Source organism: Methylobacterium platani (assembly GCF_001653715.1).
GTDB classification, from domain to species: domain Bacteria; phylum Pseudomonadota; class Alphaproteobacteria; order Rhizobiales; family Beijerinckiaceae; genus Methylobacterium; species Methylobacterium platani.
Window position 1 is genome coordinate 130,475 of sequence record NZ_LWHQ01000006.1, and the last position, 95,668, is coordinate 226,142.

General features: G+C 71.1%; 86 protein-coding genes and 2 pseudogenes. 38 read left to right on the forward strand and 50 right to left on the reverse strand.

The window, feature by feature from the left end; genetic code table 11:
* Positions 1–365: 365 nt before the first annotated feature.
* From A5481_RS02100 to rimP, 13 genes and pseudogenes are all read right to left on the reverse strand, one after another.
* Positions 366–1,178 (reverse strand): ATP-binding cassette domain-containing protein, encoded by an 813-nt coding sequence (locus tag A5481_RS02100; RefSeq protein WP_048433714.1) that lies wholly within the window; start codon positions 1,176–1,178, stop codon positions 366–368.
* On the reverse strand, positions 1,175–1,999 hold the full coding sequence (locus A5481_RS02105) for an ABC transporter ATP-binding protein (RefSeq protein WP_197514121.1): 825 nt from the start codon (positions 1,997–1,999) through the stop codon (positions 1,175–1,177). Before A5481_RS02105 ends, A5481_RS02100 begins: the two co-directional genes overlap by 4 nt.
* Positions 1,999–2,856, reverse strand: a complete 858-nt coding sequence (locus A5481_RS02110) for an ABC transporter permease (RefSeq protein WP_048433712.1) — start codon at positions 2,854–2,856, stop codon at positions 1,999–2,001. The genes A5481_RS02105 and A5481_RS02110 overlap by 1 nt, the downstream gene beginning before the upstream one ends.
* Complete coding sequence (locus tag A5481_RS02115) at positions 2,853–3,797, reverse strand: ABC transporter permease (protein WP_048433711.1); 945 nt, start codon at positions 3,795–3,797, stop codon at positions 2,853–2,855. The genes A5481_RS02110 and A5481_RS02115 overlap by 4 nt, the downstream gene beginning before the upstream one ends.
* Before the next feature lie 325 nt (positions 3,798–4,122).
* On the reverse strand, positions 4,123–5,664 hold the full coding sequence (locus A5481_RS02120; protein WP_048433710.1) for an ABC transporter substrate-binding protein: 1,542 nt from the start codon (positions 5,662–5,664) through the stop codon (positions 4,123–4,125).
* 127 nt (positions 5,665–5,791) lie between these two features.
* Positions 5,792–6,703: a LysR family transcriptional regulator gene (locus A5481_RS02125; protein WP_048433717.1), complete on the reverse strand. Its 912-nt coding sequence runs from the start codon at positions 6,701–6,703 to the stop codon at positions 5,792–5,794.
* Positions 6,704–6,804: 101 nt separating this feature from the next.
* Positions 6,805–7,230: an acyl-CoA thioesterase gene (locus A5481_RS02130; RefSeq protein WP_048433709.1), complete on the reverse strand. Its 426-nt coding sequence runs from the start codon at positions 7,228–7,230 to the stop codon at positions 6,805–6,807.
* Between the two features lie 122 nt (positions 7,231–7,352).
* On the reverse strand, positions 7,353–8,429 hold the full coding sequence (gene truB, locus A5481_RS02135; protein WP_048433716.1) for a tRNA pseudouridine(55) synthase TruB: 1,077 nt from the start codon (positions 8,427–8,429) through the stop codon (positions 7,353–7,355).
* A gap of 129 nt (positions 8,430–8,558) precedes the next feature.
* Positions 8,559–8,972 (reverse strand): 30S ribosome-binding factor RbfA, encoded by a 414-nt coding sequence (rbfA, locus tag A5481_RS02140; RefSeq protein ID WP_156311814.1) that lies wholly within the window; start codon positions 8,970–8,972, stop codon positions 8,559–8,561.
* A gap of 182 nt (positions 8,973–9,154) precedes the next feature.
* Positions 9,155–12,151 (reverse strand): translation initiation factor IF-2, encoded by a 2,997-nt coding sequence (infB, locus tag A5481_RS02145; protein WP_064503748.1) that lies wholly within the window; start codon positions 12,149–12,151, stop codon positions 9,155–9,157.
* A 114-nt stretch (positions 12,152–12,265) separates the two neighbouring features.
* Positions 12,266–13,057 carry an RNA-binding protein gene (locus A5481_RS02150; protein ID WP_048436388.1) on the reverse strand — a complete coding sequence of 264 codons (792 nt, stop codon included), beginning with the start codon at positions 13,055–13,057 and terminating at the stop codon, positions 12,266–12,268.
* Positions 13,058–13,080: 23 nt separating this feature from the next.
* The gene (gene nusA / locus A5481_RS02155) at positions 13,081–14,811 is read right to left on the reverse strand and encodes a transcription termination factor NusA (RefSeq protein WP_048436387.1); all 1,731 of its coding nucleotides are present in this window, start codon (positions 14,809–14,811) and stop codon (positions 13,081–13,083) included.
* Between the two features lie 73 nt (positions 14,812–14,884).
* Positions 14,885–15,481 (reverse strand): annotated as a pseudogene (gene rimP / locus A5481_RS02160) (ribosome maturation factor RimP); the annotation flags it as partial.
* A 464-nt stretch (positions 15,482–15,945) separates the two neighbouring features.
* Here rimP and A5481_RS02165 point away from each other — a divergent pair.
* The gene (locus tag A5481_RS02165) at positions 15,946–16,113 is read left to right on the forward strand and encodes a hypothetical protein (RefSeq protein WP_156312047.1); all 168 of its coding nucleotides are present in this window, start codon (positions 15,946–15,948) and stop codon (positions 16,111–16,113) included.
* Positions 16,114–16,198: 85 nt separating this feature from the next.
* The gene (locus tag A5481_RS02170; protein WP_048436384.1) at positions 16,199–17,722 is read left to right on the forward strand and encodes a sensor domain-containing diguanylate cyclase; all 1,524 of its coding nucleotides are present in this window, start codon (positions 16,199–16,201) and stop codon (positions 17,720–17,722) included.
* A gap of 226 nt (positions 17,723–17,948) precedes the next feature.
* On the opposite strand, the gene urtE is transcribed toward A5481_RS02170, so the two are convergent.
* The 5 genes from urtE to urtA form a co-directional block, all read right to left on the reverse strand.
* The gene (gene urtE, locus A5481_RS02175) at positions 17,949–18,644 is read right to left on the reverse strand and encodes an urea ABC transporter ATP-binding subunit UrtE (protein ID WP_048436383.1); all 696 of its coding nucleotides are present in this window, start codon (positions 18,642–18,644) and stop codon (positions 17,949–17,951) included.
* A gap of 14 nt (positions 18,645–18,658) precedes the next feature.
* Positions 18,659–19,450 carry an urea ABC transporter ATP-binding protein UrtD gene (urtD, locus tag A5481_RS02180; protein WP_048436382.1) on the reverse strand — a complete coding sequence of 264 codons (792 nt, stop codon included), beginning with the start codon at positions 19,448–19,450 and terminating at the stop codon, positions 18,659–18,661.
* Complete coding sequence (urtC, locus tag A5481_RS02185) at positions 19,447–20,583, reverse strand: urea ABC transporter permease subunit UrtC (RefSeq protein ID WP_048436381.1); 1,137 nt, start codon at positions 20,581–20,583, stop codon at positions 19,447–19,449. Before urtC ends, urtD begins: the two co-directional genes overlap by 4 nt.
* A gap of 2 nt (positions 20,584–20,585) precedes the next feature.
* Positions 20,586–22,175, reverse strand: a complete 1,590-nt coding sequence (urtB, locus tag A5481_RS02190) for an urea ABC transporter permease subunit UrtB (RefSeq protein WP_064503750.1) — start codon at positions 22,173–22,175, stop codon at positions 20,586–20,588.
* Positions 22,176–22,517: 342 nt separating this feature from the next.
* Positions 22,518–23,810: an urea ABC transporter substrate-binding protein gene (urtA, locus tag A5481_RS02195; RefSeq protein WP_064503762.1), complete on the reverse strand. Its 1,293-nt coding sequence runs from the start codon at positions 23,808–23,810 to the stop codon at positions 22,518–22,520.
* Between the two features lie 260 nt (positions 23,811–24,070).
* Here urtA and A5481_RS02200 point away from each other — a divergent pair, with 260 nt between their 5' ends.
* Complete coding sequence (locus A5481_RS02200) at positions 24,071–25,735, forward strand: alpha-amylase family protein (protein WP_064503751.1); 1,665 nt, start codon at positions 24,071–24,073, stop codon at positions 25,733–25,735.
* Between the two features lie 196 nt (positions 25,736–25,931).
* Here A5481_RS02200 and A5481_RS02205 read toward each other — a convergent pair whose 3' ends face one another.
* Both A5481_RS02205 and A5481_RS02210 read right to left on the reverse strand, forming a co-directional pair.
* Positions 25,932–26,189 (reverse strand): helix-turn-helix domain-containing protein, encoded by a 258-nt coding sequence (locus A5481_RS02205; protein ID WP_064503752.1) that lies wholly within the window; start codon positions 26,187–26,189, stop codon positions 25,932–25,934.
* Between the two features lie 459 nt (positions 26,190–26,648).
* Positions 26,649–27,689, reverse strand: coding sequence for a cysteine synthase A (locus tag A5481_RS02210; RefSeq protein ID WP_245239141.1), 1,041 nt, complete (start codon positions 27,687–27,689; stop codon positions 26,649–26,651).
* 517 nt (positions 27,690–28,206) lie between these two features.
* Here A5481_RS02210 and A5481_RS02215 point away from each other — a divergent pair.
* Together A5481_RS02215 and A5481_RS02220 are read left to right on the forward strand one after the other, a co-directional pair.
* Positions 28,207–31,701, forward strand: coding sequence for an indolepyruvate ferredoxin oxidoreductase family protein (locus A5481_RS02215; RefSeq protein ID WP_048436410.1), 3,495 nt, complete (start codon positions 28,207–28,209; stop codon positions 31,699–31,701).
* A gap of 223 nt (positions 31,702–31,924) precedes the next feature.
* Positions 31,925–32,776 (forward strand): urea carboxylase-associated family protein, encoded by an 852-nt coding sequence (locus A5481_RS02220; protein ID WP_048436409.1) that lies wholly within the window; start codon positions 31,925–31,927, stop codon positions 32,774–32,776.
* Positions 32,777–32,784: 8 nt separating this feature from the next.
* Here A5481_RS02220 and A5481_RS02225 read toward each other — a convergent pair whose 3' ends face one another.
* The gene (locus A5481_RS02225; RefSeq protein ID WP_048436408.1) at positions 32,785–33,540 is read right to left on the reverse strand and encodes a sulfite exporter TauE/SafE family protein; all 756 of its coding nucleotides are present in this window, start codon (positions 33,538–33,540) and stop codon (positions 32,785–32,787) included.
* A gap of 194 nt (positions 33,541–33,734) precedes the next feature.
* Between A5481_RS02225 and ruvC the strand changes: the two genes are divergently transcribed.
* Complete coding sequence (gene ruvC, locus A5481_RS02230; RefSeq protein WP_048436407.1) at positions 33,735–34,292, forward strand: crossover junction endodeoxyribonuclease RuvC; 558 nt, start codon at positions 33,735–33,737, stop codon at positions 34,290–34,292.
* An 18-nt stretch (positions 34,293–34,310) separates the two neighbouring features.
* Here the strand turns inward: ruvC and A5481_RS02235 are convergent, their stop codons facing one another.
* On the reverse strand, positions 34,311–35,714 hold the full coding sequence (locus A5481_RS02235; RefSeq protein ID WP_082173437.1) for a methyl-accepting chemotaxis protein: 1,404 nt from the start codon (positions 35,712–35,714) through the stop codon (positions 34,311–34,313).
* Positions 35,715–36,121: 407 nt separating this feature from the next.
* Here A5481_RS02235 and A5481_RS02240 point away from each other — a divergent pair, with 407 nt between their 5' ends.
* The 6 genes from A5481_RS02240 to A5481_RS02265 are packed head-to-tail and all read left to right on the forward strand — an operon-like array spanning position 36,122 to position 42,462.
* Entirely contained in the window at positions 36,122–37,294 is a 1,173-nt protein-coding gene (locus A5481_RS02240) for an isovaleryl-CoA dehydrogenase (protein WP_048436405.1), read from the forward strand.
* A gap of 11 nt (positions 37,295–37,305) precedes the next feature.
* The gene (locus A5481_RS02245) at positions 37,306–38,913 is read left to right on the forward strand and encodes a carboxyl transferase domain-containing protein (RefSeq protein WP_048436404.1); all 1,608 of its coding nucleotides are present in this window, start codon (positions 37,306–37,308) and stop codon (positions 38,911–38,913) included.
* Positions 38,914–38,921: 8 nt separating this feature from the next.
* Entirely contained in the window at positions 38,922–40,868 is a 1,947-nt protein-coding gene (locus A5481_RS02250; protein WP_048436403.1) for an acetyl-CoA carboxylase biotin carboxylase subunit, read from the forward strand.
* Positions 40,865–41,359: a MaoC family dehydratase gene (locus A5481_RS02255; RefSeq protein ID WP_048436402.1), complete on the forward strand. Its 495-nt coding sequence runs from the start codon at positions 40,865–40,867 to the stop codon at positions 41,357–41,359. The genes A5481_RS02250 and A5481_RS02255 overlap by 4 nt, the downstream gene beginning before the upstream one ends.
* A 4-nt stretch (positions 41,360–41,363) precedes the next feature.
* The gene (locus tag A5481_RS02260; protein WP_048436401.1) at positions 41,364–42,230 is read left to right on the forward strand and encodes an HpcH/HpaI aldolase/citrate lyase family protein; all 867 of its coding nucleotides are present in this window, start codon (positions 41,364–41,366) and stop codon (positions 42,228–42,230) included.
* 10 nt (positions 42,231–42,240) lie between these two features.
* Positions 42,241–42,462 (forward strand): hypothetical protein, encoded by a 222-nt coding sequence (locus A5481_RS02265; protein ID WP_048436400.1) that lies wholly within the window; start codon positions 42,241–42,243, stop codon positions 42,460–42,462.
* Between the two features lie 22 nt (positions 42,463–42,484).
* Here A5481_RS02265 and A5481_RS02270 read toward each other — a convergent pair whose 3' ends face one another.
* Positions 42,485–42,739, reverse strand: a complete 255-nt coding sequence (locus tag A5481_RS02270; protein ID WP_048436411.1) for a helix-turn-helix domain-containing transcriptional regulator — start codon at positions 42,737–42,739, stop codon at positions 42,485–42,487.
* Positions 42,740–42,757: 18 nt separating this feature from the next.
* Entirely contained in the window at positions 42,758–43,048 is a 291-nt protein-coding gene (locus A5481_RS02275; RefSeq protein WP_048436399.1) for a type II toxin-antitoxin system RelE/ParE family toxin, read from the reverse strand.
* 149 nt (positions 43,049–43,197) lie between these two features.
* Between A5481_RS02275 and A5481_RS02280 the strand changes: the two genes are divergently transcribed.
* The 4 genes from A5481_RS02280 (at position 43,198) to A5481_RS02295 (ending at position 47,900) form a co-directional block, all read left to right on the forward strand.
* Entirely contained in the window at positions 43,198–44,391 is a 1,194-nt protein-coding gene (locus tag A5481_RS02280) for a phenylacetate--CoA ligase family protein (protein WP_064503753.1), read from the forward strand.
* An 856-nt stretch (positions 44,392–45,247) separates the two neighbouring features.
* Entirely contained in the window at positions 45,248–45,589 is a 342-nt protein-coding gene (locus tag A5481_RS02285) for a helix-turn-helix domain-containing protein (RefSeq protein WP_048437348.1), read from the forward strand.
* 780 nt (positions 45,590–46,369) lie between these two features.
* The gene (locus A5481_RS02290) at positions 46,370–47,035 is read left to right on the forward strand and encodes a hypothetical protein (protein ID WP_048437347.1); all 666 of its coding nucleotides are present in this window, start codon (positions 46,370–46,372) and stop codon (positions 47,033–47,035) included.
* Between the two features lie 145 nt (positions 47,036–47,180).
* Positions 47,181–47,900: a hypothetical protein gene (locus A5481_RS02295; RefSeq protein WP_048437346.1), complete on the forward strand. Its 720-nt coding sequence runs from the start codon at positions 47,181–47,183 to the stop codon at positions 47,898–47,900.
* A gap of 152 nt (positions 47,901–48,052) precedes the next feature.
* Here A5481_RS02295 and A5481_RS02300 read toward each other — a convergent pair whose 3' ends face one another.
* Positions 48,053–49,729, reverse strand: a complete 1,677-nt coding sequence (locus tag A5481_RS02300) for a methyl-accepting chemotaxis protein (protein WP_064503754.1) — start codon at positions 49,727–49,729, stop codon at positions 48,053–48,055.
* 254 nt (positions 49,730–49,983) lie between these two features.
* Positions 49,984–50,658 (reverse strand): TetR/AcrR family transcriptional regulator, encoded by a 675-nt coding sequence (locus tag A5481_RS02305; RefSeq protein WP_082173268.1) that lies wholly within the window; start codon positions 50,656–50,658, stop codon positions 49,984–49,986.
* 191 nt (positions 50,659–50,849) lie between these two features.
* Here A5481_RS02305 and A5481_RS02310 point away from each other — a divergent pair, with 191 nt between their 5' ends.
* The 8 genes from A5481_RS02310 to A5481_RS35055 all read left to right on the forward strand — a co-directional run bounded on the left by A5481_RS02310 (position 50,850) and on the right by A5481_RS35055 (position 58,899).
* Positions 50,850–51,659 carry an ABC transporter ATP-binding protein gene (locus tag A5481_RS02310; protein ID WP_048435431.1) on the forward strand — a complete coding sequence of 270 codons (810 nt, stop codon included), beginning with the start codon at positions 50,850–50,852 and terminating at the stop codon, positions 51,657–51,659.
* On the forward strand, positions 51,656–53,590 hold the full coding sequence (locus tag A5481_RS02315) for a long-chain fatty acid--CoA ligase (protein ID WP_048435432.1): 1,935 nt from the start codon (positions 51,656–51,658) through the stop codon (positions 53,588–53,590). Before A5481_RS02310 ends, A5481_RS02315 begins: the two co-directional genes overlap by 4 nt.
* A gap of 13 nt (positions 53,591–53,603) precedes the next feature.
* Complete coding sequence (locus A5481_RS02320; protein WP_048435433.1) at positions 53,604–54,497, forward strand: branched-chain amino acid ABC transporter permease; 894 nt, start codon at positions 53,604–53,606, stop codon at positions 54,495–54,497.
* Positions 54,497–55,570: a branched-chain amino acid ABC transporter permease gene (locus tag A5481_RS02325; protein ID WP_048435434.1), complete on the forward strand. Its 1,074-nt coding sequence runs from the start codon at positions 54,497–54,499 to the stop codon at positions 55,568–55,570. Before A5481_RS02320 ends, A5481_RS02325 begins: the two co-directional genes overlap by 1 nt.
* Before the next feature lie 53 nt (positions 55,571–55,623).
* Complete coding sequence (locus A5481_RS02330; protein ID WP_048435435.1) at positions 55,624–56,907, forward strand: ABC transporter substrate-binding protein; 1,284 nt, start codon at positions 55,624–55,626, stop codon at positions 56,905–56,907.
* Positions 56,908–57,227: 320 nt separating this feature from the next.
* A complete protein-coding gene (locus A5481_RS02335; protein WP_048435436.1) occupies positions 57,228–58,064 on the forward strand; it encodes an ABC transporter ATP-binding protein in 837 nt (278 codons plus the stop codon).
* A 203-nt stretch (positions 58,065–58,267) separates the two neighbouring features.
* Entirely contained in the window at positions 58,268–58,753 is a 486-nt protein-coding gene (locus A5481_RS02340) for an isochorismatase family protein (protein ID WP_245238998.1), read from the forward strand.
* The gene (locus A5481_RS35055) at positions 58,729–58,899 is read left to right on the forward strand and encodes a cysteine hydrolase family protein (protein ID WP_245239000.1); all 171 of its coding nucleotides are present in this window, start codon (positions 58,729–58,731) and stop codon (positions 58,897–58,899) included. The genes A5481_RS02340 and A5481_RS35055 overlap by 25 nt, the downstream gene beginning before the upstream one ends.
* 19 nt (positions 58,900–58,918) lie before the next feature.
* Here A5481_RS35055 and A5481_RS02345 read toward each other — a convergent pair whose 3' ends face one another.
* Positions 58,919–59,845, reverse strand: coding sequence for a DMT family transporter (locus A5481_RS02345; protein WP_048435437.1), 927 nt, complete (start codon positions 59,843–59,845; stop codon positions 58,919–58,921).
* Between the two features lie 95 nt (positions 59,846–59,940).
* Positions 59,941–60,171 (reverse strand): DUF1127 domain-containing protein, encoded by a 231-nt coding sequence (locus A5481_RS02350; RefSeq protein WP_053082469.1) that lies wholly within the window; start codon positions 60,169–60,171, stop codon positions 59,941–59,943.
* A 128-nt stretch (positions 60,172–60,299) separates the two neighbouring features.
* Here A5481_RS02350 and gcvA point away from each other — a divergent pair, with 128 nt between their 5' ends.
* Entirely contained in the window at positions 60,300–61,217 is a 918-nt protein-coding gene (gene gcvA, locus A5481_RS02355; RefSeq protein ID WP_048435438.1) for a transcriptional regulator GcvA, read from the forward strand.
* A gap of 12 nt (positions 61,218–61,229) precedes the next feature.
* Here the strand turns inward: gcvA and A5481_RS02360 are convergent, their stop codons facing one another.
* Positions 61,230–62,126 (reverse strand): LysR family transcriptional regulator, encoded by an 897-nt coding sequence (locus A5481_RS02360; protein WP_048435439.1) that lies wholly within the window; start codon positions 62,124–62,126, stop codon positions 61,230–61,232.
* 107 nt (positions 62,127–62,233) lie between these two features.
* On the opposite strand from A5481_RS02360, the gene A5481_RS02365 reads away from it, so the two are divergent.
* Entirely contained in the window at positions 62,234–63,028 is a 795-nt protein-coding gene (locus tag A5481_RS02365) for an SDR family NAD(P)-dependent oxidoreductase (RefSeq protein WP_048435440.1), read from the forward strand.
* A gap of 449 nt (positions 63,029–63,477) precedes the next feature.
* Here the strand turns inward: A5481_RS02365 and A5481_RS02370 are convergent, their stop codons facing one another.
* From A5481_RS02370 to A5481_RS33225, 6 genes and pseudogenes are all read right to left on the reverse strand, one after another.
* The gene (locus A5481_RS02370; RefSeq protein ID WP_210179209.1) at positions 63,478–65,127 is read right to left on the reverse strand and encodes a vanadium-dependent haloperoxidase; all 1,650 of its coding nucleotides are present in this window, start codon (positions 65,125–65,127) and stop codon (positions 63,478–63,480) included.
* A 415-nt stretch (positions 65,128–65,542) separates the two neighbouring features.
* Entirely contained in the window at positions 65,543–66,583 is a 1,041-nt protein-coding gene (locus A5481_RS35650; protein ID WP_064503756.1) for a glycosyltransferase, read from the reverse strand.
* Positions 66,580–67,374: pseudogene (locus A5481_RS34515) on the reverse strand (nucleotidyltransferase family protein). The gene A5481_RS35650 and the pseudogene A5481_RS34515 overlap by 4 nt, the downstream one beginning before the upstream one ends.
* Before the next feature lie 6 nt (positions 67,375–67,380).
* A complete protein-coding gene (locus A5481_RS02385; protein ID WP_048437575.1) occupies positions 67,381–68,508 on the reverse strand; it encodes a CgeB family protein in 1,128 nt (375 codons plus the stop codon).
* 454 nt (positions 68,509–68,962) lie between these two features.
* Complete coding sequence (locus A5481_RS02390; RefSeq protein WP_048437576.1) at positions 68,963–69,463, reverse strand: hypothetical protein; 501 nt, start codon at positions 69,461–69,463, stop codon at positions 68,963–68,965.
* Positions 69,460–69,810, reverse strand: coding sequence for a hypothetical protein (locus A5481_RS33225; RefSeq protein ID WP_156312216.1), 351 nt, complete (start codon positions 69,808–69,810; stop codon positions 69,460–69,462). Before A5481_RS33225 ends, A5481_RS02390 begins: the two co-directional genes overlap by 4 nt.
* Positions 69,811–70,196: 386 nt before the next feature.
* Between A5481_RS33225 and A5481_RS02395 the strand changes: the two genes are divergently transcribed.
* Positions 70,197–70,958, forward strand: a complete 762-nt coding sequence (locus A5481_RS02395) for an endonuclease/exonuclease/phosphatase family protein (RefSeq protein WP_048437578.1) — start codon at positions 70,197–70,199, stop codon at positions 70,956–70,958.
* Positions 70,959–71,020: 62 nt separating this feature from the next.
* Positions 71,021–71,947: a lysylphosphatidylglycerol synthase transmembrane domain-containing protein gene (locus A5481_RS02400; protein WP_048437588.1), complete on the forward strand. Its 927-nt coding sequence runs from the start codon at positions 71,021–71,023 to the stop codon at positions 71,945–71,947.
* A gap of 43 nt (positions 71,948–71,990) precedes the next feature.
* On the opposite strand, the gene A5481_RS02405 is transcribed toward A5481_RS02400, so the two are convergent.
* From A5481_RS02405 to A5481_RS02420, 4 genes are all read right to left on the reverse strand, one after another.
* The gene (locus A5481_RS02405) at positions 71,991–72,578 is read right to left on the reverse strand and encodes a TetR/AcrR family transcriptional regulator (RefSeq protein ID WP_048437579.1); all 588 of its coding nucleotides are present in this window, start codon (positions 72,576–72,578) and stop codon (positions 71,991–71,993) included.
* A gap of 2 nt (positions 72,579–72,580) precedes the next feature.
* Positions 72,581–73,045, reverse strand: coding sequence for a nuclear transport factor 2 family protein (locus A5481_RS02410; protein WP_048437580.1), 465 nt, complete (start codon positions 73,043–73,045; stop codon positions 72,581–72,583).
* A 245-nt stretch (positions 73,046–73,290) separates the two neighbouring features.
* Positions 73,291–74,727 (reverse strand): phospholipase D-like domain-containing protein, encoded by a 1,437-nt coding sequence (locus A5481_RS02415; RefSeq protein WP_048437581.1) that lies wholly within the window; start codon positions 74,725–74,727, stop codon positions 73,291–73,293.
* Positions 74,728–74,909: 182 nt separating this feature from the next.
* The gene (locus tag A5481_RS02420; RefSeq protein WP_048437582.1) at positions 74,910–75,440 is read right to left on the reverse strand and encodes a TspO/MBR family protein; all 531 of its coding nucleotides are present in this window, start codon (positions 75,438–75,440) and stop codon (positions 74,910–74,912) included.
* 103 nt (positions 75,441–75,543) lie between these two features.
* Between A5481_RS02420 and A5481_RS02425 the strand changes: the two genes are divergently transcribed.
* Positions 75,544–76,698 (forward strand): trans-sulfuration enzyme family protein, encoded by a 1,155-nt coding sequence (locus tag A5481_RS02425; RefSeq protein ID WP_048437583.1) that lies wholly within the window; start codon positions 75,544–75,546, stop codon positions 76,696–76,698.
* Between the two features lie 185 nt (positions 76,699–76,883).
* A complete protein-coding gene (locus tag A5481_RS02430; RefSeq protein ID WP_048437584.1) occupies positions 76,884–77,348 on the forward strand; it encodes a hypothetical protein in 465 nt (154 codons plus the stop codon).
* 7 nt (positions 77,349–77,355) lie between these two features.
* On the opposite strand, the gene A5481_RS02435 is transcribed toward A5481_RS02430, so the two are convergent.
* The 3 genes from A5481_RS02435 to mdoH form a co-directional block, all read right to left on the reverse strand.
* Complete coding sequence (locus A5481_RS02435; RefSeq protein ID WP_048437585.1) at positions 77,356–77,946, reverse strand: PIN domain-containing protein; 591 nt, start codon at positions 77,944–77,946, stop codon at positions 77,356–77,358.
* A 3-nt stretch (positions 77,947–77,949) separates the two neighbouring features.
* Positions 77,950–78,405, reverse strand: a complete 456-nt coding sequence (locus tag A5481_RS02440) for a helix-turn-helix domain-containing protein (protein WP_048437586.1) — start codon at positions 78,403–78,405, stop codon at positions 77,950–77,952.
* A 100-nt stretch (positions 78,406–78,505) separates the two neighbouring features.
* Positions 78,506–80,452, reverse strand: coding sequence for a glucans biosynthesis glucosyltransferase MdoH (gene mdoH / locus A5481_RS02445; RefSeq protein ID WP_082984886.1), 1,947 nt, complete (start codon positions 80,450–80,452; stop codon positions 78,506–78,508).
* A gap of 203 nt (positions 80,453–80,655) precedes the next feature.
* On the opposite strand from mdoH, the gene A5481_RS02450 reads away from it, so the two are divergent.
* The 5 genes from A5481_RS02450 (at position 80,656) to A5481_RS02470 (ending at position 86,653) form a co-directional block, all read left to right on the forward strand.
* The gene (locus A5481_RS02450; RefSeq protein WP_064503758.1) at positions 80,656–81,789 is read left to right on the forward strand and encodes an NAD-dependent epimerase/dehydratase family protein; all 1,134 of its coding nucleotides are present in this window, start codon (positions 80,656–80,658) and stop codon (positions 81,787–81,789) included.
* On the forward strand, positions 81,789–82,862 hold the full coding sequence (locus A5481_RS02455) for an SDR family NAD(P)-dependent oxidoreductase (protein ID WP_064503759.1): 1,074 nt from the start codon (positions 81,789–81,791) through the stop codon (positions 82,860–82,862). Before A5481_RS02450 ends, A5481_RS02455 begins: the two co-directional genes overlap by 1 nt.
* A 217-nt stretch (positions 82,863–83,079) precedes the next feature.
* Positions 83,080–84,378, forward strand: a complete 1,299-nt coding sequence (locus tag A5481_RS02460; protein ID WP_048436804.1) for a TIGR04295 family B12-binding domain-containing radical SAM protein — start codon at positions 83,080–83,082, stop codon at positions 84,376–84,378.
* Entirely contained in the window at positions 84,363–85,535 is a 1,173-nt protein-coding gene (locus A5481_RS02465) for a glycosyltransferase family 4 protein (protein ID WP_048436803.1), read from the forward strand. The genes A5481_RS02460 and A5481_RS02465 overlap by 16 nt, the downstream gene beginning before the upstream one ends.
* 14 nt (positions 85,536–85,549) lie before the next feature.
* Complete coding sequence (locus A5481_RS02470; protein ID WP_048436802.1) at positions 85,550–86,653, forward strand: CgeB family protein; 1,104 nt, start codon at positions 85,550–85,552, stop codon at positions 86,651–86,653.
* Between the two features lie 39 nt (positions 86,654–86,692).
* On the opposite strand, the gene A5481_RS02475 is transcribed toward A5481_RS02470, so the two are convergent.
* The 4 genes from A5481_RS02475 to A5481_RS02490 form a co-directional block, all read right to left on the reverse strand.
* The gene (locus A5481_RS02475) at positions 86,693–87,232 is read right to left on the reverse strand and encodes a DUF2726 domain-containing protein (RefSeq protein WP_053082575.1); all 540 of its coding nucleotides are present in this window, start codon (positions 87,230–87,232) and stop codon (positions 86,693–86,695) included.
* Between the two features lie 58 nt (positions 87,233–87,290).
* On the reverse strand, positions 87,291–87,671 hold the full coding sequence (locus A5481_RS02480; RefSeq protein WP_048436801.1) for a response regulator: 381 nt from the start codon (positions 87,669–87,671) through the stop codon (positions 87,291–87,293).
* A 173-nt stretch (positions 87,672–87,844) separates the two neighbouring features.
* Positions 87,845–88,414, reverse strand: coding sequence for a hypoxanthine phosphoribosyltransferase (gene hpt / locus A5481_RS02485; protein WP_048436800.1), 570 nt, complete (start codon positions 88,412–88,414; stop codon positions 87,845–87,847).
* Entirely contained in the window at positions 88,411–89,172 is a 762-nt protein-coding gene (locus A5481_RS02490; protein WP_048436799.1) for a zinc-ribbon domain-containing protein, read from the reverse strand. The genes hpt and A5481_RS02490 overlap by 4 nt, the downstream gene beginning before the upstream one ends.
* 140 nt (positions 89,173–89,312) lie before the next feature.
* Between A5481_RS02490 and ftsE the strand changes: the two genes are divergently transcribed.
* The 3 genes from ftsE to A5481_RS02505 all read left to right on the forward strand — a co-directional run bounded on the left by ftsE (position 89,313) and on the right by A5481_RS02505 (position 91,928).
* Complete coding sequence (gene ftsE, locus A5481_RS02495) at positions 89,313–90,032, forward strand: cell division ATP-binding protein FtsE (protein ID WP_048436798.1); 720 nt, start codon at positions 89,313–89,315, stop codon at positions 90,030–90,032.
* Between the two features lie 17 nt (positions 90,033–90,049).
* Positions 90,050–91,006 (forward strand): cell division protein FtsX, encoded by a 957-nt coding sequence (locus tag A5481_RS02500; protein ID WP_048436797.1) that lies wholly within the window; start codon positions 90,050–90,052, stop codon positions 91,004–91,006.
* 166 nt (positions 91,007–91,172) lie between these two features.
* Positions 91,173–91,928: a YdcF family protein gene (locus tag A5481_RS02505; protein ID WP_156312112.1), complete on the forward strand. Its 756-nt coding sequence runs from the start codon at positions 91,173–91,175 to the stop codon at positions 91,926–91,928.
* 19 nt (positions 91,929–91,947) lie between these two features.
* Here A5481_RS02505 and A5481_RS02510 read toward each other — a convergent pair whose 3' ends face one another.
* From A5481_RS02510 to rpoN, 4 genes are all read right to left on the reverse strand, one after another.
* On the reverse strand, positions 91,948–92,262 hold the full coding sequence (locus tag A5481_RS02510) for a hypothetical protein (RefSeq protein ID WP_048436808.1): 315 nt from the start codon (positions 92,260–92,262) through the stop codon (positions 91,948–91,950).
* An 18-nt stretch (positions 92,263–92,280) separates the two neighbouring features.
* Positions 92,281–92,745 (reverse strand): PTS IIA-like nitrogen regulatory protein PtsN, encoded by a 465-nt coding sequence (gene ptsN / locus A5481_RS02515; protein WP_048436807.1) that lies wholly within the window; start codon positions 92,743–92,745, stop codon positions 92,281–92,283.
* Between the two features lie 90 nt (positions 92,746–92,835).
* The gene (hpf, locus tag A5481_RS02520; protein ID WP_048436796.1) at positions 92,836–93,447 is read right to left on the reverse strand and encodes a ribosome hibernation-promoting factor, HPF/YfiA family; all 612 of its coding nucleotides are present in this window, start codon (positions 93,445–93,447) and stop codon (positions 92,836–92,838) included.
* A gap of 168 nt (positions 93,448–93,615) precedes the next feature.
* Positions 93,616–95,187 (reverse strand): RNA polymerase factor sigma-54, encoded by a 1,572-nt coding sequence (gene rpoN, locus A5481_RS02525; protein WP_048436806.1) that lies wholly within the window; start codon positions 95,185–95,187, stop codon positions 93,616–93,618.
* Positions 95,188–95,668 lie beyond the last annotated feature (481 nt).

Here is a 95,668-nt window from a genome sequence, read left to right on the forward strand (position 1 = left end):
GCCGCTTCGCGGCACTTCTTTCGCTGGATCCCGGATCTCCTTCCACGTCGTTTCAGTCGTCCGGGAAAGGGGGAGACTCGCGAGGATCGTCCGCCCCTATGTTCGGGCCGAGGTCGCGGTGTCGTGTACCGTGCGCAGCGACACGGGACACGACCGTGAGGCGGCTTGACGGTAGCGGACAGAAAAAAGGCCGCCCTTGCGAGGCGGCCCGAAGTCTAGGGAGGAAACGCCCAAGAAGGGCAGCACCGCCGCGACGCCATCGCCGCGGTGCGTGAAATCGATTTCACACATCGCACGCCGAGGAGCAAGCGGCGCGATGGAGGGGCGGCCATGCGTCAATCACATGCCGTGAGGCCCCCTCCCCGTCACGCCCGCCGCCGGCGCCGACCCAGCACCGCGAGCGTCGGCTCGGCGGCGAGCAACGTGCGGGTGTAGTCCTCGCGGGGGTGGTCCAGCACCTCGCGCACCGTCCCGGTCTCGACCAGGCGCCCGGCCTGCATCACCCCGACCCGGTCGGCGACCTCGTCGACGACGCCGATATTGTGGGTGATGAACAGCACGGTCAGGCCGTGCCGGTCGCGCAGGCTCAGGATCAGGCGCAGGATCTGGGCCTGGATCGACAGGTCGAGGGCTGAGACCGCCTCGTCGGCGACGACGAGCTTCGGGTTGGTGATCAGCGCCCGCGCGATCGCGATGCGCTGGCGCTGGCCGCCGGAGAATTCGTGCGGATAGCGCTCGGCGGCCTGTGCCGGCAGGCCGACATCCTCGAGCGCCCGGGCGACCAGGGACTGGCGGTCGCGGCCCCGCGGCGCGTCGTCGAGGAGGTGGAGCGGCTCGGCGACGATACGCCCGACCGAGTGGCGCGGGTTGAGCGAACCGTAGGGATCCTGGAACACCATCTGGAAGTCGCGGCGCTTGCGCGCCAGCGCCTTCGGCGACAGCGCGAACAGGTCGTCGCCGCCGAGCCGCACCGTGCCGCCGGTCGGCCGGTCGAGGGCCATGACGATGCGGGCGAGGGTGGACTTGCCGCAGCCGGATTCGCCGACGACCGCGAAGATGCTGCCGGGCTCGACCGCGAGGCTGACGCCGTCGACGGCCCGCAGGTGCCGCGTGGCGCCCTTGGCCCGCAGGGTGTAGTCGCGGGTCAGGTTCTCGATCGCGAGAAGCGGAGCGGTCACCGGGCGCCTCCCGCGGCGTGACGGGCTTCGTCGCCGAGGCCGGCCCGGGCGCGGCGCGGCAAGGCCGCGATCAGGTCGCGGGTGTACTGCGCGGAAGGGTGACGCAGGACGGTCTCGGTCGGCCCCTCCTCGACGGCGCGGCCGCGGCACATCACCAGGGTCCGGTCGGTGCTGCGGGCGATCACCCCGAGGTCGTGGCTGATCAGGATCAGCGACAGGCCGAGATCGGCGACCAGCTCGTCGAGGATGTCGAGGATCTCCTTCTGCACCGTGACGTCGAGCGCCGTGGTCGGCTCGTCGGCGATCAGCAGGTCGGGCTTGAGCGCCAGCGCGATCGCGATGCCGACGCGCTGGCGCTGGCCGCCGGACATCTCGTGGGGATAGCTGTCGATGCGGCGGGCCGGATCGGGGATCCGCACCCGGTCGAGGAGGCGCAGGGCCTCGGCGCGGGCCTCGGACCGGCCGACGGTGCGATGCAGGCGGATCCCTTCCGCGATCTGCTGGCCCGCCGTCATGGCGGGGTTGAGCGCCGTCATCGGTTCCTGGAAGATCATGCCGATGCGCCGGCCGCGCAAGGAGCACAGCTCGCGCTCGCGCAGGCGCAGGATGTCCTTGCCGTCCAGCAGGATCTCGCCGGAGGTGCGGGCGCTCCCCGGCAGGAGCCCGATGGTGGCGAGGGACAGCATCGACTTGCCGGAGCCGGATTCGCCGACGATGCCGAGGCTCTCGCCGCGGCCGACCGCCACCGAGACGTCGTCGACGACGCGGGCCGGGCCCGCAGGCCCCGGGAAGGCGATGGAGAGGTTGCGGATCGCGAGCATCAGGAGGCCTGCCGGCGGCGCGGATCGAGGCGGGCGGCGAGTCCGTCGCCCAGGAGGTTGAGGCCGAGCACGGCGGCCGCGATGGCGAGGCCGGGGGCGAGCGCGAGGTGCGGGGCTTGCAGCATGTAGGTCTGCGACTCCGCCAGCATCCGCCCCCAGGTCGGGGCCGGCGGCGGCAGGCCGAGCCCGAGGAAGCTCAGGCCGGCCTCGGTCAGGATCGCCATGGCGAGCTGGATCGTGACCTGGACGATGACCTGTCCGGCGATGTTCGGCAGCACGTGCTCGAGGGTGATCCGCGCCGTGCCCTTGCCGGCCATGCGTGCCGCCATGATGTAGTCGCGTGCCCAGATCTGCATCGCCGCGCCGCGGGTGACCCGGGCGAAGACCGGGATCATGAACACCCCGATGGCGACGATCGCCGTGAGTGCGCCGGGGCCGAGGAGCGCGCCGAGCATGATCGCCGACAGGATCGGCGGCAGGGCGAACAAGGCGTCGCAGATCCGCATCAGCACCGCGTCGAAGCCGGCCCGCGCGGCCGCCGCGACGCCGGCGAGCGTGCCGAGCACCGCGCCCAGCCCCACCGCCGCGAAGGCGGTGGTGAGCGAGTTGAAGGCGCCGCGCATCAGCATCGAGGCGACGTCGCGCCCGAGATGGTCGGTGCCCAGCAGCCCGGAGACCAGAGGCCCCTTCAGCTTCTGAAGGATGCGCATCCGGGCCGGGTCCTCGGGGGTCCAGACCAGGGAGAGGAGCGCGACCCCGACGAGGACCGCCGTCAGGATTCCGCCGACGAGGAGCGCGGCTCTGCCGGGGCGCCGGAGCCGGAAGGACGCGCCGGAGACCTTGGCGAGGGCCGTCATGCGCGCCTCCTCAGGCGGGGATCGACCACGGTATAGAGCAGGTCGACCCCGAGATTGACCACGATGACGATGGTGGCGAACACCATCACGACATTCTGGATCACGATCAGGTCGCGTTGCGCCAGCGCCTGCCAGGCGAGCCGACCCATGCCCGGCAGGGTGAACACGTTCTCGACCAGCACCGCGCCGCCGATCAGGAACGAGATCTGCAGGCCCAGCATGGTGATGACCGGCACCAGCGCGTTCGGCACCGCGTGGCGCCACAGCGCGCGGGAGACCGAGGCGCCCTTGGCCCGGGCGGTGCGCACGAAATCCTCGTTCATCACCTCGACGACGGAGGCCCGCGTCACCCGGGTCAGCACCGCCGATTGCGGGATGGCGAGCGCCAGCGCCGGCAGCAGCAGGGCGCGCAGCGCCGCCGCGGGCTGGTCCCAGCCCGGGAAGCCGCCGGCCGGCAGCCAGCCGAGGCCGAGCGCCACCACCATGATGAGCAGGAGCCCGATCCAGAAATTCGGCACCGCGATGCCGGCCTGCGCGTACAGGGTCGCGGCCCCGTCCGCCACGCCGCCGGGACGGGCCGCCGCGGTGACGCCGAGCGGCAGCGCGATGCCGACCGCGAGCAGCACCGCGAGCCCGGTGAGCGGCAGCGTCACCGCCAGCCGCTCGCGGATCAGCCCGCCCACCGGCACGCCGTAGGTGAAGGACACCCCCATGTCGCCGGTCGCGAGCCCGCCGAGCCAGCGCAGGTAGCGGATCGCCGCCGGCGCATCGAGCCCCATCTGCGCGCGCAGGGCCGCGAGCGTCTCAGGGGTCGCCGAGGTGCCGAGCATCGCCGAGGCCGGATCGCCCGGCACGATCTCCATCATGCAGAAGACCAGCACCGAGATCAGCAGGAAGGTGACGGCGAAGCCGGCGGCGCGGCGGAGGAGGTGCCTCAGCATCGGGTGAACTCGGGCATCGGGAGCGCTTTGTTGTGGTCGAACTTGAAGTCGAAAGAAGCCATCCCCGACGCATGAAGCGCGGGCTTCCCCTCTCCCCGCGGGCGGGGAGAGGGCTGTGTTCCTGTTCAGGGAACACAGCAAGCGCAGGCGCAGCCGGAGCGAGGGTGAGGGGGTGTTGCCGGAGGAGCACATTCGGCACCTCCCCCTCACCATCGGCTGCCGCCTCGCCCCGGCGACGACAAGGTCGCCGGAGCCCTCTCCCCGCCCGCGGGGAGAGGCGATGCGCTCAACCGTCGGTGACATGCTCCCGCGGGAAACGCATGCCCTACTCCGTCCACCGCACCTCGGTCAGGTCGTTCGACGGCACCGGCTCGTTCTTCCAGAACCCCGTCAGCTTCGCCCGCCACACGCTGAGCTTCGGCAGCACGAACAGGAACAGGGCCGGCACGTCCTCGGCGAGGATCTCTTGCGCCTCGCCGTAGAGCTTCAGCCGCGCCGCCTCGTCGGTGGAAGCGGCGGCCTTCGCCACCACGTCGTTGAAGGCCGGGTTCTTGTAGCCGAAATAGTACGGATCGTTGGCGTAGATCGCGATGTCCATCGGCTCGGCATGCGCGATGACCGTCATGTCGAAGGCCCGATCCCGCATCACCTCCTGCACCCACTTCGCCGGGAACTCGGTCGGCACGATGTTCATCGTGACCCCGACCTCGGAAAACATCGCCTGCAGGATCTCGGCGGTGCGGGTGGCGTAGGCCATCTGCGGCGACTTGAAGTTGAAGGTCAGGCCCTTGGCGTAGCCGGCCTCCGCTAGGAGCGCCTTGGCCTTCTTGGGGTCGTAGGGATAGACGCCGGTCAGGTCCTTGTAGCCCGGGTCGTTGGGCGTGTAATGGCTGCCGATGGCTGCGCCGTAGCCCGAATAGGCGCCCTCGATCAGGAGCTTGCGGTCCACCGCCATCATCAGCGCCTGGCGCACGCGCTTGTCGCTGAAGGGCTTCGCCGCATTGTTCATGCCGGCCACGACCTTCATCTCGGTCAGGCCCGGCTCGGCCGTGAAGGCCTTGTCCTTCTGGAACGCGGCGTAGAGTTCGGGCGCCGGCAGCAGCGGGAAGGCATCGACGTCGCCGGCCCGCAGCGCCGCCGCCGCCGCCTGGGGATCGCCGATGAAGCGGAACGTGACCTTGTCGAGATGGACCTTGCGGGCGGCGTCCCAGTAATCGGGGTTGCGCGTCAGCTCGACCCGGTCGCCCTTGCGCCAGGAGGCGAAGCGGAACGGCCCGGTGCCGACGGGATTGCTCTTCAGCCCGTCGCGGGACTTCGGCTCGACCATCACCGCCGCCGGCTGGCCGAGCCAGAACAGCAGGTTGCCGGAGGATTTCGACAGGGTCAGGACCAGGGTCTGCGGGTCCGGCGCCTTGACGTCGGCGATGACGGCGTAGAGCGCCTTCTGCGGGTTGACCGAGCCCGGCGCCCGGATCGCGTCGAGGGCGAACTTCGCCGTCTCGGCGGTGAAGGGCTCGCCGTTGTGGAACTTCACGCCGGGCTGGAGCGCGAAGGTGTAGGTCAGGCCGTCGGGCGAGACCGTCCAGCTCTTGGCCAGCTGCGGCTGCACCTTGCCGTCGCGGTCGATCCGGGTCAGGCCCTGGAACACGTTCTGCCACACCACTTGGCCGATCACCGTCGGGGCGGCGCTGGTCGGATCGAGGCCCGGCGGCTCCACCGGCATGCCGACGACGAGGTCGGTGCGCGGCGCGGCCTCGGCACCGCCGGCGAGCCCCGGCAGCGCGAGCGCGGCGAGGACCGCACCCGCCAGGAGGGCGTCTCTGAGGACGCGGCGGCGCGAGCGTGAGGAGCGCGTGAGCAGGACCATGGAACCCCTCGGGTGATTGGCGTTGGGCCGGCCGCCTCTGTCGTGCGGCTCGATGCTGCCTCTAGGAGATCAGGATTTTTGGTGTGGCCGCAACAGCGATCTGGTGCGCACCCCGTAGCCGAAACCGCTACACCTCGGCCTCTGCGCAGAAAACCGGCATGTGATGCTCCAGAACCGCCACCAGCTTGGCGGCGGCGAAGGAGAGCGGCCGGTCGCGCAGGTGCGACAGGTCGAGATGGGTGCGGATGCGCAGGTCCCGGAACGGCCGCGCCACCAGCGCCCCGGCGGCCGCGTCGCGCCGCACGCTGAAGGGCGGCAGGACCAGCACGGCCCGGCCGCGCCGGGCGAGCTCCAGCTGGACCTCGAGCGCGCTGGTGGTGAAGACCGGATCGAGGGCGGAGAGGCCCGCCTCCCGCATCTGCGCGTCGAGGGCCTGGCGCACCCCGAAGGCGGCGTCCGGCACCGCCACCGGATGGGCGAGGAGATCACCCGGGCCGACCTGGAGCCGGTCGGCGAGGGGATGATCGGGCGCCATCACGGCGGCATGGTCGACCGGCACGCGGCAGCGGACCAGGGTCTCGGTCCGCGGCGGCGTGAACAAGGTAACGGCGAGATCCGCCTCGCCGTCGGCGAGCGCCTGCATGGTGCGGCCGACGCTCGCCACCACCACCTCGAACCGCACCTCCGGGTAGGTGGCGGAGAACTCGGCCAGCGCCGGCACCAGCAGGCCGGAGGCCGCCGCGCCGCTGGCATAGACCGTCACCCGCCCGGCCCGCAGGCCCTTGAGGTCGTCGATCAGGGTGCGGACGTGGTCGAGCTCGCGCAAGGAGCGAGCCGAGCGGGCGGCGAGCAACTCGCCGGCGGCGGTGAGCCGGATCCCGGTCGGGTCGCGCTCCACCAGCGGCGCCCCGAAATGGTATTCGAGGTTCTCGATCTGCCGGCTGATCGCGGTCGGCGCGATGCCGAGCTTTTCCGCCGCGCGCCGCATCGAGCCGTGGCGGGCGAGCTCGTTGAAGTAGATCAGGGCCCGCAGCTGCACGGCGAGAACCATCCTGGCGGTCGTAGGCCGGACCTCGACGAGGCGGAGGGACCGCCACAGACCTACGCGGCGAGGCCCCGGGCCGCAAGGGAAGCGGGCTCTCAGCCCGCCTCGACCACCAGCCGCGCCGCCGCGTCGCCGGCCGCCCCGAGCGGCGCCGGCCGCCGCGTCGTCTTGTCGAGGAGCACGCAGACCGATTCCGCCTCGCCCGCCACGACGTCCCCGGTGAGGATGCGGTGGCGGAAACCCAGCGAGGTGCGGCCGGCGCGGGCGAGCCAGGTCGCGGTGCGGACCCGGCCCGGATAGTGCAGCTCGGCCCGGTAATCGATGACGAAGCGGGCGATGACGAAGAAGGTATCGGGGCCGAGCAAGGGGGTCAGGCGGGTTCCGAAGAACTGCACCCGCCCGCTCTCGCAGAAGGCGGCGAAGACCGCGTTGTTGACGTGGCCGTTGGCGTCCGTGTCGCGGTAGCGCAGGACGTCCTCGCTCCACAGCACCCGCGGATCGGTCTCCAGTCCCTCTGTCATCGCCCCCCTGCCCTCTTTAGAGCACATCGCGATCGCGCTGCAATCGCGAAGCTCTCTAGGTCCTTGATTTTGCCGCATTTTCTGAGACGAACCGGTATCCACTTCGTCGGAAAATGCTCTGGTCAGCCGTTGCGCGGGGCGGTGCCGCCGAGGTGGAACACCCGGTGCGGCACCAGTTCGCCGCGCTCGACGTCGCCGACCGCGACGAGCACGCCGCCGCAGCTCGCATAGGCCTTGCCCTCGGTCGGCGCGTCGCGCCCGCGCAGGATCACCGGCTGGCCGCGCATCAGCCGCATCGCCATGTCGCGGGAGACCGGCACGTGCGGCACCGCGTCGAGCGCGGTCTCGACCGGGCGCAGGAGAGCGGCATTGGCCTCGGCCTCGGCCGCCTCGAGCGCCGCGACGGTGCAGGACTGGTCCTCGGTGAAGGGGCCGACGCGGGTGCGGCGCAGGGCCGAGACGTGGCCGAAGCAGCCGAGCGCGCGGCCGAGGTCGCGGGCGATGGCCCGCACATAGGTGCCCTTGCCGCACTCGGCCTCGATCACCGTGCGCTCGGGCGTGTGGGCGACGACCGCCAGCCGGTCGATCTGCACCGGCCGGGCGACCAGCTCCACCACCTCGCCGTCGCGGGCGAGGTCGTAGGCGCGCTCGCCCTGGATCTTGATCGCCGAGTAGCGCGGCGGCACCTGCTCGATCGCGCCGACGAAGCGCGGCAGCATCGCCTCGACCTCACCTTGCGTGGGCCGGTCGTCCGAGGTCGCGACCGGGCGGCCTTCCGCGTCGTCGGTGTCGGTCTCGACGCCCCAGGTGACCGAGAAAACGTAGGCCTTGCGGCCGTCCATCACGAAGGGGACGGTCTTCGTCGCCTCGCCGAGCGCGATCGGCAGGATGCCGGAGGCGAGCGGATCGAGGGTGCCGGCATGGCCCGCCTTCTTGGCGTTGAGCGCCCGCTTGACCGCCGCGACCGCGTGGGTCGAGGTCATGCCGACGCCCTTGTCGAGGATCACCCAGCCGCTGATCTCGCGGCGCTTGGGCCGGTCGCCCGGCGGGCGGCCGCGGCCGCGCGGCCGGTCGGAACGCGGACCGTCTTGGCGCGGACCATCTTGGCGCGGACCGTCTTGGCGCGGGGCTCCGTCGCGGCCCTCGCGGGCGGGGCGGGTCGCCTGCGGCGCGGGCTCTGCGGGCTGGTCCTCGTGCATCGTCATCTTCGTGTCCGTTCTCGAACGGCGACGGCCGCGGGACGCAGGCCCGCGTTGGTCCGTGCCGACCTCTTGTGGAGTCTCAAGTCGTCAACCCGGGCGCCGGTTCGGCCCGACCCGGGCGGGGTCCTACTCCTCGGTGTCCGGCTCGTCGGACTCGAGGTCGCGCTGGACCTTGTCGCTGCGCAGGAGCCTGTCGATGCGCGCGGCCTCGTCGAAGGTCTCGTCGCGGCGGAAGCGCAGGTCGGGGGCGAATTTCAGCGCCACCCGGCGGGCCACCTCCTGGCGCAGCACCTTCTTGTTGCGCTCGAGCGCCTCGATCACCGGGCGCTCGTCCTGGCCGCCGAGCGGCATCACGTAGGCGGTGGCGAGCTTGAGATCGGGCGACATCCGCACCTCCGGCACGGTGATCACGTGCTGGCTCAGCACCGGATCCTGGATGTCGCCGCGGCTCAGCACCTCGGCGAGGGCGTGCCGCACGAGTTCGGCCACGCGCTGCTGGCGCTGCGAAGGGCCGGTGGATTCCTGGGGTTTGCGCACCATCGTCTCTCCGGGCTCGGACCGGGCCGCGGGGCGGTCGTCCGGGTCTGGCCTTGCGGCCTCCAGGCCCACGCGGCTGTCATCTTTATGAACCGAAGAGCCCGGGACGCTGGCGTCCCGGGCTCGCGGCCGTCTCTAGGGGCCGCCGCCATGACGGCGGACGGCCGATGGCAGCGGGTTCGCCGTCAGAGCGTGCGACGCTCCTCGTGGACGATGTAGCACTCGATGACGTCGCGGGGACGCATGTCCTGGTAGTTCTCGAAGGCCATGCCGCATTCCTGGCCGGCCGCCACTTCCTTGGCGTCGTCCTTGAAGCGCTTGAGCTGCGAGAGCTTGCCCTCGTGCACCACCACGTTGTCGCGGATGAGGCGGACATGGGCGCCGCGCTCGACGCGACCGTCCTCGACCCGGCAACCGGCGATCTTGCCCACCTTCGAGACGTTGAAGATCTCGAGGATGCGCGCCTCGCCCAGGCGCTCCTCGCGGAGCGTCGGCGGCAGCAGGCCCGACATCGCCGCCTTCACGTCATCCACGAGGTCGTAGATGATGTTGTAGTAGCGGATCTCGACGCCCGCCCGCTCGGCGGCCTCGCGGGCCTCCTTGTGGGCGCGGACGTTGAAGCCGACCACGACCGCACCCGAAGCCTGGGCCAGGGTGATGTCCGACTCGGTGATGCCGCCGACACCCGTGTGCAGGATGCGGGCCGCCACCTCGTCGTTGCCGAGCTTCTCGAGCGAGCCGGCGATGGCCTCGACCGAGCCCTGCACGTCGCCCTTGATGACGAGCGGGAACTCCTTGCGGCCGGCGCCCTCCTTGAGGTCGCGCATCATGTCCATCAGCGTCCGGCCGGCACCGCTGCCGGTGGCCGCCGCACGCTCGCGCTTCACGCGGGCACGGTACTCGGTGACCTCGCGGGCCCGGGCCTCGTTCTCGACCACCGCGACGCGGTCGCCCGCCTCCGGCGTGCCGTTGAAGCCGAGCACCTCGACCGGCACCGACGGCGCCGCTTCCTTGGCGTTGCGGCCGGCATCGTCGACGAGGGCGCGCACGCGGCCCCACTCGGCACCCGCCACGATGATGTCGCCGGTGCGCAGCGTGCCGCGCTCCACGAGCACCGTCGCCACCGGGCCGCGGCCGCGGTCGAGCTTGGCCTCGATCACCGTTCCTTCCGCCGACCGCTCGGGGTTGGCGCGCAGGTCCAGGATCTCGGCCTGGAGGGCGAGGCCCTCCAGCAGCTCGTCGAGGCCGTCGCGGGTCTTGGCCGAGACCTCGAACTCGAGGGTCTCGCCGCCCATCGACTCGACCTGGATGTCGTGCTGCAAGAGCTCGTTGCGCACCCGCTGCGGGTTCGCGTCGGGCTTGTCGATCTTGTTGATCGCCACGATCAGCGGCACCTCGGCCGCCTTGGCGTGGGAGATCGCCTCGATCGTCTGGGGCATGACACCGTCGTCGGCCGCCACCACCAGCACCACGATGTCCGTCACCCGGGCGCCGCGGGCGCGCATCGACGTGAAGGCGGCGTGGCCGGGGGTGTCGATGAAGGTGATCTTGCCGCCGGACGGCGAGGTCACCTGGTAGGCGCCGATGTGCTGCGTGATGCCGCCCGCCTCGCCGGAGACGACGTTGGCGTTGCGGATCGCGTCGAGCAGCGAGGTCTTGCCGTGGTCGACGTGGCCCATGATGGTCACGACCGGCGGACGCGGCTGGGTGTCGTCGTCGGTATCGGGCTCGTCGAACAGGCCTTCCTCGACGTCCGACTCCGCGACGCGGCGGACGGTGTGGCCGAGTTCCTCGGCGATGAGCTGCGCCGAATCCGAGTCGATCACGTCGGTGATCTTGTGGATCTGGCCCTGCTTCATCAGCATGCGGATGACGTCGACCGCCCGCTCGCTCATCCGGTTGGCGAGCTCCTGGATGGTGATCGTCTCCGGGATGACCACCTCGCGGGCCAGCTTCTCCTTCTGCTCCACCTGGCGGTGGCCGGTCAGGCGCTGGTTGCGGCGGCGGAACGAGGCCAGCGAGCGGGTGCGCTCGTCCTCGCCCGAGGTCGCGGTCGCGATGGTCAGGCGGCCGCGGTTGCGGTCGCCGCCCGGCGACTTCGGGGTCTTGGGCGGGGTGATGACCTTGAGCGGCATGCCGGGACGGCGGATGACCCGCTTGGTCTCGGCCTCCTCCTCGGCAGCGGCCGGGCGGCCGGTGGCGGGACGCGCGGCGCCGGCGGCGCCGGTCGCGGTCTTCGCCGCCGTCGCGGGCTTGGCGGCCGTCGCCTCGGGCTTGGCGGGCTCGGGCTCCGGCTTCGGCGCCGGGCGGGCCATGAAGTTCAGGTCGCGCGGCTTGCGGGCATCGGCCGTCAGCGTGCGGCGCGGCTCGGCCGGGGCGCTCGGACGGGTGATCCCGGTGCTCGGGGTCGCCGGACGGGTTCCGGCGGGCGCCGCGGGGCGCGCACCGGCCGGGCGGGCACCGGCGGCGGCCGGACGGGCCGCCGCACCTGCGGCGGGGCGCGCACCGGCGGGGGCGGCCGGGCGGGCGGCACCCGCTGCGGCGGCCGGACGGGCGGCGGCCGGAGCCGCCGCGGCGGGCGCAGCCGCAGGTGCAGGCGCCGCGGGAGCGGCCGGAGCGGGAGCGGGAGCCGCGGCGGCGCGCGCCGCGTCGTCCTGGGCGCGGCGCTCGGCCTCCTCGGCGGCGCGGCGCTTGCGCGCGTCCTCCTGGCGTCGGCGCTCGTCCTCCTCGTGCTTGCGGGCCTCGGCGGCCTCGCGGTCACGCTGCTCGGCGGCCTCGCGCTCGACGCGGCGCTGGGCCTCCTCGGCGGCGCGGCGGCGCTCCTCCTCCTCGCGACGCTTGGCGTCGACGAGGGCGGCCATGCGGGCGCTCTGCTCCTGATCGCTCAGGGTGCGCAGCACGACGCCGGACCGCGCGGCGGCCGGACGATCCTGGCGCGGTGCGCCCGGACGGCCCTGCCCCTGGGGAGCGGAGCGTGCCTGGCTCGGTGCGGCGTCCTTCGGCGCGGCCGGGGCCGGCGCGCCGCCGGGGCGACGTTTCACCGTCTCGACCACGACCGACTTCGAGCGGCCATGGGAGAAGCTCTGGCGCACCGTCCCCTGCTCGACCGGACGCTTCATCGACAGCGTCTTGGAGGGACCGGTATGCAACGTCTTGTCGCCCGGATTCTTCGTCTCACTCATTCAGTTCAGACCCTGGGGGTTCTCGTCCGTCCCGGGACCCGGCCTCCCGGCGGCCGCCTCCCATCGTATTCCCGGGAGCGCACCCGCCAACCGGGCCGATCCCATTCGATTCACTCAACCACCGGCCTCCGGGGGGCCGGTCCGCGACGATGATCCGTCATCCTGGACAGCGTCCGGGAGCGCCGCGTCGGAGCCCGAGGGTTCCGTTCCGGCGGTTCCCGGCGTCGCCGCCTCGCCGCGGAAGACGTGGAGCCGACGCCAACGCGCGAGCAAGCCGGCAGTGCCGGCTCCCGCGACGAGGGCAGCGTGTATCACATGATCCCGGCCCAAGGCCATGTCCAATTCTTCACCGGACAGGTCGTCGATCACCGGGATCCTCGATATGGCATCGCCGTAGCGCCTTCGCAATGCCTGGGCGAGCTTGCGCCGGCCGTCGGCACTCGCATCGCTGGCATGCACCAGGGCCTTCACCCCGGTCACGCTGTCCACCGCGCTCTCCACCTTGGTGAACCCGGTGACGACGCAGCCCGCCTTGTTGGCGAGCGAGAAACCCTGGCGCAGGTCGTCGCGCAACCCCGCCTCGATCACATCGGCGAGATCGGGTGCCGCCACGGCGTCCTTCTGCCGGAAGGCGCGCTGGAACAGGCGCTTCCTCACCGCCTCCGCCACCGCCGCCCGGGTCGCCGTGACCCAGGCGCCGCGGCCGGGGAGCCGGGCGCGCAGGTCCGGCACCACCCGGTTGTCGGGGGCCAGCGCGAAGCGGATCATCCGGTCGGGATGGCCCGCCTGGCGCGTGACCAGGCAGGTGCGCTCCGCGTTGGCGCGGCCGCGCCCGGCGCCGGCGTCGAGGACGTCCGGCGGCAGCGCATCCGCATCCTGCGCGTCGTCCTGCATGGTCGCGCTCATGATCCGACGCTCCCCTCCCCGCCTCAGGTCGGCTGGCGCTCGGCCGTCGCGGCGGCGTCCTCCTCGACCGGCACGGTCTCGGAGTGGTCGCCCTCGTCCTGACCGTCGACGTCCCGGCCCTCGGCGTGCTCGCCCTCGGATTCCTCGCCCTCGGCGTGCTCGCCCTCCTCGCCCTCCTCGCCCTCCTGCACCTCCTCGACCGGGGGCGCCTCGACCCAGCCGGCATGGACGCGCGCGGCCATGATCATCGACTCGGCCTCGGCGCGGGAGATCTCGAACCCGTCGAGGTAGCCGGCATGGCGCACCGCCTCGGGCCCGCGGCCCTCGGTGTAGCCGACGAGGTCGTCGGTGGCGCAGCCGGCGAGGTCCTCGACGCTCTTCACGTCGTTCTCGCCCAGCGCCACCATCATCGGGGTGGTGATGCCGTCGATGTCGCGCAGCTCGTCGGCGACGCCGAGCTCGATGCGGCGGGCGTCGTTCTCGGCCTCGATGCGGTTGAGGTAGTCGAGCGCGCGGGCCTGGATCTCGGCGCCGGTCTCCTCGTCGAGGCCCTGGATGTTGGCGAGCTCCGCCGGCTCGACGTAGGCGATCTCCTCGACCGAGCGGAAGCCTTCCGCGGCGAGCAGCTGGCCGACGGTCTCGTCGACGTCGAGGGCCTGCATGAAGGTGTTGGTGCGCTCGACGAACTCCTTCTGCCGGCGCTCGGATTCCTCGGCCTCGGTCAGGATGTCGATGTCCCAGCCGGTGAGCTGGGAGGCGAGCCGGACGTTCTGGCCGCGCCGGCCGATGGCGAGCGACAGCTGGTCGTCGGGCACCACCACCTCGATGCGGTCGGCCTCCTCGTCGAGCACCACCTTGACCACCTCGGCCGGCTGCAGCGCGTTGACGATGAAGGTCGCCTGGTCCTGCGACCACGGGATGATGTCGATCTTCTCGCCCTGCAGCTCGCCGACCACCGCCTGGACGCGCGATCCGCGCATGCCCACGCAGGCGCCGACCGGATCGATCGAGGAATCGCGCGAGATCACCGCGATCTTGGCGCGCGAGCCCGGATCGCGGGCGACCGCCTTCACCTCGACGATGCCGTCGTAGATCTCCGGCACTTCCTGGCCGAAGAGCTTGGCCATGAATTGCGGGTGCGAGCGCGACAGGAAGATCTGCGGCCCGCGCACCTCGCGGCGGACGTCGAACAGGTAGGCGCGGATGCGGTCGCCCGGGCGGAAGGTCTCGCGCGGGATCGACTCGTCGCGCCGCACGATGCCCTCGCCGCGGCCGAGGTCGACGATGACGTTGCCGTACTCGACGCGCTTGACGAGGCCGTTCACGACCTCGCCGATGCGGTCCTTGTACTCGTCGTACTGGCGGTCGCGCTCGGCGTCGCGGACCTTCTGGACGATCACCTGCTTGGCCGACTGGGCGGCGACGCGGCCGAAATCGAACGGCGGCAGGGTGTCGGAGATCACGTCGCCGACCTGGGCGGCCGGGTTGTGGCGGCGGGCCGCGGGCAGATCGATCTCGCGGGAGTCGTTCTCGACCTCGTCCACCACCAGGAGGTGGCGCGACAGGCGGAGCGCCCCGGTGCGGGGATCGATCTCGGCATGCACGTCGGTCTCGGCGCCGTAGCGCGAGCGGGCGGCCTTGGCGATCGCCTCTTCCATGGCGCCGATCACGATGGCGCGGTCGATCACCTTCTCGCGGGCGACCGCCTCGGCGATCTGGAGGAGTTCGAGCCTGTTGGCGCTGACGACGGCCATCGGTTCAGTCCTTCCTGGTTGGAGTGTCTTGCTCGGGATGTCTTCGCGATTCTCAGTGGGCGAGCGGCGGGGCGGCGCCCTCGTCCGCGTCGTCCCCCTCGTCGTCCTGCGGCGGGGCCGAGCCGCGCCGCAGCGACTCGCGCACGAGCGCGTCGGTGAGGACGAGGTGGGCCTCGCCGATGTCGCGCAGCGGGATGTCGTAGGAGGACGGCAGGCCTTCCTTGACGTCCGGCAGCTCGATGCGGACGGTCTCGCCCTGCGGCGCCCGGATGATGCCGCGGAAGCGCTTGCGGCCGTCGAGCGGCGTCGCCAGCTCGACCTTGGCCTCGTAGCCGGCCCAGCGGGCGAAGTCGCCGGCACGGACCAGCGGCCGGTCGATCCCCGGCGAGGAGATCTCGAGGTAGTAGGCGCCGCCGATCGGGTCGTCGACGTCGAGGATCGGCGAGATCGTGCGGCTGACGGTCTCGCACTCGTCCACCGACATCGTGCCGTCCGGCCGCTCGACCATGATCTGCACGGTGCAGCCGTTCTGGCTGGACACCTTCACCCGCACGAGGCGGAAGCCGAGGCCCTCGATCGCGGGCTCGATGATCTGCGCGACGCGAGCGCCGACGCCGGTCTCGGTGATCAGGCGCTTCTCGGCCGGGTGTTGGTCTGGGGCGTCGGTCATGAGGTCAGTGCCGCAGCGCGGTCCCGTGAAGGGGAGGCAATCTGGCGTTCGGCTCGCGCCCGGGGAGGCTTGCGGCAATAAAAAAGAGCGGGCCCCGAGGGACCCACTCCCGCACCGCAGCCTCATCGGCCACGAACAGAACTGTTATCGGGGAGATAATCCGGAGCTGCGCGAAATGCAAGGTGGTCGGCGGCGCGTCGGCCCGGCACCTCCTTCTCCGATCGCGGGGCTGTCGGGGGAAGTTCGGGTGCAGGACAAGGCGCGGGTTTCCCCGGGCAGCCCTGCCGCCCGCTGCGAGGAGGCGCCGGGCGGGGCGGCCTTCAGCCCGCGAGCGCCGCCCAGCGGATGAAGGCCTGGGCCGCCTGCCGCCACGGCCCCAGCTCAGCCGGGACGACGCGCCAGGCAGCACCGTCGTGATGTCGCCGGAGGATGGCCGAGATGATGCGGCACGGGATCTGGAGGCGGTGTCATTGCCCCGAGGCTCGGGCCATCCCGACCAGTTCGAGGGCGAGGAGATTTCCGACCTCGTGCGGCTCGTCACCGCCTGCGACATCCACGGGGCGCTGATCGAGCGAAGGTCCTATAAACCGCCGATGCCCTATACCGATGCATCCGCGATCCCGAGGGCATGATGAGCCGCCTCGATCCTGCTGTCGCAAGCCCGTTCCGGCCGGTCGCCGCAGCGTTCGCCCCGTACTTTCCCTGCGACACATGAGCATGAACCCGCCCTCCCGCCGTCCCGTCCGGCTGCGCTCAACCTGGATCTGGATCGCCCTCGGCGTCCTGGCGCCGCTCGGGATGGTCGCGGTCTGCTCCGTGATGCTGCTCGAACTGCGCCAGGACGCCTGGGACAGGGCCGAGCAGACCTCGACGAACCTGCTCCAGGTGATCGAGCGCGACATCGACCGCAACGTCGAGATCATCGACGTCGCGCTCCAGAATGTCGTCGAGAACCTGAAGGCGTACGACCTGGAGCAGATCACTCCCAAATACCGCCAGCGCATCCTGTTCGACCGCGCCGTCAACGCCAGGGACCTCAACGCCCTGCTCGTGCTGGATCAGCACGGCAACAGCATCTACGACGCCGCCGGTTGGCCCCCGAGACGGTACAACAACGCCGATCGTCCCTACTTCCAGGCGCACAAGGCCGATCCCAGCCTCGGGCTCGGCATCAGCGGACCCGTCGTGTCCCGGTCGGTCGGAAAGCCCGTCCTCATCCTGAGCCGGCGGACCGGGGTGCCGGGAGGCTCGTTCAGCGGGATCGTGCTCGGAAGCCTGTCGCTGTCCTACTTCGATCGCCTGTTCCAGCACGTGAAGCTCGGGCGGGACGGCACCATCAACCTGTATCACGCCGACGGCACCCGCATCGTGCGCCATCCGGTGCCGAACTCCGAGCTCGCGCCGAACTTTGCCGACTCGCCCAACGTCCAGCGCATCGTGCGCGAGGAGCGCGGCAGCTTCATCGGCATCAGCCCGAGCGACGGCATCCGGCGGCTCTACACCTTCACCCGCGTGGGCGACACGCCGCTCTACCTCACCGTCGCGCTCTCGACCGACGAGATCGAGGCCGGATGGCGCCAGAAGGCCCTGGTGATCGGCGCACTCGTGATCGCCCTGTGCTTCGTGGCGGTCGGATTGGCGCTTCTGGTGCAGTGGGAACTGCGCCGGCGCAACGCGGCGGAAGCCGAACTGGCGCAACTCTCGCGCACCGACGCGCTCACCGGCCTGCCCAACCGGCGCGCCTTCGAGGAAGCATTCGGTCGAGCCTTCGCGGAGGCCTGTCGGCGCGGCGGTCCGGTCGCCCTGCTCGCCGTCGATGCCGACCACTTCAAGCGCTACAACGACCGTTACGGCCACGCCGTCGGCGACCGGGTGCTCCAGGGGCTGGCCCGGGCGCTCTCGGCCGCCGCATGCCGGCCGACCGACTTCGCCGCCCGGACCGGCGGCGAGGAGTTCGCGATCCTTCTGCCGGGCACCGACGCCGAGGGCGCGGCCCACGTCGCGGAGCGGGTCCACGAAGCGGTCTCCGGGCTGGTGGTCGAGGCGGAGGGCGGGAGCGTCGGGCGGATCACGGTCAGCATCGGACTGGCCTTGGGGCTGCCGCGCCAGAGCGGTACGCTCGCCGATCTGTTCGGCCTGGCCGACGCCGCCCTCTACGAAGCCAAGGCGATGGGCCGCAACCGGACCTGCTACGCATTGATGGACGCGGTCCACCCCACATCGATCGCGGTCGAGGCGTAGAGCGTACCGGCCCATGCACGGTGCCATCAAGCAAGGTAGGCCCTGGCCGAAACCGTGTTCCCGTACATGTGCTCGACGGTGGTCGTGATCTGCGTCGACGTCCGCACCGTGGCATCCCGGCAGGACCAGATGACAGGTCGCGCCGCGGCGAGCGCCGGATGCGTGGCGACCTTGCCGATACCGAGTTTCGCGGCGCCGGCCGACGCATGGCGTCAAGCCGATGGCCTCACACCGACAGCCACCGCCGCACCTGCGCCTCGACCATGCCCGAGCGCGGCCCCGCCTCGACCACCTGGCCGCGATCCATCACCGCGTAGGTGTCGCAGAGATCGCGGGCCCATTCGAAATACTGCTCGACGAGCACGATCGCCATGTCGCCCTTGCTTCGCAGGTAGTCGATCGCCCGGCCGATATCCTTGATGATCGAGGGCTGAATGCCTTCGGTCGGCTCGTCGAGGACGAGGACGCGGGGGCGCGTCACCAGGGCGCGGCCGATGGCGAGCTGCTGCTGCTGGCCGCCCGAGAGGTCGCCGCCGCGCCGCCCCAGCATGTCCTTGAGGACGGGGAAGAGGTCGTAGACCTCGCCCGGCACGTAGCGGTCGGCGCGCTTGCAGGGCGCGAAACCGGTCTCGAGGTTCTCCTTGACGGTGAGCAGCGGGAAGATCTCGCGCCCCTGCGGCACGAAGGCGATGCCCTGGCGGGCGCGGTCGTAGGGGGCGAGGCGGCTGATGTCGCGGCCGTCGAGCTTGACCGCGCCCTTCGACACCGGCTGCTGGCCGACGATGGCGCGCATCAGCGAGGTCTTGCCGACGCCGTTGCGGCCGAGCACCGCCGTGACCTTGCCGGGTTCGGCCTGGAGCGAGACGCCGCGCAGGGCCTGCGCCGCGCCGTAATGGAGATCGATGGTCTCGACGGAGAGCATGTCGAAAAGAATCCTCAGCGGCCGAGATAGACCTCGACCACCCGCGGGTCGGCCGAGACGGAATCGATCGAGCCCTCGGCGAGCACCGCGCCCTCGTGCAGGCAGGTGACGCGGCATTGGAGCGCGCGGACGAAGTGCATGTCGTGCTCGACCACGATCACCGCGTGGTCCTGCGCGATGCGGCGCAGGAGCGTCGCGGTCGCCTCGGTCTCGGCGTCGGTCATGCCGGCGACCGGTTCGTCGACGAGGAGGAGCTTCGGGTCCTGGGCCAGCAGCATCCCGATCTCGAGCCACTGCTTCTGGCCGTGCGAGAGGTCGGCCGCCGGCCGCGCCCGGTGGGCGCTCAGCCCCACCGTCTCCAGGATCGCGTCGATCTGCGCCCGCTCGACCCGGTTGCGCCAGCCGAAGAGCGAGGCCGTCGCGGCCCGCGGGCCCTTCAGCGCGAGCAGGATGTTGTCGGCGACCGACTGGCTCTCGAACACCGTCGGCTTCTGGAACTTGCGGCCGATGCCGAGCTCGGCGATGGCCGCCTCGTCCATCCGGGTCAGGTCGTGGACGCCGTCATAGATCACCTGGCCGGTATCGGGCCGGGTCTTGCCGGTGATGCAGTCCATCATCGTGGTCTTGCCGGCGCCGTTCGGACCGATGATCGCCCGCATCTCGCCGGGCATCAGGGTCAGGGACAGGCCGCGCAGGGCCCGGTAGCCGTCGAACGTGACCTTGATGTCGTCGACGTAGAGCAGGGCCTGAGTGAGGCGCTTCTCGTGAACCGGGTCGGAGGGGGGAAGGGCGACCGCCGCGCTCATGATCCGCGGCCCTCCTCGGCCAGGGCGGGGGGAATGTCGGTGCGGACCTTGGCGCGACGGGCGCCCAGGCGCTCGTTCAGGGTGCCGAGGATGCCCTTGGGCAGGAACAGGGTGACGACGACGAACAGGGCGCCAAGCGCGAACAGCCAGGCGTCGGGCATCGCGCCGGTGAGCAGCGTCTTGGCGTAGTTCACCAGCACCGCGCCGAGCGCCGCGCCGACGAGGGTGCCGCGCCCACCCACCGCGACCCAGATCACCGCCTCGATCGAGTTGGCGGGGGCGAATTCGGACGGGTTGATGATGCCGACCTGCGGCACATAGAGGGCGCCGGCGACCCCCGCCATCATCGCCGAGACGGTGAAGGCGAGCGCCTTGTAGTGCGCCGTGCGGTAGCCGAGGAACCGGGTGCGGGATTCCGCGTCGCGGATCGCGACCAGCACCTTGCCGAAGGCGGAGGTCGTCATGAACCGGGCGACGAGGTAGGCCAAGGCCAGTGCCACGGCGGTCAGGACGAACAGGGCGACGCGGGTGCCTTGCGCCTGCACGTTGAAGCCGAGGATGTCCTTGAAGTCGGTCAGCCCGTTGTTGCCCCCGAGCCCCATGTCGTTGCGGAAGAAGGCGAGCATCAGCGCGAAGGTCATCGCCTGGGTGATGATCGACAGGTAGACGCCGGTCACCCGCGAGCGGAAGGCGAGCCAGCCGAACACGAAGGCGAGGAGACCCGGCACCAAGAGCACCATCACGGCCGCGAAGGGGAAGAGATCGAAGCCGTGCCAGTACCAGGGCAGGGCCTTGTAGTTCAGGAACACCATGAAGTCGGGCAGGACCGGATTGCCGTAGACGCCCCGCGGGCCGATCTGGCGCATCAGGTACATGCCCATCGCGTAGCCGCCGAGCGCGAAGAACGCGCCGTGCCCGAGCGAGAGGATGCCGCAATAGCCCCAGACGAGATCGAGGCTGAGCGCCAGGATCGCGTAGGCGAGGTACTTGCCCATCAGCGAGACGGCGTAGGTCGGGACGTGGAGGCTTGAGCCCGGCGCGGTGAAGAGGTTGAGGGCCGGCACGGCGATGCAGGCCGCCGCCAGGATGCCGAGGAAGATCCAGCCCGGCTTGTCGATGCGGGAGAGCAGCATGGTCAGGCCTCCACCGCCCGGCCCTTGAGCGCGAACAGGCCGCGCGGCCGCTTCTGGATGAACAGGATGATGAAGACGAGGAGCAGGATCTTGCCGAGCACCGCGCCGGCATAGGGCTCGAGGAACTTGTTGGCGACGCCGAGGGTGAGGGCCGCCACCAGCGTGCCCCACAGGTTGCCGACGCCGCCGAAGACCACGACCAGGAACGAATCGATGATGTAGCCCTGGCCGAGGTTGGGCGAGACGTTGTCGATCTGCGACAAAGCCACCCCGGCGACCCCGGCGATGCCCGAGCCGAGGCCGAACGTGAAGGCGTCGATCCACGGCGTGCGGATGCCCATGGCGGCGGCCATGCGGCGGTTCTGGGTGACGGCGCGGGTCTTCAGGCCGAACGAGGTCGCCTTCAGGATCAGGTTGAGGGCGACGAAGACGGCCATGGCAAAAACCACGATCCACAGCCGGCCCCAGGTGATCGAGAGGCCGAACAGGTCGAAAGCGCCGGACATGTAGGAGGGCGCGCCGACCTCGCGGTTGGTCGGCCCGAAGACCGAGCGCACCGCCTGCTGCAGGATCAGGCTGATGCCCCAGGTGGCGAGCAGCGTCTCGAGCGGCCGGCCGTAGAGGTGGCGGATGACCGTGCGCTCGATCAAGATGCCGACGGCGCCGGCGGCCAGGAAGGCGAGCGGGATCGCGATCGGCAGCGACCAGTCGAACAGTCCGGGGGCCTTCTGGCGGATCAGTTCCTGCACCAGGTAGGTGGTGTAGGCGCCGAGCATCACCATCTCGCCGTGGGCCATGTTGATGATGCCCATCACCCCGAAGGTGATAGCGAGCCCGATCGCGGCGAGCAGCAGCACCGAGCCGAGCGACACGCCGTACCAGGCGTTCTGCACGTTCGCCATCAGCGCCTGGCGGGTCTCGATGGCGGAGACGCCGCGGGCGGCGGCGTCGCGCACGCTCTGGGCGGAATCGTTCGCCAGGCCGCGCAGGATGCCGAGCGCCTCCGAATCGCCCCGGGCCTGGAGGGTGTCAACGGCGGCGAGCCGCTCGATCTCCGGGCTGCCGGACTTCGCGAGGAGTGCGGCGGCGCGGGCCTCCTGCAGGCTGCGCTTCACGCCCGCGTCGGCCTCGCGGGCGAGCGCCGCATCGAGGGCCGGGAGCGCGGCGGCGTCGCGGGCCTTGAACACCGCGTCGGCGGCGTTGCGGCGGGTGGCGGCGTCGGGGGCGAGCAGGTTCAGGGTGCCCAGCGCCGCGTCGATCGCGCGCCGGACCCGGTTGTTGACCCGCACGGGCTTGAGGCCGTCCGGGCTCAGAGCCGCGCCGGTGCGGGCGTCCGTCACCTTGGCGCCGTCCTTGATGGCGAGCGCCTTGTCGTCGGGGCGGTAGAGCAGGCGGTTGTCGGCGAGTGCCCGCAGGACCGCCCCGGCCTTCGGATCGCCGCTGGTGGCGAGCGCGGCGATGCCGGCCTCGATGTCGGAATAGCTGTCGCTGGCCAGCCGGGCATAGGCGGCGTCGACCCCGGTCTGCGCAGCGGCCGCGAAGGCCCAGGCGGCGCACCAGGCGGCGAGGAGAAGGACGAGGCAGCGGCGCATGCAGTGGGTGTCCGAGGGGGCAAGGTTGCCAAACATTCCCCTCTCCCGCGTGAACCGACGTAGCCACACATCTCGTTCGAGAGCTTCCAACCTTGCAAGTCGCGCGCCTCCCCTCCCCCTTGTGGGGAGGGGTGAGGGGGTTGGGGGTGGTGCCGGATAAAGCTCAACGGTGCCTTCTGCACCACCCCCACCCCTAGCCCCTCCCCACAAGGGGGAGGGGAAAGTGCGCTGATTTACAATGGGCTGGACTTCATGAGCGAGATGTAGCCCGCAGACTCATCTGGGATTGGGGGCGCGCTTCATGTGGGCGAGCGGCGCGCCGCTCGCCCTGTTGTCATGCGCTCAGGCGCCGCCGCACTTCTTCGTCTGGGTGTTGTAGTTGCCGCACTTGAGCTTTACCCAGTCGGCCTCGAGGTCCTTCGAGCCCTCGAGCTGCTTCGACCACGCCTCGCCGGGGATGAGGTCCTTGGTCTTCCACACCACGTCGAACTGGCCGTTCGCCTCGATCTCGCCGATGAAGACGGGCTTGGTGATGTGGTGGTTCGGCAGCATCTTGGCGGTGCCGCCGGTGAGGTTCGCCTGCTCGATGCCGGGCAGCGCGTCGATCACCTTGTCGGGGGCGGTGGTGCCGGCCTTCTCGACCGCCTTCACCCACATGTTGAAGCCGATGTAGCTCGCTTCCATCGGGTCGTTGGTGACGGCCTTGGGGTTCTTCTTGTAGGCCTGCCACTGCTTGATGAACGCCTCGTTCTCCGGCGTCTTGATCGACTCGAAGTAGTTCCAGGCGGCGAGGTGGCCGACGAGCGGCTTGGTGTCGATGCCGGCCAGCTCCTCCTCGCCGACCGAGAACGCCATCACCGGGATGTCGGTGGCCTTGATGCCCTGGTTGCCGAGCTCCTTGTAGAACGGCACGTTGGCGTCGCCGTTGACGGTCGAGACCACCGCGGTCTTCTTGCCGGCGGAGCCGAACGCCTTGATCTTCGACACCTCCGTCTGCCAGTCCGAGAAGCCGAACGGGGTGTAGTTGATCATGATGTCCTCGTCCTTCACCCCCTTCGACTTGAGGTAGGCTTCGAGGATCTTGTTGGTGGTGCGCGGGTAGACGTAGTCCGTCCCCTCCAGCACCCAGCGCTTGGTGCCGCCGCCATCCTCCGACATCAGGTAGTCGACCGCCGGGATCGCCTGCTGGTTCGGCGCCGCGCCGGTGTAGAACACGTTGCGCTCGCTCTCCTCGCCCTCGTACTGGACGGGGTAGAACAGGATGTTGTTGAGTTCCTTGAACACCGGCAGCACGGACTTGCGCGACACGCTGGTCCAGCAGCCGAACACCGCCGCGACCTTGTCCTTGGCGATCAGCTCGCGCGCCTTCTCGGCGAAGAGCGGCCAGTTCGAGGCCGGGTCGACCACCACCGCCTCGAGCTTCTTGCCGAGCACGCCGCCCTTCTTGTTCTGCTCGTCGATGAGCATCAGCATGACGTCTTTGAGCGTCGTCTCGGAGATCGCCATCGTGCCCGAGAGCGAGTGCAGGATGCCGACCTTGATGGTCTCCTGCGCCGAGGCGGCCGTGGTCGCCAGCGTGCCGAGCGCCAACCCGCCCGCAACCGCGGCGCGCGAGAGCCAACCCTTCCACGTCATGTTCATCGTCTCCCTGGGCCGGTGCGGCCGCGACCAGCACCGCAAGGCGCGTGCCAAGGCATATTCCGAAAAGGTTCCCGCAAGATCGGGCTCAAATTCTGGGCATGCGCCGGATTTGGGGGCCGACTGCCTGCTTTTTGCCGGCACCTCTGCCCGCCCTGGCGCCACTCTGCCTAAGCCTCCGGCAAGGCTACGCTTGGGCCGATCCTGTCCTAGTTGTGCGCTCGGGCCGTGACGGTCGAGGGTTGAGGAGAGCCGGGGTGATCGAGGACCTCTGGTACAAGAACGCGGTGATCTACTGCCTCTCGGTCGGCTCCTTCATGGATGCCAACGGCGACGGCATCGGCGATTTCGAGGGGCTGGAGCGGCGCCTCGATTATCTTCTCGGGCTCGGGGTGACGGCGATCTGGCTGCACCCGTTCCAGCCCTCGCCGAAACGCGACCACGGCTACGACATCGCCGACTACTACAGCGTCGATCCGCGCTACGGCACGCTCGGCGATTTCGTCGCCTTCACGCACGCCGCCAAGCAGCGCGGCATGCGGGTGCTGATCGACCTCGTGGTCAACCACACCTCCGACCAGCATCCGTGGTTCAAGGAGGCCCGCGCGTACCCCGATGCCCGCACCCGCGACTGGTACGTCTGGTCGAAGACGAAGCCCCCGCACGCCGACGAGGGCATGGTCTTCCCCGGCGTGCAGAAGAGCACCTGGAGCTACGACAAGGAAGCCAAGCTGTGGTACTTTCACCGCTTCTACGACTTCCAGCCCGACCTCAACACCGCCAATCCCCACGTCCAGGCCGAGATCCTGAAGATCATGGGGTTCTGGATCCAGCTCGGCGTCTCGGGCTTCCGGATGGACGCGGTGCCGTTCGTGATCGCCGAGAAGGGGCCGGAGGTCTCGGGGGAACCGCGCGAGCAGTTCGAGCTCCTGCGCCTGTTCCGCGAGTTCCTGCAATGGCGCCAGGGCGACGCGATCATCCTGGCCGAGGCCAACATCCTGCCGCGCCAGGATCTCGACTATTTCGGCGACGACGCCGACCGCATGAACATGATGTTCAACTTCCAGGTCAACCAGGCACTGTTCTACGCGCTGGCCTCGGCCGATACGCGCCCGCTGGTGAAGGCGCTGGAGAAGACCTGGAACCGGCCGCCCTCGGCGCAATGGGCGCTCTTCCTGCGCAACCACGACGAGCTCGATCTCGGCCGTCTCACCGAGAAGCAGCGCCAGACCGTGTTCCAGGCCTTCGGCCCCGAGCCCGACATGCAGCTCTACGGCCGCGGCATCCGCCGGCGCCTCGCGCCGATGCTCGGCGGCGACCGGCGCCGGATCGAGCTCGCCTACAGCCTGATGTTCACCCTGCCGGGCACGCCGGTGCTGCGCTACGGCGACGAGATCGGCATGGGCGACGACCTCTCGCTGCCCGAGCGCGACTGCGCCCGCACGCCGATGCAGTGGTCGCACGAGGCCCAGGGCGGCTTCACGCTCAACGAGCACCCGGAATCGCCGCCGATCCACGAGGGGCCCTACGCCTACACCCACGTCAACGCGGCGGCGCAGCGCTGCGCGCCGGAATCGCTCCTCAACTGGATGGAGCGCATCATCCGCATGCGCAAGGAGGTGCCGGAGATCGGCTGGGGCGAGTTCGCGGTCCTCGAGACCGGTCACGCCGGCGTCCTGGCGATCCGGTACGACTGGCGCAACAACTCGGTCCTATGCCTGCACAACCTCCAGCCCGAGCCGCGGGAGGTCTCCTTCGCCACCGGCCTCGACGGCGACGGCCGCAACCTGATCGATCTCCTCACCGGCCAGCGCAGCCTCGCCGCCGACGACGGCCGGCATTGCGTACTGATGGAGGGGTACGGGTACCGGTGGTACCGGGTCGGTGGATTGGATTATCTGCTGCGGCGGAGCGAGATCTGAGGGTTCGTTTCGGCGAATCCACTCCGTCCCCTCGCGACCTCATCCTGAGCGAAGCGAGCCTCGAAGGAGGGCTCCAGCAACCTCCGTGGTCTCCGGAGCCCTCCTTCGAGGCCGCTGCGCGGCACCTCAGGATGAGGTTGATGACGGGAGAAACGGGGACGAGCGGACGACAAGCGCCCGACTGCCGCCCGCTCCCTCAGGCCCCCACCTCCGCCGGCACCCCCATCCCCGCCTCCTCGGGCGAGAACTCCCCCTCCGGCCAGTCGGACCACACGACGTCGCGGTAGATCGGCAGGCAGACGCCGATCCGCTTGTACTCCGCGATCCGGTTGCGGACGGTGCGGACCGAGACGCCGAGCATCTTGGCGGCGTGGGTGCGGTTGCCGCGGCAACGGATGAGCGTCTCGATGACGAGCTTGCGCTCGGCCTCGGCGAGTGTGGTCGCTGGCGCCATGCTGCGTTCCTCCTGGTGACGGGAGCCCCCGGGCTTTGCTTGTTGTGACGACCCGGAAAAGCTGCGCAATCACGGTTAACAAGTCGTTAACGACAGGATGGGCCGGACATGACCCAGCCCTGTGCTTGCACGCCGGCGCAGTGTTCGCGGGGAAATACAGTCGCTCGATATTCGATCAGGGCGAGCTGTCGGCAGGAGGAACGGCGCCCGGGCGCGGCATTCGGGCCGGGCGCGGCGCCGTTGCGGAAATTCTGTCGCGGCGCCGCCGCGTGACGAGGCAGGATCAGCCGCCGGCGTTACTGCCCGCCCGCACCCGCGAAACCGCAGCGCGGACCGGCGACGGCGGTTCCGTCCGTACCGAGCGACGATGACGGCCCGCCGCTCATCGCCGTCTCACCTCGGTCAGCCCGGCCGCGCGTCTTGGCGCGCGGCCCGTGCGGAAAAAATCTCTCGCGGCGCTCAAGGAGAGGTCGGCACCAGCCCCGGATCGATCGCCCGCGGGCTGGCGAGCCAGTGCGGCACCGGCAGGTCGCGGGCGCGCAGGAAGGCGGGATCGAACAGCTTCGAGGCGTAGCGGGTGCCGTAATCGCACAGGATCGTCACGATGGTGTGGCCCGGGCCGAGATGGCGGGCGAGCCGGATCGCGCCGGCCACGTTGATCCCCGACGAGCCGCCGAGGCACAGCCCCTCCTCCTCCAGCAGGCCGAAGACCAGCGGCAGCGCCTCCGTATCGGGGATGCCGAAGGAGACGTCCGGCCGGAAGCCATCGAGGTTGCCGGTAATGCGGCCCTGGCCGATCCCTTCCGTGATCGAGCTGCCCGAGGCCTTGAGCGCGCCGGTGGCGTAGTAGGGGTGGAGCGCCGAGCCGTCGGGATCGGCGAGCCCGATCGTCACGCCCGGGTTGCGGGCACGCAGCGCGGCCGCGGTGCCGGCGAGCGTGCCGCCGGTGCCGGCGGCGCAGATGAAGCCGTCGACACGGCCCTGCGTGGCCTCCCAGATCTCCGGCCCGGTCGTGGCGACGTGGGCGTCGCGGTTGGCTGTGTTGTCGAACTGGTCGGCGAAGAAGGCGCCGCCGGGCTCGGTGGCGGCGAGCCGCTCGGCCAGCCGCCCGGCGACCTTCACGTAGTTGTTGGGGTTTGCGAAGGGCACCGCCGGCACCTCGACGAGGTCGGCCCCGGCGAGGCGGAGCGCCTGCTTCTTCTCCGCCGACTGGGTGTCGGGGATCACGATCACGGTGCGGTAGCCCCGCGCCGCGCCCACCAGCGCGAGGCCGATGCCGGTATTGCCGGCCGTGCCCTCGACGATGGTGCCGCCCGGCCGAAGGGCGCCGGCGCGCTCGGCGGCCTCGATCATCGACAGGGCGGCGCGGTCCTTCACCGACTGGCCCGGATTCAGGAACTCGGCCTTGCCCAGGATGGTGCAGCCGGTCTCCTCGGAGGCGCGCTTGAGGCGGATCAGCGGCGTGCCGCCGATCGCGGCGAGGATGTCGGGGCGGATCATCGCGGGGGCCATCCGGTACGGGCGGGCGCGGGGGCCCGCAGGGGTGGCGGTGATGCCGCGAAACCGGGTGGGCGGCAAGGCGCACGGAACACCGCAACGGCAGGGGTGACAGCCCAGGCTCACTGACGACCCGTCGCAAGCCATTCACCCTTTCCCGGACGACGGCAGCGAAGCGGAAGGAGATCCGGGATCCAGCAGAGGAAGTGCCGCGAAGCAGCTCTGAATTTGCAACGCTGCGAGACACAAGGACGCTTCGCGACGTCTTGTGCTGGATCCCGGATCTCCTTCCACTTCGTTCCAGTCGTCCGGGAAAGGGGAGCCGTTGGGAAAGTCGTGCGCGGACCAAAAGCGAAGGCAGCGCGCTCCCGTCGTGCGGCGCGACCACACTCGGCCTGCCTGGAACGCCTCCAGGCCGCGTTGACGCCCGGCCCCGCAAATGTCAGCCTTCCTGACTTAATCGGCGTGGTCCCGAGAGGCCGGTGAAACCGGCCCGCACCGCGCCAGGAGGAGAAACGCGATGGGCTCGCCCGCGACCACCCCGTCCCTTCGGCCGGTCAGCCTCGACGACAAGTACGACCTCTCCCGCGACCAGGTCTTCGTCACCGGCACTCAAGCCGTGATCCGGATGCTCCTGATGCAGCAGGCCCGCGACCGGGCGGCGGGGCTCAACACCGCGGGCTTCGTCTCAGGGTATCGCGGCTCGCCGATCGGCGGGCTCGACCAGAACCTGGTGCGGGCGAAGAAGGTCCTCGATCAGGCCGGCATCGTGTTCCAGCCCGGCCTCAACGAGGAGCTGGCCGCGACCGCGATCTGGGGCGCGCAGCAGGCCGAGATGCGGGGCGAAGGCCGCTACGACGGCGTGTTCGGCCTCTGGTACGGCAAGGGCCCCGGCGTCGACCGCTCCGGCGACGTCTTCCGCCACGCCAACATGGCCGGCACCTCGCGCCACGGCGGCGTGCTGGCGCTGATGGGCGACGACCACACGGCGGAATCCTCCACCGTCGCGCACCAGTCGGAGTTCCACTTCGTCGACGTGATGTCGCCGATCCTGAACCCGGCCGGCGTGCAGGAGATCCTCGATTACGGTCTCTACGGCTACGCGATGAGCCGCTATTGCGGCACCTGGGTCGCCTTCAAGTGCGTGAAGGAGAACATCGAATCGACCGCGAGCGTGGATGCGCGCCTCGACCGGGTGAAGATCGTCCTGCCCGACGACTTCCTGATGCCACCGGGCGGGCTCAACATCCGCACGCCGGACGGCATCCTGGAGCAGGAGGCCCGCCTCCAGGACTTCAAGCGCGACGCGATGCTGGCCTTCGTGCGCGCCAACAACCTCAACCGGATCGTGCTCTCGGGCGGGCGCCAGCCGAAGATCGGCATCATCACGGTCGGAAAATCCTATCTCGACGTGCGCCAGGCGATGGACGACCTCGGCCTCGACGAGGTCAAGGCCAACGACATGGGCCTGCGGCTCTACAAGGTCGCCTGCCCGTGGCCGCTGTCGCGGCGCGAGCTCGCGGAGTTCGCGGACGGCCTCGACCTCGTGATGGTGGTCGAGGAGAAGCGATCCCTGATCGAGGTGCAGCTGCGCGAGGAGCTGTACGGGTCAGCGCATCAGCCCGTCTGCATCGGCAAGCGGGACGAGGCGGGGAACTGGCTCTTCCCGGTGAAGGGCGCGCTCGATCCCAACGACGTCGCGGTGGCGCTCGGCGAGCGCCTGCTGCGCTACCACCGCGACGACGACCTCGCGGGCCGCGTCGCCCGGCTGAAAGGCGCGCAGGAGCGGCTGGCCCAGACCGCCGACATCGCCGCCCGGATCCCGCATTTCTGCGCCGGCTGCCCGCACAATTCCTCGACCAAGGTGCCGGAGGGCATGCGGGCCTATGCCGGCATCGGCTGCCACTACATGGCGCAGTGGATGGACCGCGAGACCGACGGCTTCACCCAGATGGGCGGCGAGGGCGCGAACTGGATCGGCGAGAACAGCTTCTCCAAGCGCGGCCACGTCTTCCAGAACCTCGGCGACGGCACCTACAACCATTCGGGGTCGCTGGCGTTGCGCTGGGCCGTCGATACCGGCACGACGATCACCTACAAGATCCTGTTCAACGATGCCGTCGCGATGACCGGCGGCCAGCCGCACGAGGGCGGCCTCACCGTCGACCGCATCGCCGCGCAGGTGCGGGCGGAGGGCGTCGCGCGCATCGCGCTCGTCACCGACGAGCCGCACAAGTACCCCTCGACGGTGACCTGGCCGCACGGGCTGACGATCCACCACCGCGACGAGCTCGACGCGGTGCAGCGGGAGCTGGCCGAAGTGCCGGGCGTCTCGGTGATGATCTACGACCAGACCTGCGCCTCCGAGAAGCGCCGCCGGCGCAAGCGCAACGCCTATCCGGATCCCGACAAGCGGGTGATCATCAACGAACTGGTCTGCGAGGGCTGCGGCGATTGCTCGGTGCAGTCGAACTGCGTCGCGGTGCAGCCGGTCGAGACCGAGTTCGGCCGCAAGCGCCGCATCGACCAGTCGGGCTGCAACAAGGACTTCTCCTGCGTGAAGGGCTTCTGCCCGTCCTTCGTGACGGTGCACGGCGCCAAGCCTCGCAGCAAGCCGGCCAATGTCCCGGCGGCGGCGAGCGAGGAGGCGCCGGATGCAGGCATCCCCGAGCCGGCGATCCCCGAGATCGCCGGCACCTACAACCTGATCGTCACCGGCGTCGGCGGCACCGGCGTGGTGACGATCGGGGCGATCCTCGGCATGGCGGCCCATCTCGAGGGCAAGGGCCTCGGCATGATCGACATGGCCGGCCTCGCCCAGAAGGGCGGCGCGGTGTTCAGCCATGTCCGCCTCGCCGAGCGCCAGGAGGACATCCACGCCATCCGGGTCGGGGCCGGAGCGGCCGACCTCGTCCTCGGCTGCGACCTCGTGGTCAGCGGCAACCGCAAGGTGCTGTCGGCGGTCGCCAAGGGCCGCACCCACCTCGTCGTCAACACCGCCGAGGTGATGCCGGGCGAGTTCACCCGCCGGCCCGATTTTTCCCTGCCGGCCGAGCGGATCAAGCGGGCGATCCGCGAGGCGGCCGGGCCCGAGCGCGCCGACTTCACCGACGCGACGAGCCTCGCCGTCTCGGTGCTCGGCAATGCGCTCGCCGCCAACATGTTCATGCTGGGCTTCGCCTGGCAGCGCGGGCGGGTGCCGCTGTCGCGGGCCGCGCTCCTGAAGGCGATCGCACTCAACCGCGAGGCGGTGGCGATGAACCTCGCGGCCTTCGCCTGGGGCCGGCGCGCGGCGGCTTTGCCGGAGACGATGCGGGCGGTCGAGGCCCCGGCCGCGGACCTGGCGCCGGACCTCGACGGGGTGATCGCCAAGCGCGTCGCCTTCCTGACCGCCTACCAGAACGCGGCTTACGCGGAGCGCTACGCGCAGGCCGTCTCGGCCCTGCGGGCGCGGGAAGCCGCGATCGTGCCCGGCCAGTCGGCCCTGGCCGAGGCCGCCGCCCGCTCGCTGTTCCGGCTGATGGCCTACAAGGACGAGTACGAGGTCGCGCGGCTCTACACCGACGGCAGCTTCCAGGCGCAAGTCGCGCGCACCTTCGAAGGCGAGGCCTTGCGCTACGAGTTCCACCTCGCCCCGCCGCTGCTCGCCCGCCGCGACCCCGCCACCGGCCGGCCGCGCAAGACGACCTTCGGGCCGTGGATGATGACGGCGTTCGGGGTTCTCGCCCGGATGAAGCGCTTGCGCGGCACCGCCCTCGACCCGTTCGGCTACACGCAGGAGCGGCGCGAGGAGCGGCGGCTGGTGCAGGACTTCGAGGCGCTCATGGCCGAGATCGCCCGGGATCTCACGCCCGCCAACCACGCCGCGGCGGTCGGCCTCGCCGGCCTGCCCCAGCGCATCCGCGGCTACGGGCCGGTGAAGGCGAAGAACCTGGAGGCGGTGAAGGCCGAGGAGGCGGCGCTGGTGGCGCGGTTCCGCAGCCAGGACGCCCCGCTCGCGACGGCGGCGGAGTAGGGCTCCCTCTCCCCGCCGGGCACAGGGCCGTCCGGGGAAAATCCCTCGAGAGATCAAGCGCGGGATCCCCTCTCCCGTGTGGGAGAGGGGATCCCGCGCCAATCTTTTCCCAGGACAGTCCTGCGCCCGGCGGGGAGAGGGAGAAACCCGCGCCCTTCCATTTGCCCCTCCCCTCCTCGTCTGCCACTCCTGGCGCCGCCACACCCACCCGGAGCCCCCCGGCATGAAGGATTTCCCCGCCGCCTATCAGGTCAGCGAGGGCTCGGCCCTGTCGGTCGACCGGCCGTTCTACGAGCGGATCGCCGCCGAGACCGGCGGGCGCACCCTCGTCGAGAGCTTCACCGTCCCGATCCGTTTCGGCCGGGCCTGGAGCGTGCCGGCGGGCCACGTCTTCCGGATCGTCGCGCCGGAGGGGCCGCAGGTCGGCGACCTCAACATCTGGAACCGGCACGACCCGCGCGAGCGGCTGTGGGCGGCGCGCACCCGCCAGCTCCAGGGCGCCCACGTCACGACCCACGACCGGCTGTGGTCGACCCTGCCGTTCCTGCGCCCGCTCGTCACCATCACGGCCGACAGCTTGAGCCATTACGGCACCGACGAGTACGGCGGCCGGGTCCACGACCTCCTGGGAACCCGCTGCGACCCCTACGTGAACAAGCTCCTGACCGGCCAGGATTTCCACTTCCATTGCCACTCGAACCTGGTCCGCGCGGTGATGCCGTTCGGCCTGACCGAGTTCGACGTCCACGACGTGCTCAACGTGTTCCAGGTCACCGGCCTGAACCACGACGACATGTACTTCATGCGCGACTGCCCGGCGAAGCCCGGCGACTACCTCGAATTCTTCGCCGAGATCGACCTGCTCTGCGCCCTCTCGACCTGCCCGGGCGGCGACCTCTCGGTGCCGCTCTGGGGGCCGGACGCCCGCGACCCGATCGACGTCTGCCGGCCGCTCGCCGTCGAGGTCTACCGGCTGGCGCCGGAGCTGACGGAGGGCTGGCAGAGCCCGGGCGTCGCGCCCTATCGCGGCCAGCACGGCCTCCGGCCTGAGAAGGGCTGGTGGGACAAGGCCTAGCGCCGAGCCTAGCGCAGCGGCAGGGCCAGGCAGACCGCCACCAGGATCACCGAATAGGCGATCACGCGAAAGGCCCGGTCGGAGGCGCGGTGGAAGCCGTGCGATCCGACCCACAGGCCGAGCCCGTAGGGCAGGAGCAGCGGCACGGCTTCCGCGAAGCGGGGACCGGTGAGCACCCCGGTCGCCGTGAACACCACCCCCGAGACCAGGGTCGAGAGACCGAAATAGGCCATCAGGTTGTCGCGCACCTGCCGCGCCGAGGCGCGCTGGCTGGCGAGCCAGAAGACGGCGAGCGGCATGCCGCCGAGTGCGGCGAACCCGCTCGCCAGCCCCGAGGCGCCCCCCGTCGCGAGCGAGAGCGGCAGCGAGGGGTCCGCCTTGTAGCGCCAGCCCGAGACGAGCGCGGCGAGCGCCAGCAGGATGGCGCCGGCGGTGATCCAGCGGGTCAGCGTCGGGTCGAGATGGGTGAGGAGCTGCACGCCGACCGGCAGCAGCAGCGTGGAGCCGATCAGGAGCGGCACCACCTCGCGCCAGACCGCCCGCGGCGCGGAGCGGGCGCCGAACCACAGCGAGAACGGCGCGTCCACCACCCAGATCAACCCCACCGCCGCCGCCGGGCCGACGGCGGCCGCCGCGACCGGCACGAACACCATCGCGAAGCCGAAGCCGGTGAAGCCGCGCACCAGCCCGCCGACGAGCGCGGCGAGGAACAGGGTGGCGGACCTGGCGTCGAGCGGCAGGACGGTGGCGAGATCGAGGGACATAGGGTCACCACGCGCCCCACGGCCACGATTCGTCAAGGTCTCGGCCGCAAGAGTGGCCCGAGCCTGTTCACGGAACGTCCCGCGCTAGCGGCGCGGCCGTTTCCCGGCTAGACACCGGTGCTCTTCGCGCCGGGACGGTTTTTCGGCATGATGCGGGCGCCGCCTGCACCCACGGCAAGGATAATCGAGCGGCGATGAGCGACGTGATCCGCATCCTGGGCATCGATCCGGGCCTGCGCCGCACCGGCTGGGGCCTGATCACCGTCACGGGCACCCGGCTCGCCTTCGTGGCGAGCGGCACCGTGACGTCGAACGGCGACGACGACCTCGCCACCCGCCTGCGCACGCTGCACGAGGGCCTGACCAAGGTGGTCGCCACGATGCTGCCCGACGAGGCGGCCGTGGAGGAGACCTTCGTCAACAAGGACGCGCAGGCGACCCTGAAGCTCGGGCACGCCCGCGCCGTCGCCCTGCTGGTGCCGGCGCTCGCCGGCCTGCCGGTGGCGGAATACGCCGCCAACCTGGTGAAGAAGACCGTGGTCGGCGCCGGCCACGCCGAGAAGGACCAGGTCGGCGCGATGGTGCGCTTCCTCCTGCCGAAGGCCACCGCCGACACGGCGGACGCGGCGGATGCGCTCGCCATCGCCATCACCCATGCGAGCCATCGGGCGTCGCGGGCCCGGACGGCCGCGCATGCCGCATCGGCGGGGCCGGGGGCGGCGCGGATCGCCCGGGCGGCGGCGCGGGGCTGACACGCGGCCGACCGCGCCTCAGCGCCGGCCACCGACGAAGGCGGTGATGCTGCCGTCGAGCCGCCCGGAATTGGCCGCGAGGGTGCCGGCGAGTCCCCGCACCGTGTCGGCGAGGTGCCCCGTTCGGGTCGCGGCGTCGGACACCCCGGTGATCGTGCCGGACATCGCGGCGGTGGAGGCGGCCTGCTCCTCCACCGCCGCGGAGATGGAACGGGTCAGGGCGGACAATTCGCCGACGGTCTCGGTGATGCCCTGGATCGCCGCGACGGCGTCGCCGGTGGCGGTCTGGATCGTGGCGACCTGCCGGGTGATCTCGTCCGTGGCCTTCGCGGTCTGGCCGGCGAGCTGCTTGACCTCCCCCGCCACCACGGCGAAGCCGCGCCCCGCCTCGCCGGCCCGCGCCGCCTCGATCGTCGCGTTGAGGGCGAGAAGGTTGGTCTGGCTGGCGATGGACTTGATCATGCCCACCACCGCGTCGACCTGGCGGGTGTTCTCGATGAGCTGCCGCACCGTCGCGTCGGTGGCCTCGGCCTGAGTGGCAATCTGCCGGCTGCGCTCCGAGACGCGGCCGACCTGATCGGCGACGTCCCGCACGCTGCCGGACATCTGCCGGGAGGTGTCCGCTACCGCCGCGGCGCGCGTGCGGGCATCCGTCGCCGCGCCGGTCAGGCCCTCGGCCGACCGTGCCATCTCGCCGGCCGCCGCCGTCACCGCATCCACCACCTCGCGCACCTCCTCGGCCACGCGGGTCTGGGCGGTCACGATCGACCAGGTCATCATCGGCCCGAGATAGGCGCCGTCCGGCCCGTTGATCGCCGAGACCTGGAGATCGAGCACTTCCGGCCCGAGGCGGATCTTGGTCCGGTGCGGCAGGCGGCTCGCATCGGCGAGCATCCGGCGCTGGTGCGAGGGGTCCTTGTGAAACACGTCGATCGACGAGCCGACGAGCTGGGATACCGGCACTGGCAGGTGCCGCTCGATCGCGCCGAGCGTCGTGCGCGAGCTCTCGTTCATGTAGCTGATGCGGAAGTCGTCCTGCGGATCGGCCATCATCACCGCCATGGGCATCCCCTCGACCATCCGGGCGAGACGCAGGGTCTCCTGCGTCTTGGCGGTGACGTCGAAGGCGAACTTCATCACGCTCCTGGGAGCTCCGTCGGGCCCGAGCACCGGCAGGTAGCTGGCGCAGAGCCAGATCTGCCGGCCGTCCTTGCCGATCCGCTCGAACTCGCCGACCTGATGGATGCCGGCGCGGAGCTGGCGCCAGAACTCGCGATAGGCCTCGGAGGCGAAGACGGCGGGCGGGACGAGGAGCGAATGGGGCTCGCCGACGATCTCCTGCGGAGGGTAGCCGGTCAGCGCCTGGAAATTCGCGTTCACCGCGACGATCGTTCCGTCGAGCGCGAACTCGATCGTGGCCATGGCCCGGTCGAGCGCGGTGAGCCGCGCATCCTCGATCGGTTTGTGCCTGCCCCAAGCCATCTTCGCCCCCGACGGCGTACGACCTGCTCTTGCTTTACGATAGATAAAAATCAGTTAACGCGACCACGCCACCATCGAATGACCTTGCGTATCACGACCGCCTAATCGTCCGCGCGAAGCTCTTCCACTGCATGTCGGGCTCGGAACAGGAAGTTTGACAGGACATTATTCCCCGCGGCCACCGGCGTCCCGGCCGGGACGCCAAACCGGGCGCGGATCGCCCGGCAGGGAGGTCGCACGGCACATCCGCATCCCCGCCCGGGGGCATCGGTCCGCCGGCGGACGGGCAGGCTTGTCTTAAAAAACGATCGTTCGTATGAATGGGGAAAATTGGGAGGAAGGCGCCGATGATCCCGAACGCCGCGCGTGAATTCAACTTCGGCCTCGGCGAGACCGCCGAGGCGATCCGCGACAGCGTGCGCAGCTTCGCGCAGGACAGGATCGCGCCGCGGGCCGAGGAGATCGACCGCACCAACACCTTCCCGCGCGACCTCTGGCCCGAGATGGGGGCGCTCGGCCTGCACGGCATAACGGTCGAGGAGGAGTACGGGGGCCTCGGCCTCGGCTACCTCGCCCATTGCGTGGCGATGGAGGAGGTGTCGCGGGCCTCGGCCTCGGTCGGCCTGTCGTATGGCGCGCATTCGAACCTGTGCGTCAACCAGATCCGCCGCAACGGCTCGGACGCGCAGAAGCGTAAGTATCTCCCCAAGCTCATCTCCGGCGAGAACGTGGGCGCGCTCGCGATGTCGGAGCCGGGCGCCGGCTCGGACGTGGTGTCGATGAGGACCCGCGCCGAGAAGCGGGGCGACCGCTACGTGCTCACCGGCTCCAAGATGTGGATCACCAACGGTCCCGTCGCCGAGACCCTGGTGGTCTACGCCAAGACGGACCCGCAGGCGGGCTCGCGCGGCATCACCGCCTTCCTGGTCGAGAAGGGCATGAAGGGGTTCTCCACCGCCCAGAAGCTCGACAAGCTCGGGATGCGCGGCTCGGATACCTGCGAGCTGGTCTTCGAGGAGTGCGAGATCCCGGAGGAGAACGTGCTGGGCCAGGTCGGGCGCGGCGCCAGCGTGCTGATGTCGGGCCTCGACTACGAGCGCGCGGTGCTGGCGGCGGGGCCGCTCGGCATCATGCAGGCCTGCCTCGACGTGGTGATGCCCTACGTGCACGAGCGCAAGCAGTTCGGCCAGGCGATCGGCGAGTTCCAGCTGGTCCAGGGCAAGCTCGCCGACATGTACGTCTCGACCAACGCCGCCAAGGCCTACGTCTACGCGGTGGCACAGGCCTGCGACCGCGGCGAGACCACCCGCGAGGACGCGGCCGGCGCGATCCTCTACGCCGCCGAGCGGGCGACGCAATGCGCGCTCGACGCGATCCAGCTCCTCGGCGGCAACGGCTACATCAACGACTACCCGACCGGGCGGCTGCTGCGCGACGCCAAGCTCTACGAGATCGGCGCCGGCACCAGCGAGATCCGCCGGATGCTGATCGGCCGCGAGCTCTTCACCAAGTCCGCCTGAGGCGTAACCCGATGCCGGTCATCCCCACCAGCGCCGACCTCACCTCCGGGGCGGCGGAGCAGAACCGCGTTGCCTGGGGCGAGTTGCGCACCGCCCTGAAGGCGCACCGCGCCAAGGCCGCCGCCGGCGGCCCCGAGCGGGCCCGCGAGCGCCACGTCGCCCGCGGCAAGCTCCTGCCCCGGGACCGGGTCCTGCGCCTGCTCGATCCGGGCTCGCCGTTCCTGGAAGTGGGCGGCCTCGCCGCCAACGGGATGTACGGCGAGGACATCCACGCCGCCGGCCTCATCACCGGCATCGGCCGGGTGGCGGGCCGCGAGGTGATGGTGGTCTGCAACGACGCCACGATCAAGGGCGGCACCTACTACCCGCTCACGGTCAAGAAGCACCTGCGGGCGCAGGAGATCGCAGCCCAGAACCGGCTGCCCTGCCTCTACCTCGTCGATTCCGGCGGCGCCAACCTGCCGCAGCAGACCGAGGTGTTTCCCGACCGCGAGCATTTCGGCCGCATCTTCTACAACCAGGCGCAGATGTCGGCCGCCGGCATCCCGCAGATCGCCTGCGTGATGGGGTCGTGCACCGCGGGCGGCGCCTACGTGCCGGCGATGTCGGACGAGAGCGTGATCGTGCGCCGCCAGGGCACGATCTTCCTCGGCGGGCCGCCGCTGGTGAAGGCCGCGACCGGCGAGGTGGTGAGCGCCGAGGACCTCGGCGGCGCCGACGTGCACGCCCGGCTGTCCGGCGTCGCCGACCATTACGCCACCGACGATGCCCACGCGCTCGCGATCCTGCGCCGCATCGTCGGGGGCCTCAACACCGTCAAGCGGCCCGACCTCGACATCGGAAGCCCGGTCGACCCGGCCTATGCGGCGGACGACCTCGACGCCCTGGTGCCGACGGACCTGCGCAAGCAGTACGACGCCCGCGAGCTGATCGCCCGCCTCGTCGACGGCTCGGAATTCGACGAGTTCAAGCGGCTCTACGGCACCACGCTGGTCACGGGATTCGCCCGCCTCCACGGCATGCCGGTCGGGATCCTCGCCAATAACGGCATCCTGTACTCGGAGAGCGCGCTCAAAGGCGCGCACTTCATCGAACTCTGCTGCCAGCGCCGGATCCCGCTGGTCTTCCTCCAGAACATCTCCGGCTTCATGGTCGGGCGCGAGGTCGAGGCCGGCGGCATCGCCAAGAACGGCGCGAAGCTGGTGACGGCCGTCGCGACCGCCGCGGTGCCGAAGCTCACCGTGATCGTCGGCGGCTCCTACGGCGCCGGCAATTACGGCATGTGCGGCCGGGCCTACTCGCCGCGCTTCCTGTTCGCCTGGCCGAATTCGCGCATCTCGGTGATGGGTGCCGAGCAGGCGGCGAGCGTGCTCGCCACCGTCCGCCGCGACAACATCGAGGCCGGCGGCGGCGCCTGGAGCCCGGAAGAGGAGGAGGCGTTCAAGGCGCCGATCCGCGCCGGGTTCGAGGAGGAGGGCTCGCCCTACTACGCCACCGCGCGGCTGTGGGACGACGGCATCATCCTGCCGGAGGAGACGCGCCGGGTGCTCGGCCTGTCGCTCTCGGCCTGCCTCAACGCGCCGGTGCCGGAGACCCGGTTCGGCCTGTTCCGGATGTGAGGACAGCCATGACCACACGCCGCCTCGCCTCCGTCCTCGTCGCCAATCGCGGCGAGATCGCCTGCCGGGTAATCCGCACCGCCCGTCGCCTCGGCATGCGCACCATCGCGGTCTATTCGGACGCCGACCGCGACGCGATGCACGTCGCCCTCGCCGACGAGGCATTTTTGCTCGGCCCGGCGCCCGCCGCCGAATCGTACCTGCGCATCGACCGCATCCTCGCGGCGGCGCGTGCGAGCGGGGCGGCGTGCATCCATCCCGGCTACGGCTTCCTGTCGGAGCGGCCGGACTTCGCCGATGCCTGCGCGGAGGCCGGCATCGTCTTCGTCGGCCCGCCCGCTTCCGCCATCCGCGCCATGGGCCTCAAGGACGCCGCGAAGGCGCTGGTCGCCAAGGCCGGCGTGCCGGTGGTGCCGGGCTATCACGGCGCGCGCCAGGATCCGGATTTTCTCGCCGCGGAGGCGGCCGCCATCGGCTACCCGGTCCTCATCAAGGCGGTGGCCGGCGGCGGCGGCAAGGGCATGCGGCGCGTCGAGGAGCCGGCGGACTTCGCCGACGCGCTGGCGTCCGCGCAGCGGGAGGCCCAGAACGCTTTCGGCGACCCGCGGGTGCTGGTCGAGAAATACGTCCTGTCGCCGCGCCACGTCGAGATCCAGGTCTTCTGCGACGCCCACGGCAACGCCGTCCACCTGTTCGAGCGCGATTGCTCGCTCCAGCGCCGCCACCAGAAGGTGATCGAGGAGGCGCCCGCCCCCGGCATGCCGGACGAGGTCCGGACTGCTATGGGCCGGGCCGCCGTCGAGGCCGCGAAGGCGGTCGGCTATGTCGGCGCCGGCACCGTCGAGTTCATCGCCGACGGCCGCGAGGGCCTGCGCCCCGACGGCTTCTGGTTCATGGAGATGAACACGAGGCTTCAGGTCGAGCATCCGGTGACCGAGGCGATCACCGGGCACGACCTCGTGGAATGGCAGTTCCGGGTCGCCTCCGGCGAGGCGCTGCCGGTCGATCAGGCCGGCCTCTCGATCCACGGCCACGCCGTCGAGGCGCGGCTCTACGCCGAGGATCCGGACCACGGCTTCCTGCCCTCGACCGGGCCCTTGCGGGCGCTCACGCTCCCGTCGGGCGAGGGCATCCGGGTCGATACCGGCGTCGGGGCGGGCGACCGGGTGACCCCGTTCTACGACCCGATGATCGCCAAGGTGATCGCCCACGGCGCCACCCGCGACGAGGCGCTCGACCGGCTGGCGGAGGCGCTGGGCCGCACCCTGGTGGCCGGGCCGAAGACCAACGTCGCCTTCCTGAAGGCACTCGCCGAGGCGCCGGATTTTCGCGAAGGCCGCTTCGATACCGGCTTCATCGACCGCGACCTCGGCCGTCTGACGGCACCGAGCCCGCACCGCGACGCTGCGATCCGCGCCGGGATCCGGGCGCTGGTGGCGCGGGAGGCTCCCGCGCGTGCCGGCTCGCCCTGGGACGCCGCGGACGGGTTCCAGCTCGGCGAGGCGCGGCGCCAGACCTTTCCGTTCGTGCTCGAGGGCGAGCCGGCCGAGGCCGGGCTGCACTGGGGCGCGACCGGGCTGAGCGTGACATACGGCGAGGCCGGTCCCGAGCCGGAGGCCGTCACGGTGGTCGACGCACCGCCCGGCGTGCTGGTGCTCGCCGAGGGCCGCCAGATCGCGCTCAGCCCCCCCGATCCCTTCGCGGTCGATCTCGACCACATCGACCAGGGCGGCACCATCAAGGCGCCGATGCACGGCCGCCTCGTCGCGGTGCTGGTCGCCCCCGGCGACCGGGTGGTGCGCGGCCAGCGCCTCGCCGTGGTCGAGGCGATGAAGATGGAGCACGCGCTCACCGCCCCCGCCGACGGCACGGTCGCCGAGGTGGCGGGGCAAGCCGGCCAGCAGGTCGCCGAGGGCGCCCGCCTGATCACCCTGACGACGGAGGACGCCGCGTGAGCACGATTCCGGCTTCGACCCACCCGCGCGGCGGGCTGTACTTCGAGGATTTCGAGGTCGGCGCGACCTTGCGCCATCGCCTCACCCGCACGGTGACGCAGATGGACAACATGCTGTTCTCCAACATGACGCTCAACCCGCAGCCGCTCCACATCGACGCGCATTTCTGCGCCACCGAGACCGAGTGGGGCAAACCGCTGATGAACTCGCTGTTCACGCTCGGGCTGATGATCGGCATCTCGGTCAACGACACCACCGTCGGCACCACGATCGGCAATCTCGGCATGACCGAGACCCGCTTTCCCGCGCCCCTGTTCGAGGGCGACACGGTGAGCGTGACGACGGAGGTCGTCGCCAAGCGCGAGTCGCGCTCGCGGCCGACCGCCGGCATCGTCGACCTCGTCCACCGCGCCTACAACCAGGACGGCACGCTGGTCGCCGAGTGCCGGCGCCAGGCGATGATGCGCAAGCGCCCCGCGGCGGAGGCTTGAGACGATGCGCTCGCTGCTGTTCGTCCCCGGCGACTCGCCCCGCAAGCAGGAGAAGGGCCTGGAGGTCGGGGCCGACGCCCTGATCCTCGACCTCGAGGATTCCGTCGCGCCGGCCGAGAAGGGGAAGGCCCGCGAGGTCGCGGCCTCCTTCCTGGCGCGGATGCGGGATGCCACGGGCCGGCCGAAGCTCTACGTCCGCGTCAACGCCCTCGATACCGGTCTCACCGAGGACGACCTCGCGGCGGTGATGCCGCACGCCCCCGACGGGATCATGCTGCCGAAAGCCGAGGGTGGCCCGAGCGTCGCCCATCTCGGCGCGCGCCTCGCGGTCCACGAGGCGGAAGCCGGGCTCCCCGACGGCGCCACCCGCATCCTGCCGATCGCCACCGAGACGGCGCGGGCGGTCTTCGCGCTGTCCACCCTGCCGGGATCGAGCCCGCGGCTGTCGGGCGTCACCTGGGGGGCGGAGGACCTGTCCGCCGACATCGGCGCCGAGACCAACCGGGCCGAGGACGGTGCCTGGAGCGCGCCGTTCCAGCTCGCCCGCAACCTGACCCTGATGGCGGCCGCCGCCGCGGAGGTCGACGCGATCGACACGATCAACGCCCATTTCCGCGATCTCGACGGCCTCGCCCGCGAGTGCCGCGCGGCCCGCCGCGACGGGTTCGTCGGCAAGATGGCGATCCACCCGGCGCAGGTCGCCGTCATCAACGAGGCCTTCACGCCGACGGACGCCGCGATCGATCAGGCGCGCAAGGTCGTGGCCGCCTTCGCGCGATCGCCGGGCGTCGGCGTGGTCGGGATCGACGGCGAGATGTTCGACCGGCCGCACCTGCGCCGGGCGGAACGGCTGCTGGCCAGGGTGGGGTGAGGCACGACGGATGGAAGCGGCCGGAGACGCGCTCGCCAAACGCGAACTGGAAGGCTTCGCCTTGAGGGAGTTCCGGGCCAAGCGATCGACCCAGCCCGAATTGCGCCGCCTCCTCGGCTTCGGTACCCGTACGGCGCTCGACGCCTTCCTGAAGGAGCAAGGCGTCTACGCGGATGACGATCACGCAGATCTGATGCAGGATCTGCGTAATCTCGATCGCATCGGTCGGTGACGCCGTGGCTGCCGGGGCGCCCTCACGATACGCCGAGCGGGGCGACACTCATCCTGAGACCGAGCCGGTGCAGCAGATCCATGACCGCGGCCAGATGCGACGCGCCCGCCTGCACCTCGCCGCGAGCGAGACCGCGTGCCCGAGCGACGGCCTCGAACGCATGGGCGACCAGGGCCGGATCGTCCTCGGCGAGCACCGCTTCGAGATAGGCGGCGATCCGTTCGGGGCTGTCGAGGTAATCCGCAGTGTCGTAGGGTGTGAGCAGGATGTCGGTCATGGTCGTCATCATCGACATTCACAGAGAGGCTGCCAAGGCCTTCGCCCGGCGGATATCACGCGGCTGGGAGGATTTGTCACCTCCGCACAGGAGAATGACGATCTCATCGCCGCGCCGTACGAAATAGACTCTGTATCCGGGGCCGACATGAATGCGCATCTCGCTCACGCCGTCGCCAACCGGCGCCACGTCGCCCGGGTTCCCGAGCGCCAGCCGGTCGATCCTCTTGGCGATCTGAGCGAAGGCCGTTACATTGCGCAGCCTTGAAAACCACGCTGCAAATTCGGGATGCTGCTGTATGCGCGTCATGACGTAACGACAGTTGCAGATCTTCTGCTTACCGGGGCTCGGAGTGTCAGGCAACCGCGCGGCCGGTCTCGTGATGACGAATTCCTTGTTTCGACCTTGACGCACCGCGCGATCAACGCGCGGGCCCTTGCCCGGGAGGACGCCACGCCATGCCCCACACCGACAGCCAAGCCACCCCCTCCGAAGCCGCCCTCCTCGCCCGCCTCCCCAGCGCCCTCGACGCCGCCCTCAAAGCCCCAGCCTACGCCGCCCACCTCGCCGGCATCGACCCCGCCGCCGTGACCGACCGGGCGGCGCTCGCCCGCCTGCCGGTGCTGCGCAAGGGCGAGATGCCGGCGCGCCAGCGCGAGGCCCTGCCGTTCGGCGGCTTCGTGCCGGGGACAGCGGGCGGGTTTCCCCGCCTCTTCACCTCGCCGGGGCCGATCTTCGAGCCGCAGCGGGCGGGGGAGGATCCGTGGGGCGGCGCGCCGGCGCTCGCCGCCGCGGGCTTCACGGCCGGCGAGGTGGTGCTCAACACCTTCGGCTACCACCTGACGCCGGGCGGCTTCATCTTCGACACCGCGGCCCGGGCGCTGGGCTGCGCGGTGATTCCGGCCGGCCCCGGCAACACCGAGCAGCAGCTCGACCTGATCGAGGCCTATCGCCCCGCCGGCTATGTCGGCACGCCGGACTTCCTCAAGGTGCTGCTCGATGCCGGCGCCAAGGCCGGGCGCGACGTGTCGTCGATCGTCAAGGCGCTGGTTTCCGGCGCCGCCTTCCCGCCCTCGCTCCAGGCCGAGTTCCGGGAGCGCGGCATTGCCGCAGCCCAAGCCTACGCCACCGCGGATGTCGGCTTCATCGCCTACGAGGTGCCGGGAGAACCCGGTCTCCTCGTCGGCGACGGGCTGATCCTCGAGATCGTGCGTCCCGGCACCGGCGATCCGGTGCCGGAGGGCGAGGTCGGCGAGATCGTCGTCACGGTGCCCGACCGCGACCGGCCGCTGATCCGCTACGCGCTGGGCGACCTCACGGCGGCTCTGCCCGGCGGCCGGATTCGCGGCTGGATGGGCCGGGCCGACCAGGCCGCCAAGGTGAAGGGCATGTTCGTGCGCCCCGAGCAGGTCGCCGAGATCGCCCGCCGCCACCCCGGGCTCGGCCGCCTGCGCCTGGTGGTGACCCGGGCCGACGAGGCCGACGTCATGACGCTCCGGGCGGAAGCCGCGACGCCGGAAACCACCCTTGCGGAGGCCGTCGCCGAGACCCTGCGGGCAGTGACGAAGCTGCGCGGGGCGGTCGACCTCGTCGCCCCGGGCAGCCTGCCGAACGACGGCAAGGTGATCGCCGACGAGCGGCCGGTCGGCTGACGGCGCGGGCGGCCCCGGCCGGGAGGTGCGCGGCGCGACCGCGCGGCGGCCGGCGCCCCGACCTCCCGGCGAGCTCGTCCGCACGGCATCGCGAACCGGGGGCGACCCCGGTGGCGGCATCCGCCCCGCACGACCGATGAACGGTCGACTGCGCCACCGGTCCGGCGGAGCGACCGCGAGGCGGCGCCGCAACCTGAGGGAATGGCGGCATACCGCTGTCGCTCGTCGCCCCGACGGTGATCCGCGATCGATGATCCGCAACGGTCCCGCAGGATCGGGCCGCCTCCTTCGAGAATTGCGTTAGATCATCGACGCCGAGGCGCACCGTTCGCCGGGGCGACAGCCGTGCTTTCCCAGAGGTCGGCGGTCGCGTTGATGTCTCTCTAGGTTGTGATAGTGTCACTCCGCGAATCAGAGACACGAGCAGGTTGACCGTGGCGGACCGATCCGATGCACGAACATCGCTACGTCGTTCGATCGACAATATCGTTGCAAGAGCAGGGCATCGGCATCTTGCCGATGATTGTCCTGTCGTGATGCGGCGCAATGCCGATCATGACCTTGCACCTCGACCGCGACCCGCCGGGACGGCGCCCCGAGACCGCCGGCCTGCCGCTGCGCGGCAACCTCATCGACACGCGCCATGACGACCGGATGCCCCTTTCCGGGCAAGGCGGGCGGCGAAGGCGCGCGCCGGCGGGCGGTCACCCCGCCCTGACACCGCCGATTCCCGGTTCGGCGAGGGACCGACGGCCGGGTCCCCTGCCCCGCTCCGCGCCGGGCGGCCGACCCGGCCGCGGCGGATTGCGGGGGCTGCCCCATCGGCGAAGGCCCCGGTCATGATCGGTGAGGACGGATGAGCCGAGACCATGCGCGCGGAAAGCGCATTCGCGAAGCGATCGCGCAGAAGAACGTCACCAAGAACCAGGCCCTGGCGGCCGAGCTCGACGTCTCGGCCGCGGCCGTGTCCCGCTGGCAGAGCGGGGGGCACCTGTCGCTGGAAAGCGCCTGTGCGTTGGCAGAGCGGCTGGACGTCTCGCTGGACTGGCTGCTGCTGGGGCGGGGAACCATCGACTGGCACCGCGACGACGCCCTGTCGCCGAGCGAGCTGCAGCACGTCATGACGCTGCGCAAGCACACGCAATCGGTGCGGGCGCTGATCGTCAACCTGCTGGAGGAGATCCCGGCGCGGCCGTGATGCCGGCGCGCCTCGCCGTCGCCACCTCGGTGCCGATGCGTCCGGCGCATCGGCACCCGTTCCGGCCGAGCCGGCGCATCGCCCACGAAAGCCGCAAGGCTGCCCGGGGAGGAGACGTCGCGCGAGCTTTTCCCCTCGCTCCTCTGCGGGGGAAGGTGCCCGGCGGAGCCGGGGCAGCGGGACGAAGTCCCGCCGAGAGGGGCAGCGCGACAATGACGGATGCGGCGCCCCTCAGAACGGTTCGGTCATGTCTGGACGCGGCGTCCCCTCTCCCGGCCCGTCCGGGGGCCACCCGCAGAGGGAGGAGGGAAAAGCCCCGCGCCATCCTTTCCCCGGGCGGCCCTGCGGAAGCCGCGACCGGCTTGCCGCCAGAACATCCGACGTGCCCGCCGGGCGGCCGGCTCGGCGCCGGAGCAGGGCCTCGGACGGCGCGCCGCAGCCGCCGGACGGCGAGACTGCGATCAATCCGACAGTCTCGCGAATCACTGCGGCAATGCCGTCGCTCGCTATACCCGCATCTACTGCAAAATACTGGCCGTCGGCAAGCATTTCGACGCATGGGACCGGCGCCGCAACCATCTCGCATCATGGAAGATTTGCGCTCAGATCAAGCGCATCCGTGAAATTAAACCTGAGATCAATCGATCGACGTTGCATCAAGAGTTTCTCAAAGTCATAAGACAGCGCGGTCTCAATCGAACGGCACATTCGCCCTCAAGCGATCCATCCATCCGAAGAGTCCGCACCGATCGCGACGCCAACCATCAGCAAGGAATCAATATGTCGACCCTCCTGACCATCAACGTCACCAATAACGAAGCCAACAACCAGAATTTCTTCTTCTTTCAGCAGCCGGCCATCTATGTCGGCGGCGCCACGGTCTACAGCAACAGCCTGTACACGGCACCGCTCGGCAATCACGCCGCCACGGGCGGATCCCTGACGTTCCTGGTCAACCTCCAGTATTACGCCGGCGTGCAGCAGGCGACGCAGGCGCCGGTGCCGGGCCAGACCTCCGGCTACGGCTCGGCCATGCAGCCGATCGACCTGGCGCCGAGCGCCGGCTCGACGCTGCAGAACAACGACTTGACGACGGCGACGCTCGTCCCGCTCGGCCTGTCCAAGCCGGTTCCCGGCTCGGGCGTCGAGCCGGGCGCCTTCCGCATCACCATGCCCGTGTTCGCGCCGCCCGCGATCTACAACGTCGGCTCGGCCGTCCTGGCCAACGGGACTCCCGTCCTGTCGAACTTCGTCCAGGCCCAGCCGAACACCAACACGGATTGCCAGCCGATCCTCAAGTTCTACGTCGCGACCGGAAGCTACACCCCCGGCACCGTCATGGACTTCACCCAGTCGAGCGTGAGCGCCGCGCTGTGCGACTTCACCGGCGGCCGCACCACCATCAACGTGACGCTCAACAACGACGGCTCCTGGACGGTGGCGTAAGCCCGGCGCGCGTCGAGCGGACCGAGGTACGGGGCGATCGTCCCGTACCTCCCTACCCGCGGCGCGGCCGAGATCGCGGCCGAGATCGCGGCCAAGCGCGAGGGGCGCCCAAGACAGGGATCAGGACAAGGATCACGACGCCGTCATGACCGCTTCCTATACCGTGATCGTCCGCAATGCGTCGCAATTCCCCTCGTATTTCTACATCTTCCAGAAGATCGCCACCTTCAGCCCGGTCAGCGCGGACGGCGTCGTTTGCTGCAGCCTCGGCTGCGCACAAATCGGAAATTACGACGCCGGGGGGTCGCAGATCACGTTCACGCTCGATGCCCAGGTCTATGCCGGAGCGGTCGATACGGGGCAGACTGCCGCGTCGACCGGTGCCTGGGCGTTGCTGCGCTCACCGATGCTCAACATGTCCACGACGAGTTCGTCCGTCCAGCGGATCACCCCGACGGCGCAGCCCAACGACACGACCTCGCCCAACCGCACCACGATGTCCCTCGGCCCGCTGAGCTTGTCGAAAGCGGTGAACGCCTCCGGGATGAGCGTCGGCGCCTTCGGCATCCAGGTCCCGCCCTACACGAGGCCGCCGACCCCGACCCTGCGGTGCGGCAATGCGGCCACCCTCGACAGCGGCATCGTCGTCCTGTCGAGTTCCGTCTCGCCGCTGCCGAACCAGCTGCTGTCCTGCACACCGGAGAGCATTTACTTCGTGAAGGTGGGCCCATGTGCAGAAGGAACGCCCATCAAGTACGACACGGATCCGTCGACGTCTATCGCGTGCGATTTCACGACAGGATATCGAACGATCGTCGTGCAATACAACGCCGACGGAACGTTCTCGATCATCGCGTCGTCGTGATCGTCGCAGCCGCGGGCAAAGCCTCGCCCGGGGGAGACCGCCGAGCCGGCACCGCCGGTCCGCCCCGGCGCGCATGGATGATCGCGCATCCCGCGCCGAGGCCGCGCCGCCCCGGCGCGGCAGCGGACGCGACCTTGCCGGTGGCGCGGTCCTCAGGCCGCCCGGACCTGCGCCAGGAAGCGGTCGACCTCGGCCGAGAGGAGCTCGGACTGGCGCGACAGCTCGGAGGCCGAGGCCAGCACCTGGCTCGCCGCAGCGCCGGTCTCCTCGGCCGCCCCCGCCACCCCGGCGATGTTGCCCGTCACCTCGCCGGTCCCGGCGGCGGCCTGGGAGACGTTGCGGACGATCTCCTGCGTCGCCGCACCCTGCTCCTCGACCGCGGCCGCGATCGAGGTCGCCACGCCCGAGATCTCCTCGATCCGCGCCGTGATCCCGCCGATCGCGCCGGCCGCCTGGCCGGTGGTGGCCTGGATCGCCGCGATCTGGCCGGTGATCTCCTCGGTCGCGCGGGCCGTCTGGCCGGCGAGCTCCTTGACCTCGGCCGCCACCACCGCGAAGCCGCGGCCGGCCGCCCCGGCGCGGGCCGCCTCGATGGTGGCGTTGAGCGCCAGGAGATTCGTCTGCGCCGCGATCGACGAGATCAGCCCGACCACGTCGCCGATCCGGGCGGTCGCCTCGGTCAGCGCCCGGACCTGACCGGCGGTCTGCCCGGCCTCGGCCACGGCGGCGCGGGCCAGCTGCGCCGAGCCGTCGACCTGGCGCCCGATCTCCTGCACCGAGGCGCCGAGCTCCTCCGCCGCCACCGCGACGGTCTCGACGTTGGCGGAGGCCTGCTCGGCCGCCGCCGCTGCGGCGGTGGACTGGGCCGCCGTCTGGGTCGCCGTGGCGGTCATCGTCTGGGCGGTGCCGCGCAGCTCGCCCGAGGCGGCGGCGACGCCGGCGACGACGCCGGTGATCGAGGATTCGAAGCCCTGGATCAGCTCGTTGAGGGCCGCCGCGCGGCGCATGCGGCGCAATTCCTCGGCCTCGCTCTCGCCGCGCAGCCGCTCGCGCTCGATGGCGTTGTCGCGGAAAACCATCACGGCGCGGGCCATCGCCCCGACCTCGTCGCGCCGCCCGGCCTCCGGCACCGCGAGATCGGTGCGCCCCTGCGACAAGCCGGTCATCGCGGCGCCCAGGCGCTCCATCGGCCGCACCACCGAGCGGACGATCAGCAGCGAGACGCCGCCGAGGACCAGCAGGATGGCGAGGCCGGCGACGGCCAGGCGCCCGATCTGCTCGACGATCATCGCCCGCAGGTCGCTGACGTACTCGCTGGTCCCGATGTAGAACTGCCAGGGCGCGTAGTAGCGGAACAGCCCGATCTTCGGTGTCGCCTCGGTCTGGCCCTCGGGCACCCAGACGTAACGGTAGGTCGCCACGCCGTCCCGCGCCGCGCGGGGCATGACCTCGGCGACGAAGCGGAAGCCGGACGGGTCGGCGATGCCCATCAGGTTGCGGCCGACCACCTTCGCGGAAGGATGCGCGATCACCGTGCCGGCGCTGTCGTTGACGTAAAGGTAGTTGTCGCGCCCGTGCCGCATCGCGGCGATGTCGGCCAGGGCCGCCTCGCGGGCGGAGGCCTCGGTCATCTCGCCCTTCGCCGCCTTCTGCCGGTAGCGCTCGACGATGTTGGCTGCCGCCTCCGTGATGACCGAGAGCCGGTCGGTGCGCTGCGCCATCATCGCGTCGTACTGATAGGTGAGCGCGATCCCGCCGAGCGCGATCAGGCTGAAGCCCGCGAGCGCGATCAGCAGGGCGAACTTGCGAGGAAGGGTAAGCACGAACATTGAACGGCCGCTCCGGATCCGGGTCTCGCCGGATGACGCGCCGGTAATAGATGGGCGGGAGTGAACGGTCGGTTTATCTTGCGAGCCGCCGACGCGACATGTGCTCGACCTGGGAAAGCTTGCCCATGCGGCATCCGGCGCGGATCTCGGGCGTATCGCAGCGCAGCATCGCCGTTCGCGGTCCCGGGGCGGGACTGCCGGCCCGCCGGAGGGCGACGCCGCGGCTTCCCTCCCGGGCGCCGTCCGCCCCGCGCCTACGCGACGCCGGCCCGCAGGGCCCCGCGCCGGCGCGCCGGCACCGCGGCGGGGTCCACCACCGCCTCGCCGCGGGCCGGCGCCTCGCCGCGGGCGAGCGCCAGCACCATGCCGGTGAAGATCGCCTGCAACCCCTCCGTCGAGAGCCGCCCCTCCGGCTTGTACCAGGTGCAGATGCCCGACAGCATCGCCAGGATGGCGAGCGTCGCCATCCGGGTATCGGCCAGCCGGAACTCCCCGGTGGCGCAGCCGTGATCGAGGATGTCGCCGAGCTTGCGCTCGTAGTCGCGCCGCATCGCCACCACGGCGGCGAGGTTGTCCGGCTCGAGGCTGCGCAGCTCGGAGTAGCAGATGAACACCTCCTGCGCCCGCGCCACGTGATAGGCGACGTGGAAGGCGGTGAAGCAGGTCAGCCGCGCCTCGGCGCTGCCCTCGGGCAGGAGCGCCGCATCGAGGGCGGCGTGCAGGTCGAGCATGTGCCCGCGGATGAGGTCGAACAGGAATTCCTGCTTGTTGCGGAAGTAGTTGTAGAGCGAGCCCTGCTGGATGCCGACCTCGGCCGCGAGCTGGCGCAGGCTCATCGCGGCATAGCCGTGGGTGGCGATGAGCTTGAGCCCCGCCCGCCGGATGGCCTCCTCGGTCCGCGGTCCCGACGAGCCTGCGATACGCGCCATGCTGCCCCTAACCCCGCCCTCACGGGGCGTGCCGCCCCTCGACTTTCGTCGCGCCAGTGTAGCACTTGACGCTCGGAAAAAAACAGTCGAACGTATTTTCACGGCGAATGACCCGGACGCATACCGGGCATCCGCCACAGGCAGAGCGGCGCCGGACACGAGCGCGGCCGCCATCCCAGGGAGGATCAGGCGTGGCGGAAACCCTCGCGGTTCGCCAGATCTCGTTGCGCTTCGGCGGCGTGAAGGCGCTGACGGATGTCAGCTTCGCGGTCGAGAAGGGCGAGCTGTTCTCGATCATCGGCCCCAACGGCGCCGGCAAGACCTCGATGATCAACTGCATCTCGGGCCGCTACCGGCCGTCCGAGGGCCAGATCCTGCTCGACGGCCGCGACATCACGAAGGCGACGCCGAACCAGCGCCCGGCGCTCGGCATCGGCCGGACCTTCCAGAACCTCGCGCTGTTCCACCACATGAGCGTGCTCGACAACATCCTGGTCGGGCGCCACCACCTGATGCGCAACAACTTCGTCACCGGCTCGCTCTACTGGCTGCCCGGCGTGCGGAGCGAGGAGCTGGCGCATCGCCGCCGGGTCGAGGAGATCGTCGATTTCCTCGACCTCCAGGCCTACCGCAAGGCGCCCGCCGGAACCCTGTCCTACGGCCTGCGCAAGCGGGTGGAACTGGCCCGCGCCATGGCGCTCGAACCGAAGCTGATCCTCCTCGACGAGCCGATGGCCGGCATGAACCTCGAGGAGAAGGAGGACATGGCCCGCTACATCGTCGACCTCAACGAGGAGTTCGGCATGACCGTCGTGATGATCGAGCACGACATGGGCGTGGTCATGGACATCTCGCACCGGGTGATGGTGCTCGATTTCGGCCGCCGCATCGCGCTCGGCCGCCCCGAGGCGGTGCTCGCCGATCCGCACGTGCGGAAAGCCTATCTCGGCGAGGAAGACGAGGAGCCCGCATCCCCCGAACCGGCGAGGGCGGCGTCGTGACGACCGATTTCTCACGCATCGCCCGCGAGGCCGACACCTTCCCGAAGCTCCTGCGCCGCAACGCCGCCGAGCACGCGGACGAGGTCGCGTTGCGCGAGAAGATCTTCGGGCTGTGGCGCCCGACGACTTGGGGCGCGTACCACGCCCGCACCCGCGCCTTCGCCCTCGGCCTGTCGGAATTGGGCATCGGCCGCGGCGACGTCGTCGGGCTGATCGGCGACAACCGTCCCGACTGGGTGGCGGGCGAGATCGCCGCCCACGCGCTCGGCGCCCTGTCGCTCGGCCTCTACCGCGACGCGCTCGAGGACGAGGTCCAGTATCTCCTCGACTTCGCTCAGGCGAAGGCGGTGATCGCCGAGGACGAGGAGCAGGTCGACAAGCTCCTGAACCTCGCCGACGGCCTGCCGTCCCTGCGCCACATCGTGTTCTGCGATCCCCGCGGGATGCGCAAATACGACGATCCGCGGCTGATCTCGGCGGACGCGCTGGCGGCCAGGGGCGAGGCCCGGCACGCCGCCGATCCCGGCCTCTACGACCGGATGGTCGACGCGACCGAAGCCGAGGCGGTGGCGATCCTGTGCACCACCTCGGGCACCACGGCGCGGCCGAAGCTCGCCATGCTGAGCGGGGGCCGGGTCTTACGCCACTGCGCCCGCTACCTCGCCGCCGACCCGAAGGGGCCGGAGGACGATTACGTCTCGGTGCTGCCGCTGCCCTGGATCATGGAGCAGGTCTACGCGCTCGGCCAGGCTCTGCTGTCCCGGATGAAGGTCAACTTCGTCGAGGATGCCGACACGCTGATGCACGACTTCCGGGAGATCGCCCCGACCTTCGTGCTGTTCGCCCCCCGGGTCTGGGAGGCGGTGGCCGCCGACGTGCGCGCCCGGATGATGGATGCGTCCCCGTTCAAGCGCGCCCTCTACGAGCGCGGGATGAAGATGGGGCTCGAAGCCCTCGACACCGGCACGCGCTCGAGCGCGGCCGACGCCCTGCTGTTCCGGGCCCTGCGCGACCGCCTCGGCTTCACCCGGCTCACCTCCGCGGCGACCGGGGGTGCGGCGCTCGGCCCCGACACGTTCCGGTTCTTCCGCGCCATGGGCGTGCCGTTGCGCCAGCTCTACGGCCAGACCGAGACGCTCGGCGCCTACACCCTGCACCGGGGCGAGACGGTCGATTTCGACACCGTCGGCGTGCCCTTCGACGACAGCATCGAGATCCGGGTCCTCGACCCCGACCGCAACGGCATCGGCGAGGTGCTGGCGCGCCACGCCAACATGTTCCACGGCTACTACAAGGCCGGCCCCGACACCCCGAGCGACGTGCGCGACGGCTGGATGCACACCGGCGACGCCGGCTACGTCGACAAGAAGGGCGAGCTGGTCGTCATCGACCGAATCAAGGACCTCGCGGTCAATGTCCACGGCGAGCGCTTCTCGCCGCAATACATCGAGAACAAGCTGAAGTTCAGCCCCTACGTCGCCGAGGCCGTGATCCTGGGTGCCGGGCGCGAGTACCTGGCGGCTTTGGTCTGCATCCGCTACGCGGTGGTGGCGAAATGGGCCGAGAAGAACCGCATCGCCTTCACGACGTATTCCGATCTCGCCTCGAAGCCGGCGGTGATCGAGCTGATCCGGAAAGAGGTCGAGCGGGTCAATGCCGGGCTGACCGACGTGCAGCGCGTGGCCAAATTCGTGCTCCTCTACAAGGAGCTCGACGCCGATGACGGCGAATTGACCCGCACCCGCAAGGTTCGGCGGGGCGTGATCAACGAGAAATACGCCGATTTGATCGACACGATCTATGCCGGCGCGCCGAGCTACCGGGTCGATACGGTGATCCGGTTCCAGGACGGCACGACGCAACGCATCCGCACCACCCTGCCGGTGATCGACCTCACGGCGGCCCCCGCCACCCTCGCCGCCGCCGAATAGGGGCCTTGAGGCCATGAACACCCATCTGCTGCTCCAGCTCGTCGTCAACGGGCTGATCGTCGGCGCCCTCTACGGGGTGGTCGCGATGAGCTTCGTGCTGATCTACAAGGCGAGCCAGGTCGTGAACTTCGCGCAGGGCGAATTTCTCTTGATCGGCGCCTGGGTGTGCTGGTGGCTGCTCACCACCTACCAGCTGCCGTTCCTCGTCGGCATGGGGATCACCTTCGCGTTCATGCTGGTCTTCGGCATCGCCCTCCAGGTGGTGGTGCTGCGGCCGCTGATCGGTGAGCCGATCATCTCGGTCATCATGGTGACGATCGGCCTGTCGATCTTCTTCCAGGCCCTGTGCAAGTGGCTGTTCGGGGTCTTCGCCCAGCCCTTCCCGCCGATCTTCCAGACCCAGTCGGTGCAGGTGCTCGGGCTCGAGATCCAGACCGTGTACCTGATGAGCCTCGGCATCTCGGTCGCCATGATGGCGGGCTTCGCCTGGTTCTTCCGCTACTCGAAGCACGGCCTTGCCATGCGGGCCACCGCCTTCAACCAGCAGGTGGCGCAGTCGCTCGGCATCTCGGTCCGCAACGTCTTCGCGATGGCCTGGGCGATCTCGGCGGTGGTGTCGTCGGTCGCCGGCATCGTCGTCGGCATCGTCAACGGCGTCTCGTCGGCCCTGTCGCTCTACGGCATCAAGGTGTTTCCGGCCGTCATCCTCGGCGGGCTCGACTCGGTCGTCGGCGCGGTCATCGGCGGCCTCGTGATCGGGGTATTGGAGAACGTCGCGCAATACGTCGACGGCCAGTACCTGCACTGGGGCAACCTCTACGAGATCGTTCCCTTCTACGTCCTGGTGGTGATCCTGATGATCAAGCCTTACGGCCTGTTCGGCACCCGCGACATCGAGCGCGTCTGATGGCGACCCAGAGCCTGATCCCCGCCGGCGACTATCGCACCACGTACGCCGCCGACACCACCATCTTCCCGACCGCCGGCAGCCGCTACGCGGTCTGGGCAGGACTGGCGCTGCTCTGCCTCGCGCCCCTGGTGCTCGACCGCTACTGGCTGAGCCTCCTGATCCAGATCGGCTACTTCGCGGTGGCGGCGCTCGGCCTCAACATCCTGGTCGGCTTCACCGGGCAGATCTCGATCGGGCACGCCGCCTTCTTCGGCTTCGGCGCCTTTGCCTCTGCCTGGCTGTCGAACAACTATGGCATCCCGGTCTTCTTCGCGATCCCGCTCGCCGGCGTCATCACCACCGCGGTCGGGCTGATCTTCGGCCTGCCGGCGGCCCGGCTCAAGGGCCTCTACCTCGCCATCGCGACGCTCGCCGCGCAGTACATCCTCCAGGACTTCTTCGCCCGGGCGAACTGGTTCACCGGCGGCGTCGCCGGCACGGCGGCCGACGCCTTCTCGATCTTCGGCTTCGCCTTCGACACCGACCACCGCTACTTCTACGTGGTGCTGGCCTACCTGGTGCTGACCTTCGTGCTCGCCACCAACCTGATGCGCTCCCGCGACGGACGGGCGCTGGTGGCCGTGCGCGACCACTACCTGTCGGCGGAGATGATGGGGATCAACCTCACCCGCTACCGCACCCTGTCCTTCGGCCTCTCGGCCTTCTTCGCCGGCATCGGCGGGGCGCTCTACGGCCACTACCTGCAATTCGTCTCGGTCGAGGGTTTCGGGATCCTGCTCTCGATCCAGTTCCTCGGCATGATCATCATCGGCGGCCTCGGCTCGATCATGGGCACGCTGATGGGCACCGCCTTCATGGTGCTGGTGCCCGAGGCCATGGGCTGGATCACCGACGCGGTCCGCGGCTCGTCCCTCGACCGGGCGCTGTCGCTCAAGGACAACCTGTCCTTCCTGCGCGAGATGGCGATCGGCCTCGTGATCGTGCTCTTCCTGATGTTCGAGCCCGACGGGCTCGCCCATCGCTGGCGCCAGATCAAGGCGTACTGGAAGCTGTATCCGTTCTCGCACTGAACCCCTCGACGAGGCTGGAGGAACCAGCCCACCCACCGGAGGAAACGTCACCCATGCTTCGCCTGTCCTTTGGCCTGTCCCTCGCCTCGGCCGCCGCCCTCGCGCTCAGCCTGCCGGCGCTCGCCGCCGAGATCCCGATCGGCCACCTCGCCGACCAGAGCGGCGCCACCTCCGACGTCGGCGTGCCCTACGCCCAAGGGGTGGCCGACGCCCTCGCCTACGTGAACCGCAAGGGCGGCATCAAGGGCGAGAAGATGGCCGTCGAATCGGTCGATTACGGCTACCAGGTGCCCCGCGCCGTCGCCCTCTACAAGAAATGGACCGGCGGGCGCGACAAGGTCGCGGCGATCCAGGGCTGGGGCACCGCCGACACCGAGGCGCTCTCGGCCTTCGTCACCAAGGACGAGGTGCCCTACATCTCCGGCTCCTACGCCGCGCAGGTGAGCGACCCGACCGGCGCCAGCGGCAAGGCCAAGGCCGCGCCCTACAACTTCTTCTACGGCCCGACCTACTCGGATGGCTTACGCGCCATGCTGCTGTGGGCGGCCGACGACTGGAAGGCCAAGGGCAAGACCGGCAAGCCGAAATACGTCCACATGGGCGGCAACCACCCCTACCCGAACTCGCCCAAGGAAGCCGGCGAGGCGATGGCGAAGGATCTCGGCTTCGAGGTGCTGCCGGCGATCGTCTTCGCGCTCGCACCGGGCGACTACACGGCGCAATGCCTCACCGCCAAGAATGCCGGCGCCAACTACGCCTATCTCGGCAATACCGGCGGCTCGAACATCTCGCTGCTCAAGTCCTGCAAGTCGGTCGGCACCGACATCCAGTTCATGGGCAACGTCTGGGGCATGGACGAGAACGCCGCCAAGGCGGCCGGCGAGGCCGCGAACGGCGTCGTCTTCCCGGTTCGCACCGCGGCGGTGAGCGGCAGCACGGCGCCCGGCATGGCGACGGCCGCCGAGATCTCGAAGGTGTCGGATCCCGCCGGCACCGCGTACCGGCCGGTGCACTACTACACCGGGATCTGCGCCGCCCTCTACATGACCGAGGCGCTCGCCTGGGCCAAGGACAACGGGGGCTTGGCCGGCCCCAACGTCCGCAAGGGCTTCTACCAGAAGAAGGACTGGGTGCCGGCCGGCATGGAGGGCGTCTGCGTCCCCTCGACCTGGTCGCCCACCGACCATCGCGGGATGATGGAGGTCCACATCTACCGCGCCAAGGTCTCCGGCCCGACCGACGGGGCGCTGCCCGACCTGATGAAGGCCGGCACGATCAAGCTCGAGCCGGTCAAGACCGTGACGCTGCCGCGGAAGGCCGAGTGGCAGGGGTGGTGAGCCCCGTCCTCGACAGGTGATTCACTCTGAACCCTCCCCCCTCTGCGCAGGGCTGCCCGTAGAAAGTCCGCTTTAAAATCAAGCGCGGGATCCCCTCTCCCGAATGGGAGAGGGGTAGGGGTGAGGGTGCTACGGTTCCGTGTAAAGCTCAGTCGTCACGCTGCCAGCACGCCGGTGACCGCTTTACACTGAAGCGTGTCACCCTCACCCCCGGCCCCTCTCCCACTCGGGAGAGGGGAGGCGCGCCATCTCTTTCCCCGAACAGCCTTGCACTCTGCGGGGGAGGGTTCGACCTCGCATCTCACCCCTGGAGCCATCCGATGTCGCAGGTCATGACTCTCGAACGCCCGACTCAGGATGCCGCGCCGGCCCCCCTCCTCTCCCTGCGCAACGTCGAGGTCGTCTACGACGACGTCATCCTGGTCCTGCGCGGCTTGAGCCTCGACGTGCCGGCGGGGTCGATCACGGCGTTGCTCGGCGCCAACGGCGCCGGCAAGTCGACGACGCTCAAGGCCATCTCGGGCCTCCTGCGCTCCGAGGACGGCGAGGTCACCCGCGGCGAGATCGTGTTCGACGGCGCCCGCATCGACGGCATCGAGCCGGACCGGATCGTGCGCCGCGGCATCTTCCAGGTGATGGAGGGCCGCCGCATCGTCGCCGACATGACGCCGATGGAGAACCTGCGCCTCGGCGCCTTCTCGCGCCGCGACAAGGAGATCGGCCAGGATCTCGAGCGGGTGCTGACCTACTTCCCGCGCCTCAAGGAGCGCACGGGTGCCGCCGGCTACCTCTCGGGCGGCGAGCAGCAGATGCTGGCGATCGGCCGCGCCCTGATGGCCCGCCCCCGCCTGATCCTGATGGACGAGCCCTCGATGGGCCTCTCGCCCCTCCTGGTGAAGGAGGTGTTCTCCATCATCCGCCAGATCAACCGGGATCTCGGCGTCACCATCCTGCTCGTCGAGCAGAACGCCCGCGCCGCCCTCTCGGTGGCCGATCGCGGCTACATCATGGAGCAGGGCAAGGTGGTGCTCGACGGCACCGTCGAGGAGTTGCGCACCAACGAGGACGTCAAGGAATTCTACCTCGGCGGCGCCGGCGACCAGAGGAAGAGCTTTCGGAATCTCAAGAGCTTCAAGCGTCGCAAGCGGTGGATCTGAGAACTCATCTTCCCCGACCGGCCGGGCATCGTGATCGACGTGCACGTGCCCATCGTGGTTTGAGTTCCGACATCCGACGCAGCGCCATCATCGCACTTTCCGAAACGATCGTTTTCCATCGTTTTTATATTCAGCCGGAAACCTCCCGGACATACTCCCTCCATCGACACCGCGCCGGACCGGCCGCCCCGATGGAGACGACGATGACGAAGCCCTACAACCGCCTCGACCTCGACCAGGCCGTCGTCCTGCTGGTCGATCACCAGGCCGGCCTGATGTCGCTGGTGCGCGACCTCGATCCCGACCGCTTCAAGAACAACGTGCTGGCGGTCGCCGACCTCGCCGCCTACTTCGAGTTGCCGACGATCCTCACCACCAGCTTCGAGGAGGGCCCGAACGGGCCGATCATGCCCGAGCTGAAGGCCAAGTTCCCGGACGCGCCGTTCATCGCCCGGCCCGGCCAGATCAACGCCTGGGACAACCCCGATTTCGTCGCCGCCGTGAAGGCGACGGGCCGCAAGCAGCTGATCATCGCCGGCGTCGTCACCGAGGTCTGCGTCGCCTTCGTCGCGCTGTCGGCGATCGCGGGGGCTACGAGGTCTTCGCCGTCACGGATGCATCGGGCACCTTCAACCCGGTGGTGCGGGACGGGGCCTGGAACCGGATGTCGGCGGCCGGCGTGCAGCTGATGAACTGGTTCGCGGTCGCCTGCGAGCTGCACCGCGACTGGCGCCGGGACGTCGAGGGGCTGGCGACGCTGCTCGGCGACCACATCCCGGATTACCGCAACCTGATGACGAGCTACGCCGCGATGCGGGGCAAATCCGCCGCCTGACCGCTCCGGCCCGCGGCGGCTACTCGGCCGCCGCGGGTCTCCGCCGCCGCAACAGCCGCCCGTCGATCGCCACGAGTCCCGCCCCGATCAGCGCCATGCCGAGGAGCTGGCGCGGCACCACCGGCTCGCCGAGCACCAGGGCGCCGAGCAGCAGCGCCGAGACCGGGATCAGGAAGGTGACGAGCATCAGGTTCGTCGCCCCGGCGCTCGCCAGCAGGCGGAAGAAGATCACGTAGGCGAGCGCCGTCGAGAGCGCGGCGAGGCCCAGCACCGCCGCGACCGCCGTGGCGGGGGGCGCGGGCAGCGTCCAGGGCCGGTCGACCGCGAGGGCGACGGGCAGGAGGAGGACGGACGCGGCGGTGACCTGACCGGCGGCCGCCGCGAGCGGCGGGATGCCCATCCGCTTGAACCGCCGCCCGTAGATGCCGGCGAAGGCGTAGGAGAGCGCGGCGAGCAGCACCGCGCCCTGCGCCAAGGCCTCGCCCCCGAGCCCGGCGAGGACCGACGGCCCGACCATCACGGCGACGCCCGCGAGGCCCGCCACCACGCCGGCGAGGCGGTTGCCGGTCAGGCGCTCGTCGTCGGTGAGGACGTGCGCCACCAGCACCCCGAAGAGCGGCGTCGTGGCGTTGAGGATCGCCGCGAGACCGGAGGCGATGTGGGTCTGGCCCCAGGCGATGAGGCAGAACGGCACGGCGTTGTTGAGGAAGGCCGCGCCCAGGAAGGCGAGCCAGACCCGCCCGCCCCGCGGCACGGGCACGCCCCGCACCCGGAGCACGAGCCCGAGGATGAGGGCGGCGAGGCCGACGCGCAGGACCACCAGGGTGAGCGGCGGCAGCGCGCGGAGCGCGACCCCGACGAAGAAGAACGAGCCGCCCCACAGCACCGAGAGGACGAGGAGCAGGCCCCATTCGGACGGGGTCATCGGGCGGTTGGCAGGCGGCATCGGGTTCTCCGGGATGGACGCCGCACCATGCCCCAGGGGCAGCCCGGCATCCTCCCGTTCCTTGCGGTGGAATCCCCCGTCGGCGGAATCCGGATCTAGTCGATCCAGAACGGCTTCCCGCCCTCGCGCAAGGCGTCGGCCCGCGACAGGCCGACATCCTTGAGGAGGCCGTCGGGGCAGCCGCGCAGGGCGCGGCGCTCGCGCCGGCGGTCGGCCCAGAGCTCGACCCGCTCGATCAGCGAGACGGGGTCGCGCCGGCGCGGGGGGCTGAGGCGGATGGCGGGAACGAGGCGCAGGTTTCCTCGGCCAGCGACGAGGCTCGTCATGGCTCTCTCCGGGGAGATGATCGGGTCGATGTGAGGAGAGATTGCCTTTCGGGGCCCCGGAGAGCAAACCAGATCGCCTCGGCCGTCGCCGCAGGAAATCTGGGCCACACGCAGCACCGGGACACGCCATGGCTCTCGATCGGGGATCCCGCCGCCGCCTGCCGCCGCTCAACGCCGTGCGGGCCTTCGAGGCGGCGTCCCGCCACGCCACCTTCCACGAGGCCGGGGACGAGCTCGGGGTCAGCGCCGGCGCGGTGGCGCAGCAGGTGAAGATCCTCGAGGGCTGGTTCGGCCTTCCCCTGTTCCGCCGCCTGCCGAGCCGGGGCGTCGCCCTGACGCCGGCGGGCGAGCGCTTCGCGGCCTCGGCCGGCGAGATGCTCGACGGCCTCGCCGAGGCTACCGCCCGGCTGCGGCGCCAGGGCCAGGACCACGTGCTGACGGTCAGCACCACGCATTCCTTCGCCAGCCTGTGGCTGATCCCGCGCATCGGCAGCTTCCGCGCGCTGTATCCCGACCTCGACGTGCGGGTGGTGGCCAACAACCGCCTCGTCGATTTCGCCCGCGACGACGCCGATCTGGCGATCCGGCACGGACGCGGGCGCTACCCGGGCCTGCGCTCCGACCTGCTGATGCACGACGTCGTGTTCCCGGTCTGCAGCCCGGCCCTGCGCGACGGCGAGCCGCCGTTGCGCAGGGCCCGGGACCTCGCCCGCCACACCCTCCTGCACGACGACGACCCGATCGACCTCGAGGCGGTGGGCTGGCCGCAATGGCTCGCGGCGGCGGGCGTGTCCGGGGTCGACGCCTCGCGGGGCCCGCGCTTCACCCACACCTTCATGGTGCTGCAGGTCGCCACCGCCGGCGGCGGGGTCGGCCTCGCCACGCGGGTGCTCGGGGGCGACCTCGTCTCCGGCACCGGCCTGGTGCGGCCCTTCCCCGACGAGGTGGCGAGCCCCTACAGCTTCTTCCTCGTCACCCCGACCGAGACCGACGCCCCGAAGGTGGCGCGGTTCCGGGACTGGATCACCGGGCAGGCGGCAGCGTAGGGCCGGCGCTCGTCACGCCCGCACCGAAGCGTGGGCCGCGAGGAAATCGACGAAGCAGCGGATGCGCGAGGACAGCCGCTCGTGCCCGGCATAGAGCGCGTGGATGTCCTCGGAATCGCCCGGGTTGAACGCATCGAGCACCGGCACGAGGCGGCCTTCGGCGATGTCCTCGTCGACGTGGAAGCGGGCGAGCCGGGCGAGGCCGGCGCCGCCGAGGGCCATCCGCCGCACCGCCTCGCCGGAATTGCCGAAGAAGCTCCCGTGCACCGGCCGCTGCACCACCGCCCCGTCGATCAGGAACGGCCAGGTGTCGAGGGAGCGGCGGAAGCTGAAGTTGAGGCAGTTGTGCCCGGGCAGCGCGTCCGGATGGTCCGGGATGCCGGCCCGCGCGAGATAGGCGGGAGCCGCCACCACCGCGAGGCGGCTGCGGCCGAGCAGCCTGGCGCGCAGGCGGGTGTCGCGCAGGGGGCCGATGCGGATCGCCACGTCGGCCCGGGCCTCGACGAGGTCGACCACGTCGTCGGTGAGCGCGAGATCGACCCGCATCCGCGGCTGCTCGACGAGGAAGCGCGGCAGCACCGGCAGGATCCGCTTCAGGCCGAACGGCACCGAGGCGTTGACCCGCAGGAGCCCGCTCGGCTGGGCGATGTCGCGGCCGAACCCGTCCTCGATGGCGTCGAACTCGGCGATCAGCTCGCTCGCCCGGGCGAGGTACAGCTCGCCCTCCGGCGTCAGGGTCATCGCCCGCGTGGTGCGCCGGATCAGCCCGACGCCGAGCCGCGCCTCGAGCCGCGCCACCGCCCGGCTCACCGCCGAGGGCGTGCGCCGCAGGGCCTTGGCGGCGGCCGCGAAGCTGCCGCGGCGCGCCACCTGCACGAAGGCCTCCATCTCGCCCAGCCGGTTGTCCATGGCGGCCCCATTGATGCGTCCTATGCACGATCATCGTGCCGGCGCGCGCGCTGGTCATCAATCGCCGCAAACGTCATCTCGGGCTCTCACAGGCGAAGGATCGACCCATGGACCTCAAGCTCGGCGGGAAGACCGCCCTCGTCACCGGCGCCACCGCGGGCATCGGCCTTGCCATCGCCCGTCGCCTCGCGGCGGAGGGCGCCGCTCTGGTGCTGCCCGGACGCAACCGGGAGAAGCTCGACGCGGCGGCGCGGACGATCGCCGCCGAGCCCGGCGCGCGGGCGCCCCGCACCGTCCTGGCCGATCCGGCGACCGCCGACGGGACGAAGGCCCTGGTCGCGGCGGTGCCGGAGGTCGACGTCCTGGTCAACAACCTCGGGATCTACGAAGCGAAGGCGTTCGAGGAGATCACCGATTCCGACTGGCATCGCCTGTTCGAGGTCAACGTGGTCTCGGGCGCGCGCCTCGCCCAGGCGTATTTCCCCGGCATGCTGGCGCGGTCCTCCGGGCGGATCGTGTTCGTGTCGAGCGAATCCGGCCTCGTGCCGCCGACCGACATGCTGCACTACGCGGTGACGAAGTCGGCCCAGCTCACCATCGCCCGGGGCCTGGCGCAGCGCACCCGCGGCACCGGCGTGACGGTGAATTCCGTCCTGCCCGGCCCGACCCGCTCCGAGGGCATCGTCGATTTCCTGAAAAGCGTCGCCTCCGATCCGGACGCCCCGGCAGCGGAATTGGAGGCGGAGTTCTTCCGGGTCCACCGCCCGCTCTCGCTGCTGGCCCGGATGATCGAGCCCGAGGAGATCGCCGGGCTGGTGGCCTATCTCGCGAGCCCGCTCGCGGCGGCGACCAACGGCGCGAGCCTCCGGGTCGAGGGCGGGATCGTGCCGACGATCGCGTGAGGCGCCCGTCGCGGGCCGGCCGGAGCCTCGCCCGACGACGTGGATGCCGGTTCGTCGGACGACGCGGCAAGATGGAAAGCCCCGCGCGGCGCGCGACCGCGGGGCGATCGGGCGCCGCTCCAGCTATGGGCGGCGCGGCGGATGGCGCAGTACTTGTTCGTGAGGGCGTCGATGTCGACCTGGACGAGCGGGCCGGCATTGCCGGCATTGGCGCCGCGCCGGACTTCCCGCACCATCCCGTCCAGGTCCTCGCCCGGGAGGCCCCCCGGCTCCCGGGCGACCGCCGACCGACCCCGCCTCGGGGCCGGTGACGGCGGACATGAAATCCGCCCAGGTCGGATATCTGCGCGCGACGTCGCGGATGGTCGGGATCATCTTGGTTCCCCTGCGGTCGAGAATCCTGCCGGGAGCGTGACGAGACGTCGCCTCCCGGCGCGGGCGACGTCTCGTCACGACGACGGCGTCGATGTCGTCGCGGTCTTCGCCGCCGTCGCAGTCGCCTTCCTGGTCAGGCAGCGCTTGAAGATCCGCCGTGCGAGCTTGCGGCCGAGGGCGTCGCCGCCCCAGCCATGCGTCCTGGTCCGGTCCTCCCCGTCGAATCGCCAATGCACGCCCAGGTACACGCGGGACTCGATGTTCTCCCGGATGGCCTCGGCGAGCGTCAGCGTCCGGTGGTGGACGGGCCGCACCGACCCGTCGGGATCCACGTTCTTCCCGTCGAACTCCTCCGATTTCACCACGAAGGACGGCTTGTTGCCGCCGGCCTCCTCGTTGAGGAAGCGCCGCAGGATCTCGAAGCAGGTGGTGCCGAACGAGGCGTGGCCGGACGGGTAGGCCGGGAAGTTCGGCGTCCGGTTGAACATGCCGACCTGGTTCGTGCGCGGCATGCCCAGGGGCTTCCAGAACGGATCGCTGTCCGTCACTGCGGCGAGGGCGCCGCCGTCATAGCCCAGGCCGTCATCCTGCTGGCGAATGCCGACGACCGGGCGCCAGAGATCGTAATCGTACTTCGCCTGCCACGCGATGATGCCGGCATCCGCCATGCCCATGTTGATCAGCGCGAGCAGCCGCAGCACTTGCGGCGTCGTCAGGGTCGTCCCCGCCTCCGCCAACGCGGCGATCATCGCGCGGGCACATTGGTTGTAGAGCCGCGGGGGCGTCCCGATCCGCCACGCGCCGTCATAGGCCCAGAACGTGGCGATGATCCGCTGATCGACACTGCGCGCCGCAGAATCCGCGCCGCCGAACTGTTTGACCTCGTTGAAACTGTCCCGGTAGCCCTGGTCCACGTTCCCCGGGGTGTGGCCGGGCGGCGCATCGAGATACTCGTGGTGATCGTAGACGGCCACGGTCCCGTCCTGCCTGACCGCCTTCCTGCAGAAGGCCGGCAACTGGCCCCAGAGCGGATTCAGGCGGCCCTGGTCGCTCGCGTAGGGATCGGGCTGATGGCGGCCGTCGAGGAAGGTGAAGTTCTTGTCGTCCGGCTGCGACACGATCGGGGCGTCGCCCTGCCGAAGCGCCGCCATGGCGGCGAAGACCCGCTCGCCGAATTGCTGACCGCGGCCGACGTCGCCCGGGGCCATGCCGGACCCGAGCAGCATCGCGGCGAAGGCGGCGAACTGGTCGGAGACGAAGACGGCCTGGCGCGGATACAGGTCGCGCAGGGCGCGCGCCGCGGCCCCGCCGATCGCCGCGGCAGCCCAGGCTCCGCGATCCGGCGGGACGGCGAGGCCGTAGGGCGTGAGGCGGTCCGGCGGATCGGAGAGCGCGAACGCCTCGTACATCGCGAGATGGACCATCGCGAGGGCCCGGGACGTGCGCGTCGGCCCGCCCTGCTCCGGCATGATCATCGGCGATCCGTTCGGACCCGGGAACGGATCGAAGTCGCGTCGCGCCACCTCGATCGCCACGTCGTTCCAGAAGAGTGCGGGGTCGGTCATGTCGTACCTCCCTGTGCTCCGGTCGGGGACCGGTTCGATCGCCGGATGTCGCGGCACGAGGGGCTCGCGCGGGACGAGACCCGGGCGAGCCGGCACCGCTCGCCGGCTGGGACGCCCGGGCAGGGACCGTCGATGCCGGAACGGCACCGCCGGCCGCAACTCGCGGCGACGATTTCGAGATGAGACGCCACAAGACAGCTACGATCGATCAATGTCGACTAAATATAATCACAAAATATGTACTTTAGTATCGACTGATTAAGTATATAGTTAAATTAGTAAAGATGCTTTAGTGATACAAAAACTGACATAAATCTTCTTTTGATGCATTATCCACAAATTTCGCGATCATCATCAGTCGAACATACCACGATCGGGTCGGCTTGAAACGCCTTACCAAGTGTCGATTTCGATAATATAACAGTCATGCGTCGATGTTCGGTGCGAAAAGGCACCTGTCGCCTCGTCTTGACCGGCATCACCCATCCTTCATTTGAAGGATGGAACTCCTCGCGGCGGATCGGCGGTCGATCGGTCCGCCGAGGCGCGGCACGGATCCCGGATCGCGGGGACCTCAGGCGGCCACGATCTGGCGGTAGCGCGCGAGATAGGCCGCCGTCATGCGGGCCTCCGAGAACCGCGCCCGGGCGACGGCGCGGCAGGCCTCGGGATCGAGGGTGCCGGCCGCCGCGACCGCCGCGGCGATCCCGGCCTCGTCCGCCACCAGGAAACCGGTGCGGCCGGGCTCGACGATCTCCGGCAGGGCGCCGCTCGGAAACGCGACCACCGGCGTGCCGCAGGCCATCGCCTCCATGGCGACGAGGGAACTCGTTTCCGGCGCGAGGCTCGGCACCACGAGGCAGCGGGCGGCGGCGAGGAGCCGGCGCTTGCGGGCGAAGCCCAGGGGGCCGAGGAATCGGCGGGACCGGTCGAGGCGCGGGGCGATCTCCCGCCGGAAATAGGCCCGGTGGGCGGGGTAGTCGTAGACCTGGCCGCCGAGCAGCAGCGGGAAGCCGCCCCGATGCGCCGCCGCGAGCGCGTGGTGGAACCCCTTCTCCGGGCAGATCCGCCCGAGCGCCAGCGCGAAGCCCCGCCTCGCATGGCGCGCCGTCGCCAGCGCCTCGACCGGCACGCCGTTCGGGATCGGCGGCAGCAGGGCGGGATCGGGCGGGCATGCCCGGGCCTGCGCCGCGGAGACGCCGTGGATCCAGGTCCGGGGCCGGCGCGGGTGCAGGGCCTCCAACGGGTACCAGGCGGGCGGCAGGTGCAGCGTCGCCAGGACCGGCGGGCCGGGCGGCGGCAGGTACTCGGCGAAATCGATCCCGTGCAGGTGGATCAGGTCGACCGGATGGTCGCGCAGGGCCTGCGCGATGGCGGCGCGGTGGCGGGCCCGGGCGCGCTCCCGCGCCGCGTCGTCGATCGGCCCGCCCTCGGCCGGGACCGGCACCAGGGTGCCGGCGACCCGCGAATCCGCCCGCGCCACGACGACCGAGCGGTGGCCCGCCGCCGCAAGGGCGGCGTCGAGGCGGGCGAGCACCTGCTCGGCCCCGCCGACCGCGTCGGGGCCGACCGGCGCGAACGGATAGGCGACGGCCAGGATGGTGAGCGGCCTCACGGGACCGGCCGCGTCTCGTCGCCCTTCGGATGGCCGAGCGACAGCCGCCGGCCCTGCGCCCCCTCCCCGGCATCCTCGGCCCCGAGGAGCGCCATCGCGGCGCGGTAGCCGTGGAGCGTGCCGGTATCGACGTAGGCGCTGCCGGCGCGCACGCCCGTCGCCCGGCCGCCCGCCGCGAGCCAGGCGTTGACGAGGGTCCCGACATACTCGTCGCGGCATTGCCGCGCCTGCCACAGGGCGTGGAGCTCGGAGAGGATGCCGCCGGTGAGCTTGAACGCCCCCCAGACCCACGACGAGGCGGCGTCCCGGCTCTTCACCTGGATCTCCCGCACCGCGTCGCCGTCGAGCACCACGGCGTCGAACAGCTCCGGCCGCTCGACCGGGAAGAGCAGGAACGACAGGCCCTCCGCCGGCAGCCGCGCCAGGCCGTCATCCGGGAATCACACCGTGTCGGGCAGCCCCACCAGCACCGGCTCGTCCGGAGCGATCAGCGGCAGGGCGCGGAACAGCGCGTCGCACAGGCCCTCGGGGCGCGGCTGCACCACGTAGGCGATCGGCGCCGGGCCGTAGCCGGAGCCGTAATACTCGACGATGTCGGACTTGCCCGGGGCGATCACGAAGCAGATCTTGTCCGCGCCGGCCCGGATCATCCGCTCGACGACGTACTCGCTCACCACGCAGGGACGCTCGGCCCCGTCGCGCAGGCGGCTGCCGACCGGCAGGAGCTCCTTGGAGAAGGCGAGCGGCTGGATGCGGCTGCCGCGGCCCGCGGCCGGAACGATGCCCCACATGCGGTCTCATGCCTCCAAGGTCACGGAAGGTCGGGTCACGGAAGGTCGGGTCAAGGGAGTTCGCGCGATCGGGGTGCGGGCGGATTCGAGCAGGGCCTCCAGCTCCGCCGCCCGGTGCGCGGAGGTGTGGGCGGCGAGGGTGCGCGCCCGCCCGGCCTCGGCGATGCGGCGCAAGGCTGCATCGCCCCGGTCGAGGGCGGCGAGCACGGCGTCCGGCGTCTCGGCGAGCAGGATGTCCTCGCCGGGCCGGTAGAAGGCGTCGAGCCCGTCGAAGGCGTCGCTGAGCAACGCGGCGCCGCAGGCGGTGGCCTCGAACAGGCGGCCCGACGGGCACCAGCCCATGGCGGCCATCGCCGCCCGGGTGACGTTCAGCGTCAGGCGCGACGAGGCGTAGAAGGCCGGGTGCTCCTGCGGGGCCAGGTGACGCACGAAGAAGATGTTGTCGGTCCAGGGAAAATCCGGCGGGTACTGCGCCCCGCCGATCAGGAAGCGCCGGTCCGGCCGCCGCCGGGCCGGCTCGACGAGGCAGGACAGGACCTTGGCCTGCCGATCGGCCGCGTAGGTACCGAGATAGGAGAGGTCGGCGGCATAATGGGCCTCTGCCGCCGCGGGCCGGTGCACCTCCGGGTCGACATGCCCGTAGAGCGGCGCCGCACGGGCCGCACCGAGATCGTCGCAGAGCGCCGCGAGGGCCGGACCGCCGGTATAGCTGAGCACGAGGTCGAAGCCGCGAAACCCGTCGGGGCCGACATACTCCACCGCCTCGCCGCGGCGCAGCCGGTCGAGGGTGACGGGGGTGTCGAGGTCGTAGAACACCCGCAGCGCCCGGCCGTTCAGGACGAGGTCGGTGGCGGCGAGCGCGTCCGGGCAGTAGGACGTCACCATCGCGACGTCGGCCTGCGCCACGTCGCGGGCGGCCCGCTCCCGGATCTCGTCCCAGCCCGAGAACAGCACGAGGCGCCCGTTCGGGATCTCGGCCAGGTCGCGGTGGGGCGCGTAGAAGGGCAGGTCGCGCTCGTAGAACACCACGCTGTGGCCCCGTCGCGCCAGCGCCCGGCACAGGCCCCGCCACAGGGTGGCGTGGCCGTTGCCCCAGGACGAGCTGATCGTCAGGCCGAAGACCACGAGCCTCATCGTGCGCACCCGTCCCGCCGGGACGTCTCCGCCGCCGCTCTCCCGTCGTTCCGCATGCCGGTCCCTCCCGCCGGTCCGTCCCGAATCCGCGGGAGAACGTGCGCCGGCTTGATCCGTTCAGGAGCTAACATTGCGGTTTCGGCGCGGGCCTGACACGGGCGTCCTCGTCCGGCCGCCTGCTCGCGTCTCGAATGTGGCCCTACCAAGATGGGCCTGCATTCGACATGTTCACCCTGTGGATATATTGTGCGAAACGATTTAAACTGTATTTCGCAAATAAATCAGAGTGGGCTCAGATTTTTAAACGCTCGCAATTCCAAATCATTCTTCTATGGAAGATTTGTTCAGTCTCCACAATATCATGTCGAGATTATATGATCAATAATTCTCAGAAACGATGATGCAAAAATACAAAGAGGGATCGCAGCCCCCCCGATTTTACACGGGCGCCGATCTATACCGGCGCCAGGTCATTCTTTACGGGAGGCAGGGCAGATGCCGATTTTTGCATCAGCACATCTGCCAGCCGCGCGAAAGGAATGACGAACGTGAGTGCCAGAAGCTGCACGCCCAATAACACCGTCGCCAAAGGACTGCCGAGAACGCCCCCCAGAAGGACCGCGAGCGTCAGGTGCTTCCAGCGTTCCGTCTGGTTGGACGGCACCCCGGCATAGCCTTCGCTCCGGGTCTGGCCGCGGCGGCGCCACAAGGCCACCAGGATCGACGGCACGACACCGAACGCCAGCACCCAAGCCATGCGCCGATGCGAAAGGCGCGGGATCAGCACAAGGATGGTCTTACGACGCTCGTCCGACAGGTGCGGATCGTGCAGCATCGCCCCTGCCAGGTCGGTCGCCCGCCGCTTGTAGAAGTCGGCCACCTTGAGAAAACGGTTCGCGATCGCCGCGTAAACGACGACGATCAAGCCGGCCCAGAGAATCAGCTCAAGCGTCATGGCTTCTTGCCTTTCCCACTCTTGTTACCGGGCCTGCCTTTCGGCACCTTCTCCTTGACGCGCTTGGCGTGAGCGGCCGCCGACTCCCTCCTGGGATCTACATACAGCTTGACCCTTAGCCAATTCACAACGAGGACCGATGCGATTCCAATGACCCATTCGGCTGCCGTGGGTGCAGATAAGCACGAGACGAGCCAATCCCAAAGCGACCGCATGTCGCTCGCCATCTCGCCAACGGCGACGGACGTTTTCAGGTTCCGCCACGTCTCGGCGACTTGCGCGATCAGTTCACCGATCCCGCTGGCGATGACCTTTCCGACCGCCAGCACGCCGACGATTTGAAGCAAGGTCCCCCGTAGACTCGTCAAGAACGAACGATATCGTTTCATTCAAGATCGCGCCAAGCATAAAGGATTTTTGCATGCATATCAATCAGCCGTCGGCGGGCGCCGACTCATGTACAGATCGCAAACATTTTGTCAACCTTGAGTGATTATTTTACACAAGTTTAATATTGGAATCTATTTTCATAGATTGCGCTATATTATACTGGTGAGATCGGATCGATAGGAACTTACAGGACGGCATTGCAATGACATTCTCTGCGAGATGCGGTGCAAGCCCGGTCTAAAAAATTTGCGGGCGATCGGCCGCTGCTGCGGTCGCGGCGCCGAACCACCGCCAGGCTCGGCCGTTGAGGGAAACCCGCTCCCCGCCAGAAGGCCCGCCCCGGTTGCTCCGCGTCCTCACCTACAACGTCCGCCGCTGCCTCGGCGCCGACGGCCGGCTCGCCCCGGAGCGGATCGCCGCGGTGATCGCCGCCTGCCGGCCGGACGTGGTGGCGCTGCAGGAGCTCGATGTCGGCCGCGCCCGCAGCGGCGGGATCGACCAGGCCGAGGCCGTCGCTGGCCATCTCGGCATGCGCTCCCACTTCCATCCGGCGATGCGGGTGAGCGAGGAGCTCTACGGCGACGCGATCCTGACCGCCCTCCCCTCCCGGCTGGTGCGGGCGCAAGCCCTGCCGGGCCGGGACGGGTGCGAGCCCCGCGGCGCGCTCTGGGTGTCGGTCGCCCTCGGCGACGCCGAGGTGCAGGTCGTCACCACCCATCTCGGCCTCGACCGGCGCGAGCGGTGGGCCCAGGCCGAGGCGCTGCTCGGGCCCGGCTTCCTCGGCGATCCGGCCTGCCGCGATCCCGTCGTGCTGCTCGGCGACTTCAACGCCCTGCCGGGCTCGGGCGTCCACCGCCGCCTCGCCGCCCGGCTGCCGGACGCGCACGGAGCCCGGGCCTGGACGCGGCCGACCTTCCCGGCCCGCCTGCCGCTCCTGCGCATCGACCACGTCTTCGTCAGCCGCGGCGTCGCGGTGCGGGCGGTGCGGACCCTCGGCGGCCGGCTCGCCCGGGTCGCCTCCGACCACCTGCCCCTCGTCGCCGACCTCGACCTCGCGCCGGCCGTCGCGCCCCCCATCTCCGTGCCCCGGGAGGAACCCGCGTGACGCAAGGCCCCGAGCAGACACAGGATAAGCGGAAGACCTCGGCGCGCCGGCGCTGGTGGACCATCGTCGCCACGGTGCTCAGCGTCGCCCTCGGCGGCTACCTGCTCTACCGCACGCTGTCCGGCTACAGCCTCGCGCAGCTCGTCGACGCGGTGCGGGCGCTGCCGGCCGGGCGCCTCGCCGCCGCCGGGGGGTTCGCCGCCGCGAGCTACCTCTGCCTCACCGGCATCGACTGGCTGGCCCTGCGCGCCGCCGGCACGCCGCTGCCCTATCCCCGCGTCGCGCTCGCGGCCTTCATCAGCCTGGGGCTCGGCCACAGCATCGGGTTCGCCGGCCTGAGCAGCGGGGCGATCCGCTACCGCTTCTACACCCGCTGGGGCCTCAAGACCGCGGACGTCGCCAAGGCGGTGCTGTTCTGCGGCGTCACGGTCGCGGTCGGCCTGATGGCGCTCGGCGCCGTCGCGGTGCTGGTCCATCCCGGTCTCGCCCGGGACGTGACCGGGCTGGGGCCGGGCGCCGTGCTGGCGGCGGGCCTCGCCTGCGCGGGCGGCGTCGCGGCCTATCTTGGCCTCGCCGCCTGGTGGCGCAAGCCGCTGCGGTTCCGGCGCTGGTCGCTCGAGATGCCGCCGCTCCCGCTCGCGGCGGCGCAGGTGGGCCTGGGCGCGGTCAACTTCGCCCTGGTCTCGGCCTGCCTGCACCAGGTCCTGTCGGCGGTCTCCGACGTCGGCTACCTCGCGGTGGCCTCGGTCTTCGTCATCGCCAACGCGGCGGTGCTGATCACCCACGTGCCGGGCGGCGTCGGGGTGATCGAGAGCGTGGTCGTCCACCTGCTGCCGAAGACCGACGTCATCGGCCCGCTGATCGCCTTCCGCTGCCTGTACTTCCTCGCGCCCCTGGCCCTCGGCCTCCTCGCCTTCGGGGCGACCGAGGCGGTGTTCCGGTGGCGCGATGCGGGCAGGGCGGCTACGGTCGAAACTCAATCGGCTTGACGATGCCAGGGTCTGGTTCGACCCTCGGCGGCCCTTTGCACGGTCAAGCGGATTGGGGTGGCGTCCTGGCGATCGCGGCGAGCAAGGTCGAATGCTGGCGGTGGATGACCCTGAGAAAGGCAGCTTCGTCTCCCACGGCTCGCGCCAACACGATCGCGCCCTGTATTCCCGACACTACCTCCTCCGCGATCCGCTCGGCCGGCGACGGGGGAACTCCCGCGGTTTCAAGGCAATGAGCGAGTGCCGATATCCAGCGCACGAAATAGCTCCTCGTCCGGATCGCAAAAGCCGCTCCGGAGGAACTGAGGCCGATACACCCGACGAGGCATACCCTTCTGCCGGACCGGAAGTATGCCGTCACATCCTCGATCATGGACGTGACCGCCGCCGCCGGATCATGTGCCTGCTCCAGCGGCGCGAAGATCGTCGTCGCAAACCATGAGTCGATGTCGGCAAGAACAGCCTCCATCATTTCCTCCTTCCCGCCGGGGAAGAAGTTGTAGAGGCTGCCCTTACCGAGGCCGGTTGCCTTCGACAGCAGCGACAGGCTCGCACCCTCGAACCCATGCTCGCGGAACACTTCCGCCAGGGCCGACACGGCGTCGGCACGCTCCGTCAGGACGCGCTTCACGCTCAAAGGCCGAGGTCGCTGAGCGAGGGATGATCGTCGGGTCGGCGGCCGAGGGGCCAATGAAATTGGCGCTCCGCCTCGGTTATCGGCATTTCGTTGATGCTGGCATGGCGGTGCTTCATCAGTCCGTCCTCGGCAAATTCCCAGTTCTCGTTGCCGTAGGCGCGGAACCAGTGCCCGCTATCGTCGCGATACTCGTAGGCATAGCGCACCGCGATCCGATTGCCGGTGAAGGCCCACAGTTCCTTGATCAGCCTGTATTCGTGTTCCTTGTTCCACTTGCGAGTGAGGAAGGCTCGCGCCTCGTCACGGTTGGTCGCGAATTCGACACGGTTCCGCCAGCGCGTGTCGAGCGTGTACGCCAGCGCGACCTTGGCGGCGTCGCGCGTGTTCCAGCCGTCCTCTGCGAGGCGCACCTTCTCGATCGCCGACTCTTCGGTGAAGGGGGGCAGCGGAGGTCGGGACATCGGATCACCTTCAGGAACCATCTTGTACCGATCGGTACAAGATGGCCGTTGGTGGGTCAATCCCTCTTGGGGACCACTCCTCGCGAGGTTGGTGATCCGGGATCCCGGATTGGATCCCGGATTCATGTCGACCGACGCTCGTCGCCGCCGATGCCGAGCATCAATGTCGACAGCCGCGTTCCACCCCGAGCAGTCCCTTCGCCCAGGGCGCCCGGTCGGGCGGTCGAGCCGAGAGAGTTTAAGCCCTACGCCGTCCCGAACGGCCGCTCCGGGTCGAGCAGCTCCGAGCTGACCAGCGGATCGAGCAGGCCCTCCTCCTCCGGCACCTCGCAGACCCGCAAGGACCGCGGCCCGCCCATGTGGCGCCGGATCGCCGCGATCAGGCCGTCCTGGGAGGTCGCCTCGGCCATCGCCTCCGGCGCGAGCCCGAGATGCTCGGCCAGCAGGCGGTCGCGCAGGGAGCGGATCGCCCGGCGCTCCTCGGGGGTGCGGGCCTCGACCGCGAGGTCGCACTCGGTGTCGAGGGCGACCGAACGGTTGTTGAGGTTCGACGAGCCGATGCGCAGGAAGCGGTCGTCGATGAGGACGAGCTTGGCGTGGACCTCGATCTCGCAATCCTCCTCCTCGTCCTCGCCGCCGGAGCCCGGCACCACCGGATAGGCGACGAGCAGGCGCCCGAAGCGGTCGACGGCGCGCAGCCGGCGCAGCACCCGGTCGCGCGGGGTGCCCATGGCGACGCGCTCGGTGAAGTTGTGCGAGCGCCGCGTCAGCACCACCACGATCTCCGGCCCGGCCTCCGCCGCCAGATGGGCCGCGAGGGCGTCGGCGACGAAATCGGCCGTGAGGTACTGCGCCTCGAGGTAGATCGTCTCCCGGGCCGAGGCGAGGGCGGCGGCGGTGAGCGCGGCCGCCTCCTCGACCGAGGGCTCGCGGCCCTGGAGCGGCATGGTGCGGGCGATGGCGACGGGGGCGTCGGTGAACAGGGGGGCGAGGCCCTGCGGCCAGACCGGCGCGGCGCCGGCGACGGGCGCCAGGATCTCGCCGGTGGCGGCGCGCCAGCGCGCGCGGGCGAGGTCCCCGATCCGTGCCGCCGCCTCGCCGTCGACCGCCATCTGCAGGTCGTGCACCGGCGGATAGAGCTCGCCGTCGGGATTGGTGCGCAGGGGATCGCCGGCCGTATGGGCCGGGGTGTCCCAGCGCCCGACCGTGAGGTCGATGCCGCCGGCGAACGCGACCCGGTCGTCGATGCAGACGAGCTTCTGGTGGTGGGCGGCGTAGAGCGGATGATGCGTGTCGAGGCGCACGCTGATCCGCGGATGCGCCTCCCACTCGGCCCCGAACAGCAGCGGCAGCGCCGCGCCGGGCCCGTGCACGGTCGCGACGCTCCAGACCAGCACCCGCACCTCGAGGCCGGGGCGGCGCGCCGCGAGGTCGCGCAGGAGCGGCCCCAGCGGCGGCGATTCCTCCGCGCTGGCGTCGTGGCGCAGGCGGATGCGCCCGTCGAAGTCCCATCCGACGATCAGGATCGAGGTCTGCGCCTGGCGCAATGCGTCCTCCAGCCGGGCGAAGTACTCGGCGGAGTCGATCATGACCGCGACCCGCTCGGCCCGCGCCACGCACCAGCAGGTACGGCCGGGCTGGAACAGGGTCTCGGTCTCGTCGCACGCGGGTTGGGTGGTCATGGGGCGCCTGTACCCTCCTGTCGGCAGCCGGGGAACGGGGCCGGAACGGCGAGCGGACCCGTCCGTTCCACGGCCGGGCGACCGCAACCGGGCGACGCGGCCCGGTCGCGGACATCTAGTGCGGCTGGCGTGACGCCGTGAAGGCGGGTCTCCCGCCTCGCGTCCGGCGCGGGCCCGCGGCCTCAGTTCATCCACCAGATCGCCGCGTTGAGCGCCGTCGCGTAGGCGACCCAGGCGGCGTAGGGCACGAGGACGAGGGCGGCGATCCGGTCGAGGGGGGCGAAGAGCCGGATCGTCCACAGGATCATCACCAGGAGGGCGACCACCACGACGAGGCCGCCGGCCGGATCGTGCCGGGCGAAGAACACCGGCGTCCAGGCGCCGTTGAGGGCGAGCTGCACGAAGAACGCCCACAGGGCGAGCGTCCGGGTGCGCTTCAGGCCCCCGGTCGCCGGCGCGGTGCCGAGCACCCGCCAGCCGGACCAGGCGATCAGCGTGTAGAGGATCGTCCAGGCGACCGGGAACAGCCAGTTCGGCGGCGTGAAGCCGGGCTTGGCGAGGCCCGCATACCAGGTCGGGATGTTCGGCGTGGTCGCCAGGCTGCCCGCCACCGCGACCGCGGCGACCGGCAGGATCGCGGCGGCGAGGCGCGGCACGGGCGAAAGGACGGGCCGGGCGGGGTCGGGATTCGGCAGCGTTGCGGTCGGCGGCATCTCGGGCTCGGGTGCTATACCGGGATGGAGGTTGCGCGCCGGCACCGCTTCTGCAAGGGCGGCGGGGCAGCAAAAGATCCCTGTCCTTCCCTGGAGTCCCGGCATGAGCCACGCCCCGCGCCCCTGGTCGAAGAAGAGCCTCGCCGCGCAGGCGCTCGGCCACGTCGATCCGGTCACCAAGGCGGTGGTGCCGCCGATCCACGTCGCCACCACCTACATCCGCGACCCCGACAACCTGTACTCCTCCGGCTACGTCTACGGCCGGCCCGACAACGCCACGGTGCGCGAGGCGGAAGCCGTGATCGCGATGCTGGAGGAGGCCGAGGCCGGCGCGCTGCTGTTCTCCTCCGGCATGGCCGCCGCCACGGCGGTGTTCGGCGCCCTCGACCCGGGCGACCACATCGTGGCGCCGACCGTGATGTACTGGGCGCTGCGGCGCTGGCTGTCCGAGGAGGCGACGCGCTGGGGCCTCAAGGTCGATTTCGTCGCCACCGACGACCTCGACGCCCTGAACAGCGCGGTGCGGCCCGGGCAGACCAAGCTCGTCTGGCTCGAGACCCCCTCGAACCCGCTCTGGACCGTCACCGACATCGCCGGTGCCGCGGCGATCGCCCACGCGGCGGGCGCCCGCCTCGCGGTCGATTCGACGGCGAGCTCGCCGGTGGTGACCCGGCCCCTGAGCCTGGGCGCCGACGTGGTGATGCACGCCGCCACCAAGGTGCTTAACGGCCATTCCGACGTGATCGCCGGGGCGCTCGCCGGCGCGAAGGCCGACGAGTTCTGGGCCCGGATCCAGCGCATCCGCTCCGGCAACGGCGCGATCCTGGGGCCGTTCGAGGCCTACCTGCTGATGCGCGGGATGCGCACGCTGCACGTGCGCATCGCCGCCCAGATGGCGAATGCCGGCGACCTGGCACGGCGCCTCCAGGCCCACCCCGCAGTCGGCCACGTGCTCTATCCGGGCCTCGCCGAGCATCCCGGCCACGACGTCGCGGCCCGGCAGATGACCGGCGGCTTCGGCACCATGCTGTCGATCCGGGTGGCCGGGGGCGAGGCGGCGGCGATCCGCACCGCGGCCCGGGTGTCGCTGTGGAAGCGGGCGACCTCGCTCGGCGGCGTCGAGAGCCTGATCGAGCACCGCGCCTCGATCGAGGGCCCGGGCACCCCGTGCCCGCCGGACCTGCTGCGCCTCTCGGTCGGCATCGAGGATGCCGACGACCTCTTCGCCGACCTCGACCAGGCCCTGCGCCAGGAGTGACCTGCGCAAAGGAGTGACCTGCGCACAGGAGTGACCTGCGCCAAGGAGTGACCTGCGCCAGGAGCGGGGGGCGGGAGCAGGACAAGACGGCGGGAGCTTGTTGGGAAGCTTCCTGGGGAGCTTCTTGCGATCTCGGCGCGTTGACCGGTGAAGCTTTTTCTTCTCCGGCCCACGGGAGACCCGCCATGCCCGCCGCCCTGCCCTTCGCGCTCCTCGGCGCGCAGCTCGTTCTCGTCGCGGCGGACGGTCCGCCGCGGCTCAACATCGAGGCCACCTGCAACTCGCCGGGCCGCGCCTCGGTCAGCCAGGAAGCCGGCTCGGACGGCTGCCTGCGCTCCGAGCGCTCGGCGGGCGACGAGCTGCGCAAGCGCTGGGGCCAGTTCTCCGGCCCGGCCAAGACCCAGTGCTCGCAGCAATCGACTGCCGGGGGCTTCCCGAGCTACGTCGAGATGCTGACCTGCCTCGAGCTCGCCAGCGGCACCGTGCCGGTGACGAGCCCGACCAACCGCGCCACCGCCGGCCAGGGCAGCCCCGCCACCACCGGCAGCGTCCGCGGCCGCCCCGAGGAGCGCGCCGACAGCATGACGGCCGAGCCGGCGCCGAGCCAGCGCACCGACCCGCTCAAGGTGCTGGGCAAGCCGGCGCGGTAGGCGTGGGCTAGAGCACGGCGGCGTAGGGGCGGAGCACGTCGACGGTCTCGACGAGGCCGGCGGCGTCCATATCGACGAGAAGGGCTTCGGCGTCCTTCTCGGGCCGCCTGAAGCGCCGCCGCATCAGTCGGATGGCTGCCGTGGCCCGACCGGGATCGAGCGCGATCGTGTCGGCCAGGAAGACGTCCGTGGAGCGTGCCTCCAAGTCCATCGGCAGAAGGATCGCCGCCGGAAAGTCCTTCAGGTTGTCGGTCACGATGACCGAAGCCCGGGTCTTCACGGCCGCAGCGAGGACGTGAGCGTCGCTCTCGTCCGGCAGGCCGGCACCGAGACCCAGCAAACCCGCGAAGCCGGATACCATGGCCTCCTCGAACGCCACCTCCATGGCCGCGCGGGCGCGCGCCGCCCGCCCGGCGGCATCGGCGACATCCTTGCCGGACAGGATCTCGGCGATGGCCCGCTCGGTCTCGATCAGGACGGGTTCGGACCATCGGATGCGGAAGAACTCCGCCTCGGCGAGGGTCAGGAGCAGGTTCCGCTTCAGGGCGCCGGCCAGGGCACAGGCGTCGATGAACGCGGTGCAGCGGCTGGCGAACATCGCTCAGAGATGCTCGGCATCCATCTCCGCCAGCGCGGACAGCGCCGCGCCGCGCCCGGCGTCGCGGGCCCGCTTGTAGGCGAACAGGTGCTCGGCCTTGATCCGCCGATGTCGTCCGACCAGGGTACAGGGGATCTCCTGCCGGTCGAGCAGCGAGATGAGGAACGGCCGCGAGACGTTCAGCAGGTCGGCCGCCTGCTGGGTGGAGAGCATCTGCCCGACCGGCACCAGCGTCACCGCGTGGCCGCTGCCGACATGCCGGAGGAGATCGATCAGCAGGTTGGACAAGGCCGGGGTCAGCGTCACCTCGACGGGAGACGTCGTCTCGTCGAGGATGCGCAGGTTCGCCCGGTCGACGGCGTGGGCGGCAAGGATGGTCCGGAGCTGATTGGCCGCAATCCGCTCGTCATCGGAGGGAAGGCGGCCGCCCAGAGGTTCGGCATGGGCCGGCACGGTCATGGACGCCTCTCCTCTCGAACGAACGCGATCCCATTATTCGCAACAAACGCAACGAACGCAATCATCGCAAGTCAGGACCGGGGGCTGCGTCCCGGCCTCGTCAGATCTCCCGCGGCGGCGACGCCTTCGCATCGTCCGTCGCCGTCGCGAGCCAGACCGGCGCCTCGCCCCGGACGGGGAGGCGCGCCGGGGCCTGGACCGGCGGGGCGGCGCGGGCCGCCGCGAGGTCGCGCAGCTCCGGCGCCTGGGCGGTGTCGTCGACGGTGAGGAACAGGCCGCGCCGGCGCGCCGCCTGGCCGAGATCGGCCCGGCTGGTGAGCACGCTGAGCGCCGGGCTCGCCAGGAGCGCGAGGGCGAGCGGCGCCATCCACAGCGCCAGGAGCGGGTCTGCGGCGTAGACGAGGGCCGCCGCCAGGAGCCCGCCGGCGACCAGCGAATCGGCCTGGAGCCGGCAGGCCTCCGACCACGGCACCCGGCGGTCGTCGCGGACCTGCGTGTCCCAGCGCACCACCCGGCCGGCGAAGGTCGTCGCCACGGCGCCGGCGTTGAACAGGGTCATGACCGGCCAGAGCAGCACCCACAGGGCCTGTTCGAGGGCGGCGCTGACGAGCAGGCTCCGCGTACCCCCGAAGGCGGCGCGGCGCTCCGGCGACAGGAGGATGTGGCCGAGGCTGAGGAGCTTCGGCAGGGCGAGCACCGCGAGGCTCAACGCGGCCAGGATCGCCGATGCCGGCCCCTCGCCGGTCAACCCGTAGGCGATGAGCCCGAGATCGCCGCTGCGGATCGCCTGCCAGGTGCCGAGGGCCAGGAAGGCGACCCAGACCGGCGAGGCGAGATAGGACAGGATGCCGGCGCCGAGGTGCCAGCGGCTGCCGGCGGTGAGGCCGGCCGAGCGGATGATCCCGAGATGCTGCAGGTTGCCCTGGCACCAGCGCCGCTCGCGGCCGAGGAGATCGGTGAGGTTGGTCGGCATCTCCTCCCAGGTGCCGGGCTCCTCCGGCAGGAGGCGCAGCTCCCAGCCGGCCCGGCGCAGGAACGCCCCCTCGACCGTGTCGTGGCACAGGATCTCGCCGCCGAGCGGGGCGCGACCGGGCAGCACCGGCAGCTCGGCATTGGCCGCGAAGGCGTCGATGCGCAGGATGGCGTTGTGGCCCCAATAGCCGCCGTCCGGCCCCTGCCAGGTCTCGAGCGCCCGGATCGACAGCGGCGCGTAGAGCCGCACCGCGAATTGCTGGATGCGGGCGAACAGGGTGTCGCGCCCGGCGGCGTAGCTGACGGTCTGGATCAGGCCGGTGCGGGGGTTCTCCTCCATCAGCCGCACCAGGCGGCGCATGGCGGCGCCGGTCATCAGGCTGTCGGCGTCGAGCACGATCATGAAGTCGTACTCGGCCCCGTAGGTCCGGCAGAACTCCCCGATATTGCCGGCCTTGCGGCCGCTGTTCTCCCGGCGGCGGCGGTAGCGGATCGCCGGCAGGCCGGCCCCAGGAGTCTCGCGCCGGGCCTGCTCGCGCCAGGCCTGGATCAGGGCGAATTCGCGCTCCTCGGCCGCGGCGATCTCCGGGTCGCGGGTGTCGCTGAGGACGAAGAGGTCGAGGTCGCGCCCGTCGCCGCCGGTGCGGGCGAGCGAGCGGGCCATCACCCGGATCGCCGCGAAGACCGCCGCCGCATCCTCGGCGTGGATCGCCACCACGGCCGCGGTGCGGCTGCGGCCCGTGGCCTGCGGGGCGGTCCCGGCGGCCTGCCGCTCCACCGCCGACATCACCCGGGCCCCCAGGCCCGCCGCGACCGCGCCGTAGAGGTAGGTCCAGGCGATGTAGGATTGCCAGGCCATGGCGAGGCAGAACAGCACCAGCACGGCCGCCTCGAGCGGCCCGTCCGGCATGCCGGCGCCGGCGAGCGCCGCGAGGGCGAGGGCGAGCGCGGTCGCCACCGTCGGCAGGGCGAGCGCCAGGCGCCGCCGGCGCAGGGCGGCGGCGTCCTGACGTTGGGTGAGGTCCGCGGCCGGCGCAGCCGGCACCGCATCGTGCGACGAGGGGACTGGGGACATGAGGGGGTCGCGTGAACTCGGTGGAAGGGGGCCGGGGCGGGACGCGGCGCCGGGCGCCGTGGCTGCGCTATCCCGCTGGCCGTCATGGATCAATCGGCCTGAATGACGCCAGAACGATGACACCTGTTCGCGGGCGGACGCTCCCATAGATACAGCCCCGATGTATCGGCCGGAAACGGTCGGCAGGCGGAGGAGCGCGACGGGTGCCGCAGACCATCCTGATCACCGGCGGGGCCGGCTTCATCGGCCGGGCCGTGGCGCGGGCCCTCGTCGCCCGGGGCGACCGGGTGCGCGTGCTCGACGGCCTGATCGAGCAGGTGCACGGCGGACATGTCCGTGATGGGCTGGCCCGCCCCGAGGGGCTGCCCGACGCGGTGGAGCTGCGCCGCGGCGACATCCGCGACCGGCGCGCGGTGGCCGAGGCGGTGGCGGGCGTCGACGCGGTGATCCACCTCGCCGCCGAGGTCGGGGTCGGCCAGAGCATGTACGACGTCGACCGCTACGTCGCGGTCAACGACCACGGCACCGCGGTGCTGTTCCAGGCGCTGATCGAGCGGCCGGTGCGCCGCGTGGTCGTCGCCTCCTCGATGAGCGTCTACGGCGAGGGGCTGTATCGCGGCGCCGACGGGCGGGTGCGCGAGGAGGTGCTGCGCCAGCCGCGCTCCGGCCCCGACGCGCCCTGGGACCCCCTCGACGAGGAGGGCCGGCCGCTGGTGCCGGTGCCGACCCCGGAATGGAAGCGCCCGGCGCTGGCCTCGGTCTACGCGCTGACCAAGTACGCGCAGGAGCGCCTGACCCTGATGCTGGCCCCCGCCTACGGCATGGAGGGCGTGGCCCTGCGGCTGTGGAACGCCTACGGGCCGGGCCAGGCGCTGTCGAACCCCTATACCGGGGTGCTGGCGATCTTCGCCTCGCGGATCCACAACGGCGCAGGCCCGGTGATCTTCGAGGACGGGCACCAGCGGCGCGACTTCGTGCAGGTCGACGACGTGGCGCAGGCCTTCCTGCTCGCCCTCGACCGGCCGCGGGCCGCCGGCCAGGTCTACAACATCGGCTCGGGCGAGGACCGCTCGGTGCGCGAGGTCGCGGCGTTGCTGGGCCGGGCGATGGGCCGGCCGGACCTCGTGCCGGAGATCGCCGGCAAGGCCCGGGCCGGCGACATCCGCCACTGCATCCCGGACATCGCCAAGGCGCGCGACGAGCTGGGCTACCGCCCGGCCCGCGACTTTTCCGACGGCTTGAGGGAACTCGCCGCCTGGGTGGCGGCGCAGGAGGAGGCCCGCGACCGGGTCGAGGAGGCGCGCCGCGAGCTCGACCGGCGCGGGCTGGTGGCGTGATGGCGGATCCCCTCACCCCCGGCCGGCGGCCGGTCCTGATCACCGGCGGGGCCGGCTTCATCGGCGCCAACCTCGCCGATGCCCTGGCGGCGGAGGGGCGCGACGTCCTCGTCTACGACGCCCTGCTGCGCCCCGGGGTCGAGGCGAACCTCGCCTGGCTCAAGCAGCGCCACCCGGCGCGGGTCTCCTGCGTCACCGCGGACGTGCGCGACGCCGGCAGCCTGTCGGCGGCGGCGGGGCAGGCCTCGGCGGTGATCCACCTCGCCGCCCAGGTCGCCGTGACGACGAGCCTCGCCGACCCGGTGACCGATTTCGCCGTCAATCTCGGCGCCACGCTCACCCTGCTCGAGGCCCTGCGCCGGCGGCCGGGCCCGGCCCCGCTCGTCTTCGCCTCGACCAACAAGGTCTACGGCGACCTCGCCGACCTGGACTTCCGCCGCGAGGGCGACGCCTACGTGCCGGCCGATCCGGGCATCCGGGCCCACGGCATCGGCGAGAACCGTCCGCTGGACTTCCACACGCCCTACGGCTGCTCGAAGGGCGGGGCCGACCAGTACGTGCTCGACTACGCCCGCAGCTTCGGGGTGCCGACCTGCGTCCTGCGGATGAGCTGCATCTACGGCCCGCGCCAGATGGGCACCGAGGACCAGGGCTGGGTCGCCCATTTCCTGATCCGGGCCCTGGAGGGCCGGCCGATCACCGTCTACGGCGACGGCTGCCAGGTCCGCGACGTGCTCGACGTCGCGGATGCGGTCGCGGCCTACCGGGCGGCCCTGGCGCGGATCGCGGCCGTGCAGGGCCGGGCCTACAATCTCGGCGGCGGCCCGGGCAACGCGGTGTCGCTGCGCGAGGTGCTCGGCGCCATCGAGGGGCTCGTCGGCCGTCCCCTCGACCTCGCCTTCGAGGACTGGCGCGCCGGCGACCAGCGCTACTACGTCTCCGACACCCGCCGCGCCGCCGCCGATCTCGGGCTCGGGCGCCCGCTACCCTGGCGCCGGGGCCTCGAGCGGCTGGCGGGCTGGCTCGCCGAAGACCGGGGCCTGCGCCCGGGAACCCGGGCGGCGACGGCCTGAGCCACGCGCGAGACGCGATTCGGTTCCCGGCTCTCGCCTGCACGGTGATCATGGTGAGGGCATCGCCATGCACCGGCATCATGGCAAATGACCCTTTGGTATCATTCGCTTAACCGTGCCCGGGCGAAAAGGCCTTGTCGTCCGGAGCGGACCCGCCAGATCAACGATAGTCGCCCCCAGTACCCGCGATGCCCGTTCCCGCCCTAGGACGCCCGCTTTGAGAATCGCCCTCGTCAACCCGACCTGGAGCTTCGAGAACAGCATCTATTTCGGGTGCCGTTCGCCGCACCTCCCCCTCGAGCTCGGGGCCTGCAAGGTGCTGCTGGAGCGGGCCGGCCACGAGGCGCTGATGCTGGATGGCGCCCTCGACGGGCTTTCCCTCGACGAACTCGCCGACAGGGTGGCGGCGTTCGCCCCCGCCATGACGGTGGTGACCACCGCCCCGACCTATCTGTTCTGGCGCTGCGCCCAGCCCGAGCTGCGGGTGCCGCGCGCCTTCCTGGACGCGCTCGCCGGCCGCGGCGGCCGCACCGTGGCGGTCGGTCCGCACGGCTCGGTCACCCCGGAGACGACGCTGGCGAAACTCGCCTGCGACCTCGTGGTGCGGGGCGAGTGCGAGGAGGTGGTGACGCGCCTCGCCGAGGGTGGCCTGGCGCGGCCCGGCTCGGTGCCGGCGCTCGCCTACCGGGACGGGCACGAGACGATCGTCACCGGCGGCCCTGCCGCCACCGTCTTCACCGATCTGCCGGCCTTGTCCTGGCCGGAGCCCTGGGTGGCGCGCCACGCCCACCACCACCACCGCTTCGACCGGGCGCCGGAGGGGCCGGGCGCCGAGGTCGAGGCCTCGCGCGGCTGCCCTTATTCCTGCACCTTTTGCGCCAAGATCGACTTCCGGGACGCCTACCGGCGGCGCGCGCTGCCGCTCATCCTGGAGGAGGTCGACCGGTTGATCGCGCAGGGCGTGACCTATCTCTACTTCATCGACGAGATCTTCCTGCCGCAGAAGCCGCTGCTGGAGGCGCTCGCCGCCCGCCGAGTCGAGTTCGGGGTGCAGACCCGGATCGACCTGTGGAAGCCCGACATGCTCGACCTGCTGGGCGAGGCGGGCTGCGTCTCGATCGAGGCGGGCGTCGAGAGCCTGACCGAGGCCGGCCGCGCGATGCTCGACAAGAAGTGCCGCGCCTCGACCGACGACCTCGCCGAGCGCCTGATCCACGCCCGCCGCTCGGTGCCGTTCGTGCAGGCCAACCTCATCAAGGTGGCGGGCGACGATCCCGGGATGGTGGCGGACTGGCGCGACCGCCTGCGCGCCGCCGGGGTCTGGGCCAACGATCCCGTGCCGCTCTATCCCTATCCGTCCTCGCCGGATTACCGCCGCCTGTGGGGCGAGCCGGACGGCGAGGCCTGGGAGCGGGCCCACGCCCATTACCTCGACCAGTTCGACCGCTTCAGCGACATCCAAGAGGAGCGGCCGGCCCCGTTGCGCGAGTTGGAGGCGGCATGCTGCCCAGCCTGACGGTCCCGGCCGGACGCCCGATCCCGCATCGCGGCGCGCCGGCCCTCAACCTGTTCATGACCGTCGATGCCGTCGGCGGGGTCTGGCAATACGGGCTCGACCTCGCCGAGGAGCTGACGCGCCAGGGCGTCGCCGTCACCCTGGCGGTGCTCGGCCCCGAGCCGGGCCAGGACCAGTTCCGCGCCGCCCGGGCGATCCGCGGCCTCGCCCTGTGCCCGCTCGGCGGCAGCCTCGACTGGACCGCGCTCACCCCCGCCGAGGTCGAGGCGGCGGCGAACCTCGTCGCCCGCGAGGCCGAGCGGGCCGGCGCCGACCTGATCCACCTCAACAGCCCGGCTCTGGCGGCGATCACCGGATTCTGCGCGCCCGTGATCGCGGTGGCGCATTCCTGCGTGGCGACCTGGTGGGCGGCGATGCGCCCCGGGCCGCTGCCGCCGGACCTCGCCTGGCGGGCGAGCCTGGCGGCGGAGGGCTACCGGCGGGTCGACGCGCTGCTCAGCCCCACCCACGCCTTCGCGGCGGCGACCGCCGCGACCTACGGCATCGCGCCGCCCCGCGTGGTGCCGAACGGCCGGCGCAGCGCCGCCGCGCGCGGCCACCGCACCCCGGCGGGGGCGGCCGCCTCCCCCTTCGCCTTCACCGCCGGCCGGCTGTGGGACGAGGGCAAGAACGCCCGCACCCTCGACCGGATCGCCGCCCGGCTGCACCTGCCGCTGCTCGCCGCCGGCGCCCTGAAGGGTCCGAACGCGGCGCAGTTCGTGCCGGAGCACCTGCGGCCGCTCGGCCGGCTCAGCGACCAGGACGTGGCGCGCTGGCTCGCCGGCGCCCCGATCTACGTCTCGGCGGCCCGCTACGAGCCGTTCGGCCTCGGCGTGCTCGAAGCCGCGAGCGCCGGCTGCGCGCTCGTGCTCTCCGACATCCCGACCTTCCGCGAATTGTGGGACGAGGCCGCGATCTTCATCGCGCCCGACGACGATGCGGGCTTCGCCCACGCCATCGAGATGGTGGCGGCCGACCCTGCCATCCGGGCGCGGCTCGGCGCCGAGGCGCGGGCCCGGGCCGAGGCCTTCACGGTCGAGGCGATGGCGGCCGGCGTCCTCGACGCCTACCGGGCCGTGCTCGAGACGCCGACCCTGCGGTCCGGGGTCATGGTGTGAGGGAGATCCCCGGCGTGAGGATCGTCGCCTTCACGCATTCGCTGCGCTCGTGCTGGAACCACGGCAACGCCCATTTCCTGCGCGGCGTGCTGCGCGAGCTCCAGGCCCTCGGCCACACGGTCGCGGCCCACGAGCCGGCGGGCGCCTGGAGCGTCGAGAACCTGCTCGGCGATCACGGCGAGGCCGGCCTCGCCGCGTCCCTCGCGCCCTACCCCGAGCTGACGGCGACGGTCGACCCGCCGGGCTTCGGCGTGAGCGACGAGTCCTTGGACACGGCCCTCGACGGCGCCGACCTCGTGCTGGTGCACGAGTGGAACGACCCCGCCCTCGTCGCCCGCATCGGCGCGGCCCGGCGCGGCGGCGGCCGGTTCACGCTGCTGTTCCACGACACCCATCACCGGGCGGTGAGCGAGCCCGGCGCGATGCGCGCCTACGACCTTTCGGGCTATGACGGCGTGCTGGCCTTCGGCGAGACGCTGGCCGAGGTCTATCGCGGCTGGGGCTGGGGCAGCTCGGTCTTCGTCTGGCACGAGGCGGCCGACATCCGCCTGTTCCACCCCCCGGCGACGGAAGGGCCCCGCGAGGGGCTGGTCTGGATCGGCAACTGGGGCGACGGCGAGCGCAGCGCCGAGCTGGAGCGGTTCCTGTTCGGGCCGGCCGGGCGCGCGGGTCTCCCCCTCGACGTCTGGGGCGTGCGCTACCCCGACGCGGCGCTGGCGACCCTGCGGCGCTTCGGTGCGCGCTATCGCGGCTGGCTGCCGAACGCCCGCGCCCCGGAGGTCTTCGCCCGCCACCTCGCCACCGTGCACGTGCCGCGGCGCTTCTACGTCGAGGCCCTGCCGGGCATCCCGACGATCCGGGTCTTCGAGGCGCTGGCCTGCGGCATCCCCCTGATCTCGGCGCCCTGGCGCGACAGCGAGGGCCTGTTCACGCCGGGCGACGACTTCCTGGTCGCCCCGGACGGCGCGGCGACGGAGCGCCACCTGCGCGACCTCGCACAGGACCCGGCCCTGCGCGCGGCCCTGGCGGAGCGGGGCCTGCGGACGATCCGGGCGCGGCACACCTGCGCCCACCGGGCGGCGGAGTTGCTGGCGGTGGCGGCCCGGCTGCGCGGCTGAGGCGCGGACCGGGTGCGGGGGTCGGTATCGCCCGCCGATCTACGCCGGGCGGCCGGACCGCCGCGCCGGGCCGCGGAGGGCCTCGGTCGCCTCCCGCACGCTCGCCTCCGACGGCCGCGGCTTCGAGGGGATCCGGATGACCCGGTACTGCCCCGCGGCCAGGAGGGCGTCGCGCGCCCGGTCCTTGCGGGCGTCGTGGCTCGCATCGTCGAGCTCGATGACCGCCGCGACCTCGCCGGTCGCCGGGTCGATCGCGACGTAATCCACGATCTTCTGGCCGAACAGGTTGCGGGTCCGCCAGAACTCCTTGCGGCTGAGACCCCGTCGCGGCGTCAGGAGCGCGCCCATCGAGACCTGGCAGGACACGTGATGCGCCGGCAGCGCGCGGCGCAGGAGGTCGAGGACATCGATCTCGGCCCGCGTCAGGAACGGCTTGCGCTCGATCCTGGCGGCGGCCCGGCCGCGCAGGACGATCGCCAGGGCGGCGAGGCCGAGGAGGAGCAGGCCCGCGGCGAGCAGGCCGGGCAAGCCCGGCTCCGTGGGAAGAAGCGAGGGCAGCGCGATCTCGGACCTGTTCACGGGAGGATCGCGGCGCGCCCGCCGGGACCGCGCCCCGCCGGCGGCTCGCCCGCGCGGATCAGCGCGCCGCCAGCGCCCCGGCGCCGCGCAGGGTGCGGGTCACGGTGGCGCGCATGTCGGCGAGGGTGAAGGGCTTCGTCAGCACGTCGGCCACGATGGCGTCGAGCCCGCGGGCGCGCTCGCGCTGGTCGGCGAAGCCGGTCATCAGCAGGATCGTCAGGTCGGGATAGTCGCGCTTGGCCGCGAGCGCGAGGGCGATGCCGTCCATCAGCGGCATGCGGATGTCGGTCAGCATCAGGTCGAAGGCGGTCTCGGCCAGCCGGTCGAGGCCGTCGCTGCCGTCGACCGCCGTCACGACCGTGTGCCCGTCCATCTCCAGCCCGCGCTTCAGAAAGCCGCGGATCGGTTCCTCGTCGTCGACCAGCAGGATGCGCGCCATGTCCTCTCGTCTCTCAGGGGCCCGACGCCGCGGACACGGGAAGTGTGATCGGCTGCGCGGCCAGGGGTCAAGCCGCCGCGCCGGCCGAGGTTCCGCTTTCGCGGGCCGCACCGGCGGATCGGCCGGGCGGCGTTGCAAACGCGCACCGCTTCAGGGCCTCTGGCGGCGGCCGGTCAGCCCTTGTCGAACAGATCCGGGTCGCCGTCGCCGTAATCGACGAGGCCGACATAGGGCAGCTGCCGGAAGGCGTGGGCCACGTCCATGCCGTAGCCGACCACGAACACGTCCGGGCAGGTGAAGCCGACATAGTCGGCGTCCATCGTCACCGCGCGCTTGCCGGGCTTCTCCAGCAGCACGGTGGTGAGCACGCGCCGCGCGCCGCGGGCCATCAGCAGATCCTTGGCGTAGACGAGGGTGCGGCCGGATTCGAGGATGTCGTCGATGAGCAGTACGTCGCGCCCGCGCACCTCGCTCTCGACGTCGCGCAGGATCGCGACCTGGCCCGAGGACACGGTGGCGGCGCGGTAGCTCGACAGATGGATGAACTCGACCTGCGGCGCCAGCCCGGCCCGGTGCAGGGCGCGGATCAGGTCGGCGGCGAACATGAAGCTGCCCTTGAGCACCGCCACCACCAGCAGGTTCTGCAGCGGCTGGTCGGCGATGGCGCGGGCGATCTCCTCGTTGCGCTGCGCGATGGCGGTTTCGTCGAAGAGGACGCGGACGCGGGGCAGGGGCGGATTCATCGATCTCGGTCTTTGGGGTTCGCGGAGGCGTTCGCCGGAGCCTTCAGGCTGACGGCAGAATCGCCGCTGTCAACCGCGGCAAAGCGGACCAGCACCTGCCGGCCCTTGGCGGAAGCCCCCGGCAGCTCGGCCCGGAAGCGGGCGGATTCCTCCGGCTCGAGCCGCTCGCGCGGCGCCTCGGCGCTCCAGCGATAGACGACCCCGCCGTGCTCGTCGCGCAGCTCGAGGCTGAGCGGCGGCACCGGCACGGCGTGGCCCGACGCGCTCACCACGTCGCCCTCGACGACGAGGCGGCCGCCGCCCGCGGCGTCCGGCACCTGGTAGGCGGCGACGTCCCGGAAGGCGAGGCCGCGCAGGTTCACCGGCAGGCCGATCGCGGCGTAGAGCCTCGCGGTGCGCGGCACCGCATGGACGAGCCCGGCGCGGCCCGCCGGCAGCAGCGCGGCCGCTGCCACCCCGCAGGCCGCCAGGGCGGACGCGGCGACGGCGAGCCGCCGCCGCCCGGTCCCGGCGCGCGCCTTGCCCGCGCGGGGGCCGGCGCGGCGCGGCGCGGCGGGGGCCTTCTGATCGGACGAGGTCCCGGCGGCGGTGAACACCGCCTCCCCCGGCGGCGCGAGCGCGGCCTCCGGCTCGGGCGGCGGAGCCGCGACGAACCACGGCTCGCGGCAGGCCGCGCAGCGCACGGTGCGCCCGGCAGGGCCGATCTTGGCGGCATCGAGCGTATATTCGCTTGCGCAGGCGGGGCAGACGATCAGCATGGCGAATCAGTCGGGCGCGGCATCGGGGCCGGACCACGACTCCTCCCGCGTCAGCCTTAATGCATGGTAAAGCGGCGCGGATCGCGTGAGGATCGGCCGCCGGGCCGCCCCTCGCGGCGAGGGACCCTCAGGGAGACCGGATGGACGCGAGAACGGACCGGGGGACCGGAAGCAGCCTGCTCGGCGGGATGGACGAGCCGGTGGTCCGGTTCGAGAACGTGGGGATGCGCTACGGGGTCGGCCAGGAGGTCCTGAGCGACATCAGCTTCACCATCGCGCCGCACTCGTTCCAGTTCCTCACCGGCCCCTCGGGTGCCGGCAAGACGACGCTGCTGCGCCTCATCCTGCTCTCGGTGCGGCCGAGCCGGGGCCTCGTCTCGGTGTTCGGCGAGGAGGTGAGCGGCATCTCGAGCGACGCGCTGACCTCCCTGCGCCGGCGCATGGGCGTGGTGTTCCAGGATTTCCGCCTGCTCGACCACCTCACCACCTACGAGAACGTCGCCCTGCCGCTGCGCGTCCAGGGCCGGGCCGAGACGAGCTACCGGGCCGAGGTGGTGGAGCTGCTGCGCTGGGTGGGCCTCGGCGAGCGCATGCACGTGCTGCCGCCGCTCCTGTCCGGCGGCGAGAAGCAGCGCGCGGCGATCGCCCGGGCGCTGATCGCCCGGCCGGAGCTGCTGCTCGCCGACGAGCCGACCGGCAACGTCGACCCCCAGCTCGGCCGGCGGCTGCTGCGCCTGTTCGTCGAGCTCAACCGCCTCGGCACCTCGGTGCTGATCGCCACCCACGACTTCGCCCTGATGGACCTCGTCGACGCGCGCCGCTTCGTGCTCGGCAACAACCGCCTGCGGATCGAGGGATGAGCCGCGGGGAGACGCACATGTCCGACGGGGCCACCCTGGAGCGGGCGGCGCGGCGCGAGGCGCCGGCCGCCGACCTGCCGCCGACCCTGCGCCGCAACGCCGCCCTGGTGCCGACCGACACCAGCGCGGGCCGGGCGCTCGCCGCGGTGATCGCGATCCTGACCTTCCTCGCCGCCCTCTGCGCCGGCGGCGCCGAGATCGTCGCCTCGAGCGCGGCGCAGTGGCAGGGCTCGGTGGCCCAGGAGGTGACGATCCAGATCCGCCCCGGGCCGGGCCGGGACACCGAGGCCGACGTCGCCAAGGCGGCGGCCCTGGCCGCCGCCACGCCCGGCATCGCGGCGACGCGGCCCTTCACCAAGGCGGAATCCGAGCGCCTGCTCGAACCCTGGCTCGGCAGCGGCCTCGATCTCGGCGACCTGCCGGTGCCGCGCCTGATCACGGTGCGGCTCTCCGGCACGCCGGATCTCGGCGCCTTGCGCCAGCGCCTCGCCGAGGCCCTGCCCGGCGTCGCCAGCCTCGACGACCACGCCCTGTGGCTGTCGCGGCTCTCGACCATGGCCAACACCGTGGTCGGCGTCGGCGTCGCGGTGGTCGGCCTCGTGCTGCTCGCCACCGGGCTCGCCGTCACCTTCGCGACCCGCGGCGCCATGGCGGGCAACCGCGAGGTGGTCGAGGTACTGCACTTCGTCGGCGCCGACGCCGACTTCATCGCCCGCGAGTTCCAGCGCCGCTTCTTCCGCCTCGGCCTGCGCGGCGGGGCGATCGGGGCGGTGGCGGCGCTCGCGGTGATCGGTGCCGGCGGGGCGCTCGCCCGGCTGTGGCGCGCGGGACCTGCCGGCGACGAGATCGAGGCGCTGTTCGGCGGCTTCGCCATCGGCTGGCGCGGCTATGCCAGCGTGGTGCTGATCGGGGTGATCGCCTCGGTCGTCACCGCGGTGGTCTCGCGGCTCACCGTGCGGCGCTTCCTCGACTGACGCCAGCCTGACGCCAGGGTGGTTCCCTAGCGTGCGGCGTGCCCGCTCTTCACAGGGCGGGCCGCCGGCCGTGAACGAATCGGCCTCCGGGGCGGTTGCCTCTCGGCCGCCGCAATCGGCACTATGCTCGACCACAGGTGAGATGACCTCGCGGATGCAGCGCCGAATGACAACGCGAACCGGCGACGTGGTGGGATGGTCCTGGTCGGGCGAAGGTCCAGAGGGCCCGCCCCCGGCCGGGCGCCGCTGGAGCCTGCGCCGCCGCCTGGCGGCCGGCCTCGCCGCGGCGGGCCTCGCCGCCGGCCTCGCCCTCGGCCTCGGGTTCCTCGCCTTCGTGTCGGGCCTCGCCCGGGCGGAGCGGCTGCCGCTCGGGCCCTCCGACGGCATCGTCGCGCTCACCGGCGGGGCCCAGCGCATCGAGGACGCGATGGACCTGCTCGCCGGCGGCTACGGCCGGCGCCTGCTCATCACCGGGGTCAACGAGCGCACCAGCCGCGAGGAGATCGCCCGGCTCAACCCGGGCCAGCAGCACCTGATCGCCTGCTGCGTCGACCTCGACTACCGCGCCCGCAACACGATCGGCAACGCCATCGAGATCCGGCGCTGGATGCGCGAGAACGGCTTCCGGAGCGTCGCGGTGGTGACCTCGAACTACCACATGCCGCGCACGCTGGTGGAGCTCGACCACGCGCTGGCCGACGGCCACCGGGTCGTGCCGCACCCGGTCGTCCCGGAGGGGATCGACCCGGACCAGTGGTGGCGCCACCCGGCCTCGGCCCGGCTGCTGGCCTCCGAATACGCGAAGTTCCTGGTCGCCTGGATCCGCACCCGGTTCGAGACCGATCCCGAGCATTCGAGCGCGGCGGTGCTGGTCAGCCGCGGCCACCCGGTGAAGATGGTGGCCGAGCCGCTGGTGCGGTGACGGGCGGCCTCATGCCGGCTCACCGTCCCTTGCAGCGCGTCCGCAGCAGCTCCGAGAATTCCTTCTCCGAGCCCTGGACCTGGGCCAGGCGCTCGCTGCGCTCCGATCCCGACAGGCAGCGGCCGTAGACGGTGGCGGCGCGGCGCATCGTGTCGACGTGCTGGCGCCAGCCGCGGCAGCGGTCGGCGTCGCTGTCGCCGAGGGTCTCGAGACGCTCGATCGCCATCTTCTGCGAGGATTGCGCCACCAGGAGGTCGCGGGCGCAGGTGCCGTCCGCGCGGGCGGAGCCGGCCGCGGCGACGAGAACGGCCGCCGCGAGAAGGGAGGTTCGCATCGTCACGCCGGCTCGAGGTCAGGCCGCCTGGGCGGGGGATTGGGTCAGGAGGGCGTAGAGCGCGTCGGCGTCGCGGGCGGCGCGGATGCGGTCGATGATGCCGGGCTCGCGCAGGACGCGGGCAACCCGGGCCAGCGCCTTCAGGTGGTCGGCGCCGGCGCCCTCGGGGGCGAGCAGCAGGAAGGCGATGTCGACCGGCTGGCCGTCGAGGGCCTCGAAATCGATCGGGCGCTCGAGGCGGGCCATCAGGCCGAACAGCGTGTCGAGCCCCGGCAGCTTGCCGTGCGGGATCGCCACGCCCTCGCCGATGCCGGTCGAGCCGAGGCGCTCGCGCTGCAGCAGCGTCTCGAAGATCTCGCGCTCGTCGAGGCCCGGCAGGTGGCGGGCCGCCTGGGCGGCCAGCTCCTGCAGAACCTGTTTCTTCCCCTGCGCGCGCAGCGCCGGGAGGACCGCCTCCGGCTTCAGGAATTCCAGCAATGGCATCGAAGACCGCTGCCTCATCGGCGGGAAGCGCGCCCGCGCCACCCGCTCATTTCCAGGACCGGAGGCCTTCCGGGAGCGGGATGAACCCGCTCACGGAGTGCCGCGTTCCGGCGGATCGATCCAGCCGATCGCGCCGTCGCCCCGACGATATACGACGTTGACCCGCTCGGTGCCAGCGTGAACGAAGACGAGGACGGGGACACCGGTGAGATCGAGCTCGACCACCGCCTCGCTCACCGTGCGCCGGTGCAGGGTGCGGGTGCTCTCGGCGATGATCGGCGGGTGCTCGCCGGTATCCTCCTCGGGCGCCTCGAACACCGAATAGGCCGCCTCCATCACGGCGTCGCGGCCCGGCAGGCTCCCCGGCAGCGCGCCGTCGAGGGCCGCGTCCTTGGCGTGGCCGTTCGGGTGGGCCTTGAGGCGGTGCTTGTAGCGGCGCAGGCGCTTCTCGATCCGCTCGGCGGTCTGGTCGAAGCTCGCATGGGCGTCGTGGGCGTTGCCCGACGCCTCCAGGGTGATGCCCGAGGGCAGGTGCAGCACGCAATCGGTGCGGTAGGCGCCGCCGTCCCGCGCGACCGTGACGTGGCCGTGGTAGGCGCCGTCGAAGTACTTGGCGAGGGCGGCCGAGATCCGCTCCTCCACCCGTGTCCTCAGGGCTTCCCCCAGATCCACGCCACGACCTGACACGCGCAACGATGCCATCGGCTCCCTCCGGTTTCGTCGTTCGTCGGCCCGCGCCCCGGGGGACGTCTCCGGCGCGAGGGCCCACGCTCAAGAGCTAGGAACGCCCGGACGCGAAGTCAACGAAGCCGGCTCAGCGGCGGCAGGGGCCTTTTTGGCAGGGCCGCCATCCGCGCGGCGCCGTCCTCCTCACCGCGCCGGCATCGCCGCGCGCTCGCGCCGGCGCTCGATCGAGGAGGGGATGCGCAGGGATTCCCGGTACTTCGCCACGGTGCGGCGGGCGATGTCGACGCCCTCGCCGCGCAGGCGCTGCACCAGGGCGTCGTCCGACAGCACGTCGTTGGCCTCGGCGTCGATGAGTTGCTTGATGCGGTAGCGCACGGCCTCGGAGGAATGGGCCGCCGCGCCGGCCGCCCCGGGGATCGCCGCGGTGAAGAAGTACTTCATCTCGAAGGTGCCGCGGCTCGTGCCGATCGACTTGTTCGAGGTCACCCGCGAGACGGTGGATTCGTGCATGCCGATCGCGTCGGCGACGGTCTTCAGGTTGAGCGGCCGCAGGTGGGCGACGCCGTTGACGAAGAAGCCGTCCTGCTGGCGCACGATCTCGCTCGCCACCTTCAGGATGGTGCGGGCGCGCTGCTCCAGGCTGCGGGTGAGCCAGTTGGCGGTCTGCAGGCATTCCGACAGGAAGGCCTTGTCGGTGTCGGTCTTCGCCCCGCGCGAGACCGTGGCGTAATAGGTCTGGTTAACGAGCACCCGCGGCAGGGCCTCGCTGTTGAGCTCGACGAGCCAGGAGCCGTCGGGCGCGGGGCGCACGAACACGTCCGGCACCAGCACCTCGACCGGGCCGGCGCCGAAGGCGCGGCCGGGCTTGGGGTCGAGGCGACGCAGCTCGGACAGCATGTCGCCCAAGTCCTCCTCGTCGACCCCGCACAGCCGCCGCAGGCCGGCGAAGTCGCGCTTGGCGACGAGGTCGAGGCGCGAGACCAGGGCCTGCATCGCCGGGTCGAACCGGTCCTGCTCGCGCAGCTGGATCGCCAGGCACTCGGCGAGGTCGCGGGCGCCCACGCCGGAGGGGTCGAAGCCTTGGACGATCGTCAGCACCCGCTCGACGACGCCTGCGCCGACGCCGAGGCGCTCGGCGAGGGCGGCGACGTCCTCGCGCAGGTAACCGGCCTCGTCGATGGCATCGACCAGGAAGCCGCCGACCAGCCGCTCGACGGGGTCGCGGGTGGCGAGATCGAGCTGGGCCGAGAGGTGCTCGTGCAGCGAGGATTCGCTGGTCAGCGTCGCCTCGAAATCCGGCGCCTCGCCGTCGAAGCTGCCGCCGGTGCCGCTCCACGGCGCCGGGGTGAGCGACAGCCCCTCGCCCCCGGCCGCCGGGGCCTCGCGGCCGACCGGGCCGTCGTCGGGGAACACGTTGTCGAGGCGGGTGCCGAGATCGCCCTCGATCTCGCTGCGGCTCGGGTTGAGGTCGTGGGAGAGCCAGGGCTCGGCCATGCCGTCCCCGTCGAACCCGTCGTCGCCTCCCTGGCTCTCGCCCCCGTCCCGGCCCGCCTCGGCGGCCTCCCCGCGCGCGTCGCCCGGCTCCGGCGCCTCGACCTCGGCCCGCTCCAGGAGCGGGTTGCGCTCGAGCTCGGCATCGACGTAGGCGGCGAGGTCGAGGTGGGACAGCTGCAAGAGCTTGATCGCCTGCAGGAGTTGCGGCGTCATCACCAGGGCCTGGCCCTGGCGCATCTCGAGCCGTTGCAGCAAACCCATCAGCCAGCCCCGCCCCGCGACGCCCGGCTCCGGCCGGGTCGGCACGACTCTTGCTTCAGAAACCTCCACGCAGCTTTAAACCGAAGCGGGGCATGCGTCAAAGCGGAGGTGGGGCTCGGCGCGATCGGAGGCCAGCGTGGCGCAGGGCGGATTCTGGCGCCAGTGCAAAAAGCGCGCGCCGTGGCCGGGACGCAGGGGGATGGAACCCGACGGGTGCGAGAGCGCAGCAGAGGGAGGCATCCGGCGAGGGAACGGGTCTCGGTTGTTCCGGCCTGCTCTTGTCCGATGCCCCGCACGGTTTGTCGGCGGGAATCGATACCCGACCCGCGACCTCACCCCGAGAGCCCGTCTGGGCGATTTTTCCATTCCGCTGGATGTGAATTATCAAGGATATCCGGCGCTCTTACCTCAGGACGAGGCTGAGGATCACGGTACACGACACGATCTCCGTCGCCCGGCGGTCGGCCTCGCGGCCCATCGT

Excerpts from the sequence above, each read along its gene's own strand:
- A5481_RS02325 (WP_048435434.1), top strand. The coding sequence starts at position 54,497 with ATGGCGACCCAGAGCCTGATCCCCGCCGGCGACTATCGCACCACGTAC.
- urtE (WP_048436383.1), bottom strand. The coding sequence starts at position 18,644 with ATGCTCTCCGTCGAGACCATCGATCTCCATTACGGCGCGGCGCAGGCC.
- nusA (WP_048436387.1), bottom strand. The coding sequence starts at position 14,811 with ATGGCCGTCGTCAGCGCCAACAGGCTCGAACTCCTCCAGATCGCCGAG.
- A5481_RS02280 (WP_064503753.1), top strand. The coding sequence starts at position 43,198 with ATGCCCCACACCGACAGCCAAGCCACCCCCTCCGAAGCCGCCCTCCTC.
- gcvA (WP_048435438.1), top strand. The coding sequence starts at position 60,300 with ATGGCTCTCGATCGGGGATCCCGCCGCCGCCTGCCGCCGCTCAACGCC.
- ptsN (WP_048436807.1), bottom strand. The coding sequence starts at position 92,745 with ATGCCATTGCTGGAATTCCTGAAGCCGGAGGCGGTCCTCCCGGCGCTG.
- A5481_RS02510 (WP_048436808.1), bottom strand. The coding sequence starts at position 92,262 with ATGCGAACCTCCCTTCTCGCGGCGGCCGTTCTCGTCGCCGCGGCCGGC.
- A5481_RS02170 (WP_048436384.1), top strand. The coding sequence starts at position 16,199 with ATGAACCCGCCCTCCCGCCGTCCCGTCCGGCTGCGCTCAACCTGGATC.
- A5481_RS02110 (WP_048433712.1), bottom strand. The coding sequence starts at position 2,856 with ATGACGGCCCTCGCCAAGGTCTCCGGCGCGTCCTTCCGGCTCCGGCGC.
- A5481_RS02360 (WP_048435439.1), bottom strand. The coding sequence starts at position 62,126 with ATGGACAACCGGCTGGGCGAGATGGAGGCCTTCGTGCAGGTGGCGCGC.
- A5481_RS02490 (WP_048436799.1), bottom strand. The coding sequence starts at position 89,172 with ATGCTGATCGTCTGCCCCGCCTGCGCAAGCGAATATACGCTCGATGCC.
- infB (WP_064503748.1), bottom strand. The coding sequence starts at position 12,151 with ATGAGTGAGACGAAGAATCCGGGCGACAAGACGTTGCATACCGGTCCC.
- mdoH (WP_082984886.1), bottom strand. The coding sequence starts at position 80,452 with ATGTCCCCAGTCCCCTCGTCGCACGATGCGGTGCCGGCTGCGCCGGCC.
- A5481_RS02285 (WP_048437348.1), top strand. The coding sequence starts at position 45,248 with ATGAGCCGAGACCATGCGCGCGGAAAGCGCATTCGCGAAGCGATCGCG.
- A5481_RS02220 (WP_048436409.1), top strand. The coding sequence starts at position 31,925 with ATGAAGGATTTCCCCGCCGCCTATCAGGTCAGCGAGGGCTCGGCCCTG.
- A5481_RS02500 (WP_048436797.1), top strand. The coding sequence starts at position 90,050 with ATGTCCGACGGGGCCACCCTGGAGCGGGCGGCGCGGCGCGAGGCGCCG.
- A5481_RS02420 (WP_048437582.1), bottom strand. The coding sequence starts at position 75,440 with ATGCCGCCGACCGCAACGCTGCCGAATCCCGACCCCGCCCGGCCCGTC.
- A5481_RS02120 (WP_048433710.1), bottom strand. The coding sequence starts at position 5,664 with ATGGTCCTGCTCACGCGCTCCTCACGCTCGCGCCGCCGCGTCCTCAGA.
- ftsE (WP_048436798.1), top strand. The coding sequence starts at position 89,313 with ATGGACGCGAGAACGGACCGGGGGACCGGAAGCAGCCTGCTCGGCGGG.
- urtC (WP_048436381.1), bottom strand. The coding sequence starts at position 20,583 with ATGCTGCTCTCCCGCATCGACAAGCCGGGCTGGATCTTCCTCGGCATC.
- A5481_RS02465 (WP_048436803.1), top strand. The coding sequence starts at position 84,363 with ATGCTGCCCAGCCTGACGGTCCCGGCCGGACGCCCGATCCCGCATCGC.
- urtB (WP_064503750.1), bottom strand. The coding sequence starts at position 22,175 with ATGCGCCGCTGCCTCGTCCTTCTCCTCGCCGCCTGGTGCGCCGCCTGG.
- A5481_RS02345 (WP_048435437.1), bottom strand. The coding sequence starts at position 59,845 with ATGCCGCCTGCCAACCGCCCGATGACCCCGTCCGAATGGGGCCTGCTC.
- A5481_RS02290 (WP_048437347.1), top strand. The coding sequence starts at position 46,370 with ATGTCGACCCTCCTGACCATCAACGTCACCAATAACGAAGCCAACAAC.
- hpf (WP_048436796.1), bottom strand. The coding sequence starts at position 93,447 with ATGGCATCGTTGCGCGTGTCAGGTCGTGGCGTGGATCTGGGGGAAGCC.
- A5481_RS02320 (WP_048435433.1), top strand. The coding sequence starts at position 53,604 with ATGAACACCCATCTGCTGCTCCAGCTCGTCGTCAACGGGCTGATCGTC.
- A5481_RS02275 (WP_048436399.1), bottom strand. The coding sequence starts at position 43,048 with ATGACGCGCATACAGCAGCATCCCGAATTTGCAGCGTGGTTTTCAAGG.
- A5481_RS02425 (WP_048437583.1), top strand. The coding sequence starts at position 75,544 with ATGAGCCACGCCCCGCGCCCCTGGTCGAAGAAGAGCCTCGCCGCGCAG.
- A5481_RS02260 (WP_048436401.1), top strand. The coding sequence starts at position 41,364 with ATGCGCTCGCTGCTGTTCGTCCCCGGCGACTCGCCCCGCAAGCAGGAG.
- urtD (WP_048436382.1), bottom strand. The coding sequence starts at position 19,450 with ATGAGCGCGGCGGTCGCCCTTCCCCCCTCCGACCCGGTTCACGAGAAG.
- A5481_RS02440 (WP_048437586.1), bottom strand. The coding sequence starts at position 78,405 with ATGACCGTGCCGGCCCATGCCGAACCTCTGGGCGGCCGCCTTCCCTCC.
- A5481_RS02205 (WP_064503752.1), bottom strand. The coding sequence starts at position 26,189 with ATGGCGCCAGCGACCACACTCGCCGAGGCCGAGCGCAAGCTCGTCATC.
- A5481_RS02150 (WP_048436388.1), bottom strand. The coding sequence starts at position 13,057 with ATGAGCGCGACCATGCAGGACGACGCGCAGGATGCGGATGCGCTGCCG.
- urtA (WP_064503762.1), bottom strand. The coding sequence starts at position 23,810 with ATGACGTGGAAGGGTTGGCTCTCGCGCGCCGCGGTTGCGGGCGGGTTG.
- A5481_RS02225 (WP_048436408.1), bottom strand. The coding sequence starts at position 33,540 with ATGTCCCTCGATCTCGCCACCGTCCTGCCGCTCGACGCCAGGTCCGCC.
- A5481_RS02455 (WP_064503759.1), top strand. The coding sequence starts at position 81,789 with ATGGCGGATCCCCTCACCCCCGGCCGGCGGCCGGTCCTGATCACCGGC.
- hpt (WP_048436800.1), bottom strand. The coding sequence starts at position 88,414 with ATGAATCCGCCCCTGCCCCGCGTCCGCGTCCTCTTCGACGAAACCGCC.
- A5481_RS02115 (WP_048433711.1), bottom strand. The coding sequence starts at position 3,797 with ATGCTGAGGCACCTCCTCCGCCGCGCCGCCGGCTTCGCCGTCACCTTC.
- A5481_RS02390 (WP_048437576.1), bottom strand. The coding sequence starts at position 69,463 with ATGACGCTTGAGCTGATTCTCTGGGCCGGCTTGATCGTCGTCGTTTAC.
- A5481_RS02210 (WP_245239141.1), bottom strand. The coding sequence starts at position 27,689 with ATGATCCGCCCCGACATCCTCGCCGCGATCGGCGGCACGCCGCTGATC.
- A5481_RS02335 (WP_048435436.1), top strand. The coding sequence starts at position 57,228 with ATGTCGCAGGTCATGACTCTCGAACGCCCGACTCAGGATGCCGCGCCG.
- A5481_RS02410 (WP_048437580.1), bottom strand. The coding sequence starts at position 73,045 with ATGTCCCGACCTCCGCTGCCCCCCTTCACCGAAGAGTCGGCGATCGAG.
- A5481_RS02215 (WP_048436410.1), top strand. The coding sequence starts at position 28,207 with ATGGGCTCGCCCGCGACCACCCCGTCCCTTCGGCCGGTCAGCCTCGAC.
- A5481_RS02430 (WP_048437584.1), top strand. The coding sequence starts at position 76,884 with ATGCCCGCCGCCCTGCCCTTCGCGCTCCTCGGCGCGCAGCTCGTTCTC.
- truB (WP_048433716.1), bottom strand. The coding sequence starts at position 8,429 with ATGCACGAGGACCAGCCCGCAGAGCCCGCGCCGCAGGCGACCCGCCCC.
- A5481_RS02270 (WP_048436411.1), bottom strand. The coding sequence starts at position 42,739 with ATGACCGACATCCTGCTCACACCCTACGACACTGCGGATTACCTCGAC.
- rbfA (WP_156311814.1), bottom strand. The coding sequence starts at position 8,972 with ATGGTGCGCAAACCCCAGGAATCCACCGGCCCTTCGCAGCGCCAGCAG.
- A5481_RS02295 (WP_048437346.1), top strand. The coding sequence starts at position 47,181 with ATGACCGCTTCCTATACCGTGATCGTCCGCAATGCGTCGCAATTCCCC.
- A5481_RS02240 (WP_048436405.1), top strand. The coding sequence starts at position 36,122 with ATGATCCCGAACGCCGCGCGTGAATTCAACTTCGGCCTCGGCGAGACC.
- A5481_RS02300 (WP_064503754.1), bottom strand. The coding sequence starts at position 49,729 with ATGTTCGTGCTTACCCTTCCTCGCAAGTTCGCCCTGCTGATCGCGCTC.
- A5481_RS02340 (WP_245238998.1), top strand. The coding sequence starts at position 58,268 with ATGACGAAGCCCTACAACCGCCTCGACCTCGACCAGGCCGTCGTCCTG.
- A5481_RS02350 (WP_053082469.1), bottom strand. The coding sequence starts at position 60,171 with ATGACGAGCCTCGTCGCTGGCCGAGGAAACCTGCGCCTCGTTCCCGCC.
- A5481_RS02415 (WP_048437581.1), bottom strand. The coding sequence starts at position 74,727 with ATGACCACCCAACCCGCGTGCGACGAGACCGAGACCCTGTTCCAGCCC.
- A5481_RS35055 (WP_245239000.1), top strand. The coding sequence starts at position 58,729 with ATGTCGGCGGCCGGCGTGCAGCTGATGAACTGGTTCGCGGTCGCCTGC.
- A5481_RS02480 (WP_048436801.1), bottom strand. The coding sequence starts at position 87,671 with ATGGCGCGCATCCTGCTGGTCGACGACGAGGAACCGATCCGCGGCTTT.
- A5481_RS02265 (WP_048436400.1), top strand. The coding sequence starts at position 42,241 with ATGGAAGCGGCCGGAGACGCGCTCGCCAAACGCGAACTGGAAGGCTTC.
- A5481_RS02235 (WP_082173437.1), bottom strand. The coding sequence starts at position 35,714 with ATGGCCACGATCGAGTTCGCGCTCGACGGAACGATCGTCGCGGTGAAC.
- A5481_RS02130 (WP_048433709.1), bottom strand. The coding sequence starts at position 7,230 with ATGACAGAGGGACTGGAGACCGATCCGCGGGTGCTGTGGAGCGAGGAC.
- A5481_RS02330 (WP_048435435.1), top strand. The coding sequence starts at position 55,624 with ATGCTTCGCCTGTCCTTTGGCCTGTCCCTCGCCTCGGCCGCCGCCCTC.
- rpoN (WP_048436806.1), bottom strand. The coding sequence starts at position 95,187 with ATGGGTTTGCTGCAACGGCTCGAGATGCGCCAGGGCCAGGCCCTGGTG.
- A5481_RS02245 (WP_048436404.1), top strand. The coding sequence starts at position 37,306 with ATGCCGGTCATCCCCACCAGCGCCGACCTCACCTCCGGGGCGGCGGAG.
- A5481_RS02385 (WP_048437575.1), bottom strand. The coding sequence starts at position 68,508 with ATGAGGCTCGTGGTCTTCGGCCTGACGATCAGCTCGTCCTGGGGCAAC.
- A5481_RS02105 (WP_197514121.1), bottom strand. The coding sequence starts at position 1,999 with ATGCTCGCGATCCGCAACCTCTCCATCGCCTTCCCGGGGCCTGCGGGC.
- A5481_RS02435 (WP_048437585.1), bottom strand. The coding sequence starts at position 77,946 with ATGTTCGCCAGCCGCTGCACCGCGTTCATCGACGCCTGTGCCCTGGCC.
- A5481_RS02305 (WP_082173268.1), bottom strand. The coding sequence starts at position 50,658 with ATGGCGCGTATCGCAGGCTCGTCGGGACCGCGGACCGAGGAGGCCATC.
- A5481_RS02365 (WP_048435440.1), top strand. The coding sequence starts at position 62,234 with ATGGACCTCAAGCTCGGCGGGAAGACCGCCCTCGTCACCGGCGCCACC.
- A5481_RS02250 (WP_048436403.1), top strand. The coding sequence starts at position 38,922 with ATGACCACACGCCGCCTCGCCTCCGTCCTCGTCGCCAATCGCGGCGAG.
- ruvC (WP_048436407.1), top strand. The coding sequence starts at position 33,735 with ATGAGCGACGTGATCCGCATCCTGGGCATCGATCCGGGCCTGCGCCGC.
- A5481_RS02505 (WP_156312112.1), top strand. The coding sequence starts at position 91,173 with ATGACAACGCGAACCGGCGACGTGGTGGGATGGTCCTGGTCGGGCGAA.